Source organism: Amycolatopsis sp. NPDC005232, assembly GCF_040607795.1.
GTDB lineage: Bacteria > Actinomycetota > Actinomycetes > Mycobacteriales > Pseudonocardiaceae > Amycolatopsis.
Genome location: NZ_JBEXHL010000037.1, coordinates 1 through 91,662 on the forward strand (window position 1 = coordinate 1; position 91,662 = coordinate 91,662).

At 69.9% G+C, this 91,662-nt stretch carries 88 protein-coding genes; 37 read left to right on the plus strand and 51 right to left on the minus strand.

The genetic code is table 11. From position 1 onward, the window contains the following. Window positions 1–58: 58 nt before the first annotated feature. Entirely contained in the window at window positions 59–1,555 is a 1,497-nt protein-coding gene (locus ABZU76_RS42390; RefSeq protein WP_354881221.1) for a M28 family metallopeptidase, read from the minus strand. Window positions 1,556–1,638: 83 nt separating this feature from the next. Here ABZU76_RS42390 and ABZU76_RS42395 point away from each other — a divergent pair, with 83 nt between their 5' ends. Then, entirely contained in the window at window positions 1,639–2,616 is a 978-nt protein-coding gene (locus ABZU76_RS42395; RefSeq protein WP_354881224.1) for an NAD(P)H-quinone oxidoreductase, read from the plus strand. A 21-nt stretch (window positions 2,617–2,637) separates the two neighbouring features. On the opposite strand, the gene ABZU76_RS42400 is transcribed toward ABZU76_RS42395, so the two are convergent. Beyond that, window positions 2,638–3,837 (minus strand): cysteine desulfurase-like protein, encoded by a 1,200-nt coding sequence (locus ABZU76_RS42400; protein WP_220245647.1) that lies wholly within the window; start codon window positions 3,835–3,837, stop codon window positions 2,638–2,640. A gap of 103 nt (window positions 3,838–3,940) precedes the next feature. Between ABZU76_RS42400 and ABZU76_RS42405 the strand changes: the two genes are divergently transcribed. Beyond that, window positions 3,941–4,516: a bacterial proteasome activator family protein gene (locus tag ABZU76_RS42405; protein WP_220245646.1), complete on the plus strand. Its 576-nt coding sequence runs from the start codon at window positions 3,941–3,943 to the stop codon at window positions 4,514–4,516. A 436-nt stretch (window positions 4,517–4,952) separates the two neighbouring features. Here ABZU76_RS42405 and ABZU76_RS42410 read toward each other — a convergent pair whose 3' ends face one another. From ABZU76_RS42410 to ABZU76_RS42425, 4 genes are read right to left on the minus strand one after another with little or no spacing between them, the layout of a single operon-like run. Continuing rightward, complete coding sequence (locus ABZU76_RS42410) at window positions 4,953–6,095, minus strand: epoxide hydrolase family protein (RefSeq protein ID WP_354881228.1); 1,143 nt, start codon at window positions 6,093–6,095, stop codon at window positions 4,953–4,955. Window positions 6,096–6,134: 39 nt separating this feature from the next. Then, window positions 6,135–6,650 (minus strand): hypothetical protein, encoded by a 516-nt coding sequence (locus tag ABZU76_RS42415; RefSeq protein WP_354881231.1) that lies wholly within the window; start codon window positions 6,648–6,650, stop codon window positions 6,135–6,137. A gap of 9 nt (window positions 6,651–6,659) precedes the next feature. Continuing rightward, window positions 6,660–7,631, minus strand: coding sequence for a spore coat protein (locus tag ABZU76_RS42420; protein WP_354881234.1), 972 nt, complete (start codon window positions 7,629–7,631; stop codon window positions 6,660–6,662). Next, a complete protein-coding gene (locus ABZU76_RS42425) occupies window positions 7,628–8,365 on the minus strand; it encodes a glycosyltransferase family protein (RefSeq protein ID WP_354881237.1) in 738 nt (245 codons plus the stop codon). The genes ABZU76_RS42420 and ABZU76_RS42425 overlap by 4 nt, the downstream gene beginning before the upstream one ends. Before the next feature lie 62 nt (window positions 8,366–8,427). On the opposite strand from ABZU76_RS42425, the gene pseB reads away from it, so the two are divergent. Together pseB and ABZU76_RS42435 are read left to right on the plus strand one after the other, a co-directional pair. Beyond that, window positions 8,428–9,411, plus strand: a complete 984-nt coding sequence (gene pseB, locus ABZU76_RS42430; protein ID WP_220245641.1) for a UDP-N-acetylglucosamine 4,6-dehydratase (inverting) — start codon at window positions 8,428–8,430, stop codon at window positions 9,409–9,411. Beyond that, window positions 9,404–10,579 (plus strand): aminotransferase class V-fold PLP-dependent enzyme, encoded by a 1,176-nt coding sequence (locus ABZU76_RS42435; protein WP_354881240.1) that lies wholly within the window; start codon window positions 9,404–9,406, stop codon window positions 10,577–10,579. Before pseB ends, ABZU76_RS42435 begins: the two co-directional genes overlap by 8 nt. Here the strand turns inward: ABZU76_RS42435 and ABZU76_RS42440 are convergent. From ABZU76_RS42440 to ABZU76_RS42460, 5 genes are read right to left on the minus strand one after another with little or no spacing between them, the layout of a single operon-like run. Next, window positions 10,483–10,974, minus strand: coding sequence for a DUF4345 domain-containing protein (locus tag ABZU76_RS42440; protein WP_220245639.1), 492 nt, complete (start codon window positions 10,972–10,974; stop codon window positions 10,483–10,485). The two genes, ABZU76_RS42435 and ABZU76_RS42440, sit on opposite strands and share 97 nt — an antisense overlap. 10 nt (window positions 10,975–10,984) lie before the next feature. Continuing rightward, on the minus strand, window positions 10,985–12,034 hold the full coding sequence (pseI, locus tag ABZU76_RS42445; protein WP_354881244.1) for a pseudaminic acid synthase: 1,050 nt from the start codon (window positions 12,032–12,034) through the stop codon (window positions 10,985–10,987). A gap of 32 nt (window positions 12,035–12,066) precedes the next feature. Then, complete coding sequence (locus ABZU76_RS42450) at window positions 12,067–12,528, minus strand: GNAT family N-acetyltransferase (RefSeq protein WP_354881247.1); 462 nt, start codon at window positions 12,526–12,528, stop codon at window positions 12,067–12,069. Further along, window positions 12,525–12,971, minus strand: coding sequence for a hypothetical protein (locus ABZU76_RS42455; protein WP_220245636.1), 447 nt, complete (start codon window positions 12,969–12,971; stop codon window positions 12,525–12,527). The genes ABZU76_RS42450 and ABZU76_RS42455 overlap by 4 nt, the downstream gene beginning before the upstream one ends. 33 nt (window positions 12,972–13,004) lie before the next feature. Continuing rightward, a complete protein-coding gene (locus ABZU76_RS42460; protein WP_354881432.1) occupies window positions 13,005–13,634 on the minus strand; it encodes a hypothetical protein in 630 nt (209 codons plus the stop codon). Window positions 13,635–13,778: 144 nt separating this feature from the next. Here ABZU76_RS42460 and ABZU76_RS42465 point away from each other — a divergent pair, with 144 nt between their 5' ends. Genes ABZU76_RS42465 through ABZU76_RS42475 form a run of 3 tightly spaced genes read left to right on the plus strand, consistent with a single transcriptional unit; the run spans window position 13,779 to window position 16,459 of the window. After that, window positions 13,779–14,732 carry an ABC transporter permease gene (locus ABZU76_RS42465; RefSeq protein WP_354881251.1) on the plus strand — a complete coding sequence of 318 codons (954 nt, stop codon included), beginning with the start codon at window positions 13,779–13,781 and terminating at the stop codon, window positions 14,730–14,732. Between the two features lie 3 nt (window positions 14,733–14,735). After that, a complete protein-coding gene (locus ABZU76_RS42470; RefSeq protein WP_354881254.1) occupies window positions 14,736–15,551 on the plus strand; it encodes an ABC transporter ATP-binding protein in 816 nt (271 codons plus the stop codon). After that, window positions 15,551–16,459, plus strand: coding sequence for a glycosyltransferase family 2 protein (locus ABZU76_RS42475; RefSeq protein WP_354881257.1), 909 nt, complete (start codon window positions 15,551–15,553; stop codon window positions 16,457–16,459). Before ABZU76_RS42470 ends, ABZU76_RS42475 begins: the two co-directional genes overlap by 1 nt. A 58-nt stretch (window positions 16,460–16,517) precedes the next feature. Here ABZU76_RS42475 and ABZU76_RS42480 read toward each other — a convergent pair whose 3' ends face one another. The 3 genes from ABZU76_RS42480 to ABZU76_RS42490 are packed head-to-tail and all read right to left on the minus strand — an operon-like array spanning window position 16,518 to window position 18,822. Further along, entirely contained in the window at window positions 16,518–17,618 is a 1,101-nt protein-coding gene (locus ABZU76_RS42480; protein WP_354881260.1) for a hypothetical protein, read from the minus strand. Beyond that, entirely contained in the window at window positions 17,615–18,043 is a 429-nt protein-coding gene (locus ABZU76_RS42485; RefSeq protein WP_354881263.1) for a hypothetical protein, read from the minus strand. Before ABZU76_RS42485 ends, ABZU76_RS42480 begins: the two co-directional genes overlap by 4 nt. Before the next feature lie 32 nt (window positions 18,044–18,075). Then, window positions 18,076–18,822, minus strand: coding sequence for an ESX secretion-associated protein EspG (locus tag ABZU76_RS42490; protein WP_354881266.1), 747 nt, complete (start codon window positions 18,820–18,822; stop codon window positions 18,076–18,078). A 135-nt stretch (window positions 18,823–18,957) separates the two neighbouring features. Here ABZU76_RS42490 and ABZU76_RS42495 point away from each other — a divergent pair, with 135 nt between their 5' ends. The 6 genes from ABZU76_RS42495 to ABZU76_RS42520 all read left to right on the plus strand — a co-directional run bounded on the left by ABZU76_RS42495 (window position 18,958) and on the right by ABZU76_RS42520 (window position 23,847). Next, window positions 18,958–19,200: a hypothetical protein gene (locus ABZU76_RS42495; RefSeq protein ID WP_220245629.1), complete on the plus strand. Its 243-nt coding sequence runs from the start codon at window positions 18,958–18,960 to the stop codon at window positions 19,198–19,200. A gap of 163 nt (window positions 19,201–19,363) precedes the next feature. After that, complete coding sequence (locus ABZU76_RS42500) at window positions 19,364–19,891, plus strand: ribbon-helix-helix protein, CopG family (protein WP_220245628.1); 528 nt, start codon at window positions 19,364–19,366, stop codon at window positions 19,889–19,891. Window positions 19,892–19,966: 75 nt separating this feature from the next. Next, window positions 19,967–20,809 carry a DUF4097 family beta strand repeat-containing protein gene (locus ABZU76_RS42505; RefSeq protein WP_354881270.1) on the plus strand — a complete coding sequence of 281 codons (843 nt, stop codon included), beginning with the start codon at window positions 19,967–19,969 and terminating at the stop codon, window positions 20,807–20,809. Window positions 20,810–20,840: 31 nt separating this feature from the next. Beyond that, a complete protein-coding gene (locus tag ABZU76_RS42510) occupies window positions 20,841–21,815 on the plus strand; it encodes an ATP-binding cassette domain-containing protein (RefSeq protein ID WP_354881273.1) in 975 nt (324 codons plus the stop codon). Continuing rightward, window positions 21,812–22,627, plus strand: coding sequence for an ABC transporter permease (locus ABZU76_RS42515; protein ID WP_354881276.1), 816 nt, complete (start codon window positions 21,812–21,814; stop codon window positions 22,625–22,627). Before ABZU76_RS42510 ends, ABZU76_RS42515 begins: the two co-directional genes overlap by 4 nt. A gap of 23 nt (window positions 22,628–22,650) precedes the next feature. Then, on the plus strand, window positions 22,651–23,847 hold the full coding sequence (locus ABZU76_RS42520; protein WP_354881279.1) for a cytochrome P450: 1,197 nt from the start codon (window positions 22,651–22,653) through the stop codon (window positions 23,845–23,847). Here ABZU76_RS42520 and ABZU76_RS42525 read toward each other — a convergent pair. From ABZU76_RS42525 to ABZU76_RS42535, 3 genes are all read right to left on the minus strand, one after another. After that, entirely contained in the window at window positions 23,844–24,857 is a 1,014-nt protein-coding gene (locus ABZU76_RS42525; protein ID WP_354881282.1) for an acyl-CoA dehydrogenase family protein, read from the minus strand. The genes ABZU76_RS42520 and ABZU76_RS42525 overlap by 4 nt on opposite strands. A 96-nt stretch (window positions 24,858–24,953) precedes the next feature. After that, complete coding sequence (locus ABZU76_RS42530) at window positions 24,954–26,864, minus strand: glycosyltransferase (RefSeq protein ID WP_220245622.1); 1,911 nt, start codon at window positions 26,862–26,864, stop codon at window positions 24,954–24,956. 5 nt (window positions 26,865–26,869) lie between these two features. Next, window positions 26,870–27,337, minus strand: coding sequence for a GtrA family protein (locus ABZU76_RS42535; RefSeq protein ID WP_354881286.1), 468 nt, complete (start codon window positions 27,335–27,337; stop codon window positions 26,870–26,872). Between the two features lie 211 nt (window positions 27,338–27,548). Here ABZU76_RS42535 and ABZU76_RS42540 point away from each other — a divergent pair, with 211 nt between their 5' ends. The 7 genes from ABZU76_RS42540 (at window position 27,549) to ABZU76_RS42570 (ending at window position 33,874) form a co-directional block, all read left to right on the plus strand. Next, a complete protein-coding gene (locus ABZU76_RS42540) occupies window positions 27,549–28,922 on the plus strand; it encodes an FAD-binding oxidoreductase (RefSeq protein WP_354881289.1) in 1,374 nt (457 codons plus the stop codon). Then, window positions 28,919–29,674 (plus strand): decaprenylphospho-beta-D-erythro-pentofuranosid-2-ulose 2-reductase, encoded by a 756-nt coding sequence (locus ABZU76_RS42545; RefSeq protein ID WP_354881293.1) that lies wholly within the window; start codon window positions 28,919–28,921, stop codon window positions 29,672–29,674. The genes ABZU76_RS42540 and ABZU76_RS42545 overlap by 4 nt, the downstream gene beginning before the upstream one ends. Window positions 29,675–29,747: 73 nt before the next feature. Beyond that, window positions 29,748–30,260: a YbaB/EbfC family nucleoid-associated protein gene (locus ABZU76_RS42550; RefSeq protein ID WP_354881296.1), complete on the plus strand. Its 513-nt coding sequence runs from the start codon at window positions 29,748–29,750 to the stop codon at window positions 30,258–30,260. A gap of 2 nt (window positions 30,261–30,262) precedes the next feature. Then, on the plus strand, window positions 30,263–31,753 hold the full coding sequence (locus ABZU76_RS42555; RefSeq protein WP_354881299.1) for a WXG100 family type VII secretion target: 1,491 nt from the start codon (window positions 30,263–30,265) through the stop codon (window positions 31,751–31,753). Further along, complete coding sequence (locus ABZU76_RS42560) at window positions 31,750–32,460, plus strand: hypothetical protein (protein WP_354881302.1); 711 nt, start codon at window positions 31,750–31,752, stop codon at window positions 32,458–32,460. The genes ABZU76_RS42555 and ABZU76_RS42560 overlap by 4 nt, the downstream gene beginning before the upstream one ends. After that, window positions 32,460–33,056: a hypothetical protein gene (locus ABZU76_RS42565; RefSeq protein WP_354881304.1), complete on the plus strand. Its 597-nt coding sequence runs from the start codon at window positions 32,460–32,462 to the stop codon at window positions 33,054–33,056. The genes ABZU76_RS42560 and ABZU76_RS42565 overlap by 1 nt, the downstream gene beginning before the upstream one ends. A gap of 182 nt (window positions 33,057–33,238) precedes the next feature. Then, window positions 33,239–33,874: a VC0807 family protein gene (locus ABZU76_RS42570; RefSeq protein WP_354881307.1), complete on the plus strand. Its 636-nt coding sequence runs from the start codon at window positions 33,239–33,241 to the stop codon at window positions 33,872–33,874. Between the two features lie 4 nt (window positions 33,875–33,878). Here ABZU76_RS42570 and ABZU76_RS42575 read toward each other — a convergent pair whose 3' ends face one another. The 5 genes from ABZU76_RS42575 to glf all read right to left on the minus strand — a co-directional run bounded on the left by ABZU76_RS42575 (window position 33,879) and on the right by glf (window position 38,962). Continuing rightward, window positions 33,879–35,270 carry a hypothetical protein gene (locus ABZU76_RS42575; protein WP_354881310.1) on the minus strand — a complete coding sequence of 464 codons (1,392 nt, stop codon included), beginning with the start codon at window positions 35,268–35,270 and terminating at the stop codon, window positions 33,879–33,881. Window positions 35,271–35,368: 98 nt separating this feature from the next. Continuing rightward, window positions 35,369–36,010: a hypothetical protein gene (locus tag ABZU76_RS42580; protein WP_354881313.1), complete on the minus strand. Its 642-nt coding sequence runs from the start codon at window positions 36,008–36,010 to the stop codon at window positions 35,369–35,371. Between the two features lie 129 nt (window positions 36,011–36,139). Beyond that, a complete protein-coding gene (locus ABZU76_RS42585) occupies window positions 36,140–37,189 on the minus strand; it encodes a decaprenyl-phosphate phosphoribosyltransferase (protein WP_354881316.1) in 1,050 nt (349 codons plus the stop codon). Further along, window positions 37,186–37,746 (minus strand): phosphatase PAP2 family protein, encoded by a 561-nt coding sequence (locus ABZU76_RS42590; RefSeq protein ID WP_354881319.1) that lies wholly within the window; start codon window positions 37,744–37,746, stop codon window positions 37,186–37,188. The genes ABZU76_RS42585 and ABZU76_RS42590 overlap by 4 nt, the downstream gene beginning before the upstream one ends. Further along, window positions 37,739–38,962: a UDP-galactopyranose mutase gene (glf, locus tag ABZU76_RS42595; RefSeq protein WP_220245612.1), complete on the minus strand. Its 1,224-nt coding sequence runs from the start codon at window positions 38,960–38,962 to the stop codon at window positions 37,739–37,741. The genes ABZU76_RS42590 and glf overlap by 8 nt, the downstream gene beginning before the upstream one ends. An 88-nt stretch (window positions 38,963–39,050) precedes the next feature. Between glf and ABZU76_RS42600 the strand changes: the two genes are divergently transcribed. Then, window positions 39,051–41,063, plus strand: coding sequence for a DUF6541 family protein (locus ABZU76_RS42600; protein ID WP_354881322.1), 2,013 nt, complete (start codon window positions 39,051–39,053; stop codon window positions 41,061–41,063). Window positions 41,064–41,250: 187 nt separating this feature from the next. Here ABZU76_RS42600 and ABZU76_RS42605 read toward each other — a convergent pair whose 3' ends face one another. Next, window positions 41,251–42,138, minus strand: a complete 888-nt coding sequence (locus ABZU76_RS42605) for an LLM class flavin-dependent oxidoreductase (protein ID WP_354881325.1) — start codon at window positions 42,136–42,138, stop codon at window positions 41,251–41,253. Window positions 42,139–42,231: 93 nt separating this feature from the next. Here ABZU76_RS42605 and ABZU76_RS42610 point away from each other — a divergent pair, with 93 nt between their 5' ends. Then, window positions 42,232–43,017 (plus strand): HAD family hydrolase, encoded by a 786-nt coding sequence (locus tag ABZU76_RS42610; protein WP_354881435.1) that lies wholly within the window; start codon window positions 42,232–42,234, stop codon window positions 43,015–43,017. 329 nt (window positions 43,018–43,346) lie between these two features. Here ABZU76_RS42610 and ABZU76_RS42615 read toward each other — a convergent pair whose 3' ends face one another. From ABZU76_RS42615 to ABZU76_RS42625, 3 genes are all read right to left on the minus strand, one after another. Continuing rightward, complete coding sequence (locus ABZU76_RS42615; RefSeq protein WP_354881328.1) at window positions 43,347–44,087, minus strand: lysophospholipid acyltransferase family protein; 741 nt, start codon at window positions 44,085–44,087, stop codon at window positions 43,347–43,349. Between the two features lie 65 nt (window positions 44,088–44,152). Beyond that, window positions 44,153–45,523 carry a hypothetical protein gene (locus ABZU76_RS42620; protein ID WP_354881331.1) on the minus strand — a complete coding sequence of 457 codons (1,371 nt, stop codon included), beginning with the start codon at window positions 45,521–45,523 and terminating at the stop codon, window positions 44,153–44,155. Next, window positions 45,520–47,058, minus strand: coding sequence for a hypothetical protein (locus ABZU76_RS42625; RefSeq protein ID WP_354881438.1), 1,539 nt, complete (start codon window positions 47,056–47,058; stop codon window positions 45,520–45,522). Before ABZU76_RS42625 ends, ABZU76_RS42620 begins: the two co-directional genes overlap by 4 nt. Before the next feature lie 293 nt (window positions 47,059–47,351). Between ABZU76_RS42625 and ABZU76_RS42630 the strand changes: the two genes are divergently transcribed. Next, window positions 47,352–49,283 carry a DUF6541 family protein gene (locus ABZU76_RS42630; RefSeq protein WP_354881334.1) on the plus strand — a complete coding sequence of 644 codons (1,932 nt, stop codon included), beginning with the start codon at window positions 47,352–47,354 and terminating at the stop codon, window positions 49,281–49,283. A gap of 59 nt (window positions 49,284–49,342) precedes the next feature. Here the strand turns inward: ABZU76_RS42630 and ABZU76_RS42635 are convergent, their stop codons facing one another. From ABZU76_RS42635 to ABZU76_RS42665, 7 genes are read right to left on the minus strand one after another with little or no spacing between them, the layout of a single operon-like run. Further along, window positions 49,343–50,326, minus strand: coding sequence for a lysylphosphatidylglycerol synthase transmembrane domain-containing protein (locus ABZU76_RS42635; protein ID WP_354881337.1), 984 nt, complete (start codon window positions 50,324–50,326; stop codon window positions 49,343–49,345). A gap of 43 nt (window positions 50,327–50,369) precedes the next feature. Then, window positions 50,370–51,614, minus strand: a complete 1,245-nt coding sequence (locus tag ABZU76_RS42640; RefSeq protein ID WP_354881340.1) for an acyl-CoA reductase — start codon at window positions 51,612–51,614, stop codon at window positions 50,370–50,372. After that, window positions 51,611–52,663, minus strand: a complete 1,053-nt coding sequence (locus tag ABZU76_RS42645; RefSeq protein ID WP_354881343.1) for an acyl-protein synthetase — start codon at window positions 52,661–52,663, stop codon at window positions 51,611–51,613. Before ABZU76_RS42645 ends, ABZU76_RS42640 begins: the two co-directional genes overlap by 4 nt. Next, on the minus strand, window positions 52,660–54,069 hold the full coding sequence (locus tag ABZU76_RS42650) for an AMP-binding protein (RefSeq protein WP_354881346.1): 1,410 nt from the start codon (window positions 54,067–54,069) through the stop codon (window positions 52,660–52,662). The genes ABZU76_RS42645 and ABZU76_RS42650 overlap by 4 nt, the downstream gene beginning before the upstream one ends. Beyond that, complete coding sequence (locus ABZU76_RS42655) at window positions 54,066–54,797, minus strand: glucose 1-dehydrogenase (protein WP_354881349.1); 732 nt, start codon at window positions 54,795–54,797, stop codon at window positions 54,066–54,068. Before ABZU76_RS42655 ends, ABZU76_RS42650 begins: the two co-directional genes overlap by 4 nt. Then, a complete protein-coding gene (locus tag ABZU76_RS42660; protein WP_354881352.1) occupies window positions 54,790–55,035 on the minus strand; it encodes an acyl carrier protein in 246 nt (81 codons plus the stop codon). The genes ABZU76_RS42655 and ABZU76_RS42660 overlap by 8 nt, the downstream gene beginning before the upstream one ends. A gap of 10 nt (window positions 55,036–55,045) precedes the next feature. Then, window positions 55,046–55,804: a UDP-N-acetylglucosamine acyltransferase gene (locus ABZU76_RS42665; RefSeq protein WP_354881355.1), complete on the minus strand. Its 759-nt coding sequence runs from the start codon at window positions 55,802–55,804 to the stop codon at window positions 55,046–55,048. A gap of 211 nt (window positions 55,805–56,015) precedes the next feature. Between ABZU76_RS42665 and ABZU76_RS42670 the strand changes: the two genes are divergently transcribed. Beyond that, window positions 56,016–57,122, plus strand: coding sequence for a DegT/DnrJ/EryC1/StrS family aminotransferase (locus tag ABZU76_RS42670; RefSeq protein WP_220245599.1), 1,107 nt, complete (start codon window positions 56,016–56,018; stop codon window positions 57,120–57,122). Beyond that, window positions 57,119–58,075, plus strand: coding sequence for a Gfo/Idh/MocA family oxidoreductase (locus tag ABZU76_RS42675; protein ID WP_354881358.1), 957 nt, complete (start codon window positions 57,119–57,121; stop codon window positions 58,073–58,075). Before ABZU76_RS42670 ends, ABZU76_RS42675 begins: the two co-directional genes overlap by 4 nt. Before the next feature lie 35 nt (window positions 58,076–58,110). Here ABZU76_RS42675 and ABZU76_RS42680 read toward each other — a convergent pair whose 3' ends face one another. The 7 genes from ABZU76_RS42680 to ABZU76_RS42710 form a co-directional block, all read right to left on the minus strand. After that, window positions 58,111–58,887 carry a hypothetical protein gene (locus tag ABZU76_RS42680; protein WP_354881361.1) on the minus strand — a complete coding sequence of 259 codons (777 nt, stop codon included), beginning with the start codon at window positions 58,885–58,887 and terminating at the stop codon, window positions 58,111–58,113. After that, on the minus strand, window positions 58,884–59,393 hold the full coding sequence (locus ABZU76_RS42685) for a SigE family RNA polymerase sigma factor (protein ID WP_220245596.1): 510 nt from the start codon (window positions 59,391–59,393) through the stop codon (window positions 58,884–58,886). The genes ABZU76_RS42680 and ABZU76_RS42685 overlap by 4 nt, the downstream gene beginning before the upstream one ends. A gap of 59 nt (window positions 59,394–59,452) precedes the next feature. Continuing rightward, window positions 59,453–60,028 (minus strand): Uma2 family endonuclease, encoded by a 576-nt coding sequence (locus ABZU76_RS42690; protein WP_354881364.1) that lies wholly within the window; start codon window positions 60,026–60,028, stop codon window positions 59,453–59,455. 72 nt (window positions 60,029–60,100) lie between these two features. Beyond that, window positions 60,101–60,715 (minus strand): acyltransferase, encoded by a 615-nt coding sequence (locus ABZU76_RS42695; RefSeq protein WP_354881367.1) that lies wholly within the window; start codon window positions 60,713–60,715, stop codon window positions 60,101–60,103. Then, a complete protein-coding gene (locus ABZU76_RS42700) occupies window positions 60,702–61,898 on the minus strand; it encodes a glycosyltransferase family 4 protein (protein ID WP_354881370.1) in 1,197 nt (398 codons plus the stop codon). The genes ABZU76_RS42695 and ABZU76_RS42700 overlap by 14 nt, the downstream gene beginning before the upstream one ends. A gap of 70 nt (window positions 61,899–61,968) precedes the next feature. Then, entirely contained in the window at window positions 61,969–62,898 is a 930-nt protein-coding gene (locus ABZU76_RS42705) for an NAD-dependent epimerase/dehydratase family protein (RefSeq protein WP_354881373.1), read from the minus strand. A 47-nt stretch (window positions 62,899–62,945) separates the two neighbouring features. Next, a complete protein-coding gene (locus ABZU76_RS42710; protein ID WP_354881376.1) occupies window positions 62,946–64,091 on the minus strand; it encodes a DegT/DnrJ/EryC1/StrS family aminotransferase in 1,146 nt (381 codons plus the stop codon). Window positions 64,092–64,227: 136 nt separating this feature from the next. On the opposite strand from ABZU76_RS42710, the gene ABZU76_RS42715 reads away from it, so the two are divergent. The 4 genes from ABZU76_RS42715 to ABZU76_RS42730 all read left to right on the plus strand — a co-directional run bounded on the left by ABZU76_RS42715 (window position 64,228) and on the right by ABZU76_RS42730 (window position 72,095). Next, window positions 64,228–67,341 carry a BTAD domain-containing putative transcriptional regulator gene (locus ABZU76_RS42715; RefSeq protein WP_354881379.1) on the plus strand — a complete coding sequence of 1,038 codons (3,114 nt, stop codon included), beginning with the start codon at window positions 64,228–64,230 and terminating at the stop codon, window positions 67,339–67,341. A gap of 103 nt (window positions 67,342–67,444) precedes the next feature. Then, complete coding sequence (locus ABZU76_RS42720) at window positions 67,445–68,974, plus strand: MFS transporter (RefSeq protein WP_354881382.1); 1,530 nt, start codon at window positions 67,445–67,447, stop codon at window positions 68,972–68,974. Window positions 68,975–69,111: 137 nt separating this feature from the next. Continuing rightward, on the plus strand, window positions 69,112–70,296 hold the full coding sequence (gene lhgO, locus ABZU76_RS42725; RefSeq protein ID WP_354881385.1) for an L-2-hydroxyglutarate oxidase: 1,185 nt from the start codon (window positions 69,112–69,114) through the stop codon (window positions 70,294–70,296). A 110-nt stretch (window positions 70,297–70,406) separates the two neighbouring features. Further along, window positions 70,407–72,095, plus strand: coding sequence for a hypothetical protein (locus ABZU76_RS42730; RefSeq protein ID WP_354881388.1), 1,689 nt, complete (start codon window positions 70,407–70,409; stop codon window positions 72,093–72,095). Between the two features lie 22 nt (window positions 72,096–72,117). Here the strand turns inward: ABZU76_RS42730 and ABZU76_RS42735 are convergent, their stop codons facing one another. Beyond that, on the minus strand, window positions 72,118–73,125 hold the full coding sequence (locus ABZU76_RS42735; protein ID WP_354881391.1) for a DUF3558 family protein: 1,008 nt from the start codon (window positions 73,123–73,125) through the stop codon (window positions 72,118–72,120). A 114-nt stretch (window positions 73,126–73,239) separates the two neighbouring features. Further along, window positions 73,240–74,511, minus strand: a complete 1,272-nt coding sequence (gene serS / locus ABZU76_RS42740; RefSeq protein ID WP_354881394.1) for a serine--tRNA ligase — start codon at window positions 74,509–74,511, stop codon at window positions 73,240–73,242. Between the two features lie 179 nt (window positions 74,512–74,690). Between serS and ABZU76_RS42745 the strand changes: the two genes are divergently transcribed. Beyond that, on the plus strand, window positions 74,691–75,983 hold the full coding sequence (locus tag ABZU76_RS42745; RefSeq protein WP_354881441.1) for an aminotransferase class III-fold pyridoxal phosphate-dependent enzyme: 1,293 nt from the start codon (window positions 74,691–74,693) through the stop codon (window positions 75,981–75,983). A 96-nt stretch (window positions 75,984–76,079) separates the two neighbouring features. On the opposite strand, the gene ABZU76_RS42750 is transcribed toward ABZU76_RS42745, so the two are convergent. Genes ABZU76_RS42750 through ABZU76_RS42765 form a run of 4 tightly spaced genes read right to left on the minus strand, consistent with a single transcriptional unit; the run spans window position 76,080 to window position 79,259 of the window. Beyond that, the gene (locus ABZU76_RS42750) at window positions 76,080–76,985 is read right to left on the minus strand and encodes a haloalkane dehalogenase (protein ID WP_354881397.1); all 906 of its coding nucleotides are present in this window, start codon (window positions 76,983–76,985) and stop codon (window positions 76,080–76,082) included. Window positions 76,986–77,023: 38 nt separating this feature from the next. Next, complete coding sequence (locus ABZU76_RS42755) at window positions 77,024–77,476, minus strand: DUF350 domain-containing protein (protein ID WP_354881400.1); 453 nt, start codon at window positions 77,474–77,476, stop codon at window positions 77,024–77,026. A 55-nt stretch (window positions 77,477–77,531) separates the two neighbouring features. Beyond that, entirely contained in the window at window positions 77,532–78,698 is a 1,167-nt protein-coding gene (locus tag ABZU76_RS42760) for a glutathionylspermidine synthase family protein (protein ID WP_220245582.1), read from the minus strand. Beyond that, window positions 78,699–79,259, minus strand: a complete 561-nt coding sequence (locus ABZU76_RS42765) for a hypothetical protein (RefSeq protein WP_354881444.1) — start codon at window positions 79,257–79,259, stop codon at window positions 78,699–78,701. It lies immediately after the preceding gene. 167 nt (window positions 79,260–79,426) lie between these two features. Between ABZU76_RS42765 and ABZU76_RS42770 the strand changes: the two genes are divergently transcribed. From ABZU76_RS42770 to ABZU76_RS42780, 3 genes are all read left to right on the plus strand, one after another. Continuing rightward, window positions 79,427–80,431 (plus strand): septum formation family protein, encoded by a 1,005-nt coding sequence (locus ABZU76_RS42770; protein WP_220245581.1) that lies wholly within the window; start codon window positions 79,427–79,429, stop codon window positions 80,429–80,431. Between the two features lies 1 nt (window position 80,432). Then, the gene (locus ABZU76_RS42775; RefSeq protein ID WP_220245580.1) at window positions 80,433–80,783 is read left to right on the plus strand and encodes a metallopeptidase family protein; all 351 of its coding nucleotides are present in this window, start codon (window positions 80,433–80,435) and stop codon (window positions 80,781–80,783) included. Window positions 80,784–80,909: 126 nt separating this feature from the next. Continuing rightward, on the plus strand, window positions 80,910–81,404 hold the full coding sequence (locus tag ABZU76_RS42780) for a hypothetical protein (RefSeq protein WP_354881405.1): 495 nt from the start codon (window positions 80,910–80,912) through the stop codon (window positions 81,402–81,404). 4 nt (window positions 81,405–81,408) lie between these two features. Here the strand turns inward: ABZU76_RS42780 and ABZU76_RS42785 are convergent, their stop codons facing one another. Then, window positions 81,409–81,840 (minus strand): DUF4232 domain-containing protein, encoded by a 432-nt coding sequence (locus tag ABZU76_RS42785; RefSeq protein WP_354881408.1) that lies wholly within the window; start codon window positions 81,838–81,840, stop codon window positions 81,409–81,411. A 55-nt stretch (window positions 81,841–81,895) separates the two neighbouring features. Here ABZU76_RS42785 and tenA point away from each other — a divergent pair, with 55 nt between their 5' ends. Continuing rightward, window positions 81,896–82,846 carry a thiaminase II gene (gene tenA, locus ABZU76_RS42790; RefSeq protein WP_354881411.1) on the plus strand — a complete coding sequence of 317 codons (951 nt, stop codon included), beginning with the start codon at window positions 81,896–81,898 and terminating at the stop codon, window positions 82,844–82,846. Window positions 82,847–82,963: 117 nt separating this feature from the next. On the opposite strand, the gene ABZU76_RS42795 is transcribed toward tenA, so the two are convergent. Next, complete coding sequence (locus ABZU76_RS42795) at window positions 82,964–83,578, minus strand: histidine phosphatase family protein (RefSeq protein ID WP_354881414.1); 615 nt, start codon at window positions 83,576–83,578, stop codon at window positions 82,964–82,966. Next, the gene (gene pheA / locus ABZU76_RS42800) at window positions 83,575–84,480 is read right to left on the minus strand and encodes a prephenate dehydratase (RefSeq protein WP_354881417.1); all 906 of its coding nucleotides are present in this window, start codon (window positions 84,478–84,480) and stop codon (window positions 83,575–83,577) included. Before pheA ends, ABZU76_RS42795 begins: the two co-directional genes overlap by 4 nt. A gap of 98 nt (window positions 84,481–84,578) precedes the next feature. On the opposite strand from pheA, the gene ABZU76_RS42805 reads away from it, so the two are divergent. The 3 genes from ABZU76_RS42805 to ABZU76_RS42815 all read left to right on the plus strand — a co-directional run bounded on the left by ABZU76_RS42805 (window position 84,579) and on the right by ABZU76_RS42815 (window position 86,741). Then, window positions 84,579–85,211: a macro domain-containing protein gene (locus ABZU76_RS42805; protein ID WP_354881420.1), complete on the plus strand. Its 633-nt coding sequence runs from the start codon at window positions 84,579–84,581 to the stop codon at window positions 85,209–85,211. Window positions 85,212–85,349: 138 nt separating this feature from the next. After that, window positions 85,350–86,282 carry a type I pantothenate kinase gene (coaA, locus tag ABZU76_RS42810; protein WP_354881423.1) on the plus strand — a complete coding sequence of 311 codons (933 nt, stop codon included), beginning with the start codon at window positions 85,350–85,352 and terminating at the stop codon, window positions 86,280–86,282. 276 nt (window positions 86,283–86,558) lie between these two features. Then, window positions 86,559–86,741, plus strand: coding sequence for a hypothetical protein (locus ABZU76_RS42815; protein WP_220245572.1), 183 nt, complete (start codon window positions 86,559–86,561; stop codon window positions 86,739–86,741). A gap of 274 nt (window positions 86,742–87,015) precedes the next feature. Here the strand turns inward: ABZU76_RS42815 and ABZU76_RS42820 are convergent, their stop codons facing one another. Then, window positions 87,016–88,584 carry a hypothetical protein gene (locus tag ABZU76_RS42820; RefSeq protein WP_354881426.1) on the minus strand — a complete coding sequence of 523 codons (1,569 nt, stop codon included), beginning with the start codon at window positions 88,582–88,584 and terminating at the stop codon, window positions 87,016–87,018. Between the two features lie 150 nt (window positions 88,585–88,734). Further along, the gene (locus ABZU76_RS42825) at window positions 88,735–91,530 is read right to left on the minus strand and encodes a nitrate- and nitrite sensing domain-containing protein (protein ID WP_354881429.1); all 2,796 of its coding nucleotides are present in this window, start codon (window positions 91,528–91,530) and stop codon (window positions 88,735–88,737) included. Between the last annotated feature and the right edge of the window lie 132 nt (window positions 91,531–91,662).

A 91,662-nucleotide genomic window follows, 5' to 3' on the forward strand; every position in this document is an offset into this window, starting at 1 on the left:
CATCGGGGAGGATTACTAAACCCCCCCCCCCCCACGCCACATTGGGGTGCTTGGGAACCTACGCGGCCGCCGTGTCTCCGGTGGCGGCGAGCTTGTGCGCGGAGTGCTTCTTCGCGGCCTTGCCCGGCTTGCCCGGCGCGACGCCGTTCACCGACTCCGTGCTGGTCGCGTAGACACCCAGCGCCCACGCGAGGCCGTCGGCGTTGCGGTCCAGGGCGACGCGGTCGACGTTGCCCAGGTTGTCGCACGCCTGGTGGTAACACGGGTCGAACGCGATACCCGCGGTGCCGCCCCACTTCGTGGCCTGGGCCTCGGTCTTGAGCACCTCGGCGCCCGTGTCGAGGCCGCCCGCCGGGATGCCGACGGCGATGAACTCGCCGTAGTCCGAGCGGCCCGTGAAGTCGGTGCCCTCGATGGCGACGCCGCGGCCGGTCAGGTAGTCGACGAACGTCTTCTCGATCTGCGCCGAGCCGTACGGGCCGGGGCCGGCGCCGACGTGGTCGGAATCGTCGCCGTCGTAGGCGAAGTAGCCGGCGTTGGGCGAGCCGATCATGTCGAAGTTCAGGTACAGCGCGAGGTCGAGCTGCTGCTCGAAGCTCAGCGAATCGACGTAGTATGTGGACCCGACGAGCCCGAACTCCTCCGCGCTCCAGAAACCGAAGCGCACGGCGTTGTTCACCTTCGGCTTCGCGCCCAGCTGCAGCGCGGTCTCGAGCAGGGCCGCGGAGCCCGTGCCGTTGTCGTTGATGCCGGGGCCCGCCGGGACGCTGTCGAGGTGCGAGCCGAGCATCACGACGTTGTCCTTGCGGCCGGTTTTCGTCTCGGCGATCACGTTGTAGCTGGTCCGCGCTTCCTGGAAGGTGCGCAGCTCCAGCTGCACGGTGGCGCCGTCCTTCGCGGCGAGCGCCTGGCCGTCGGCCTGCGACAGGCCGCCGGTGGGGATGCGCGCGTCGGCGGGAGTGCCGAGTGTCCCGTTGAGCGGGCCGGGTTCGTTGTTGGAGATGAGCGCGCCGATCGCCCCCGCGTCGGCTGCGGCCTGCTGCTTCTGCGCGAACGGGCACGCGCCGCGCGGCACGAGCACGATCTTGCCGGTCACGCCGGTGTAGTCGCTCGCTTCGCATCCCGGGGTGGCGTCGGCGGGAACGACAGCCAGGGGTGCGGTGATGCCGCCGACCGGTGTCGACGGCGTGTACTCCATCGCGATCACGGGCACGCCGGCACCGTCGACGGTGAGCGTCTCGGCGAGGGTTTCGTTGTAGGTGAAGGGAAACTCCTGCCGCGTGACGCTGAAGCCCGCGGCTTCGAGCTTGCCCGCGATGTACTCGGCGGACTTCTTGTGCCCGTCGGTGCTCGCGGCTCGCGTGCCGCCGTTGGCGTCGGCGATGCGCTGCAGCGCGATCAGGTGTCGGTTGACGCCGTCGAGGGTCACCTTCTTCGTCAGCTGCTTGGCGAGATCGTCGCTCTTCGCGGCCACGGCCGGGGTGGTGCCCAGCGCCAGAGTCGCGCAGGCCGCCAGGATCACCGGCGGGATGAGTCTTTTACGAGTTAATGACATGGTTGCTCACCTTTGTGCCCGGTGTCCGGAACGTCAATGCGGCATTCGGCGGAGACTGCGAGGTGGGCGATACAGTCGGGCGCATGTACGCGATCACGATCCGCGAACCCGGCGGTCCCGAAGTTCTCGAGTGGACCGAAGTCCCCGACCCCAGCCCCGGCCCCGGTGAAGTGCTGCTCGACGTGGCCGCCGGCGCGGTCAACCGGGCGGACCTGCTGCAGCGCCAGGGCAACTACCCGCCACCGCCCGGGGCGAGCCAGACCATCGGCCTCGAGTGCTCCGGCACGATCGCGGAGCTGGGCGAGGGCGTCGAAGGCTGGCAGGTCGGCGACGAGGTGTGCGCGCTGCTCGCGGGCGGGGGCTACGCCCAGCGCGTGGTCGTGCCCGCCGGCCAGCTCCTGCCCGTGCCCGGTGAGGTCGAGCTGCTCGCGGCGGCCGGGCTGCCGGAGGTCGCGTGCACGGTGTGGGCCAATGTCGTGATGCACGCGAAGCTCGCCGAAGGCCAGACGCTACTGGTCCACGGCGGTGCGGGCGGCATCGGCACCCACGCGATCCAGGTCGGCAAGGCGCTGGGCGCGACGGTCGCCGTCACCGCCGGTTCGCCCGAGCGGCTGGAACGCTGCCGCCAGCTCGGCGCCGACATCACGATCAACTACAAGGAGCAGGACTTCGTCGAGGTCCTGCGGGCCGAGGCCAAGGGCGCTGACGTCATCCTCGACAACATGGGCGCGAAGTACCTGCAGCGCAACGTCGACGCACTGCGCACCGACGGACGGCTCGTGATCATCGGCATGCAGGGCGGGATCAAGGGCGAGCTGAACATCGGCAGCCTGCTGGGCAAGCGCGCGAGCGTGTTCGCCGCCGGGTTGCGGTTCCGCCCGCTGGACCAGAAGGCCGCGATCGTCGCCGACGTGCGTGAACGCCTGTGGCCGCTGGTGGCGAACGGGTCCGTGAAGCCGATCATCGGCCAGGTCGTGCCGATGGCCGAGGCCGCTTCCGCGCACCGGATGCTGGAAGAGGGCGACGTGTTCGGGAAGATCCTGCTGACCGCGAAGTCCTGAGCGGGGGAGCTGCGCTGGGCGTCAGCGCAGCTCTTCCAGGACGCGCACGAGCTGGTTGATCTCGAAGACGTTGGAGTAGTGCGCGAGCCCGATGCGCACCGCGCCACCCACCTCGCCGACGCCGAGCGACGCGAACACGCCGGCCGATCCGTCGTCGGCGAAGGCGCAGAGGCCTTGCGACGCCAGGTACTCCGCGACTTCCGGCGATTTCTTGCCCTGCACGGCGAACGCGAGCGCGGGGATGCGGCGCATCGCGTCGCCGATCACCATCACGTGCCGCAGTGAGCGGAGCTCCGTGGACAGCTGCGCGAGCAGGCCCGCGTGGTACGACTTGGCGGAGCCGAGAGACGTCACGAGTCTTTCGCGGCGCGAGCCGGACGCGGCGTCGTCGAGGCCGGCGAGGTAGTCGATCGAGGCGACGAGTCCGGCGAGCAGCGGGTACGCGTGCGGCCCGAGCTCGAGGCGCGCGGCGCCGCGGGCGGCCGGGTCGAGCGAGGCGGACGGGATGCGTTCGAGCATCTCGGGATCGCGGAACACGAGCGCGCCCACCGACGGGCCGCCCCACGCCTGCGCGGAGACGACCATGACGTCAGCCCCCAGCTCGGCGAGGTCGAGCGGCACGAAGGGGGCCGCGTACGTCGCGTCCACCACCACGAGCGCGCCGACGCGCTTGGCGAACTCGATCACCGTGGGGACGTCGGGTCGCGTGCCGACCGAGCCGGACGCGAGCGTGACCGTGACGGCTTTGGTGCGCGCGGACACGAGGTTCTCGTACTGCCACGCGGGCAGCTCGCACGTCTCGATGTCGATCTCGCCCCAGCGCACGACCGCGCCCACGCGCTTCGCGGCGCGCTGCCACGGCGCGAGGTTCGCCTCTTCGTCGAGCCGGGACACGACGACCTCGTCGCCGATCGTCCAGCGCTCCGCCAGCGCGTCCACGAGGCGCCGCAGCATCACCGGCGCACTCGGCCCGAGCACGACGGCAGCCGGGTCCGCCCCGACCAGATCTGCCACGGCTCGCCTGGCCGCGGTGACAATGCTCTCCGCACGCTGTGAGGCCGGAAACGCTCCCCCCGGCCCGGACACCGGGGCACGCATGGCCGTCGAAACGGCCGAAGCGACCTGTTCCGGGACCAGCATTCCGGCGGCGCCGTCGAAGTGAATCCAGCCGTCACCCAGCGCGGGGAACAACCCACGGATACGAGCGACGTCGAACGCCATGGTGACACCGTACGGACGTGCGGTTTAGCGGTTACCGCGGGGTTGGGTCCGGGGCCGCGGATGGCGCTAGGCTCGGACACGACCGCCAGCGATTCTGATTGGGATGGAGCCCATGAGCGAGCCGAACTTCCGGCAGACTTCCGACGCCGAGTCGACCCCCCACGTGGTGGTCGTCGGCCCCGACGGGGTCCCGGTCGGCTCCACCGTGCCTGACGGCGATGCCGACGAGGCCGTCGGCGAGCTGATCGAAGAGCCAGCCAAGGTGATGCGCATCGGGACGATGATCAAGCAGCTCCTGGAGGAAGTCCGCGCGGCACCGCTCGACGACGCCAGCCGGAACCGGGTGCGCGAGATCCACCAGAACTCGGTGCGCGAACTGCAGGAGGCCCTGGCGCCCGAGCTTCGCGAGGAGCTGGAGCGCCTGGTGCACCCGTTCGCCGACGACTCGACTCCGTCGGACGCCGAGCTGCGGATCGCGCAGGCCCAGCTGGTGGGGTGGCTGGAGGGGCTGTTCCACGGCATCCAGACGGCCCTGTTCGCCCAGCAGATGGCGGCGCGGGTGCAGCTGGAGCAGATGCGCCGGGGGTTGCCGGCGGGGTCGTCGGGTGCGGTGATGCCGGGTGGGCCCGGTGCTGAGGGGCAGAGGCCTGGGATCAGTGGGACTGGGCAGTATTTGTGAGGTCTTGACGTCTTGAGGGTGTTGAGGGCTTGCTCGACGCGCTGAGGCGTTGGTGATGAGGGGATCGTTCGTGCGCTGGGTGGCGTGTGAACGGTCCCTTCTTGCTGTTTTGGGGTGAGTGGGCTTTTCGCGGTCGGTCGGGTTGGTTGGGTTGGTTGGTGGTCGCGAGCGGTCCCTTCGTGCCCTCGCTCGCGCGCGACCGGTCCTCTCGCACCACTGCCGGAGCGCGAACGGTCCCCTCATGCCGCGCGGGCGGCCACGAACGGTCCCCTCGCGCCGCCAACTCGGTGCGAACACTCCTTTCGCGCCGCCAACTGAGTGCGAACGGTCCCCTCGCGCCGGCGAACGCGAAAGGTCCCCTCGCGCCGCGGCACCGACGCGAACGGTCCCCTCACGCCGGCGACCGAGCGCGAAGGGACCGTTCACACCCCCAAGTTCACAAGCTCCCGAAGAACTTCCGGATGTCACCGATCAGCGCGTCCGGTTGTTCGAGGGCCGGGAAGTGGCCGCCGGCCGGGAACTCGGACCAGTGGGCGATGTTGTCGGTGCGTTCGGCGAGGGGGCGGAGGGGCAGGCCGATGTCGTCGGGAAACACCGCGACGCCGGTGGGGACCGTGGAAACGGGGAGGGGCGCACCCCACGGACCCTCCAACGCGGCGTAGATGCGGGCGGACGAGTTGGCCGTGGCGGTGAACCAGTAGAGGGCGACGTCGGTGAGGAGGTCGTCGCGGTCGATGAGGTCGTGGGTGGTGTTGGAGAAGGAGCGGAACTTTTCCGCGATCCACGCGAGTTGGCCGGCGGGTGAGTCGGTGAGGCCGTACGCAAGCGTTTGCGGCTTGGTGGACTGGATGATCGCGTAGCCGGTCCCGGCGTTTTGGAAGGCGCGGGACTTCTCCAACGACCGTTCGGCCAGCGAAAGTTCGGCGCCGGTCAAGCCCTCCAAGTCCGACTCCGAGCGGGCGACGGCGGTGGGCAGCATGGTGACGTGCACCCCGAGCACCCGCGAAGGGAACTGCACGCCGAGCTCGCGGGAGATCAACGCGCCCCAGTCGCCGCCGTGGGTGCCGAAGCGGTCGTAGCCGAGGGTGGTCATCAGCGAAGCCCACGCGCGCGCCCCGCGGGCCGGGCCCCAGGCGCGGTCGCGCGTCGGGCCGGAGAAGCCGAAGCCGGGGATCGACGGGACGACCACGTGGAACGCGTCGTGGGGGTCCCCGCCGTACGCGCGGGGGTCGGCGAGCGGTCCGATCACGTCCAGGAACTCCACGATCGACCCGGGCCAGCCGTGCGTCAGCAGCAGCGGCGTGGCCCCCTCCTCGGGCGAGCGGACGTGGAGGAAGTGCACGTTCTCGCCGTCGATGGTGGTGGTGAACTGCGGGAACGCGTTGATCCGCTCCTCGGCCGCCCGCCAGTCGAACCGCAGCCGCCAGTGCTCGGCCAGGTCCTTCACCTCGTCCACCGGAATCCCCAGGTCCCACCCAACGCCCTCGGGCTGGTCCGGCCAGCGCGTGCGGGCGAGCCGTTCGTGCAGGTCGTCGAGGTCGGCTTGCGGGACGTTGACGCGGAACGGGGTGAGAGTCATGCCGAAAACGCTAGAACCCCTTGAGGACAGCTTCGGTCCTCAATCATCCACGCGCTCGACGGAGAATCCGGGCAGCAGGACGTCTTCCCGACCCAGCGGCGGACTGGTGATCCGCCCGCCGGCCCATTCGGTCCACAGCGCGCCGAAGCCGCGCGGGAACTCCCACCACTCGCCGCTGTCGAAGACGAGCACGGTCCACTCGTCGGGCGAGCCGGCAGTCCGCCAGAAGTAGTCGGCGCCGTCGTCGTCGTACCCCCAGGGCAGCAGGCCGCCCGGTTCGGGGAACAGGGAGTACGGCACGGCGTCGGGAACCTGGCTGCGCCCGTAGGCGAACGACTCGAGCACCGGCTTCGCGCCCTCGGCGAGTTTCGCCCACTCGCTCACGGCCAGCGGGTGCCGGATGGTGATCAGCTTGTCCAGGTACAAGGCCGGATAGGTGTCGGCGTAGGCGCGGTAGTCGGCGGGCAGAGCGGTGCCCAAGGCGGCTTCCACCGCCGCCCAGTCGATGTCCTGCGGCGAGGCGTGCTCAGTGCCGAAAACGCCTGAGAAATCCATCGAATCCCCCTAGCTCGAAGCTATGACATCCAGGACCCGGTCCGCGCCGAGTCCATCCACAGTGGACACGGCGGCCGAGGACAAAGAGGACCGCAAGCCGGCGTTCGACAGCAGAGAACCCAGCGCGGAAACCACCGCGGGCAGCCGATCCGCCAGAGAACCGGCGTCGCCCAGGCCCACTGCCAGGCCGAGGTCCACGGCGGCCCGGTAGCCGGGCGCCTGGTTGTCCACGAGCTGCACCGCCGCCGTCGGGATGCCGAGGCAGCAGAGTTCCAGGAAGGTCACGCCGGTGGCGCTGATGGCGACGTCGGTGATGGCCAGGAGATCGAGCAGGCCGGGGTGCGGGGCGGCGACTCGGATGGACTGATCGTCCGACAGGTCCGGCAGAGCAGGCTCGCCGCGGACGAGAGCGTCGGCGGAGAAGGGCAGCCCAGTGGCGGCGAGGGCGCGGAGCAGCAGGCTGACCGTCCCCGACCATTCGGCGCCGCCGCCCAAGACGACCGTGACATGGGGCGACGGGGAAACAACAGCGGATCGACGGGCCCGAGCAGCCAAAACCCCCGAGCGCAACGCCGTGTATTCGACGCCACGCAGCAGCACGCCCGAACCATCCGAAGGGCGGGGCGAAGGCGAAATCCCGGCGTCCACCACGACATCCGCAGGCCGGCGGCCGAAGGTGTCGTCCTCCAGGGACACGAGCAGCGCGCCCGCGGCGTTGACTTCGGCGCGTACGTCGCCCAGCGCGTAGTGGTCCACGAGGACCGCGTCGAAGCCCGCGGCGAGAGAAGCCCAGTCAGAGACCGGCAAAACCGGCACCGAAAGCGCGTCGAAACGGGAGGCGAGCCACTCCGCATTGTCGGTCGTGCCCGCGAAGGAAACGTCCCAGCCGCGTGCGACGGCGCGCTCGGCGTAGGCCACGACGCGCGCGATGTGGCCCGCGCCGATCACCGCGGACGCATCGGCGCGCAGCAGGAGCTTCACTGGCCGAGCTTCTTCTGCTCGACGTGCGCGTTCAAAGCCACCAGATCCGGCCGGGAGCGCAGCAGCGACACCACCGAACGCCAGGACGCGGGCTGATCACCCAGAACCGAAACAACCGCCGAGAGAAGCTCCCAGTCCTCCGGGGTGTCGAGGGTGACGCGCAGGTCGTCGGCGGCCGGGCTCACCACGATGCCCGTGCACGAGTACAGCGAGGGCTGCCGGTAGATCGCCGACGTCACGTGCTCGCGGTCCGGGCCCTCGGCAATCTCGACCTGCTCCGCGAGCACCGAGGCCCGCACCAGCTCCGCGTCGAAACCCCGCGGCAACGTGCGCACGAGCGTGGTGCTCACGTAGTCCAGCGAGGGCTCCGCGCGCCACACCGCGGCCAGCCGGCCGATCAAAGCGGGGTCGAGCAGGGGGCAGTCGGCGGTGAGCCGGATGACGGCGTCGGCCGGGTAGGCGGCCAGGGACACGCCGAAGCGCGCCACGACGTCGTCGAGCGGGCCGCGCGCGACCAGGGCCCCGCAGCGCACGGCCTCCTCGGCGACCGCGTCGTCGTCGGGCGCGTCCGAGGTGGCGACGACGACCTGGTCCACACCGGGAGCGGCCGCCGCCGCGCGGACGACCCAGCCGAGGACACTGCGCCCGGCCAGGGGCCGCAGCACCTTGCCCGGCAGGCGCGTCGAGGAGGACCGGGCCTGGATCACGGCGTTGACGCCGAGGCCTTCACGCATGGGTGACATGATGGCCTGCGGCAACGCGCCAGAACCAAGAACCCCAACCGCGGAGGTCGTCGATGTCCGAGCTGGATGGCTCCAGCATCCTGCTCACCGGCGGGACCGGCTCATTTGGCAAGGCGTTCATCACCTACGCCCTGGCGGAGTTGAACCCCAGCCGCCTGGTCGTGCTCTCCCGCGATGAGCTGAAGCAGTACGAAGCGCGCCAACTGTTCAACGACGACCCGCGGCTGCGCTGGTTCATCGGTGACGTCCGCGACCGCCGCCGCCTCGAGCGCGCCATGCACGGCGTCGACTACGTCGTGCACGCCGCGGCGCTCAAGCAGGTGGACACGGGTGAGTACAACCCGTTCGAGTTCGTCCAGACCAACGTGATGGGCTCGCAGAACGTCATCGAGGCCGCGATCGACACCGGCGTGAAGAAGGTCGTCGCGCTGTCGACCGACAAGGCGTCGAGCCCGATCAACCTGTACGGCGCCACCAAGCTGTGCGCCGACCGCATGTTCATCAGCGGCAACCACTACGCGGCCGCGCACGTCACGCGGTTCTCCGTGGTGCGCTACGGCAACGTGATGGGCTCGCGCGGCAGCGTGATCCCGTTCTTCCGCAAGCTCGCGGAGCAGGGCGAGTCGCTGCCGATCACGCACAAGGACATGACGCGGTTCTGGATCACGCTGCCGCAGGCCGTGCAGTTCGTGGTGGACTCGTTCGACCAGATGCACGGCGGTGAGCTGTACGTGCCGCGGATCCCGAGCATGCGGCTCGTCGACCTCGCGCAGGCCATCGCGCCGGGTTCGCCGATGCACGAGGTCGGCGTGCGCCCGGGCGAGAAGCTGCACGAGGAGATGATCGCGCCCGACGACGCGCGCCGGACCGTTCAGCTGCCGGACCGCTACGTCGTGCAGCCGCACCTGGCGGGCTGGGGCTACGAGGCACCCGCCGACGGCAAGCCGATGCCCGAAGGGTTCGCGTACCGCTCGGACACCAACGACCTGTGGCTCGAAGCGGACGAACTTCGCAAGCTGGTCGAGCAGTATGGCTGAGTCCGACGCCGCCTCCGCGGGAAAGAGCACGTCGGCGGAGTTTCTCCCGTACGGCCGCCAGTCCGTTACCGATGAGGACATCGCCGCCGTCACCGAGGTCCTGCGCGGCGACTGGCTCACCACCGGTCCCGCCGTCGCGCGGTTCGAGGCCGACCTGGCTCTGCACACCGGCGGGACCCCGGCCGTTGTCGTCACTTCGGGCACGGCGGCGCTGCACGTCGCGTACGCGGCCGCCGCGATCAAGCCTGGTGACGAGGTCGTGGCGTCGCCGATGACGTTCGTCGCCACCGCCGCCACCGCCGCGCTGCACGGCGCGAAGGTGGTCTTCGCCGACGTCGAGCCCGACACCGGCAACCTCGCCGTCGAGGCCGCGGCAGCTCTCGTGACCGACCGCACGAAGGTCGTGGCCGCCGTCGACTACGCCGGCCATCCCGCCGAGCTCGACGCGCTGGCCGAAGTCGCGCACAACGCGGGCGCACTGCTGCTGGAGGACGCGGCGCACTCCGTGGGCGGCAGCTGGCAAGGCCGCCCGGTCGGGTCGCTCGCCGACCTGACCACGTTCTCGTTCTTCCCGACCAAGAACCTCACGACGGCCGAAGGTGGCGCCGTCGTCACCGCGTCGCCGGAGCTACTCGGCCGGGCCCAGGCATTCCGCAACCACGGCCTCGTGCGCGACAAGGCCTTGCAGCGCTACCCGGACGAAGGCGGCTGGCACCAGGAGGTGCACGAGTTCGGCCTGAACTACCGCCTGCCCGACGTCCTGTGCGCCCTGGGCAGCAGCCAGCTCACGCGCTTGGCCGAGTTCAAGAAGCGCCGCGCCGAAATCCACGCGCGGTACAACGCTTCGCTGGCTGACGTCGACGGAGTACTCACCCCGCCCTCGCGGCCCGGCGCCGACCCCGTCTGGCACCTCTACCCGCTGCGCGTCCTCGACGGCCGCCGCCGCGCGCTGTTCGACCACCTGCGCGGGCTGGGCATCGGCGTGCAGGTCAACTACATCCCCGCCTACTGGCACCCGGTCTTCGAGGACCTCGGCTACCGCCGCGGCCTGTGCCCGAACGCCGAGGCGTACTACGAGCAGGAGCTGTCGCTGCCGCTCTTCCCGTCCCTGACGGACGCGGATGTGGACCGGGTTGTGGACGGGGTGCGGAGCTTCTTCGGGGTCTGACCCTCGCCGCGCACCACCACCGCGTGCCACACCAGCACCAACGGCACCACCACCAGCTCCAGCACGATCGCCGCGCGGAACACCGGATGCGGCGCGCCCACCCGCCGAGCCGAGATCAGCCGCGGGACCCCGCCAACGGCCGCCGTGCCGAGGACGACACGAGTGGTCGCCGCGCGCTTTTCCGGGTGGCGGAGCGACCACCACAGCGCGAGGCCCGCCGCGGTCCAGAACGTGTTGACGAAGCGGTATTCGCTGTCGACGCTGGGCGCGGCGGGGGCGCCGCCCGGGGCGCGCTCCGGGCCGCCCAAAATCCCGGTCAGGCCGCTGGCGACGGGGATCGCCCCGAGGACGCCGAGGACGGTCAGCAACGCCTTGCGCGACTTCGCTCGTGCCATGCGGCCGAGACTAGATCAGGTCCCAGGTCAAAGCCGTGCCTTTTGCGGCGTCGACGCGGAAGGTGCGGCCGAGCACCGTCGTGATCTCGGCCGGCGCCAGGCCCCCGGCCGGGCGGATGGACCGGACGTTCGACGACGTCACCTCGTCGCCCGCGCGAACGTCCGCCACGACGTACAGCGAGCGGCGCAGGCGAAGACCTTCCTGCTCACTCTCGCGCGGGCCGATCACCGGGCGGCCGAGGGCCTCCCACGCGCGGTGGCTCTCGGTCACCAGCGCGGCCAGCTCGGCGGGCTCCAGCGAGAACTCCGAGTCCACGCCACCGTCGGCGCGAGCGAGCGTCACGTGCTTCTCGATCGCCACCGCCCCCAGCGCAACGGCGGCCAGTGGCGCGCCGATGCCCGGCGTGTGGTCGGACAGGCCGACGAGCGTGCCCGTGACGCCGGCGAGCACCGGCAGGCCGCGCAGGTTGCTTTCGGACGGCGAGGCCGGGTAGCTGGCGGTGCAGCCGAGCACGATGAGCTGGTCGTTGCCGGCGTCGCGGGCGGTGCGGACGGCCGCATCGATCTCCGCGATGCTCGCCATGCCCGTCGAGATGACGAGCGGCTTGCCGGTGCGGGCACACAAGTCAACCAGCGGCAGATCGACGATCTCGGAAGACGCGATCTTGTACGCGGGCACGTCGAGCGATTCCAGCAGCTCCACGGCTGTCGGGTCGAACGGGCTGGAGAACGCTTCCAGGCCGCGCGAGCGGGCGCGCTCGAAAATGGGTTCGTGCCATTCCCACGGGGTGTGGGCCTTTTCGTACAGCTTGTACAGGTTTTCCCCGCCCCACAAGGAATGTCCGTCGCCGATGCGGAAGGCGGGGCCGTCGACGTCGATCGTGATCGTGTCGGGGCGGTAGGTCTGGAGCTTCACCGCCTGCGCGCCGGCATCGGCGATCGCGTCGACGATCGCGAGAGCGCGGTCGAGGTCGCCGTTGTGGTTGCCGGACATCTCGGCGATGACGAACGGCGGCCGGTCCGGGCCGAGCGTGTGGGCGCCGATGCGGACTTCGGACATGGGTGGCGTCCTCCCGGTGGTGCGCGTGCGGGTCACCCCCGAGTCTTGCGCAGCCACCGGAAGCCCTCCTCGGCGGGCGCCGACTCGACGTACCCGGCGCGCTCGAACAACGCCGTCGAAGCCGCGTTGTCGTGGTGCACAGCGGCGAGGATCGCGCTCACCGTCTCACGCTCGATGAGCAGGCGTTCGCCGAGCGTGAGCACAGCGAGGGAAAGTCCCCGACCACGGCTCGCCGGAGCGAGCGTGATGCTGACTTCCCACTCCCCCGGCCGTTCCCGGTCGAACCGCACGGTGCCCACGGGCCCGTCGTCGTCGGAAACGACCAGCAGGAGCCGATCCGGCGAAGCCAGCACGCCGCGCAGCCACCGCAAGTGGTCAGCGAGCTCGATCACGCCGGTGGACCGCGACGCCTCCCGCGTGCGCGGGTCGTTTCGCCAGGCCAGCAGCAGCTCGGCGTCGTCCTCGGTGGCCTCGCGAGCCGCGAGCGGGCTCACTGGGCCGACGGCGCCAGGCGGTTGTCCTCGAGGCGGCGCAGCCGGTCCTCGTACCGCGCGATGCCGGCGAGCCGGACGCGGATCTGCGCGTGCTGGCGCTGGATCTCCTCGATCAGCGACCGCGACTCGGCGATCTCGGCGCTGTCGGCGCGCGGCACGAGTGCCATCGACTCCCGCAGCGTCTCGAGCTGCGCCTCCTGCGCGGCGATGTGCGGGATGATCCGGTCGAGCTCGGCGCGGGTCCAGAGCAGGTCGCCGCGGGCGTGCTCGAGGCCCGACTCCGCGGCGTCGAGCCGGCGCCGGTGGTCAGCGGTCGCGTGCTCGAGGTCGTTGACGCGGTGGTTCAGGTCACGAACGGTCTCGCGCATCCGCTCTTCGATGCGGAAGTCGATGAGCCGGGCGATCCGGTTGAACAGGCCGGAGCGGAGTTTTTGGACTGCCATGGGGACGGTTCCTTCGGGATTCGGAAAACTGGGTCAGCGCAGCAGAACGGTGTCGCCGGTCCGGGTCCACGAGTCCAGCAGCCTGCCCTCGGCGGCGATCTGGTGTTCGGGACCCACGATGCAGGAATCGCCGGCGGCGTGCTCCCACGAAGTCTGGTTCGGGTTGTCGATGAAGGAGAACCCGGTGAGGACCAGCTGCGCGTCCGGGAACGACATGCGCGCGATCCACGCCGCGAGCGTTCCCGTGGTCGACCAGGTCGACTCCGTGCGCGTCGGCAGGCCGAGCGCGTCGGACAACGGCAGCACGACCTCGCGGTTGGGCACCGGCACGAACCCCAGGTCAGCGGGCCACCAGCCCGGCAGCGCCTCCGGTTCCCAGTGCAGCCGGCCCGGCTCCACCAGCAGATACAGTCTGCTGCGGTAGTCGCGGAAAACGTGGCGAGTGGCCCGCACGGCGCGGTTGAAGACCACGGCGTGGACCTTGCGCCCGGTCACCTCCGGGCCTTCCGGCTCGTCGACGACGAAACCGTTGACGCGGATCACGAGATCGCAGTCGTCCACGGCCTTGGCCCGCGCCGAGTCCGGGTCCAGGGGCTGGTTGCCGACAACCGCGACCGACTTGGGGTCGGGACGATCGGCGTACGCCGCGAGGAGATCGACCATCAGGCTCGCCGCGCCGAGAGCAGCAGTCATGGGGCAAGAAACTACCAGGACACACCGCGTGTCCGGTGCGGTATCGACAGGTCGGAAGCACGCCTGGGCCGGGGCGTCCCGAGGACGAGACCTCCGATCGGTACCCTCGTCCACGTGCATGCCACCAGCACGGTTCACGTAGCCGAACCCGAGGTCTCGATGCCGTTACCACCTGCGTCGGACCGCAAGACGTTCTCCAGGGCGATCGCCGACATCAAGGAGGGACTCGCAGCTCGCCAGCTGTGGACCCACCTTGGCTGGCAGGACATCAAACAGCGCTACCGCCGGTCGGTGATCGGTCCGTTCTGGATCACGATCAGCCAGGCGGTCATCGCGCTGGGGCTGGGCCTGCTGTACTCACAGCTGTTCAACCTGCCCATCCAGGTGTTCCTGCCCTACATCTCCACCGGGTTCATCATCTGGGGCTTCATCCAGGGCTGCCTGTCCGAGGGCATGGAGACGTTCATCGCGAACGAGGGGATGATCAAGCAGCTCCCCGCGCCGCTGAGTGTCTACGTGCTGCGCACGGTCTGGCGTCAGACCCTGTTGCTCGCGCACAACATGATCGTGTACTTCGTGCTGCTGATCATCTTCTTCGGCGCGCTCGACGACAAGTACTCGCTCGGCACGAAGACCGGCGCGTGCGTCCCGGACAAGTTCTGCCACCCGGGCCTGAGCTGGAACATCTTCCTCGCCATTCCGGGTTTCCTGTTGCTGGGACTCACCGCGTGCTGGGCCGCGCTGCTGCTCGGGATCATCTCGACGCGCTTCCGCGACATCCCGCAGGTGATCAACTCCCTGATCCAGCTGCTGTTCTACGCTACGCCGATCGTCTGGCCGGTCGACCAGCTCGAGGCCGGGGGCGCGCGCGACAGCGTGTCCTGGGCGTTGCCGTTCATCAAGGCGAACCCGCTGTACCACTACATGCAGGTGACCCGGGCCCCGCTGCTCGGGGAGGCCGTGAGCTGGACCAGCTGGGCCATCGTCGGCGGGCTCACGATCGTCGGCTGGGCGCTCGCGCTCGTCGCCATGCGCAACTACCGCTCTCGCGTCTCGTATTGGGTGTGACACATGGTCAGCATTGACGTCCACAACGCGTTCGTAGACTTCCCGATCTTCGACGCCAAGACGCGGTCGATGAAGAAGCGCGTGCTGGGCAAGGTCGGCGGCAAGATCGGCACGGACCAGAAGGTGCCGATCATCGAGGCGCTGCACGACGTGACCCTGAAGCTGCGCGACGGCGACCGCGTGGGCCTGGTCGGCCACAACGGCGCCGGCAAGTCCACGCTGCTGCGCCTGCTCGCCGGCATCTACGAGCCCACCCGCGGTGCGGCCCGGATCACCGGCAAGATCGCCCCGGTCTTCGACCTCGGCATCGGCATGGACCCGGAGATCTCCGGCGTCGAGAACATCATCATCCGCGGCCTCTTCCTCGGCATGACCGCCAAGGAGATGGAGAAGCGGGTCGACGACATCGCGGAGTTCACCGAGCTCGGCGACTACCTGCAGATGCCGCTGCGCACGTACTCCACGGGCATGCGCGTGCGCCTGGCGCTGGGTGTCGTCACCTCGATCGACCCCGAGATCCTGATCCTCGACGAGGGCATCGGCGCGGTCGACGCGGCGTTCCTCAACAAGGCCCGCGACCGCCTCAAGGACCTGGTGAAGCGCTCCGGCATCCTGGTCTTCGCGAGCCACTCCGACGAGTTCCTCTTCGAGCTCTGCGACTCCGCGATCTGGATGGACGAGGGCAAGGTCAAGCAGCAGGGTTCGCTGCGCGACGTCCTCACCGGCTACAAGGGCCGCGACCCGTTCGAGAACATGAGCCAGGAAGGCCTGGAGCGGCTCGGCATCGAGCCCGTGGGCACGAAGAACGGCGGGGAATGATGACCAGCGAGACCCAGCAGCTGCCCGAGGGCGCCGTCGTCGGCGTGGTGGTGACGCGCCACCGTCGTGAGCTGCTCGCGGACTCGCTGAAGATCATCGCCGCGCAGACGCGGCCGGTCGACCACCTCGTCGTGGTCGACAACGGCCCGGACCAGTCGGCGCGGGACGCCGTCGAGGCGTACCCGCTGCCCTACACGTACCTGCCTTCGCACCGGAACCTCGGTGGCGCGGGCGGGTTCGCGCTCGGCATGCTCCACGCGCTCGCCCTCGGCGCCGAGTGGGTCTGGCTCGCCGACGACGACGGCCGTCCCGCCGACGAGCACGTGCTGCAGATCCTGTTGGAGGAAGCCGAAAAGCGCGGCCTCGCGGAGATCTCGCCGGTGGTGGCGAACATCAACGCGCCGGCCAAGCTCGCGTTCCCGTTGCGGCGCGGGCTCACGTGGAAGCGCTCGTCGGCGGAGCTGGGCACGGACTTCCTGCCGGGCATCGCGTCGCTCATGAACGGCGCGCTGTTCCGCGCGTCCACTTTGGACGTCACCGGCGTGCCGGACCTGCGCCTGTTCTTCCGCGGCGACGAGGTGGAGCTGCACCGCCGGCTCGTGCGCTCGGGGTTGCCGTTCGGCACGTCGCTGCGCACGACCTACCTGCACCCCGACGGCTCGGACGAGTTCAAACCCATGCTGGGCGGGAAGTTCCACGCGCAGGACCCCGAGAACGAGGTCAAGCGTTACTACACCTACCGCAACCGCGGCTACCTGCTCTCGCAGCCGGGCATGCGCAAGATCGGCGCCTTGGAAGTGATCCGCTTCGGCCTGTACTTCGTCGGTGTGAAGCGCGACCCGAAGGCATTCCTGCAGTGGCTGAAGCTGGTGCGGCAAGGCCGGGCGGAGAAGTTCTACCGCTACTGAGACTCTGTACGACAAAGGGCCCCTCGAACGCCGAGGGGCCCTTTTCGTTCGGCCAGAGCTACTCCCCGATCACCGGCGGAGCGGCACGCAGGCCTGCGCCGTACTCGTCGTCTTCGTCCACATGGGAGAAGAAGCGCGCGCCGTCCGCTTCGTCCTCTTCGTAGCGAGCGGCACCGCCGCCCATCCCCATGCCCATGCCGGCCCGCGCGGGCGCCCCACTGAGGCCACCCGCACCGCCCGGCGCTGCGCCTTCCCCCGGGCCGAAGCTGCCGCCGCGACTGAACTTGGACTGGTACTCCTCGTCGGCGCCGAAGCCGCCACCACCAGCGCCCATGCCGCCGCCCATCGGCATCGCGCCCATGGGCATGCCGCCGGCGCCCGACGCACCCGCGGCACCGGCCTGCTGCTGGCCCGCCGCGGGCTCGAAGCTCGACGCCGTGGTGGCGGTGTTGGGGGCGGGCGGCACGTGGCCGGAGCCTGTGATCTGGCTCGGCGCGGACGAAACCTGGCCGCCGGAGTCGGAGCCACCGCCGCCGTGGTGATCGGTGGAGGTCGCGGCCGCGGGGAGGACGGCCGAGGCCGTGGTCACGCTGCCCGTGCCGAACTGCGGCGGGTCCGCGAACACCGGCTGCTTCGACGCGGCCGAGTACAGCGAGTGGTCGTAGTCCGACATCGTCTGCGCGGCCTGCTCGTGAGCCGACTGGCTGGCCTGCTGCTTCTTCAGCGACTGGTCGACGGTGTCGCCGAGGTCGAACGGTCCGGCCGACGTCCAGTGCGCCATCTCGTCGGTCCAGTCGAATGGGATCGGCTCGGTCATCGCGTTGCGCGCGTTCTGCGCGGCCGTGCCCTGGTCGTCGACGGTCTGCGCGGCGAGCTTCGCGTTCTGCGCCGTCGCGTCGGCCCACGAGCCGAGCGTGGCGAAGTAGGCCTGTGCGCTCTCGGCCGCGCTGCCCTCCCACGAGCCCTTGGACTTGTTGACGGCTTCGGTCAGCTGCGTCGCGAAGTCGTCGAAGGCCTTGGTGACCTCGGTGTAGGCCGCGGAGACGTCGGCGACCTGCTTCACGTCGAGGTTCGTGGTCACGAACTGCTGGAGCTGCTCGTGGGTGTGGCCGAGGTAGTCGGCGTCGGACGGCTCGAGCCCCGGCTGCGGCGCGGTCATGCGAGGTCCCCCGTCTTGTGGGCGGCGTGCGCGTCGACGGCGCTGTCCTCACCGGTGCGGTAGACGCCGCCGGCGCGGGCCAGCGCCTCGTCGGCCTGGGTCAGCACGTCGCGGAACTGCGCCAGCGCCGACCGGACGGACCCGACGTCCTGCGACGCGGCCTTGAGGTCGTGGGCTGCCACCGCGTGCCCGTACGGGTGGCTTCCGAGCTGCGGGGCCTGGTCCAGCGCGGCCGTGGAACCGGTCAGCCGGTCCACGCGCGTCACCATGTCGGACAGCGCCTGGCGCAGGCCCTCGAGCGCTTCACCGGAGATGGTGAAGCTGCCCGACTTCGCGGCGTTCACGAGTTTCGTCGTCTCGGCCGCCGCGGCAGCGACGGCCTTCGGGTCCAGGCCGGCGACCTGTCCCGGCTCCACCAAGGTCATGACCCGAAGTCTACTGACGACGACGGCCGCGGTCAGGCGTTTGCGGAATACGCCTCCAGCTGCGTGAACAGCTGCTGGGCGAGGCGGTTGTTGTCGGCCGGCGCGTAGGTGAGCCAGCGTTGCCCGTCGTCGGCGACGCGGGTGCTGAGCAGGTAGCGGCCCAGCTCGGTGTCGAACCAGACGAGCGGCGGCTGCGCGCCGATCGTGAACTGCCCGACCCGCAGCCGGGGCTTCTCGAAGATCCGCTCGACGGACCTGAGCTGCGGGTTTCGCGGGGCGTTCGACGCCGCGAACGGGTCGTACCCGCCCCGGCGGGGCTGCTTCGCCGGGCGCGTGATCGTCACGGACTGGCCGGGCGCCGCGGCCCCTGGCGGCAGCAGGTCGACCAGCGCCGGCACGAGACCGGTCGGGCGGATCTGCTCGAAGACCAACATGCCGTTGTCCTGCTTCACCAGCACGGCCTGGTCGCCGGTGGACGCGACGCGCGCGAAGAGCTGCCCCGCGCCCTGTTGCCGACTGTCCAGCTGCGCAGTAGCGGTGACGACGAGGCGGCTTCGGGCGAACGTGGTGAGCGCCAGCTCCAGGTCGTCGTCGAGGTAACCGCGGTGCACCAGGCCCCGGTTGTCGAGGTCGCGCAGCACGGCGTCGCGCACGCCCGCGCGTTCCTGGCCGGTGATGCCGATGTGCGCCACCGAAAACGGCGCCGGCGTGCGGCCGAGACCCTGCCGCTCCAGCAGCAGGTCCACCGCCGCGGGTGACAACGTGAACGAGTACGGCATCGTCCGTCCCTAGGTCGGGTTTCCGCGACGAAACGCTAGCCGACGCCTCGCAGGCGCCTTACTCGGACCGGTGAAGTGCTCTGCTGTGCGCGAACCCGCTTGCCGCCGGTGATCGGGCGCTGGTGGCATGGAGCCATGGCTGACCCGAAACTCGCGCTCGTCCTGCACCTGACCTCCGGCGGCGAACCGCTGATCTTCCCCATCACGAACGACGAATCCGCCGGCGTGGAGGAGAAGATCCCTGACCTGCTCAAGCACGGTGGGGTCCACTCCGTGCGGACGCGCGACGGCAACACCGTGTCGGTGAACTTCGCCCACGTCGCCGCCGCGTACGTCGACGATCTGAGCCGGAAGGGGAAGTTCGGGCTGTCGGCCTAGCCGCCGTTCTGGGGGAAGTGCCACATCCAGGTCAGGGTCGAAACGGCCCTGACCTGCACTTTTTTCGCCCGCAAGCCAGCAGGGTGCCACGCGGTGCCATCTCGGCACGCATCTGAGCCACTTTGGCATTGCGATGGTGCCACTCGTGTGCCATAGTTGTGCCATGGACTTGACCACGTACGTCAGCAACCTCGGGCGAGAGTTCGCCACACTGGCCGAAGCCGGTGGCGAGGAGTCGCGTGAGCTGGTCGAGCGGCTGACCGGGTCGCTCGAGTCGGCGATCCGGATGACACTGCTGGACGCGCTGTCAGCCGCCGCCGACGAGATCACCCGCGACCTGGCTCCGGGCTCCGTGGAGCTGCGCCTGCGTGGCCGCGATCCGCAGTTCGTCGTGACCACGCCGCCGGCCGAGCCGCTCGAGCTCGCGGCCGAAGACACGACCATGGCCGCGGCTCCGGAGAGCGAGCTGCTCATCTCCGAAGACGGTCCCGCCGCGCGCATCAACGTGCGCCTGCCCGAACAGCTCAAGGCCGCCGTCGAGGAAGCCGCGGGCAAGGAGGGGCGCTCCGTCAACGCCTGGCTCGTCCGGGCGGCCGCCACGGCCTTGCAGCGCACCGACCGCGACCAGCGCGTCGAGCCGCCGAGCAGCGGCAAGCGGACGAAGCAGAGCTTCACCGGCTGGGTCCGCTAGCACCTTTCAGCACCACTTCACCTCACGTCCCTGACCTGCGGGGACGGTTCACCGACACAAGTTGTGGAGACAGCCATGCCTGAATTCGAAACCCGCGACCCGATCTCCGTCACCGTCGACCTGAGCGTCGGCGACGTGCAGATCACCGCGAGCGAGCGTCAGACCACCGTCGTCGACGTCCGGCCGAGCGACGAGAACGACGAGTCCGACGTGAAGGCCGCGCAGCAGGTCCGAGTCGACTACACCAACGGCACGCTCACGGTCACCGGCCCGAAGCGCACGTTCGACTTCTCCCGCAAGACCCGCGCGGTCGACGTGACCATCGAGCTGCCCACCGGGTCCGCGGTCAACGCCGAGCTGCAGGCGGGCGACTTCCGCACCGCCGGCGTCCTCGGCCAGAGCCGGTTCAAGACCTCGGCCGGCAACGCGCGGGTCGACCGCACCGGGCCGCTGCACCTGTCCACTTCGGCCGGTCACGTGACCGTCGACGGCGTCGCGGGCAACGCCGAGATCTCCACCGGCACCGGCAAGATCCGGATCGGCGAGATCGAGGGCACCGCGGTGGTCAAGAACTCCAACGGCGAGACCACGATCGCCTCCGTCGGCGGCGACGCGCGGGTGCGCTCGGCCAACGGCGACATCACCGTCGAGCACGCGGGCGCCGGGGTCGACGCGAAGACGTCGGCCGGTCTCATCCGCCTCGGCGAGATCGTGCGCGGCGCGGTGACGCTCGAAACCTCCATGGGGGACCTGGAAATCGGCGTCGCCGAGGGCACCGCGGCCTGGCTCTCCGTGACGACCGGGTTCGGCCACGTGCGCAACCTGATGGAGAACGCCACCCGCCCCGAGGAAGCCGACGAGACCGTCGAGGTGCGCGGCCGCACCTCGTACGGCGACGTGATCATCCGCCGCTCCTGACCGCCGTTTTCTTTCCAGCGAAGGGGAAACCATGACCAGCAACCACTCCCGGCCTGCGATCGCCGCGACCGGACTGCGCAAGTCCTACGGCGACCACGTCGTGCTCGACGGGCTCGACCTCACCGTTCCCGAGGGCACGGTGTTCTCCCTCCTCGGCGCGAACGGCGCCGGCAAGACCACCGCCGTGAAGATCCTGTCCACGCTGATCAACGCCGACGCCGGCGACGTGCGGGTGGCCGGGTACGACCTCGTCCGCGAACCCGACGCGGTGCGTGCCGCGATCGGCGTCACCGGCCAGTTCTCCGCCGTGGACAACCTGCTCACCGGTGAGGAGAACCTGCTGCTGATGGCGGATCTCAACCACCTCGGCCGGGCCGACCGGCGCCGCCGCACCGCGCAGCTGCTGGAGCAGTTCGACCTCGCCGAGGCGGGCAAGAAGCCGGCGTCGACGTACTCCGGCGGTATGCGGCGACGGCTCGACCTGGCGATGACGCTCGTCGGCAGCCCGCGGCTGATCTTCCTCGACGAGCCGACCACCGGTCTGGACCCCCGCAGCCGCCGCAACATGTGGCAGATCGTCCGCGGCCTGGTGGCCGACGGCGTCACGATCTTCCTGACCACGCAGTACCTCGACGAGGCCGACGAGCTGGCCGACCGCATCGCGGTGCTCGACGACGGCCGGATCGTCGCCGAGGGCACCGCCGACGAGCTCAAGCGCCGCATCCCCGGTGGCCACGTGCGCCTGCGCTTCGCCGACCCGCGCGGCCTCGACACGGCCATGACCACGCTCGACGACGCGTCGCGCGACAACGACTCGCTCACCCTGCGCGTGCCCAGCGACGGCAGCCTGCGCTCGCTCAAGGCCCTCATCGGGCGGCTCGACGACCAGGCCATCGAGGTCGACGAGCTGTCCGTGCACACCCCCGACCTCGACGACGTCTTCCTCGCCCTCACCGGCAACCCCGCGATCGAGAACACCACCCACGAGAAGGTGACGACCCGATGAGCACTCTCACCGCGCCGGCCCCCGCCGGCCTCAAGTTCCAGCCGCTGCGCGACTCGGCGACGATGCTGCGCCGCAACCTCAAGCACATGCTGCGCTACCCGTCGATGACGCTGATGCTCGTCGGGATGCCCGTGGTCTTCCTGCTGCTGTTCGTCTACGTCTTCGGCGGCACGATGGGCGCCGGGCTCGGCGGAGGCGGCGGCCGCGAGGCGTACGTGAACTACGTGGCGCCGGCGATCATCCTGATGACCGTGACGGCCACCGTCCAGGGCACCGCGATCTCGGTCGCCATGGACATGACCGAAGGCGTGATCGCGCGGTTCCGGACCATGCACATCGCCCGCGTCTCGGTGCTGACCGGGCACGTGCTGGGCAGCGTGATCCAGGCGGCGTTCACCCTGGCGATCGTGATCGGCGTGGCTCTGCTGGTCGGTTTCCGGCCCTCGGCCGGGCTCGGCGGGTGGCTGGCCACGGCCGGGTTCCTGCTGGTGGTGACGTTTGCGCTCGTGTGGTTGTCGGTCGCGCTCGGCCAGGTGAGCAAGAGCGTCGAGACGGCGAGCAACCTGCCGATGCCGCTGATCCTGCTGCCCTTCCTCGGCAGCGGCTTCGTGCCCACCGACTCCATGCCGGCCGGGCTGCGCTGGTTCGCCGAGTACCAGCCGTTCACGCCGATCATCGAGACCCTGCGCGGCCTGCTGATGGACAAGCCGCTCGGCAGCAACGTGTGGTTCGCCCTCGGCTGGTGCGCCGTGATCGCGCTCGGTGGCTACCTGTGGTCGAAGCGCCTGTTCAACCGCGAATACGCCCACTGACCGGCAGCCGAGAGAGGCCCGAGATGACGCACCTTCCCGAACTTCCGGTCGACCGTCCCGCCGGCTGCCCCTTCGACCCGCCCGCGGAGCTGGGCCCGATTCGCGAGCGGCACCCGGTGGTCCGCCTGACCTACCCCGACGGCCACGAGGGCTGGCTCGTCACCGGCTACGCGCAGGTCCGCGCGGTGCTGGCCGACCAGCGCTTCAGCTCCCGCTACGAGCTCGCGCACTACCCGATGCCTGGTCTGGAAGGCATCGAGGTGCCGGCCGCGGCGCCCGGCGACCTGACCGGCGTCGACGACCCGGAGCACGCCCGCTACCGCAAGCTGCTGACCGGCCGGTTCACCGTCCGGCGGATGCGGCAGCTGACCGAACGCGTCGAGCAGGTCACCGCCGAGCACCTGGACGCGATGGCCCGGCAGGGTCCCGTGGTGGACCTGGTCCAGGCCTTCGCGCACCCGGTTCCCGCCGTGATGATCTGCGAGCTGCTGGGGGTGCCCTACGCCGACCGCGAGTCCTTCCAGGGCCACGCCGCCGCGGTGTCCGATGTGGACGCCGCTCCCGAGGAACGCTTCGCCGCGTACGGCAAGCTGCAGGAGTACGTCGGCCGGCTGGTCCCGGCGAAACGCGCCGAGCCGACCGACGACATCCTCAGCGAGCTGACCACCAGCGACCTGACCGACGAGGAGCTGGCCGGCCTCGCGACCTTCCTGCTGGGTGCCGGTCTCGACACGACCGCGAACATGCTGGCGCTGGGCACTTTCGCCCTGCTTCAGCACCCCGGGCAGCTCAACGCGTTGCGCGCCGACCCGGATCTCGCCGACAAGGCGGTCGAGGAGCTGTTGCGGTACCTGAGCATCACGCACACCGGGGTGCGGGCGGCGCTGGAAGACGTCGAGCTCGACGGGCAGCTGATCAAGGCGGGCGAGTCGGTCACCTTCTCCGTGCAGGCCGGCAACCGCGATCCGGAGCGGTTCGCCGATCCCGACACGCTCGACCTCAGCCGGGGCGTGCCCGGGCACCTGACGTTCGGGCACGGCATCCACCAGTGCCTCGGCCAGCAGCTGGCCCGGGTCGAGATGCGCGTCGCGCTGCCGGCGCTGGTCCGCCGGTTCCCGACGCTGCGGCTGGCCGTCGCGCCCGAGGACGTGGCGCTGCGGCCCGGGCACCAGAACATCTACGGCGTGCAGCGGCTCCCGGTGACCTGGGACCAGGGCTAGCGACGCGCCAGGGCCAGCAGGCCGTCGCGGATTTCCGGACGGCTGGCGGCCACCAGCAGGAACGTGGCTTCCCGCACCAGCCGACCTGCGTGCTCGCCGGCGAGCACGGAGCGGCTGCCGGTAGCAGCCACGAGGGCCCCAGCGCTGCGGTAGGCCAGCTCAGCGCCCGCCGCGCGGGCGGCGGGGAGCGAAGCGGGGTCGGTGAGGCCCGAGTCGAGGCGGATGCGGATCTGTTCCTGTTCGGCACGCAGGGCAGTGGCCGTTCCGGTCTGGCCCAGGTCGTCGAGCAGGCGGGCACAGCGTTCGGCCAGGCCGAGGGGGGCGCAGCCGTTGAGCCGCGACGCGAAGGTGTTCCCCGCGATGAAGTCGGCGTGTGAGACCTCGGCGAGCACGCGTTCGGCGGGCACCAAGTAGTCGTCCAGTCCGATGCGGACGGTCGAGGTGCCCTGCGCGGCAATCAAATGCAGTGGACTGACGTCGAGTCCGTGTCCGGCCACCGGAGCGACCACGGTGGTGACGACAGTGTCCTCCGGGGTTCGACCCGAGAGCATCAGCAAGTCGATCCCACCCCAGCCGCTCACGAACGGCGCCTCGCCGTCGAAGCGGAAACCGTCGCTGACCCGCCTGGCCCGGGTGCGCGGCGGTGTCGGGATCACGCCCGCGTAGGCAACTCCGGCCCGGACGGTGCCTTTGACCAGGTCGGCGAGGTATTCGGAGCGCAACACCTCGTTGGCCGAACCGGACAGGCCGGCGACGAGACCGTGGTGCTGGATCCAGGTGAACGTGGTACTCAGGCATCCGCCGGCCAGCGTCTCGATCACCTCGACGAGCTCGGCCAGGCCCGCGCCGGGGCCACCGGCGTCGGGGGGTGCGGCGAGGCCGTAGAGGCCGGCCTCGGCCAGCGCGTCGAAGTGCGACCGCGGCACCTCGCCACGCAGGTCGACCTGCGCAGCGGCGGGGAACAGCACGTCATCGGCGAGTGCCCGCGCTCGGGCGACGAGGTTCGACACAAGAGTTAGGCTACCCTAACTCAACGGAAAACAAGCCCCCGAATGCACCGAAAGCCACCACGGAGGCGACCGTGGTGGCTTTCGGTGTTCAGAGCATCAGAGCTCGTAGAGACGCTTCCAGTTCTCCCGCGAGGTGAGCTCCGGCATCGCGCGCTTGTACTGCTCCTGCACGCCCGCGCCTTCCTTGCGGAGCCGCTGGATCGTCTTCGCACCGCGCCGGGCGAGGTCGAACATCTTCACCTTGTCGTACGTGCGCACGCGCACGCCTTCCTGCGAAGCGTCCGTGACCACGGCCGTGTCGAACAGCGCGATGTGCCACCAGTGCGCCTCGTCGATCGGCACCGCGCCTAGGCCGAAGCGGCTGCGGCCGAGCACGCGGTCGATCACGCGCTTGATCAGCACCAGGCGCTGCATGCTGGGCCGCGGCGCGCTGTTGATGATGCCGATGTCGTTGGACGCGATGCCCGGAACGTCGGTGGCCTTGTGCCGCTTGGTCTCCGGGTACTCCCCGCGGATCCGGCGGATCTCCTTCATCGCGGCGACACCGCCGTCACGCAGGACCTCCGGACCCTCGAGGAAGTCCTCGACGGCCTTGATCAGCGTGGCCGACAGGCCGTACTGCATGCCCAGCAAGTAGCGCACCAGCTGCGCCAGCAGCACGCGCGACAGCAGGTTCAGGTTGAACGGCGAGTGCAGCGCGGCGGTGATGATCGAGTTGCGCAGGTTGAAGTACCGGTGCCACTCGTCCCAGTCCTTCCAGTGGAAGTCCGCGTGCCACACGCCGGCGCCCGGCAGCGTCACCGTCGGGAAACCGTACTCACGGGCCCGGTAGGAGTACTCCGCGTCGTCCCACTGGAAGAAGAACGGCATCGGGTAACCGATGGCCTTCACGACCTCGTAGGGGATCAGGCACGACCACCAGCCGTTGTACCCGGCGTCGAGGCGGCGCTCCTGGCGGTTGGGCTTGAGGGTCTCCTCGTCGACGCCCAGCAGGTCGGCCGTGGACAGCGAGTGCGTGACCGGCTGGCCCGGCTCCAGCGTGTTCAGGCGCGCGTACTCGGCGCCGACGTGCAGCTGGTTCGGGTGCAGCAGGTTGAGCATCTGGCCGCCGACGATGATCGGGTTGGCCGCGCGGTTGGAGAACGCCGTCATGCGCACGACGAGGTCCGGCTCCAGGAGCACGTCGTCGTCCATGAACAGCACGTTGGCGTGCTCGGTGGCGGTGTGGCCGGCCACCTCGTACAGGCCGCGGGTGAAGCCGCCGGCGCCGCCGAGGTTCGGCTGCTTGATGTAGTGCAGCTTGTCGCCGAGGTCCTTCGCGACCTGCTCGAAGCCGTCGCGCGACTCGACGAGGTCGGTGCCCTGGTCGGCGACGTAGATGGCGTCCAGCGTGTGCAGCGACGACACGTCGGCGGCGAGCGCCTGCAGGTTCTTGAGGCAGTCGTCCGCGCGGTTCATCGTGCAGATCGTGACCGCGGTCGGGCGGATCTTCTCCGGCGCGTCGACCGTCCAGCGGACCTGCTCGACCCGCAGCGTCTGGCCGCCCTCGGTCTCGAGGTCGAGCCACAGCGCGCCGCCGTCGTAGAACTTGTCGAGGCTCGCCGTCATCGTGACCTTGCGGGCCTTGGCGCCGGAGACCTGCTCGGCGTTGACCACGCGGGCGTCGCCCTGGAGGTCGGACGCGCCGACCGAGAGCAGGCCGTCACCGCTGACCACGGCTTCCACGGTGACCGAGGTGACCGTGGTCCAGCGCTGCCAGTAGCTGGCCGGGAAGCGGCCGAAATAGGTGTTGCCGGTGACCTTCGACGACGGTTCGACGGTGAGCGCGTCGCGGTCACGCACCGCGGAGCCCCATTCGAGCTCGGCGTAGAGGTCCTTGCTGACGATCGGCGCCGGGCCGGCGTACAGCCCGCGCTGGGCCGTCAGCCTCCCTTCGGGCGCGTGCTCCGCGAACCGGGTCTCGCCTTCGGGGGCCGCCTCCGCGACCGGGGCTGCTTTACCGGGCATCGAACTCAGTTCTCCTTTACCGGCCGCTCACGAAACACGACCCACTTGAGCATGACGAAATTGATCACGGTCGCCGTCGCCTGTGACACGACCCAGCCGAACGTGGCCTTCCACGTCGACTCCGGGAGCAGGTGCAGCATCCACTGGTTCACACCGACCGCCACGAGGAAGGTCACGGCGTAGAGCAGGATGAAGCTGCCGACCTGCGTGCCGCCATCGCGACGGCCGCCGGCGAACGTGAACCGGCGATTCAGGAAGAACGCCGTGGTCGTACCCACGACGAAGCTGATCGCGCGAGCGATGTCGACCCACGGCACCGCGTCCATGCCGACAGCCCTGAGCAGCGAGTATGTACCCAGATCGAGCAGCGCGCAGAACCCGCCGATCAGCCCGAAGCGGATGAGCTGACCGAGCAGACCGGGGCCAACCGGTGTTGTCACCGTCGTCTCACTCTGCGGTTCCGTAGCCACCACTGGAATACCTTCTCGGCTCGATGCGTCGTCGTCTCGGGAAGCCCTGTCCGTGTCGACTTTGACGCGCGGACGCTTGTGCCTTGATGCGCAAAGTGTAGAAGCGGGCACTTCAGGGTCACGTTCCGGGCGTCCTAGCGCGTGTCTACTCCTACCCGTGCCCCCACCACCACCCTCAACGGAGGCGCTCCGCACCAGTGTGTTTACTGGATGGGTGACCCAGACACCCGACACACAGCGACGCACGCTCACCGGCTGGGGCCGCACCGCCGGGACCGTCGCCGACGTCCTGAGCACACCTGATGTCGAGACCATCGCGGCCGCCGTCGCGTCGGCCGGCCCTCGCGGGGTCATCGCGCGCGGCCTCGGCCGCTCCTACGGCGACCCGGCGCAGAACGCCGGTGGCCTGGTGGTCGACATGACCGCGCTCGACCGCATCCACTCGATCGACCCCGACTCCGGCCTGGTCGACCTCGACGCCGGCGTGAGCCTCGACAAGCTCATGCGCGAGGCGCTCCCCCACGGCCTCTGGGTGCCGGTGCTGCCGGGCACGCGCCAGGTCACGATCGGCGGCGCGATCGCCAACGACATCCACGGCAAGAACCACCACTCGGCCGGCAGCTTCGGCAACCACGTGGTGTCGATGGACCTGCTCACGGCCGACGGTCGCGTCCGCACGCTCACGCCGGACGGCGATGAGGCGGAACTGTTCTGGGCGACGGTGGCCGGTATCGGCCTCACCGGCATCATCACGCGCGCCACCGTGCGGATGAAAAAGACGGAGTCGGCATATTTCTACGTGGACGCCGACCGCACGTCGAGCCTCGACGAGACCCTCGCGCTGTTCACCGACGGTTCAGACCTGAACTACGACTACTCGATGTCGGTCCCGGACCTGATCTCGTCGGACTCGCGGCTGGGCCGGGCCACGTTCTCGCGCGGCTCGCTCGCCACGCTGGATCAGCTGCCCGCGAAGCTGCGCAGCGAACCGCTGAAGTTCGACGCGCCGAAGCTCGCGACGCTGCCCGACGTGTTCCCCAACGGCCTGGGCAACAAGCTCACCTTCGGCCTGATCAACGAGCTGTGGCAGAAGACCGTGCCCAAGAAGGGCGTGCGCGGCAAGGTCCAGAACCTGACGCAGTTCTACCACCCACTGGACATGATCTCGGAGTGGAACCGCGCGTACGGCTCCAAGGGCTTCCTGCAGTACCAGTTCTCGGTGCCGTTCGGCGCGGAAGACCAGCTCAAGGCCATCTGCCGGCGGATCGCGACGTCGGGGCACTACTCGTTCCTCAACGTGTTCAAGCGCATGGGCGACGCCAACCCGGCGCCGATGTCGTGGCCCTCGCCCGGCTGGATGCTGAGCGTGGACTTCCCGATCAAGACCGGCCTGAGCCGGTTCTGCCTCGAGCTCGACGACGAGGTGCTCGCCGCAGGCGGCCGCCTGTACGCCGCGAAGGACTCGCGGACCGGCGCCGAGACGTTCGCGAAGATGTACCCGCGGCTCGAGGAGTGGCGCAAGGTCCGCGCCGCCGTTGACCCCGAAGGCGTTTTCGCCTCTGACATGAGCCGGAGGCTCGCACTGTGATCGACGCCGTTGGCAACCCCCAGTCCCTGCTGCTGCTCGGCGGCACGTCCGACATCGCGCTGGCCATCGCGGAGAAGTACCTCGCGGAGAAGCCGCTGCGGGTCGTGCTCGCCGCGCGTCCGTCGCCCCGGCTCGACGCCGCGGCACAGCGCCTGAAGGATCGCGGCGCTGAGGTGTCCACTGTGGACTTCGACGCCAAGGACACAGCTTCGCACCCCGCCGTGCTCGACCGCGCGTTCGCCGGCGGCGACATCGACGTCGCCGTGGTCGCGTTCGGCCTGCTCGGCGACCCCGAGGAGGTCTGGCAGGACCACGCCAAGGCCGTGGAGCTGGCGACCGTGAATTACGCGGCCGCCGTGTCGGTGGGCGTGGCGCTGTCGGAGAAGCTCAAGGGCCAGGGCCACGGCACGATCATCGCGCTGTCCTCGGTGGCCGGTGAGCGCGTGCGGCGCTCGAACTTCGTGTACGGCTCCACCAAGGCCGGCTTCGACGGCTTCTACCTGGGCCTCGGCGAGGCACTCGCCGACCACGGTGTGAAGGTCACCGTCGTCCGCCCGGGTCACGTGAAGACCAAGATGACGGCAGGACTGAAGGACGCTCCCCTGGCCCAGACCGCCGAGCAGGTGGCCGACATCGCCGTGGCCGCGGCGCGCACCGGCAAGGACTTGGTCTGGGCGCCGGCGCAGTTCCGGCTGGTGATGTCGGTGCTGCGGCACGTGCCGCGTCCGATTTTCCGGAAACTGCCGTTCTGAGAAGGAACGCCCGAGGCGGGACCTTCGTCGCATATGGTGGACGAAGGTCTTTCACCTTTCTGGGGGTTCCACCATGCCGGACCAGGCAGCGCGGCTCGACGCCGTGCTCCAGCGGTTCCAGGAGCAGGCGGCCCGCGCCGCCGAACTCAAGGACCAGATCGCGAACCTGCGCGGGCACGCCCGCAACGCCGACGGGTCGGTGACGGTCACCGTCGCCCCGTCGGGTGCCGTGCTCGGGCTGCAGCTGAGCCCGCAGGCGATGCGGCGCTCGCACACCGCTTTGCAGCAGGAGATCCTCGGCGCCATCCGCTCGGCAACACAGCAGGCCGCGGCGGCGCTGAACCAGACCGTGGAGCCCGTGCTGGGTGAGCGGGCGGAGCAGTTCCGCGAGGCGTTCAACGCGCACGTCGAGCCGCTCGGGCCTAGTGCGCCGCCGCCCGCCAGCTCGCTGGCCGGGCCTGGGCAGCCTGGGCAGCCCGCTCAGCCGCCGCAAATGCCGCAACCGCCGCAGAACGCTCGGAACCGGGCGAACCCGCGAGCCGTCGAAGACGACGACTTCGGGGGTCCCATTCTTCGGCGGGAGTGATCGTGACCAGTGGGTTCAAGATCGAGCCGGCGGCGCTGAACGCGCACGCGAGCGGCTCGAAGGAAGCGGCCGGGCACTTCGGCAGCCTCGCCCAGCTGCTGCAGCAGGCACGCGTGAGCGACGACTGCTTCGGCCCGCTCGGCGAGCTGATGGCGTACAAGTACTTCGACTCGTTGCAGGAGTGCCAGGACCTCGCGGACCAGGCGAAAACATTCCTGGACGCGATCGCGGACAAGACCACGATGGCAGCACAGGCGTACCAGGGCCACGAGGACGCGACCACCGACGCCGTGACCGGGCTCGGCAAGGAGCTCGCCGACGGCGGCAGCGGCGCGGGGTCGCTGTCGGACGTGAACCACGCGGGCGACGCGGGCCGCAAGAGCTACCTGGAGCAGAACGGCGGCTACGGCAGCTCGTGGCTTTCGACGTCGACTGAGGTCTCGCATGCCGGCAGCCCGCCCGACGTGGCGATCGCAGCCGTGCACACGCGCATGGAGCAGATCCAGCTCGTGACGAGCCCAGGGCAGTCGTTGATCGACAACGGGCTCGGGTTCCTCATCGGCATCGTGATCAGCCCGCTCGTGGAGTTCGTGCTGGAACCGGCGATCGGCGACCCCGAGCAGATGCGCAGCACCGCGCAGGGCTGGGCGCAGGTGGCGCAGTGGCTCGACGGCGTCGGCGAGCACGAGCAGAAGCGCGCGGACCTCACGAAGGAGCCGTGGGAAGGCTCGGGCGGCGACGCGTTCCGCAAGCAGATGGGCGAGTTCTCCGAGGGCGCCTCCGCATTCGCGGACGAGGTGCGCGGGCTGCAGCAGATCCTGGAGCTGGCCGCGGACCTGTTCGACGCGTTCGTGGAGATCGTGATCGACATCCTGCAAGAGCTGGTGATGGGCCTGATCATCGAGTGGCTCGCGGCGCTGGCGGCGTCGTGGATCACGGCCGGCGCGTCGGTGGGGGCCGCGGGTGCGGCGACCACGGGCGAGGTCGCGGTGACCGGCGGACGGCTCGGGATGAAGGTCAAGCAGCTGCTGGGCAAGCTTCGGCCGCTCATCGAGGAGCTGGAGAAGATCCTGCAGAAGCTGCGGACGGGGCCGTTGAAGAAGGTCGTGGAGCGCGTGGAAGGCCTGCGCAACGGCAACTTCCTCGAGAAGCGCGTGGCGGACATGATCGACAAGAACCCGCTCGCGAAGATCCTGACGAAGGCCGACGCGGCCACGGGGGCTTCGCGCACGGGCAACCGGTTCGCCAACGCGCTGGGGATCGGTTCGAATGGCGCGGATGCGTTGACCACCAACCTGACCGAGACCGGGCTGCGGCTGGCGGGGATGAGCGGGACTTCGAGCGTGGGCAAGGCGGCGTGGCGGGGCAGCGCGGGCAACATCGCCGAGCAGGGCATCGAGCAAGGTGTGAAGTACGGTTACAACCAGTCTCAGACCGAAGGTGAAGACGAGCGCCGCGAGGCGACCGACCGAGGGTTCTCACTCGAAGAATGAATCTCGCCGATCCCCTGGGTGCCGCCACGCAGGCGCGGCCGCACCTGCGTGCTGACGAGCGGTTGTTGTGGGCCGCGTACGGCGGTGTTGTCGGGTACGCCGTGCGGGGCCTCGATGAATTCGGGCAGCCTGCGAAGAGCTTGCTGCGCAAGGTCGGATCCGGCGTGGCCGGCTTCGCGGGCGGGGTCGTGGACGCGGCACTGTCCAGTGAGGACAGTGGCAGCGGCGGTTCCGTGCCCCAGGAGCCGTCGGTCGTGGTGTTCGGCGATCGAACGGGCATGGCGGCCGAGGGGCTCGCGCGCGGGTCGCGGGCGTCGTTGTGGGCGCTGACGTCGACGCGGCTGGTGTTGTTGCGGGTCGTGGTGGCGCCGGAGCCCGTGGAGGAGCCGGAGAAGTCGTTGCTGGGCAAGGCGATGGGCTTCGGGCGCGGGATGGCGAAGTTCGGCAAGGACGTGGCGGAGATCGTCACGGACCGGCGCAAGACGTACGGCGCCAACCGCGAGGGTGAGCCGGTGGCGGTGCGGGAGTTCGAGGTGGCGGCGTCGCTGCCGCGTGAGCAGATCGCGGGGTTCGCCGTGGCTTCGCGCGGCCGTGAACCGGGCCTGCGGATGTTGCTTGTGGACGGTTCCGGGCTCGACCTGCGGTTCGGCGTGGCCGAGCCCGAGGCGTTCGACTGGCTGCTGGCCCGCACGAACGGAGCCGCGTGATGCGCGCGCAGGAGCTGAAGCAGGCCGGCGAGGTCGACGAGATCATCGAGCGCGACTACGCGAAAGTGTGGCTGCGCAAGAAGGAACGGCTGCTGCTGGGCTGTCCGCCGGCGCACGGCCACGTCGTCGCATGGGTCGGCGGCACGCTACACCTGCCGTACGCGCCGGCGCGCGAACCGGTGAAGGTCACGACGGCGCCGGGCCGCTGGCCGACGCCCGCCAGGCTGCCCGACGAGGACTGGACCGACGACCCGTCGCTGGCCTACCGCGTGGAAGCCGCGGCGCCTACGGCAGTGGCCGTGCGGATCGCCGACCACTTGGCGTTCTCGGCCGGCGCCGCGCGCCTGACCTGGACGGATCGGCGGCTCGCGCTCGTGTACCCGACGAAGTTCGTGGCCGAGCCGGACACGAAGGACTTCTTCGTGACGGCCGAGGAGTTCCCGGCCGACGTCGTGGCGCGGCTCGACGCCGTGACCCCCGGCCGCAGCTTCCCACCCGAGCCGGGGATCCGGTTCACCTTCGCCGACGGCTCCACGCTGACCCAGCGTGACCTGGTGGCGCCGATGAAGGTGCGAAGGGCCCTCTCGCGTCGCTAGTGTGCCGATCGTTACTAATCGGACCACAGTCACGGCCGAATGGCTTCGTGGCAACGGTTACGTCCCGCGTGGGGGTCGGCCTGCTTTTGGCCGGACTGGTAACGGGCATCAACCGATCGGTGGATGCCGGGTGGCCGGACCGACGATGGCTCCGGCCCGCGTTCCCCCGAAGACTCGGACGTATGGGTAAAGACTTCCGTTCGTCCGCGTTCGCCCTGCTCATCGACATCGGCGCACCCGTCGGGGGCTACTACCTGCTGAGGGCGTTCGGCGTGGTGCCCGTGTGGGCGCTGCTGCTGAGCGGCCTGCCGCCGGCGTTGCGCGTGCTCTACACGGCCGTCACGCGGCGGCGAGTGGACGGGATGGGCTTGTTCGTGCTGGCGATCGTCGCCGTGAGCGTGGTGACGACGCTGCTCACCGGCGACGCGCGGCTGCTGCTGGTGCGCAACGCGTGGTTCAGCTCGCTCGCCGGCGTCTGGCTGCTGGCGAGCCTGGTCATCGGCCGCCGGCCGGTCACCTACGAGGCCGCCCGCGCACTCCTGCCGGGCAAGGGCGCGCAGCTCGACGACGCGTGGGAGCAGCGGCCGTCGTTCCGGCGCCTGTGGCGGGTGCTCGCCGTGGTCTGGGGCGTTGGCGGACTGGTGCACAGCGGCGTGAGCATCGCCATGGCGTACACGCTGCCCATCGACGACGTGCCCGCGCTGGACACGGTGGTGTCGATCGCGTTCTTCGTGCTCCTGCAGGTGGTCACGCAGGTGCTGCTCGTGCGCGAGGGTTCGATGCGCACGGTGTGGCAGCGGCCGGCGACCGTTCGCTGACCGGTCACTGCCCGCGCGCCCGCGCCAGGTAGAGGTGCTGCGTGCCGGCGCGGGGTGAGTCGATGGTCCAGGCCGCCAGCGCCGTCGGCGGAGGCGCGCGCGGCGTCGTTTCGAGCACCAGGTCCGGGGTCGTGGGCGCGACGCCGTGGTCGAAGTGGTGGAAGTTGGCTTCGATCAGGGCCCGGCCGAGCTCGTTGCTGCGCAGCTTCGTCTCGGTGATCGCGGGGTCGACGGCACCGCGGTCGGAGAACTCGCCGACGAGGTGACAATCGCACGCGTACGCGAGCGCGCCCGTTTCGCCGGGGCTCTCCACGGCGCGCCCTTTCGCCAGCGTGGCCAGCTGCGTGCCGATCTCGCGGTACTCATCCGTCGCGGCGAGGTTGCCTGTGATCGGCGCGAACCGTCGCGGCAGACCGGGCGCCACGTACACGCCGACCGCGGCGGCGAGCGCCAGCCCCGCCGCGGCCGCCGCCGGGACGCGGTGCGGCGTCACACAGATCCACGCCGCGAGAAACACCGTCGCACCAACGATCGCGGGCGCGTACGACCACGGATCAGGCGACGCGACCACGATCGAATGCACGATCCCGGCCCCCGCGAGTACGGCAAACGGCCGAGTGGCTTCATCCCGGCGGACCAGCGCCACGATGGCCGCGAGCGGCACCGGCAGAAACGAAATCAGCGTGGCGGCCGGGAAGTCGAGCCACGGCACCGTCGGCTGCTGAAAGACGACGGTGTCCGGCACCGCCGACCCGAGCACGAACCAGCTGAACGCAAACCACGGCACCGCAACGACAAGAGCCGCGAATGTCGTCCGCCAGACACCCTCCCAGAACCTCGGCCGCGCCACGAACACCACCAGCGCGACCACGAGCAGATCAACCCGCACGAGCAGCAAGGCCCCGGAGGCAAACCCCAGCGCCGCCGACCGCCGTTCCGTCGCGAACACCAGCACCCACACCGCAGCGGCCGCCGCCAGCAACACCTCCAGCCCGACCGCTGACACGAGCAGCGGGTTGAGCAGCAAGGCGGCGAAGGCGAGCAGCACGAACTGGTGCGGGAGGCCGGTTTTTTCGGCGAGCCTGTTGAGTCCCGTCGCGAGCAGCACCTGCGCGGCCACGAACACCACGCCGGCCCCCACCACCGCGTCGCGCACAACGACCGTCACGGCGGCCACAGAGGCTACGTGCAGCGGTGAGGTGGCCGTGTTGGCCGTGTCTTGCTCGACGAGGCCCCAGTGGCCGTGCAGGGCGAGGTTGCGGGCGTAGGACAGCGTGACGTACGCGTCGTCGACCAAATGCCGGCTGGCCAGCAGGAACACGGTGGCTGACACGGCCGCGACACCGAACGGCAGCCACCTGTCGATGGCCGGCCGGACAACGGTGTCGCTTCGCATCACGCGACACCGTACCCAACCGCCGTGATCTTCCTGTGACCTATGTCCGGAGCTTCGGCCCCTTCAGGCCGCGCACGAGCTCGCGCGGGACCGAGCGATCAGATCCCGTCGCCAGTCCCGGTTCCGGTTCCCGTTCCGTTGCTGGTTCCAGTACCACCGGGGCCACCAGGCCCACCCTGGCCGAACCCAGGCCCACCACGGAAATCTCGGTACCCGCCACCACCGCCATCGCGGAAGTGCGACATCCCCGGCCGCCCGTCGTGCTGAGTCGCGGCCATGACGCCACCGACGATCCCGCCGCCGACGAGCAGCCCCAGGACGCCGACACCGACCAGCTGGGTCACCCGGTTGCCCACGAACCGGCGGAACCCGCCGGGCCGGCGAGCCGGCTGCGGTGCGCCCCACGCACCAGGCGGAGGCTGCTGACCGTACGGCTGCTGCGGCATTCCAGGCTGCGGCATTCCAGGCTGCTGCGCGCCGGGCTGCTGCACACCCGGCTGCTGCGTTCCAGGCTGTGGAGCTCCTGCCTGCTGCTGTCCCGGCGGGACCTGCTGCGGCCCCGGCGCCTGCTGCCCGCCGGCGCCAACCCCCTGCTGCTGGTTCTCCGCCGTCACGTGCGTGTCGTCCCCAGAACCACCAGCAGCAGCCGCACCACCGACACCGGGCTGCGAACCCTCCGCCGTCGCATCCTGCGGCAAACCACCATCACCGGACTGCTCCGGCGGGACCTGGTCACTCATCTTCGGCTCCTCCGGCTGAAGTGGGAACGAGCGGCCTGCTCGCCCCCACGTCCGAGGATGACCGGTATTTCTGTGCGCAGCCTGAAGCTCAGCTGTCTAAATTCCAGCGCAATTCACAGGTAGAACGACTCACAGGTAGAACGACAGGAACAACGTCACAACCCACGTCAACCCGAGCACCTGCAACACCCGGTCCCGCAACGCGATCTCGTCCGGCGCCCCGGCGTTGCCACCATCGACGTCCACGGCGTACCGCAGCACAGCGATCACGAACGGCACCATCGACACGACAGCCCACAGCGAATCGTGCTCCGCCTGCCGGATCTCGAACGCCCACAGGCAGTAGGACATGATCAGAATGGCCGCCGACGTCGCCCACACGAACCGCAGGTAACTCGCCGAGTACTTCTTCAGCGACGACCGGATCTTCGCGCCCGTGCGTTCGAACAGCATGATCTCCGCGTAGCGCTTGCCCGCCACCATGAACAGCGAGCCAAACGCCGTGACCAGCAGGAACCACTGCGACATGGCGATCCCGCCGGCGACACCACCGGCAATCGAGCGCATCAGGAAGCCCGAGCCGACGATCGCGAGGTCCACCACCGGCTGGTGCTTGAGCCCGAAGCAGTACCCGAGCTGCACGGCTTCGTACACGCCGAGCACCACGGCCAGCTCCCAGCTCGCGGTGAAGGACACCGCGAGACCGGCCAGGAAGAACACCACCGCGGCGGCGTAGGCCACCGGCACCGGCACGATCCCGGCCGCGATGGGCCGGTTGCGCTTCGTCGGGTGGGCGCGGTCGGCGTCGACGTCGACGGCGTCGTTGATGAGGTAGACCGACGAGGCCGTCAGCGAGAAGGCCACGAACGCGATCAGCGCGTCGATGACCAGCTCGGTGCGGTTGGTCGCCTTCGAGAACGCGAAGAACGGTGCGGCGAACACCAGCACGTTCTTCACCCACTGCTTCGGACGCGCAGTCTTGATCACGCCCAGCACCAGCGCCACGGGGTTCGTGCCGGCCGAAGCGGCAGCCGGGGTCGCCGGCTCCGAAACGGCAGCCGAGGACGCGGCTGCGTCAGCGGCAGCTTCCTCGGTCTCGACCTTCACGGCTTCGTCCGCCTTCGCGGATTCAGCCGGGTCGGTCGAGTTCTCGGCACGCTCGTCGGTCGTTTCGCTCATCGTCTCTTCAGCTTCCGTCGGATCAGACCACCGACGAGGCCTCCCAGGGCCGCACCGGCCAGTACGTCGGTCGGATAGTGGACGCCGAGCAGCAGCCGCGAGGCCAGCATCGGCGGTACGAGGGCGGGGACCAGGTTACGCCCGGTGAGTCCGGAGTAGAGCACTGCCGCAGCCGTCGTGGACGTCGCGTGCGAAGACGGGAAGCTCAGCTTGCTCGGCGTGCCGACCAGGACCTCGACGCTCGGGTGGTCCGGACGACGCCGCCTGACCACGCGTTTCACCGCGATCGAGGCGGCGTGCGCGCCGACGACGCCGACGGACGCGACGAGCCAGTCCTTACGCCGCGGCTTGTCCACCGCGGCGCCGATCAGGCCGAGCGCGAACCAGCCCGCGCTGTGCTCGCCGAACAGCGACATCCCGCGCGCGACCTGCACCGTGCCCGGCTTCTTCAGGAAGCGCTGGGCCTGGGACAACACAGCGACCTCACCACTCGGTTCGGCCGCCGGCGTCACGACGGGAGTTCCGGCCTCGGCCGGAACAGCACGCTGCTCAAGCATCGATCGACCCGTCGAGGGGCTTGCCCTCGGTGAGGTGCGGCGCGATCTTGTTGTCGAACATCGACAGCGCCGAGCCGATCGCCATGTGCATGTCGAGGTACTTGTACGTGCCAAGGCGGCCGCCGAACAGCACGTTCTTCTCGCGGGCCTCGGCCTTGGCCAGTTCGCGGTAGCTCTCGAGCTTCTCGCGGTTCTCCGGCGTGTTGATCGGGTAGTACGGCTCGTCGTCTTCCGTCGCGAAGCGCGAGAACTCGCGGAAGATGACCGTCTTGTCCTTCGGGTAATCCCGCTCCGGGTGGAAGTGGCGGAACTCGATGATGCGGGTGTAAGGCACTTCCTGGTCGTTGTAGTTCACGACCGGGGCACCCTGGAAGTCACCGGTCTCCGCGACCTCGGACTCGAAGTCGACGGTGCGCCAGGTGAACCGGCCCGCCGAGTAGTCGAAGTAGCGGTCCAGCGGCCCGGTGTAGACGGTCGGCGTGCCCGCCGGGATCTGGTCGCGCACGTCGAAGTAGTCGACGTTCAGGCGGATCTCGATGTTCTCGTGCTCGGCCATCTTCTCGAGCCACGCGGTGTACCCGTCGACGGGCAGGCCCTCGTAGGTGTCGTTGAAATACCGGTTGTCGAACGTGTACCGGACCGGCAGGCGCGTGATGATGTTCGCGCCCAGGTTCTTGGGGTCGTTCTCCCACTGCTTCGCGGTGTACCCGCGGATGAAGGCCTCGTACAGCGGACGGCCGACCAGCGAGATGGCCTTTTCCTCGAGGTTCTCGGCGGCGTCGGTCTGGAACTCGGACGCCTGCTTGGCGATGAGCTCGCGGGCCTCGTCCGGGGTGTGGGACTTGCCGAAGAACTGGTTGATCAGGGCCAGGTTCATCGGGAACGAGTAGACCTGGTCCTTGACCTTGGCGAACACCCGGTGCTGATAGCCGGTGAACTCGGTGAAGCGGTTGACGTACTCCCACACGCGCTTGTTCGAGGTGTGGAACAGGTGCGCACCGTACTTGTGCACCTCGATACCGGTCTCGGGCTCGGCCTCGGAGTAGGCGTTGCCGCCGAGGTGGCTCCGGCGCTCGAGCACCAGAACCTTCTTGCCGAGCTCGGCCGCGGCCCGCTCGGCGACGGTCAGCCCGAAGAAACCGGACCCGACGACGACGAGGTCGTAGCCGGCGAACTCGTGTTCAGTAATCTTGGCGGGGTTCGTGTGCTCGCTCACGGGCGCCCAGGGTACGCAGTCCTGACACCGTGGCCCGAACCGACCTCGGCATACCGCCGGCCGTACCGCACCGACACACGTGAGAAGCATGCCTGCACCGGACACCTTTGGGAGCTACTTGGTAGCGGTCGTCACCTACCTGACCGTGCTGGCGATACCCGGCGGCCTGGTGGGCTGGGCGGCCGGAGTGCGCGGCTGGGCGCTGGTCGGCCTCGCGCCGCTGGTCAGCTACGCCGTGACGGGTCTGGCCGGCCCGTGGCTGGCCGACGCCGGGCTCCCGTACAACGTCGGATCCGCCGCCCTGTGCACCGTGGGTCTGGCGGCCCTCATGTACGGCGTCCGGCGGCTGCTGATGGCCCGCGGCTGGCTGCGGCCGGGCGCGGAGGAGCCGCCGATCGAGTGGAGCAAACGGGCGCACTGGGCCGTGGCCGGGTGCCTGGTCGTGGCCGTGGGCCTGTCGATCGCCGTGGTGCTCTCGGCGCGCGGCGGCACGACGGCCGTCTTCCAGCGCTGGGACACCGTGTTCCACGCGAACGGCATCCGCTACATCGCCGACACCGGCGACGGCTCGCTCACCGGCATGGGCACCATCAACTGGTACCCCGACGGCTCTTTCTACCCGAACGCGTATCACCTGGTCGGCGCGCTGGTCTACCAGATCTCGGGCACGAGCGTCCCGGTCACGCTCAACGCCATCACCATGCCGGTCGCGGGTCTGTTCGCGCTGTCGATGGTGGCGCTGATCCGCCAGCTCGGCGGACGCGCGGTGTACGCGGGCTGCACGGCGCTGGTCGCGGCGGCTGCCACGACGGGTGCGTACGAGTCGGTGTCGAGCGGGCTGCTGCCGTACGCGCTGGGCATCGTGCTCACGCCGCTGGCCGTGGTGGCGCTGCAGCGGTTCCTGGTGCGCCCGGGCGTCGACACGGGCCTGATCCTGGCGCTGACGGCCGACGGGCTGCTCGCGGCGCACTCGAGCGCACTGTTCGGCGCGGTGCTGTTCGCGCTGCCGCTGGTGGTGCAGCGCTGGTACCGGTCGCTGCGGCGCAAGCGCGTGGACGGCGTGGCTCTCGAGACGCCGGCGTGGCGCGTGATCCTGGGCGACGTGCTGCGGATGCTGCCGGTCCTGGTGGTCAGCGCCGTGCTGGCGGCGCCGCAGATCCTGGGCGCGATCGGGTTCACCTCCGGCGCGTACCCGTACTACTCGTGGAACTCGAACCTGCCGATCCCGCTCGCGCTGAAGCTGCTCGTGACGTTCCAGCAGGTGCTCAGCCGGCCGCAGATCTGGCTGACGGTGCTGCTCACGCTGGGCACGCTCACGTTTTTCACACTGCGGCGGATGCGCTGGGTGCTGCTCTCGGCGATCGGGCTGTCGGGATTCTTCGTGCTGGTCACCTGCTACGGCTACCTGCCGTGGGTGGTGTCGCTGTCGCGGCCGTGGTGGAACGACCGGTACCGGCTGATGGCGCTGGCCGCGATCCCGCTGTGCCTGCTCGCGGGCCACGGCATGGCGGAGCTGCAGCGGTGGATCGCGCGCCTGGCCCGCAGCGGCTCGTGGGTGCGCTCGCGGCCGCAGGTGCTGGCGCGGCTCGGCCTGGTGACGGCCGTGGTCGTGGTGGCCGCGATGGCCGTGCTGACCGGCGGCTTCTACCGCAACGCGAACGCGACTGCCGTCTCGTACCTGTACTACAACGGGCCCGAAGGCGAGGTGACGCCGCCGGTGAGCGCCGACGAGATCGCCGCCATGGAGCACCTCGGCACGATGGGGATCCCCGCGCAGGAGAAGGTGCTCAACGACCGCATGGACGGCACCGCGTGGATGTACGCGATCGCCGGCGTGCACCCGGTGGCCGGCCACTACGACGGCGGCGGCCACGTCGATCCGGACGCCGTGTACCTGGCCTTGCACTTCCGCGACTACGACACCGACCCCCGCGTGCGCGACGCCGTGCGGCGGCTGGACGTGCACCACGTGCTGGTGGGCAGCGGCACGATCCGCAAGGACACGCCGATCGCGCCCGGGCTGCAGAGGCTGGACGGGCTCGATTTCCTGCGGGTCGACTACCGGAATCCCGGTGCGGTGATCTACACGATCGTGAAGTGATTTTGTGAGCCTCGTGGCCGCGGCTGCCCCGGCCGCGGCCACGAGGACCTCCCATTCCCCAGCACCCCCGGGGTGCTCACGGGTGAGAAGAGCGGCCCGGTGAAGGACCGTCTCCCCCTCTTCTCACCTGCTTGACGCCCGGGTCGGGAAATCGGTTTCCCGGCGGGGATGAAGTCACCTGAACGGCCTAGCTGTCCTTGAGCGTGGGCAGCACGTTCTCCACAACCTGCTCCAGCACTGACTCGTGGCCCTCGTACGGGCCGCTCGAACGCGGCCAGTGCGCGATGACGTCGGTGAAGCCCAGCTCGCGCGAGCGTTCGACGGCTTCGCGGAACGCGTCGACGCTGCTCAGCGAGAAGACCGGCGCCGCGTCGAGGCTCAGGTAGCGGTGCACGGAGTCGCGCTCGCGGCCGGCGGCGTCGAGACGCTCGTCGAACACGCGGCTGAGCTCGGCGATGCCCTGCCACCACTCGTCGGTGGTCGCGCCGCCGCGGCCGGTGGTGGCCCAGCCGGCGCCGAAGCGGGCGGCCAGCGTCATCGTGCGCGGTCCGTTGGCCGCGACGACGAACGGCAGCCGCGGGCGCTGCACGGTGCCGGGGAGGTTGCGGGCGCCGTGGGCCTGGTAGTACTCGCCCTCGAAGTCGAAGCGGTCGGTCATCAGCAGTCCGTCGAGCGACTCGACGAACTCCGTGAAGCGGTCGGCGCGCTGCTTCGGCGTGAAGTCGGGCGCGCCGAGCACCTGCACGTCGTAGTTCTTCGAGTCCACGCCCGCGCCGACGCCCAGCACGAACCGGCCGTCGGACACGTCGTCGAGGGTGATCAGCTCGCGCGCGAACGGCACCGGGTGCCGCGCCACGGGCGACGCGACGAACGTGCCCAGCCGGATGGTGGACGTGACCATGGCGGCGGCCGTGAGGGTGGGCACGGCCGAGAACCACGGGCCGTCGACCAGGGATCTCCAACCCAGGTGGTCGTAGGTCCACGCGTGGTCGAAGCCGTACTCCTCGGCGGCCCGCCACTTGGGCTCGGCCGCCCACCAACGATCTTCCGGAAGGATCACGATGCCTGCTCGCACGAGGGTGGACGGTATCGGCAACCACCGACATTCGCTCGAAAGGGCGGTGCCCGTGCCCGGTTCGGGGACAATGGGCCAGTGGAGAAACCCCGCTTGATCGCGTCCGACGTCGACGGCACCCTGCTCGGCCCCACCGAGGTCCTTTCCGCCCGCACCATCGAGGTCGTGCAACGGGTACGCGCCGACGGCGTCCCGTTCGTCCTGTGCACCGGCCGGCCGCCGCGGTGGATCCCGCCGATCGCGGGGCCGTTGGAGCTGACGGGGTACGCGGTTTGTGCGAACGGCGCGGTGCTGCTGGATATCGCTTCTTCGGAGGTGGTGGCGGTGCACGGGCTGCTTTCGCCTGTGCTGTTGAACGATCTGGCCTCGGCGCTGGACAAGGCGCTGCCGGGGTGCCGGCTGGCGACGGAGCGGATCGGCACGGATGTCCGGAGCTTCGTGATCGAGCCGGAGTACCGGAACCCGTGGGGCGACGGCGAGGGCCGGACGGCTCCGCGCGCCGAGGTACTGGGGCACTCGGCGATCAAGCTGCTGATCAGCCACCGGGGCCTGGGGTCGGAAGAAATGGCGAGGGCGGCGCGGGCGGTGCTGGATGGGGCGGTGGACATCACCTACTCGTCTTCGGGCGGGCTGATCGAGCTGTCGGCGCACGGGGTCACGAAGGCGACGGGGTTGGCGGATGTGGCTGAGCGGTTTTCGGTGCCGGCCGAGCGGGTGATCGCTTTCGGTGACATGCCGAACGACGTGGAGATGCTGCAGTGGGCCGGGCACGGGGTCGCGATGGCAAACGGTCACCGCGCAGTGCTGGACGTGGCGGACGAGGTGACGGGGCCGGCTGCGGAGGACGGGGTGGCGCAGGTTTTGGAGCGGTGGTTTTAGGCGGTCTTGCCACTCGGTGTGGGATCTCGGTGGGATCTTGCCGCTGGCTTCGGCACTTGCCTGTGGTGACGGCGACTTGCCACTGGGCGATCTGTCTTGCCAACGGGCAGGACGACTTGCCGCTCACCGGCGCACTTGCCATGGCACGGGCCTAGCCACTCGAGGCCTGGCTTGCCACTTCACCAGCTAGTTGCCGCTTGCCGCTCCTACTTGCCAATCGACATGGCGACTTGCCATCAAGTGGCGAGCTTGCCGATCGACGTGGCCGATTGCCGCCGACATGGAGTGCTTGCCGATCGACATGGCGACTTGCCAGCCGCAGTGGCAAGTCAGTCCCGGGTGGCGGGGCGGGCGTCCAAAGCTGCGGCGTCCTCCGGGGTGGGGGCGGTGCCGCCGAGGTGGGAGGGGAGCCACCAGCGTTCGGAGGGCGTGGGGGATTCCGGGTAGTCCGCCTGGGCGCGGTCGAGGAGCTCCGACAGGCGGGAGCGCAGTTCGGCGGTCCCCGCTTCGCAGTCGTCCGCGAGCCCCGGGTGCATCGGGGCGCCGAGCAGGATCGAGATGGGCACGTGGCGCCGCGTGAGGTCCTTCGGGTGTCCCTTCGTCCACAGGCGCTGCGTGCCCCACAGTGCCATCGGCACGATGGGAACCCCGGCCTCCGCGGCCATGCGCACGGCGCCCGTCTTCAAGGCCTTCACCGTGAACGACCGGCTGATCGTCGCTTCAGGAAACACGCCGACGACCTCCCCCGCACGCAGCCGCGCGACGGCCTCCTCATACGAAGCCTGGCCGGCAGACCTGTCGACGGGGATGTGGTGCATGCCCCGCATCAACGGTCCCGCCACGCGGTTCGCGAAGATCTCGTGCTTGGCCATGAACCGCACCAGCCGCTTGGCCGGCCGGGCGCCCAGGCCGCAATAAATGAAGTCCAGGTAGCTGACGTGCGTGCACGCGATCACCGCCCCGCCGCGCGCCGGCACGTGCTGCGCGCCCTCGATGCGGATGCGGTTGTCCAGCACCCGGAACATCGTCCGCGCGGCAACCAGCACGGGCGGGTACACGAAGTCAGCCATACCGCGAGGCTACGGGACCGTAGGTTTTTCGCGGCTACTCAAAGTGATCGTCGGCACGAAACCCGTCATTCGGGAACTTTCGCCACGGCCGGACAACAGCCGAGCACCACCGCCACCAGCGTGCAGAACAACGCGACAACCTGGTGCTTCACGTTCTCGATCCCGTCGCCCAACGCGGCCACGACGAACTGGCCCACCGCAGTCGTCAGGAGGAGCGCGAGGGCGACGCCCAGCGCAGCCCTCCGATGTCGCCACGCGCGCCAACCGACGAGGAGCCACACGGGCAGCAAGGCGAACAAGTCCAGGGGCGCCAGCAACCCCGTCAGGCCAGACCACAGTGGCACCCGGTACTCCTGCGCCGCCGGCGGCAAGCCGGCCGAAGCGTCGAAGGAGGCCAGGTACGGAGGGCGCGCCGTGAGCAGATCGCCGGCCGCGCGGTTCAAAATGCCCACGGTGCGGTCCGGGTGCGTGGCGAACCACTCCACGACGTTGCGCCGGCTCAAGCGGTCGCGGTACTGCGCGTACTGCGGATCCAACGTCACGGGATGCGGGTGCCACCAGCCATTGCCCGCGTACTGCGCAAAGGAAGCCGGCAGGCCGAGAGCCGCCAGATCCGCGGCCGTGTCGTGGTGGCCGTCGATGATGTTCAGGAACACCGTGTTCACCATGTTGATGTCGCGCGAGTCGTCGCCGGGTCGGGCAGACGCCGTGCCGTCGGGAGCGACAGCCGGGGCGACGGCCGTCTGAGCCCACCAGGTCCCGCCGGCCAGAGCGAGAACCACCAGAACCCCCGGTACCCAACGCGAACGCGTCACCAGCAGCACCGCGATGACCAGCAACGGCAAGACCATCAACGTCTGCACCTTGGCGTTCACCGCCATCAACCCGCCGACGACGGTCACCGCGGCGCCGACCCATAGCCACCGTCGTCCCATCAGCAGCAGGCCGCCGACGGCCAGCAAAATGCCGAGAAAAGCCGTCCCCTCGCCCAAAGTCGAAGAGAAATAGCCGAAAAACGCCGAATCCGCCACCACCAGTAGCAAACCGACGGCCACGGGCAAGCGCACCCGCGGCCCGTACGGCAACCCGGCCACCACCACGGCCACCGCTGCCGCGGCGACAACCGAAGAAATCACGCCGAGCGCGACCAGGCTCAGCTCCGACCGCGACCCGAACCCGACCGCCAGCCGGGCGAGCCAGCTCTGGCTCAGCTGGTACGTCGGGTCGCAGCCGCCGGGTGTGGCCTCGTACACCAGGTGGACGTACTGCTCCGGCTTGCTGGTCCACGTGATGCCGGCACCGCACAGGACGCGGAATCCGTCGCCGTTGTCGGACATGGACACGGGGCGCGGCACGAGAAAGCGCACCAGCAACACGGCCAGGGACACGCCGAAGACCCCGAACCCGAAGGCCGTGGACCGGCGCGCCACCGTCATCCCGGGCACGATACGTACTGGAAGTCCGGCGCTCGATCGAGGTAGTCGATGAGCAGGCTGGCCTCGTCTGCGCGCGGGTACACGGAGATCCAGAACGGCGTGCCGGTGCGGCGGAACGTCGCGACGCGGTACCAGGCGCGGGTGTCGGCGGCGCAGTGCTGGGTCTTGGCGTAGCCGGATTCCTCGGGGACGGCCACCGTTGCGCGCATCAGGTTGGTGCCCACCAGCAGCCGCGAGCCCGCGCGGCTGGCGATGGCACCCGGCGCGCCGGCGCTCACCACGGAGCCGGGCGGCAGGTACGAAGCGAGCCAGTCGCCGACTTCCGCGAGCTGCGCGCTGTCGGTGTGCCACGCCCGCACGCTCTTGAGCACGTCCGGGCTCACCACCGACACGAGCACCGCGAACCCGGTCAGCACGGCCGCCACCACCGGCACCAGATGCGACACCGTGCGCGGCTTCGGTGACGGGTTCGCGGCCGTCAGCACGCCGTACGCGCCCACCGAAGCCACGGCCAACAACGGCGGCACAGGCACGAGCAGCCGCCACGACGGGCCGGTGTCGCCGTCGAGCACGACCACGAAAACCGTGAAGCACAAGGCCAACGCGAACAGCAGCCACAGCGCCGCGCGCGGTTCGGCCGCGCGTTCGGGCGTGCGCAGTGCGAGCAACCCCACCACAGCGGCAACGGCAAGCACCAGGAAACCCAGGTGTGCCAGTGAAAATCCCGCGAGGTAGCGCCAGTCGGGGCCGAGGACGCGCACGGCGGAGTCGGGCAGGAAGTGGTGGTAGTACGTGGCGCGCCAGGCCGTCCACGGCACGAGGAACACCAGCGCGCCCAGCACGTAACCCGCCGGCGTCCACCAGTCGTGCCGGCCGCGCGCGGCGGCGAGCGCCAGCCACAGCCCCGCGGCGACGACGAGCGCCAGACCTTCCGGCCGGGTCATCACCGCGCCGGCCACGAGAACCCCCGCCACCACGGACCGGCGTGCGACCAGCGCGTAGGCCACGGCCAGCACCAGCAGCACGAACATCGGCAGCTCGGTGCCCGACGGCCCGTACACGGCGAGGCCGCTCGCGCCGGCCGTCAGCACGGCCGCCGCGACACCGATCGCGGGCTGCGGTTCCGCGCCTTCCGGCAGCGCGAGGCGCACGATGCGATTGGTGAGGAAGTACGCGAGAAGAACGCACCCCAACACCGCGACAACACCCAGTACAACGGCCGATGTCGGGATATCCGCGCCGAATGCCGCGCGCGGCAACGCGATCACCACGAGCCACAGGAAATTCGCGTAACCCTCGGTCCGGTCACCGGGATTGAACACGGGCCCGTTGCCGTCGGCGATGTTCTGCGCATAACGGAAGGTGACGAGTGCGTCTTCGGTCACGGTGGCGAACAACAGCTGGTGCACCAGCGAAAACGCGAGCACGAGCACCACCACGAACGCCCGCCACCCGGCGTCGGTGGCGATCCGGCGCCAGGTCGCGACGACGAGCGCGCCGAGCACCAGCCAGCCCCCCACGACCGCGTAGACCACGCGACCCCCTGCCTCCAGCCCCCGACCGGTCCCCACCGGCCGCCACCCCGACGCCACCCGCTGTCACGGTGAATCCCCGCGACGAAACCTCACTTTCGGGTGAGCAATTGGCCGGAATACACAGCGTTGTCTTGCGGTTCCGGCCGTCACTTCACACCGGTCCAGTCAATCGCTTCCCTACGCTTCTCGGACATAAGCCGTTCGGGTGTATATCGGGCCAGCTAATCTGTGACTCCGATTCCGATCCGCGACCCGGAGGTACCGAGCGGATCCGTCACAGCCGAGGAAGTCTGTTGCCGAGCGAACCCACGCTGCTGTCCGATGTGGCGAGTCTCGCCGTCCTGCTGCTCGTGGTCGGTCTGCCCGGGGTGCTCACCGGCCTGGCCGCGGGCCTGCGTGGCTGGGTGCTCGCCGGGCTCACGCCGCTGCTGAGCTACGCGATCGGCGGTCTCGCGGGGCCGTGGACCGCGGCGATGGGGCTTCCGTTCAACACGCTCACGTTCTGCGTGACCACTGTGGTCTTCGTGGCTGTCGCGTTCGGACTGAGGCGGCTGACGGTGCGGCGCCGGCCGCCGGTGGCGGAACCGCGGGTGTGGTCCGCGCGCGGGCAGTGGGGCGTGATCGGGTGCCTGCTGCTGGCGACGGGGCTCGGGTTCTACGCCGCCGTGCGCGGCATGGGACACCTCGGCGCGATGGCGCAGGGCGGTGACGCGCCGTACGCGGCCAACGGCGTCCGCTACATCGCGACCACCGGCGACGGCAGCCTGTTCGGCATGGGCACACTCAACTGGTACGGCGACGCCCACCCGCCCTTCTACCCCAACGCGTACCACCTGCTCGCCGCGATCCAGTACTCGCTGACCGGTGAGTCGTCGATCCCGCTGACGCTCGACGTGAACACCGTCGTGCTGCCGGGTCTGCTGGCGCTGTCGCTGGTCGTGCTGGTGCGCGAGTTCCGCGGCCGCGCGGTGCTGGCCGGCGCGGTGGCGCTCGTGTCGGCGGCACCGGTGATGAGCACGTACGAGTCGATGAACCGCGGGCCGCTGTTCCCGTTCCTGCTGGGGCTCGCTTTGACGCCGCTCGCGGCCGTGGTGCTGCGGCGCTACCTGGAGCGCGTGGCGCCCGACACCGGGTTCCTGCTGGTCGCGGCCGCGGTCGGGCTGCTGTGCATCCACTCGTCGACGCTGTTCGGCGCGATCCTGTTCGCCGGGCCGCTGCTGCTGCAACGCTGGTTCTCCCCGGGCCGGCGCTGGCACCGCTTCGGCCACGACCTGCTCGCGCTGCTGCCGATCGCGGTGGCGTCGGTGCTGGTGGCGTGGCTGCAGCTGTTCGGCGCGCTCGGCCTGGCCAACGGCAGCCTGCCGTACTTGGGCTGGCCGAGCGAGTACCGCGCGAGTACCGCGATCGGCGCGTTGCTGGGCTTCCAGCACTGGGAACCGCATCCGCAGCTGTGGCTTTCCGCGGCGTTGCTGATGGGCTTCATCTTCTTCCGGCGGCTCGGCGACCTGCGGTGGATCGGCGTGACGGCGCTGATCACCGGTCTCGCGTACGCCGCCGTGTCGTCGTCGAACTTGCCGCTGGTGATGGCGTTTTCGCGACCGTGGTGGGACGACCCGTACCGTTTCGTTTCGATGGCGATCGTGCCGCTGTCGTTCATCGCGGGCCACGGCGTGGCGTCAGTGCAGCAGTGGCTCGGCGAGCACCTGCCGCCGCGCGTGCCGTCGGTGATCCTGGCGGTGCTCGTACTGCTGGGCTTCGTGGGCGCGACGAAGGGCCTGTACGCGTTATCGAACAGCGACCGCGTCGCCTCCGGCTACCGCTCCGCGAACCCCCGCGACCAGAACATCACGCCCGGCGAGGAAGCCGCGATGGTCCAGCTCGGCCACCTCGCGGCCCCCGGCGAGTGGGCGATGAACGACCGCCTCGACGGCACGGTCTGGACGTATGCCCTCACGGGCGTCCGCACCGTCGCCGCCCACGACGACGGAACATCTCCCCCTTCGGACGCGCTGTACCTGGCGTGGAACTTCCGCGAGTACGAGACGGACCCGGCGGTGCGCTCGGCAGTCCAGCGGCTGAACATCCACTGGGTGATCCAGGGCCGGCCGATGGCGCCGCCGAACCCGCCGTACGCGTCGCCGGGGCTGGTAGGGCTGGCCGGGTTGCCGTTCTTGGAGCAGGTGTACCGGAACTCGGACGCGGTGATTTACCGGTTGAAGGGCTGAGGCGGCGGGTTTTTCAGCCGGCTGAGGTCCGGACCGCAGCCGGCCGGCGACCAGCCGCGTCAGGCGGCGGCGACCGTGCGGCGGTTCGTGGCCCAGGCCGCGCTCGCGGCGAAGCCCGCCGTGAGGAGGTCGGCGACCGTGAACATGACGCGCGAGGCCACGGCGAAGGCGGTGGCCTGGCCGACGGTGAGGCCGCTGGCCGTGAGGACGGCGACCTGGGCCACCTCGCGGACGCCGATGCCGCTGGGCAGGATGAAGGCGAAGGTGCCCACGGTCATCGCGACGGCCATGGCGCCGACGCAGAGCACGAAACCGTTGAAGCCCGGCGCGCCGACGGAGTTGGCGAGCAGCCAGAGGTGCACGCCCTGCAAGACCCAGGCCAGCGTCGACGCGCCGAAGGTCTTGAGGACCACAGCCCAGCTCAGGGGGCGTTCGAGGGGCGGGCGGCGCAAAATTTTCAGCACCAGCGAAGTGCCCCACGTCAGCACCCGCGGGTGAAGCAGCGCCAGGCCGACCGGGATGAGCACGAACAGCCACATCGCGCGCGGGCTGTTGCTGAACACCGCCGGCGCGGCCAGCAGCGACACGACCAGCGCCGACACGACGCCGACGCCCAGCTGGATCAGCGAACCGGTGAAAATTCGGGCCCGCGCGAGGCCTGCTTTTCGCCCGAGCTCCATCTGCAGCAGGTACGCCCACACGGAACCCGGCACGTACTTGCCGAGCGAGCCGACCAGGCAGATCTGCGCGCCACGGATGTAGCCGATGGGTTTGCCGAGGTCGTCGACCAGGACTTGCCAGCCCCAGGTCGACACCATGATCGCCAGCACCAGCGCGGCCAGGCTGAGCACCGACGACTGCCAGGCCACATCGGACAGCGTGTGCCAGAACTCGGTCCAGTTGTCGGTGAGCGCCTTGGCCGCGAAGACGACCACGAGCACGATGGCAATCCACCGCACCGCGTCGAGGATCTTCGCCTTGGTGGACTTCTTCGGCTGCGCAGGAGCCGGAGAGTCCTCCTCAGGCGTTCGAACGGTCGTCACTGACCAGTCTCCTCACAACGCAACACAGACGCATCACCGCTGGTCAGGTCTGCACCGTGACCAGACGGCTGAACTCGGCAAGCAGATCGTAACCGTCCCAGACGCCCGCGAACGTCAACGCCGACCCGAACGGAACCACCCGATCGACACCGCGCCCGGCCAGTTCCGTCACGAACTCCAGCAGCTCGTCGCGGGTAAATCCGAACTGGGCAACGGTCTGGTCCTTTCGCAGGACCAGCGGCACGAGTTCACCCAAGGAGGCGAGGTGCGCGTTGGCGAAAGTGCCGGCGCCGAGCCACTCGCGCGGCATCACGGTGGCGTCGGTGAGCTCCAGCGTCGCCAGGGAATTTCCGTCGAAAGAGATCGCCGACACGAGCCCGTCGACTGCCGCGCCGTAGGCCGACACGCGCTTCTGCACGGCCATCGCCGGCTCGGTCACGTGCTGCTTGGCCTCGAGCACCGACGCCAGCAGCGCCCGGAACTCTTCGCCCGCCACGCGCGCACCGTCGGCGTCGCCGACCCAGAACACCGCCCGCGGCGACGAGCACGCGGCCTGGTCGAACCAGTACGAGTCGTTGTAGAAGCCCTCGGCCGCGGCCCGCCGCTGCTCCGGCGTGGCCTCCTGCCAGCCGCGCACCGACGCGACGGCGAACGACGAGCGGTCCGGGAACGTGAGGTCGCGCGCGTGCGGCGCCAGCGGGTACTTGCGCAGGGCGGCGACGGAACCGTCGCCGCCCCAGATCACGCGCAGGTCGGCGGCCAGTGACAGTGCGCCGCTGATCTCGTCGCTGCGGTCGTAGGTGACCATGCGCTGGGTCGCGCGGATGGTCGCCGCGGTCTCCGGCGACACGTCGTCCAGCGCCGCGTTCAACGCCTCCAGCACGGCCTCCGCCGCCCCCGCCGAGCGGGACGACACGCGCACGACGTTCGGGTTGCCCGCCAGCGCCGAAAGGGCCCACGAGTACACGAAGATCGTGTCGACGTTGGCCGGCGGCACGTGGAACACAAGACCGCGCGGGAACCGCAGCGAGTCGCCGGAAGTTTCCAAAGTGGACAGTGCTTTCGCGAGCTCTCCCTTGCGCAGGAAGAAACCCAGCGAGGCCAGCTCCGGGTAACGCCGCGCGAGGGCGGGCGCGAGGAGCTTGCGGGCGAACTTCGTGACGAACTCGACCACGCGCGGGTCGCCGACGGTCAGCCGGCCACCCGGCGGTTCGGCGCGCACCTCGGCCAGCAGCGAACCAACCTCGACCGGCTCCGCGACAGGGAACCGCTGCTCCAGATACGTCATGCGGCCGCCCCCGAGAACGTGTCCGAACAACCCCGCGCCTCGGCCTTCGGCAGCCGCCCCAGCACCGAGAAGTGCTTGCCGGGCCAGTCACCGTCGTCGATGCCGTTGTACACACCGAGGTCCTCGGTCAGCAGCACGTGCCCCGGGTACGAGCGCGGCAGCGTCGAGACGACCTCGATCACACCCGGCTTGCCCACCGGCTGCTCGCGCCACGTCTCCGGGTCACGGATCACGACGTCGGCGAAATCCGGGCAGTAGAGGGAGTTCCCCGACGGTCCTTCGAGGAACACGGTGCCGATCTGCTCGATCATCCCGTAGTAGTTGTGGATCCGCGCGAGGCCGGTGTCCTCTTTGAACCGACGGCGGAACTCGGTGTTGTCCACGGCGCGGTCGATCAGCTTCTTCCAGCCACCGGAGTGGATCAGGATGCCGTTGGAGAGATCAAGCCCGTGGTCGCGCGCCACCTCGTACAGGTAGAGCCACACCATGAACGTGAACCCGAAGATCAGGAACGGCTTGTCCCCGTACTCGGCGAGGAACTTCTTCACGGCCTCGACATCGGGCTGGTCGTTCTCGTCGAGCACGTACGTGTGCTTGCGGCCGAAGTTGGCCATGCCCAGCACGCCGGCGCCGCGAGCGGAGAACGAGCGGCGGTTCTTGATGATGCCGATGGTGTCGACCATCAGCATCGGGAGCCGCTCGCCGCCGAGGACTTCCTGCAGCGTCGCGCCGAGCTGCTTGGTCTGCGCGCCCGCCGCGTCCTTGTCCAGATAGATGCGCGACGCGCCGGCGCCGGTGGTGCCCGAAGACGTGAGCGTCTTGAACACCTCGGCGTCGGGGATGGACTTGAGGTCGTGAGTCTTGAACATGCGCACCGGCAGCCACGGCAGGTCCGCGATCGTGGCGAACGGCGCGTTCGGCGCGATTCCGAGCGACGTCAGGATCCGGTCGTAACCCTCGGAGCTCGCACGGTGGTGCGCGGTCAGCTCCGCGAGCTCGGGAAGCAGCTGCGCCTCCCGCTCGGCCTGCGAGCGCGTGAACACACTCATACCCGTCCTTCCAACGACCGGTAGTCGATCTTCCCGCTGGCCAGCAGCGGCACCGTGTCGATCGGCCGCACGTCGAACCCGCTGGTGTGCAGGTGCAGCCGCTCCGACAACGCGCGCGACGCGTCCTTGCAGATCGCCTTGGCGCCGTCGCCCTCGGGCAGCTCGGCCCACAGCACGACCTTGTCGCCCGCCGGCACGGCCGCCACCACGTCGATGCCCACCGCGGCCTGGCGCACGGCGTGCTCCAAGTCGTCGAGGCTCACGCGGTTGCCGAACACCTTGCCGATGCGCTTGAGCCGCCCGGTGATGAACAGGTACCCCTCTTCGTCGAGGTACCCGAGGTCACCAGTGGCGAGCTGCCCGCCGCACTCGTCGCCCGCGGCCAGGCCGGCCTCGTCGTCGGCGTAGCCCATCATCACGTTGGGTCCACGGTAAACGACCTCACCGACGATCTTGGGGTGCTTGGTCTCGATCCCGTCGTCGCGGCGGACGGAGAACGCGCCGCCGGGCAGCGCGGGGCCGGCGGAGCCGATCTTGTCGGCGAGGCGCTCGGCGGGCACGGTGGTCATGCGCGGCGAGGCCTCGGTCTGGCCGTACATCACGTACATCCGGCCGCCGACCGCGCGCATCTTGTCGTTGAACTCGACCACGAGCTCGTCGCGCAGCTTGCCGCCGGCCTGCGTGAGCGTGCGCAGCGTCGGGTACTTCGCGGGGTCGAACTTGAGGCGCCGCAACATTTCGTAGTGGTACGGCACGCCGGACAGCGACGTGATGCCGTATTCGTTCACCGCGTCCCAGAATCCGCGGCCGAGCACGCCCGACGCTTCGATCACCACGGTCGCGCCACGCACGAGGTGCGAATTCAGCACTGAAAGGCCGTAGCTGTAGTGCAACGGCAGGCAGGTGGGGGCGATCTCGTCGGCGTCGACGCTCAGCACTTCGGCGATCGCCTCGGCGTTGGCGAGCAAACCGGTGCGCGAGAGCCGAACGAGCTTGGGGTTGCCGGTGGAACCACTCGTCGGCAGCAGCACGGCGAGGTCGGGGTGCGGCTTCACGCCGTCGGCCGACTCGCGTACCCAGTTCTCGCCGGACGCCGTGTAGCCCTCGGGCGCCGGGGCGTCCGGCGCGGCCAGCACGGCGGCGGGCCGGAACCGCGTGATCAGGCCCGCGAGCACGTCGGCGTCGAGCGCCGGGTCGATCAGCGCCACCGCGCGGTGGGCCTCGACGGCGCCGAGGTACCGCAGCACGCTCACCAGGTCGACGGACATCCGCGCGAACAGCACACCTGCCGGCAGCTCGTCGAGCGCGGCCGCGACGCGCGCGACCTCCGCGTCCAGCTCGTCGCCCGCCAGCGTGCGGCCCCCGGCCGCGTCGACCAGCCGGGCACCCGCACCCCACAGCGTCACAGCACCAAGCCTCCGTCGATCCCCAGCACCTGTCCGGTGATGAACGCGGCGTCGTCGCTCACCAGGAACCGGATCGCCTTCGCCACGTCCTCGGCGGTCCCGAGCCGGCCCAGCGGTGTCTTCGCGACGTTGTCCGCCTTCGCGTCCTCGGACAGCCCCGAGGTGAGGTCCGTCTCGATCACGCCGGGCGCCACCGCGTTCACGCGGATGCCCGAGCGGCCGAGCTCCTTCGCGGCCGAGCGCGCGATGTTGGCCACCGCCGCCTTCGACGCCGCGTACACGGTCTGACCTGCGCTTCCGTACTGGCCCACCACGGAGGCGAGCACCACGATCGCGCCGGATTTTTTACGCATCATCGCCCGCGCCGCGGCCTGCACGGTGTGCAGCGTGCCGGCGACGTTGGTGGCCAGCGTGGTGTCGACGAGCTCCTCGCGGATCATGCCGAGGAGCGCGTCCTCCATGATCCCGGCGTTGGCGACCACGACGTCGAGCCTGCCGTGCTCCTTCGCGACCCCGCGGACGACCGTCGACACGGCCTTGGCGTCGGTGACGTCGAGCGCGAGACCGGCGGCGGCACCGGCGGCTTCCGCGGCTGCCTTCGCGCGGGCCTCGTCGCGGCCGGTCAGGACCACCGTGGCGCCGGCCTCGACCAGGGCGCGCGCGGTGGCCAGGCCGATCCCGCGCGTACCGCCGGTCACCAGCGCGACGCGCCCGGTGAGATCAGTCATTCTTCGACTTCAGCTCGGTCACCATGTCCACGGCGACCTTGAAGCTCGACATGTCGATGACCTGGTCGGTGTCGAACTCGACGTCGAACTCGTCCTCGATGGCCGCGACCAGTGCCATGTGGCCGACCGAGTCCCACGCCTCGATGTCGCGGTACTTCAGGTTCTCGACGTCCACATCACCGTCGAGGTCGAGCGCCTCTACGAAGACCTCGCGCAGCTTGGGGGCGACTTCCGACATTTCAACGCTCCTAGTGCTCGTCGCGCGGGCGGGCGTCCCACGCTTTGACCAAGGTAGAGAGGTCGCCGGGCAGACGGTCGGCCAGCCCATCCTCCGGGAGGCCCTCCTTGCCCTTCAGCCACGGCCCCAGTGCCTCGATCGTGGCCTCGTCCAGACCTCGGCGGGACAGGCCCACGACGTTCACGCCGGTGACGCGCGCCGGGTTGCCCACGGCGATCGTGAACGCGCCCACCTCGCGCCGCACGGCCGAGGCCATGCCGACCATCGCGCCGGGACCGACCACCACCTTCTGGTGCAGGATCGCGCCCATGCCGAGGTTGGCGCCGTCCCAGATGTGGCAGTGGCCGCCGGTGAGCACGTTGGACGCGATGGTGACGCCGGAGCCGACCAGGCAGTCGTGGGCGATGTGGGAGCCGCGCAGGTAGTAACCGTCGCTGCCGAGCGTGGTGGTGCGCCAGGTGCCCTGGTGGACGGTCGCGTACTCGCGGATGCGGTTGCGGCTGCCGATCACCACGCCGTGACCGTCGGCGGCCGCGTCGCCGGTCGGGGCGGTGTCCCACCCAGCGGGGTGTTCACGGCCACGGTCCTCGCCCGGCGTGCCGATGGTCACGTGCGGGCCGATCCAGTTGCCGTCGCCGATCCTGGTCGGGCCGACGATCACCGTGTACGGTCCGATCACGTTGTCGTCGCCGAGCTCGACGCCTTCGCCGATGATCGCGGTGGGGTGGATTCGGTTGGTCCCTGGCCTCGCGGCCTGAGCGTCAGACACAGCGGTGATCCGTTCCGTTTCCGTTTCGTACGCTGCCGCTGTCGGGTCCGAGCGGCCTGGGGTCTGGGGCAGGCGGCGGCGCCCGGTAACGTGTGGCCCGCGTTCACGCAAGGCGCGGCCGGGCGCAGAACCGGCGGCTCTCCGGCCTCGCGGCCTGAGCGCACTGCACTGTACCGGACGCATCGAAATCGCCTGCCGAGAGAGACTGCCGATGATCCCCATTACCGTGGTCGACGTCCGTGACGCGGAAGACCTCGTCGTCGAGGTGCTGCGATCCGGCGCCATCGCACAGGGGCCGATGGTCAAGCGCTTCGAGGACGCCTTCGCGCACGTCGCGGGCACGAAGCACGCCATCGCCGTGAACAACGGCACCACCGCGTTGGTCGCCTCACTGCAGGCGCTGGACCTGGCACCGGGTGACGAGGTGATCACCACGCCGTTCACGTTCGTCGCGACGCTGAACGCCATCCTCGAGGCCGGCGCCACCGTCCGATTCGCCGACATCCGGCGCGACGACTTCGCGATCGACCCCGACGCCGTGGGCGCCGCCGTCACGGACCGCACCAAGGTCCTGATGCCGGTGCACCTGTACGGCCAGACGGCGGACATGGGCAAGCTCGCCCCGCTCGCCGCCGAGCACGGGCTGCAGGTCATCGAGGACTCGGCGCAGGCGGTCGGCGCGTCGTTCGAGGGCCGCGCCGCCGGCTCGTACGGCATCGGCTGCTTCTCGCTGTACGCGACGAAGAACGTGACCACCGCCGAGGGTGGCGTGATCACCACCGACGACGACGTGCTGGCCGACAAGCTGCGCGTGCTGCGCAACCAGGGCATGCGCGCCCGCTACCAGTACGAGATGGCCGGCCACAACTACCGGATGACGGACCTGCACGCGGCCGTCGGCATCCCGCAGCTGGAGAAGCTCGACCAGCTCACCGCGGCCCGCCAGGCCAACGCGAAGCGGCTGTCCGAGGGGCTGGCGGGCACTCCGGGCCTCGACATCCCGCAGGTGCTGCCGGGCCGTGAGCACGTGTGGCACCAGTACACCGTGCTCGTGGGCCCGCACGCGATGCTCTCGCGCGACGAGCTGGCCGCCTCGCTCACCGAGCGCGGCATCGGCAACGGGATCTACTACCCCAAGATCGTGTTCGACTACGACTGCTACCGCGGCCACCCGCTGATCCCGGGCGCCGACGTGAACGACTTCCCGGTGGCCACGGCCGTCGCGGCGCAGGCGCTTTCGCTGCCGGTGCACCCGCACCTGACCGACGCGCAGCTCGACAAGATCATCGAAACGGTTCGCGAGGTGCTCGGCGCATGACCCACCGCATCGCCCTGATCGGCACGGGCAACATGGGCTCGCTGCACGCGCGCGTGCTGGCGGCCAACGAGCGCGTGGACCTCGTCCGCGTGATCGACCCGCGCGAGGAAGCCGGCCGCGCCGTCGCCGAGCGCTACGAGACGCAGTGGACGCCCGAGCTCGGCTCACTGTCCGATGTGGACGCCGTGGTGCTCGCGTCGGCCACCGAGGTGCACTACGACCTCGCGCAGGAGATCCTCGGCCAGGGCAAGCCGATGCTCGTCGAGAAGCCCGTGTGCAACAGCTTCGAGCTGTCGCAGGAGATCGTGGCGCTCTCGGAGCAGAAGGACGTGCCGCTGATGTGCGGCCTTCTCGAGCGCTACAACCCCGCCGTGATGACGGCCCGGGCGCTGGTCAACGAGCCGGTGCACTTCATGGCCCGCCGCCACGGCCCGTACGCGCCGCGCATCAAGACCGGCGTCGCGTGGGACCTGCTGGTGCACGACGTCGACCTGGCGATCCAGTTCTTCGGCGGCGCCACGCCGGCCCGCGTCACCTCGGGTGCCGGCTACTTCCACCCGAGTTCGGTCGAGGGCGCGGAGGACGCCATCGAGACGGTGCTGTCGTTCCCGACCGGCCTGGCCACGGTGTCGGCTTCGCGGCTGGGACAGAAGAAGGTGCGTTCGCTGGTCGTGTCCGAACTGGACCGGCTGATCGAGATCGACCTGCTGCGCCGCGACGTGACGATCTACCGCCACGTGTCGCACGACTCCGTGACACCGGACGGCCTCGGTTATCGGCAGCAGACCGTGATCGAGATCCCGGAGCTGGTCACCGCGCGCGAGCCGCTGGCCACGCAGCTGGACCGGTTCCTGGACCTGCTCGAGGGCAAGATCGACGCCGCCGTGGAGCGCGACCTGATCCTGCCGTCGCACCACGTGGTGGCGCAGGTGCTCACGCAGGCCGCCGCTTAGCTTTTTCGGTAAGGCGGTTTTTCGGTAAGACGGAGTCACTTGGTGAGGCGGGTGCCGTCCTTGCCGTACGCGACCAGCGGGGTCAGTACGGCGGGGTCGGGCACTTCACGCTGGTCGAACCAGAACACGACCACGCGGGGGTCCACGCTCCACGCCGCCGTCTGCGCCACCACCGGCTTGCCGTGCACGGTGCTGACGATCTTCACGGCGGGCCCGGAGAAGTAGCCGTACACGGGCACCCAGGTGCCGCCGGCTGCCATGCCGCCCGCGGTGGCGTGGAAGCCGAACGAGCGGTCGGCGCCGCGGATCTCGTTGCTGGCGTAGAGCGACAGGTAGCCGGTCTTGGTCTGGACCGCGGCCATGATGCCGAAGTGGACGTCGGGCAGGGCCGCGTTGTCGTCGATCTTGGTCGCGTAGAAGACGAGCTCGCCGCCGGCGGCGGTCTTGATGCCGGTGTGGATGACGTCGCCGTAGGGCTGGGTCGCCGAGTTCGGCACCTGGTCGATCGCCGACGTCGGCGGTGGCGAGGTGGTCGGCAGGGCGCCGTCCGACGCGACCGGGCCGCTGGTCGCCGGGGCCGGCGGCGCGGCGGCGGGCACCTGCGTCGGCTCGGCCGGCGTACGCAGAGCGACGGCGCCGAACACGATCCCGACGACGGCGGCCACCGCGGCGGCCGCTCCTGCGCCCGTGGCGATCCTGCGCCGTCGACGGATGCGTCGGCCCTCGGTGATGATCCGGCCCAGGTCGGGCGCGGCGAACGGCTGGTCAGGCTCTTCGCGCAACGCGGAGCGCAGCTTGTCGAGGTCGTTCACCGCCCGCTCCCTCCGATCAGCACGTCTTCCGGCCCGGCGTCCACCCGCAGCTTCGCGAGCGCCCGCGAGTTCGTGCTCTTGACGGTACCCACCGACACGCCCAATTCATCGGCGACCGCCTGTTCCGGCAGGTCGAAGAAGTGCCTGAGCACCACCACGGCCCGTTCGCGGCCCGTCAGCCGCGCCAGCGCGGACGTCAGCCACTCGCGCTGCGTCACGGCCTGCGCGACGTCCTGGCTCGTCGGCCGCTCCGGCACTTCCTCGGAGGCGTACTCGCGCAGCGGGCGCCGCCAGCCGTCGATCACGTGGTTGACCAGCACGGTCCGGGCGTACGCGTAGGCGTCCTTGCGGCGCACGCGCGACCAGGCGGCGTAGGTGCGGGTGAAGGCGGTCTGCGCAGCGTCCTCGGCCTGGTGGCGGTCGCCGGTCAGCAGGTACGCCGCGTGCGTGAGCCGATTCGACGAGGCCTGCACGAACTCGACGAACTCGTCGTCACTGCGCGCCACCCGCGTACCCCCGATCTCCACGTCTACGGGACGGCTGGGTGCACGCCAGGTTGCTGCCGCTAGAGCTTTTGCGTCCGCCCGGCGACAAGCGCGTCCAGGTCGAGCACGACGGGCATACCCGCGACGTCGAGCTCGATTTTGCCGGAGTGCTCGCCGAAGTTCTCGTAGTCGCCGTCGACAAGACGATAGGTGATCATGCTGACGGGTGCGTCGAGATCGATGATCCAGTAGTGCTCGATCCCGGCGTCGGCATACTCGAAGTGCTTGGTGACCTGGTCGGTGCGCTTGGTGCCCTCGGACAGGATCTCGACGACCAAGAGGGCATCTTCGGCACGCACTCGCGCCGGGTTTTGGTCGGCCACGGAAGCTGAAGTGACCAGCACATCCGGCACGCGCACGGTGGGCGGAACCTCGTTGAGCAGTAGTTCCACTTCGTTGCCCGCGCTGAAGCCTGGTGCGAGCTGCTCGTCGAGCAGGTACGTGATCCGCGCAATCGAACGCTGGTGGAAAAAGAACGGGCGCGGCGACACAGCGAGAACCCCTTCGACGACTTCGACATGGAACTCCGAGGTCTCCGGAAGTTCCGCCCAGTCGTCGAGGGTCAGGAGGTGGTGAGGCCACTCGAGGGCGCTCATGGAAACTCCTTCACTTTCAGTGACCGGAACAGTGATCAAGACTACCGTCCGCGTTCACCGGTCACCTCAAGGCTACCCGCTGAAGTCTCCCGCCGGGGAGCCCCAGCCGGAGGCGTCGTCCAACAGGCCGCGGCGGCGGGCGTTCTCCGCGCGCACCCGTTCCACTTCGGACTGGATGTACTCCTCGTCGTAGCGCTGGAACACGCGCGCGGGGTTGCCGGCGACCAGGGTGCGCGGCGGGACGTCCTTGGCCACCACCGAGTTGGGCTGCACGGTGGCGAAGTCGCCGATCGTCACGCCGGCCATGATGACGACCAGGCCGCCGATGAAGCAGCCCTTGCCGATCTTCACGGGTTTGCGCTCGATGAGGTCGCTGCCGGAGTGGTTCTGCAGCGTCATGTTCGCGAGCCAGCTCGAGTGCGTGAAGATGAGCGTGTTGAGGCCGATGCTGGTGTGCTCGCCGATCTCCAGGCCGCCGCTCGCGTCGAGGGCCGCGCCTTCGCCGATCCAGCAGTGCTCGCCCATGGTGAGGTTCTCGGGGCTGATGATCTTCACGCGCTCGCGCACGCGGCACGTCGAAGGCAGCCCGTAGAACGCCGCCCGCTCGGCGTCGTTCAGGTACTGCGAAACGAGGTCGTTCATGATCATCGGCCGCAGGCGGTTGCTGCGGTCGTCATCGAAGAACATCGTCGTCCGCCACCATTTTCGTGAACACGCGCAGGTGTTCTTCGGCCACCACGTCGAGGCCGAAATTGGCCCGGACCATGGCGCTTTCCCGCTGTGCGATCCGTTCCCTCAGCGAAGGGTCGTCGAGCAGCGACAGCACGGTCGTCTCCACGGCCTCGGCGTCGTCCGGGCGCACGAGCAGGATGTTCTCGCCGTTGCGCAGCTCGATGCCCGGGTAGTTGTCCTCCGTGACCGACGCGATGGTGGCCGTGCCGGACAACATCGCCTCCAGCGACGCGGTGCCGCAGCCGCCGTTGAGGTCGTGGGTCACGATGTCGGCGGCCGCGAAGTACGCCGGCACGTCTTCCTTCGGCACCGCGCCCGTCACGACCAGGGCTTCGGCCACGCCGAGCTCTTCGGCGCGCTTGAGGAACGCGTCGTGGTAGACGCGCCCGACGATCACCACGCGCACGCCCGGGTGCCGGTCGAGGATCGCGGGCAGCGACTCGATCAGCGGCAGCCGGTTGCGCAGCGGGATCACGTGGCCGAGCGAGACGATCAGCGGCGCGTCGCCCAGCTCCAGCTCCGCGCGCACGTCCTTGGTCACCGCCTTCTCGAAGTGCCCCGTGTCCACCGCGATCGGGAAGTACTCGGAGTTCGCGTCGCTCGTGCCGTAGCGCTCGACGCAGTAGTCCACGCCGAGCTTGTCGAGGATGACGTAACGCGGCCGGATGTAGGAGAGCACGGGCTTGACCAGCACCGCGTCGAGCATCCGGAACACGCGCGAGTACAGCTTGTTCTCGCTGATCAGGAGCGTGTGGATGGTCAGCAGCACGGGCAGCTTGTGGCGCCGCGCGTAGAACCCGGCCAGCCACGACAGGTCGAAGAACTGGCCGTGCAGATGCACCGCGTCGGGTTTGAACTCGTCCAGCAGCTTCCACACCCGCCGCCAGTTGCCCGGCTTGAGCGACGCGAAGCTCATGTCGAAGTCGATCGACAGGCCGAGCTGCGGCATCTTCGCCGCAGGCAGCCGCACGACGCGGTAGCCGTCGCGCTGTTCGTCGGCCGGCGCGTCGCCGTAGGCCGCCGTGATCGCGAGGACCTCGTGGCCGGACGCCGCGTACTCACCCGCGAGCGACGCCGACATGTGGGCGCTGCCGCCCACACGGGGCGGGAAGAAGTTGTTCACCACCGCGATGCGCATCGCACGTCCTTGGGCTGGGCCCGCGGCGGAGTTCATGCCGCCTCCGCGGGAGGGAGTCCGTCGGCGGAGTTCACTCTGATTCCTGAACCAGGGCTCGCATGCCCTCTTCAACCGAGATCGTCGGCTCCCAGCCCAGCATCTCGCGGGCCCGCGTGATGTCCGCGGCCCGGCGCGACACGAGCACGTCACGCTCGTTGAACTGCGGCTGCACGTCGACGCCCACGGCCTCGATGAGGATCTTCGCCAGCGTGGCGATGGAGGTGTCGACGCCGGTGCCGATGTTGATCGGCAGGTTCGACTGCTCCGACTCCAGCGCGGCGACGACCGAACGGGCCAGGTCCGACACGTGCACGAAGTCCATCGACTGGTCGCCGCGGCCGTCGATGATCGGCGGCTGGCCGGCGCGCAGGCGCTGGATGAAGTGGTTGATCACCGATGTGTAGTAGGCCTCGATCTTCTGGCCCGGGCCGTACACGTTGAAGAAGCGCAGCGCGTTCGACGACAGGCCCTTGGTGCGCTCGTAGAAGCCCAGCAGGTCCTCGCCGGCGCGCTTGGAGATGCAGTACGGCGTGAGCGGGCGCAGCTCGTCGTCCTCGTGCATCGGCAGGCGCTTGGGCTCGCCGTACACCGACGCAGTAGACGCGAACACCAGGCGCTCGACACCCTCGTCGGCGGCCGCGGCGAACACGTTGTGGTTGCCGGTCATGTTGATGTCGATCGACTCGTGCGGGTCGGCGATCGACTTGTTGATCGAGACCGTGGCGAAGTGGATCACGTGCGAGCAGCCGCGAATGGCCTCGCGCACCGCGCCGCCGTAGCGCACGTCCTGCTCGACCAGCTCGACCTTGCCGGTGGCCACGAATTCGTTCACGCGAGCGCGGTCGCCGCGGGTCATGTTGTCGAAGATGCGGACGGTGTACCCGCCGTCCAGCAGCAGCGGGATGACGTGCGCGGCGATGAACCCACCGCCGCCGGTGAAGAACACCTTCTTCTCGGACATGGTGGCTGCTTCTCCTCGGTCGGCGATCTTCAGTCGGTTTCGGGTCATCAGCCGAGCGCGCGAACGGCGTCACGCACGGTCGTCACCACACGGTCCACCTCGGCTTCTGTCAGCTCCGCATGCATCGGGATCGCCAGCTGCCGGCGGAACGCGTCGGCTGAGACGGGCAGCGGCTGCTGCTCGCCGTACACCGGCTGCAGGTGCGAAGCGTACGTCCCGAAATTGCACTGAACGCCCTGTTCGCGGATACGCAACGCCAGCGCGTCGCGGCTGACCTCGGGCGCGACGGTGAGCAGGTAGGCCTGCCAAGGGTGCTCGCGGTCGGGCAGCTCGACGGGCGCGGTGAGCAGTTCGACGTCGGCGAACGCCTCGTGGTAGCGCTTGGCCACGGAACGGCGGGCGGCGAGCAGGTCGGGCAGCCGGTCGAGCTGCACACCCATGATCGCGGCCTGGATGTCCGACAGGCGGAAGTTCCAGCCCAGCTCGTGGAACTCCGGGATCGGCAGCGTGCCCGAGCCCTCGCGGCTGATGGCCGGCTCGATGCCGTAGGTGTGCATCTTGCGCGCGTGGGCGATGAGATCTTCGCGGTTCGAGACGAGCGCGCCGCCCTCGCCCGCGGTGATGCCCTTGCGGCCGTGGAAGGAGAACGCGGCGAGGTCGGCGAGGCTGCCGGCCGGGCGCGTCTTGTACGTGGCGCCGGCCGAGCAGGCGGCGTCCTCGAACAGCCACAGGCCGTGCTTGTCGGCGATGGCGCGGTACTCGTCGAAGTCGCCCGGCAGACCGGCGACGTCTACGGCGAGGATGCCGACCGTGCGCGGCGTGATCAGGGCTTCGATCGCGGCGGGATCGGCGCTGAAGATGTCGGGCCGGATGTCGGCGAACACTGGCTTCGCGCCGGCCTGCAGCACGGCGTGGCCGGTGGCGGGGAACGTGTAGTCGCCGACGATGACCTCGTCGCCCGGCCGCACGCCGAGCACCTTGAGTCCGAGGAACAACGCGGCGCCGCAGCTGCTGGTGGTCAAGGCGTGCGCGGTGCCCGTGGTCTGCGCGAACCGCTCCTCGAAGCGGCGGCACGCGGGACCGGCGCCGGCGAGCCAGCCCGAGCGGAACACCTCGGCGACCGCCGCCAGCTCCTCCTCGCCGACTGTCGGCCTCCCGAGCAGCACCTGTTGGTCGGCCGGTTGTCCAGACATCCCCGCTCCAGTTTGTTTCTCGCACCAAAGTCGTTGCGCAAGCTCGTCCCGAAGTGTATATACACGTACTCCGCCGAGCCGGGCGTGGGGACGAAACGCGCCGGTAACGGACGGGCGGAGCGCTTAGTCTTGCCGCATGCGGATCGGGGTTCTGGGGGCGGTCACGGCGTGGGACGCGGCGGGGGAGCCGGTCGTCGTCGGGGGTCCCCGGGTGCGGGCGCTGCTGGCGCAGCTCGCGCTGGAGGCGGGCCGGTTCGTGCCGGCGGAGCGGCTGATCGACGGCCTCTACGGCGAGGAGCCGCCGGACGGCGCGGCCAACGCGCTGCAGTCACAGGTGTCGCGGCTGCGCGGCGCGTTGAAAACTGTGGCGCCGGTGGAGTTCACGGGCGCGGGCTACCGGCTCGCCGTGGAGCCCGACGAGGTCGACGTGCACCGGTTCGAGCGGCTGGCGGGCGACGGGCGGCGCGAGCTCGCGGCCGCCGACGCCACGCGTGCCAGCGACCTGCTCGGTGAAGCTTTGGCGTTGTGGCGCGGACCGGCGTTCGCCGACGTGACCGAAGCGCCCTTCGCGGCGACGCAGGCAACCCGTCTCGAGGAGCTGCGCTCGGACGCGGCGAGCGACCGCATCGACGCCGAGATCACGCTGGGCCGCGCGGCGGAAGTGCTCGACGAGCTGCGGGCGGCCGTCGTCGCCGCGCCCCTGCGCGAACGGTCGCGCACCCAGCTCGTGCGCGCGCTGCACGCGGCGGGCCGCTCGGCCGAGGCGCTGGCGGCGTTCGAAGACGCGCGCCGCACGCTGGCCGACGAGCTCGGCGCCGACCCCGGGCCCGAGCTGGCCGAGGCGCATCTGGCCGCGCTGCGCAGTGAGCCGGCGGCCGCGTCGTCGCCGTTGCCCGCGCAGCTGACCAGCTTCGTCGGCCGCGACGGCGAGCTGCGGCAGGTCGGTGAGCTGCTGCGGCACGCGCGGCTGGTGACGTTGCTGGGTCCCGGCGGCACCGGGAAGACCCGGCTGGCCGTGGAAGTCGCGACGGCTCATGCCGGGTCGGCGGCGTTCGTGGAGCTGGCGCCACACGTCGCCGATGATGTCGGGCAGGCCGTGCTGAGCGCGCTGGGTCTGCGCGAAGGCGCGTCGCCGTTGCGGGGTTCGGGCGTGCAGGACCCGGTGGAACGGCTGGTGTCGGCGTTGCGCGACCAATCGACGTTGCTGGTGCTTGACAACTGCGAGCACGTGGTCGACGCGGCCGCGCGGCTGCTCGCGCGCCTGCTGCCCGCGTGTCCCGGCCTGCGCGTGCTCGCGACGAGCCGGGAGCCGCTCGGCATCACCGGTGAGCAGCTGGCGCCGGTGCCGCGGCTCGAGGTGCCGCCGCCGGGCACGCCCGCCGGCGAGGCGCTGGGGTTCCCGGCCGTGCGACTGTTCGCGGACCGCGCGGCCGCGAGCGACCCGGCGTTCCGTGTGGACGAGGACACGATCGGCGACGTCCAGCACATCTGCGCCGCGCTCGACGGCCTGCCGCTCGCGCTGGAGCTGGCGGCGGCGCGCGTGCGGACGCTGCCCGTCGGCGAGATCGCCGCCCGGCTGGACAACCGCTTCCACCTGCTCGCGCGCGGCAGCCGTACGGCGGAGACGCGGCACCGTTCGCTGCGCGGCGTCGTCGAATGGAGCTGGGAGCTGCTGGACGACGACGAACGCCGGCTCGCGCGGCGGCTCACCGTGTTCTCCGGTGGGGCGACGCTGGGTCTTGCCGAGCTGGTGTGCGAGGTGCCGGACACCGTCGACCTATTGCCGGGTCTGGCGGACAAATCACTGGTCGAGACCACGGGCGACCGCTACCGCATGCTGGAGACGATCCGCGCGTTCTGCGCGGAGAAGCTTTCGGGCGCGGGCGAAACGGCGCGGTTCGAGGCGGCGCACGCATCGGCCTTCCTGCAGCTGGCCGAAGAAGCAGACCCGTTGCTGCGCACCGCCGACCAGCTGCGCTGGCTCGACCGGCTCGACGCGGAGTACGACAACCTCGTCGCCGCGCTGCGCTGGTCGACGGACGCGGACCAGCGCAGCGCGCTGCGGCTGACGGCCGCGCTGGCCACGTACTGGTGGATGCGCGGCCGGCGTTACGAGGGCGCGATGCTGTCGCTGGAAGTCGTGAAACGTTGCGGTCCGGTCGCTCCCGAGGGGTACGAGGAGCAGTTCCTGATGTGCGTGCTCAACGCGATGTCCGGCGCCCCGGGCCACGACGCGACGCTGCCGTACCGGTCCACAGTGGAGCATTACGCGCGAGACATGTCCTGGGCGCCAAGGCATCCGACGTTGAGCCTCCTGCTGGGCGTGGTGATCGGCCCGCCCGCCGACGAGGAGACGCTCTTCAACCGCAGCAGCATCATGGCCGGCGCCGACCCGTGGAGCAGCGCGCTCGTCCCCATGGGCACGGGCCTGCGCGCGATGCTCACCGGCGACCTCGACGAGGCCGAGACGAAGCTGCGCGAGGGCGAGTCCCGCTACCGCGCCCTCGGCGAACGCTGGGGGCTGTCGATGTCGCTCGACCACCTGTCGCAGCTGCTCACCTGGCGCGGCCGCTGGGACGAGGCCATGGCCGCCATGACCGAGTCCATGGACCTCATGCAGCAACTCGGCGCGGCCGACGACTACGCCGACCTGCTCTGCCGCCGCGCCGACAGCCGCGCCCGCCGCGGCGATGTCGCGGGCGCACGCGAGGACTATTCGAAGGTGATCGCGCTGGCCCGCCGCTCCGGAATGCCGGAGACGCGCGCTTCGGGATACGTCGGCTTGGCGGCTCTGGCGCGCCGGGACGGCGACTTGGCGGGGGCTCGTTCACTGGCGGAGCGCGCGTTGGCGGAGTGCACCAGCGGCTCCTTCTCGGTCGCCGCGGTCCGCGGAGCGGCGACGATCGCGTTGGGCTGGGTTGCCGTCGCGTCGGGCCACGCTTCGGAAGCCCGCGCGCTCATGCGCGAGGCCGTGGAGGCGGCGCACCAGTGGCAGGACAGCACCGTGCTGGCTTCGGCCTTGGAGTGCGTCGCGGGCGCCGCTCTGCTGGAGGGCCACGCGGAGGAGGCCGCCATGCTGCTCGGCGCCGCCGTCGCCGCACGCGGCACGGACGTCGCGGGCCAACCGGACGTCGCCGAAGTGGCCGACCGCGCCCGCGCTCAGCTGGGCCCGGGTTACGACCGGTATTACGCCAGCGGACGGGAGCTGACGGTGCAGAAGGCATTGACAGCGGCGGGGATCGCTCCGTAGTCCCCCACTGACCCGCACTGTCAGCCATCGTGCGTCGTTGGTGCGTGGGTCGTCAGCGGGGCCCGGCAGCGTGAGGGCCCGGAGCGAACCACGGAGGCCCACCATGACCATCACCGCAGCGTCCACCAGTCCGGGCAGAACGCTGACGCCGGCGCGCAAAGCCGCCATCATCGGCGTCTGCGTGCTCGTGCAGATCCTCACGGCCGTCGACATGACGGTGCTCCACCTGGCGATCCCGGCGTTGTCCGAGTCGCTGCGGCCGACCACCACGCAGGCGCTCTGGATCGCCGACGGGTACGGGTTCGCGTTGGCCGGGCTGCTCATCACGGCGGGCAACATCGGCGACCGGATCGGGCGCAAGAAGCTGTTGCTCGCCGGGGCGGCGGTGTTCGGGCTCGTGTCGGTGGCCACGGCGTACGCGCCGAGTGCCGAGCTGCTGATCGTGCTGCGGATCCTGCTCGGGGCGAGCGCGGCGACTCTGATGCCGTCGACGCTGTCGATCCTGCGCAACACCTTCACCGGCAAGGAGCGCACGGCGGCGATCGGCGTGTCGAGCGGGCTGACGATCCTCGGGTTCGGCCTCGGCCCGCTCATCGGCGGCGCACTGCTGTCCCACTTCTGGTGGGGTTCGGTGTTCCTGATCAACGTGCCCGTGGTCGTCGTGCTGATCGCCGTCGGCATCTTCGTGCTGCCGGAGTCGCGCAATCCCGTGCCCGGGCGGCTGGACGGAGTCAGTGTCGCGCTGTCGCTCGTGGGCATCCTCGGCGTGGTCTACACCATCAAGGAGATCGCGTACGAAGGTCTGAACCACTGGGATGTCTACGCGGCGGCGATCCTCGGCGTCGGCAGCCTGCTCGCGTTCGTGCTGCGCCAGCCGCGCCTGGCCGAGCCACTGATGGACCTGCGGCTCTTCCGCAACCGCGCCTTCTCGGCGACGGTCGTGACCACCGTGCTCGCGATGTTCGCGCAGCTGGCCGTGAGCGTGATCTCCACGCAGTACTTCCAGCTCGTCAACGGGTGGTCGCCGCTGAAGTCGGGGCTGGCGGGGCTGCCGGGCATGGGCGGTGCGCTGATCGGCGGCACCCTCGGCGCCGTGCTGATCAAGTCGCTCGGCCGCGCCGGCACGGTCACGCTCGGCTGCCTGTCCTCGGCGATCGGGTTCGCGCTCTACAGCCGAACGGACGTCGGCACCGCGTATGCGTACCTCGTGGTGACGATGGCGGTCTTCGGCATCGGTCTTGCGCTGATCCTCACCGTCGCGACGGACACCGTGCTCGGCGTCGTCCCGAAGCACCGCGCGGGCGCCGCGTCGGCCATCTCCGAGACGGCCACGGAGCTCGGCGGCGCGCTGGGCATCGCGGTGCTCGGCAGCGTGCTCGGCTCGCTCTACCGCCAGGGTCTGCCCGCGAATGTCCCGGAACCGGCCCGCGAGACGCTGGCCGGCGCCGCGGAGGTGTCTACGCAGCTCCCGGCCGGTCCCGGGGCGCAGCTGTTGCACACCGCGCAGCACGCGTTCATCGGCGGCCTGCAGGTGACGATGCTCGGCGCCGCAGGCCTGATGGTGCTGGTAGCGGGCGTGGCGTGGGTCGCGCTGCGCGGGGTGCCGAAGGTGCTGGAAGACCCGGCTGAGTGACCACGACCTCGGTCCGGGGTGGGCGGAAGTCCACTTCGGACCGGGGTTGGCAAATGGGTCACCTGATGCGTGAAGAACCGCATTTCAGACCACTTGGGCTACGCAACCGACGCCGAGGTCGCGTAGCCTTTCTGTCCGTGCGTAACGTGGTGGTGATCGGTGGTGGAATCGTCGGCCTGGCCGTGGCGTGGGAGCTGTCGCGGCGGGGGCAGGACGTCACGGTGCTCGAGAAGGAGGGCCGCTGGGCGGCCCACCAGACGGGGCACAACTCCAACGTGGTCCACGCCGGCCTCTATTACAAACCGGGCTCGTTCAAGGCGCGGATGTCCGTGGCCGGCAATCGGTCCATTGTGGACTTCGCGCGGCAGTACGGCGTGCCCGTGGAGGTGTGCGGGAAGCTCGTGGTGGCCACGAGCGAGTCGGAGCTACCGGCCCTGAACACCCTCGCCGAGCGCGCCGAGGCCAACGGCGTGCCGGCCAAGAAGGTCACCGCCGCCGAGGCGCGCGAGTACGAGCCCGAGGTGGCGTGCGTCGGGGCGCTGCGCGTGGAGTCGACGGGCATCATCGACTTCCCGGCCGTCTGCGCCTCGCTCGTGCGCCTGCTCGACGAGGCCGACGCGGACCTGCGGCTCGACACCGAGGTCGTCGGCATCCGCCCCGGCGCCCACGGTGGCGTGGAGGTCGCCACCGGCACGGAGGTCATCCACGCCGACGCGCTCGTGAACTGCGCCGGCCTGCAGTCCGACCGCGTGGCCGAGCTGGCCGGCGTCACGCCGAGCGCGCGCATCGTGCCCTTCCGGGGCGAGTACTACGAGCTCAAGCCCGAGCGCCGCCACCTCGTGCGCGGCCTGATCTACCCCGTGCCCGACCCGACGCTGCCGTTCCTCGGTGTGCACCTGACCCGCATGCTCGACGGCAGCGTGCACGCCGGCCCCAACGCCGTGCTCGCGCTGCGCCGCGAGGGCTACCGCTGGGCCGACGTGTCCGTGAAGGACCTCGCCGACGTCGCCCGCTTCCCCGGCGCTTGGCGGCTGGCGCGCAAGTACGCGTTCCCGACGGGCCTGGAAGAAGTGCTGCGCTCGTTCTCGAAGAAGCGCTTCGCCGCGAGCCTCGCCCGACTCGTGCCCGCCGTGACGGAGGACGACATCGTTCGCCACGGCTCCGGCGTGCGGGCCCAGGCGCTGCGCGCGGACGGCTCGCTCGTGGACGACTTCCTCATCGAGACCGCCGGCGACCAGGTCCACGTGCTCAACGCCCCGAGCCCCGCGGCGACGAGCGCGCTGGAGATCGCGAAGCACATCGCCGACCAGGTAGCGGCGTAACCAGCGCAAACGCGTCCGCGGAAAGTTTTTGAAATTTCCGTGAACCGTCCGGCCCTCTCGCTCCGTGTGTTGGCCGCACGCGGAAGATCACGCTGGAGGTCCCGGAAGCCATGAACCACAACGCCTCGCACTTCGGTGAGCCGGCCACCACGTTCCTGAAGCCGAACCTCGGCCAGGACCCGGCGAACCTGGGCCGGGTGGTTCAGGCGGTTGCTCGCCCCGGTGCGTCCCGGCCGCTGCGGGTCGACGTGGCCGGCGGTGGCCCGGTCGGGCTGATCTTCGCGTGCACGCTGCGCTCGATGCTGGGCGACAAGGTCAAGATCCGCGTGTTCGACCGCCGCTGGATGCGGCGCGACGGCCGGATCGCCTGGCAGGGCACGGCGGAGGGCAACAACCGCCGCGAGCAGGTCGTCACGCTGCAGAGCAACGTCTGGGGCCAGCTGCCGATGCTCGTGCGGCGCCGCCTGTTCACCGCCGGCAACTACTCGGAGATGTGGCCGCTCGGCCCCGACTCCCCCACGCACCGCGGCCGCCCGCGCAACATCAAGGTCCGCTGGATCGAAGACTGCCTGCTGGAGATGGCGCAGGACTTCTACGGCATCGAGCTCATCCCCGAGCCCTACGCGCAGCCGAAGTCCTGGGACGGCCTCGACGTGCTCGCCATCTGCGACGGCGCCCGCTCGAAGACTCGCGAGGACCTCAAGGAGGCGTTCGGCCCGTCGAGCCGCGACCTCTACTCCGTGGGCGGCACGCCGCTCGACGAGACCGTGCTCGGCATCCGCATCAAGGGGAAGGTGCCCGACGAGCACACCGTGCCGCTCACCGTGTGCCAGAACCGCTTCCTGTTCAACTCCCTCGGCGGCGGCTTCATCAACATGCGCCTCACCGCCGAGGAGGCCTCGGAAGTCTTGGCCTACGGCGAAAACGGCCCAGTTCCGTGCATCGGCAAGTTCGGCTGCACCATGCGCCCGGACGGCGACAAGTTCGTGTGCGACCGCCACCGCTCGGTGTTCAAGCCCTCGGTGGACAAGCTGTCGTTCCTGTGGCCGCGCATCGCCGACGGCGTCAAGTTCTTCGGTGCGACGATGGCCGACATCGTGGGCATCACGTCGTTCAAGCTGGGCATGCAGCAGAACCCGAAGTTCACCGCGCAGCTCGCGCCGTCCACGTACGGGTTCCTGCTCGGCGACGCCGCCAACTCACTGCACTTCTGGCCGGGCCGCGGCCTCAACACCGGAGTGAAGAGCGTGCAGTCGCTCGCCGCGAACCTCGCGTCTCGCTGGGCCGGGCGGGCGTTCCGCGCCGCCGACTTCGCGCCGCACGAGGGCCTGATGCAGCAGCTGCAGTACCGCGAGAAGTCGCGCGCCTGGACGACGATGCTGATTCCCGACGAGAACGGCCTGCCGCGCGGCATCGAGGACCGCATCCGCGCCGGCCTCACCAGCAAGGAGGACCGCCAGGCGCTGGCCGACACGCTGTACAAGCGGCTCCTCGCCGTGAAGTCCCGGCTCGAAGGCCGCATGGGCACGCTGGCCGACGACGCTTGGTACCGCTCGCGCATCAACTCGCTCGACGTGAAGACGCTGGGCGTGATGGTCGAGTCCGGAGCCTGGATCACCCGCGAGATCGGCGGCGACGAAGTGGCGGTGAACATCGAGGTGGCGCCCGCCGACACCAACGCCTCGGAGCCGACGCGCCGCGCCCCGTCGCCCCAGCGCCCGGCCCGCCCCGCGTCGCGCAACATCCCGGTGGCGCGCACCGCCCCGGCCGGGCCGCGCCGGCCCGCCGGCGTGTCCTGACGCGACAGTCCACTCAGGACTTTCAGGCCGGGAGGTTCCCCGAAACCAGGGGAACTCCCGCCTTGACGGCGTCGCACGCCTTCGAGGGGTCGTCGAGGTAACCGGACACGATCTGGATCGACGACGTCGGCGTGACGGCCAGTCCGGCGCCGCAGTTGACGCCGCCGGAGTCGTTGAAGTTGGCGAAGATCGACCAGTGGTGACCGTTGGCGTCGATGGTCGAGACCGGCGGCACGTCCATGCCGGGCCACTGTGTCATCGGCAGGTCGGGGCCGAGCCACACCTCGAAGGCCTTCTGGCCGCGGTCGCCGTCGGTGTCGTCCCACAGGCAGAACACCGCGTTGGGCACGACGCTGGAGTTCTGCTTCTCGCCCTGCGGCGCCACGTGCAGCGAGGCGGCTTGGTCGGGCTTCAGCAGCGTGCACGGGTCCAGGCCCACGAGCGGCCCGCTCGGCGGCGCCGCGCTGCTCGGCGCCGTCGGCGTGATCTGCGGCGCGGGCTGCCCACCCGGCAGGTGCGCGGCGACCTGCGGCACCGCCTGCTTCGCCGCGTCGCACGCCTTGGCCTCGTCCGGGTTGGACACACTCACGAACGCGTAGGACTTCGGGCCGAGCGTGGTGTAGAGGTCGCAACTGCCGGGGATGAACGAGCCGTAGCGCGTCCACTGGAACCCGCCATCGGAGAAGGGCGGGGCCTTGACGACGGCGCCCTGCAAGTAGTCGTCCAGCGACTGGTCCACCGACCAGCCGACGGTGAGGATGGTCAGCGCCGCGCTGTCGTCCTTGCTGTTCCACAGGCACATCGCCGGCGTGCGCAGCTTCTCGCTCGCGGCCTGTCCCTTGCCGGGCGCGCGATAGCCGAGCGCATCGGCCTGCTGCCGGCCGACCAGCGAACACGCGTCCACAACCTGCTGCACGGGCCCCTGCCCGGGCACCGGCGCCGCAACGCCCCCGACGCGCACCGTGCACCCGGCCACCACCACGGCCACACCGGCCACGGCCACGGCCGCCCGCACTCCCCTGAACCCCATCGGCGTCTCCTCCTCGCGCCCGAACACTAGCGGGCACACCGGGCTCGCACCGGCTATCGGCGGAAACGACGACGGCCGGAACCCCGCAGGGTCCCGGCCGCGTAAAACCGCCGATCAGCGCTTCTTCTTCGGCTCCAGCACCTCGCGCCCGCCGACGAAGGGGCGCAGGGCCTCCGGGACGCGCACCGAGCCGTCGGCCTGCTGGTGGTTCTCCATGATCGCGACGATCCAACGCGTGGTCGCCAGCGTGCCGTTGAGGGTCGCGGCGATCTGGGGCTTGCCGTTGGGGTCGCGGTAGCGCACGGACAGGCGGCGGGCCTGGAAGGTGGTGCAGTTGGACGTGGACGTCAGCTCGCGGTAGGTCTCCTGCGTGGGCACCCAGGCCTCGCAGTCGAACTTGCGGTGGGCGGACGTGCCGAGGTCACCCGTGGCCGTGTCGATGACGCGGTAGGGCACCTCGATCTTGGCGAGCATCTGCTCTTCCCAGCCGAGCAGGCGCTGGTGTTCGGCCTCGGCCTCGGCGGGCGTCGTGTAGACGAACATCTCGACCTTGTCGAACTGGTGCACGCGGATGATGCCGCGGGTGTCCTTGCCGTACGAGCCGGCCTCGCGGCGGTAGCACGAAGACCAGCCGGCGTAGCGGCGCGCGCCGTCGCCTAGTTCGAGGATCTCGTCGGCGTGGAAGCCGGCGAGGGGGACCTCGGAGGTGCCGACGAGGTACAGGTCGTCGTCGGCGAGCCGGTAGATCTCCGACGCGTGGGAGCCGAGGAAACCGGTGCCGGCCATGATCTCCGGGCGCACGAGCGACGGCGTGATCATCGGCGTGAAGCCGTTTTCGAGCGCCTGCGCGATGGCCATGTTGAGCAGCCCGAGCTGCAGCTGCGCGCCGACGCCGGTGAGGAAGTAGAACCGCGACCCCGACACCTTGGCGCCGCGCTCCATGTCGACGGCGCCGAGGCCCTCCATGAGGTCCAGGTGGTCACGCGGCTCGAAGTCGAACTTCGTGGGCTCGCCGACGGTCTTGAGCACGGTGAAGTCGTCTTCGCCGCCGACAGGCGCGTCGGGGTGCACCAGGTTCGGCACGGTGCGGAAGAGCTGGTCGAACTCCTCCGACGCCTCCGTCTGCTCGACCTCGGCGGCCTTGACCTGGGCGGACAGGTCCTTGGCGCGCGTGAGCAACGAAGCCTTCTCGTCGGGGGCGGCCTTCGGGACGAGCTTGCTCACGGACTTCTGCTCGGCCCGCAGCTTGTCGGCGTTGGCGATCGCGGAGCGGCGGCGGGAGTCGAAGCCGAGCAGCTTGTCGACCACTCCTTCGTCCTCACCACGGGCACGCTGCGACGCGCGCACGGCTTCCGGGTCTTCGCGCAGAGTCCTGGGGTCAATCACGGAAGAAAGGGTAGTCGCAGGCCAGCAGGTACCTCGAAGCGGTTTGGGGATTGCGCGGCCCCTTGGTCGTCCACGGACAAACTGTGCGGCCCTCGTCCGAGGACGGAGCAGTCTGATCGTTGTCGCCCGTTTCCGGCGCTGCCCATACTCCGAGGAGGCCGAGACGGATGGAGAACGACATGACCGACGAGCTGCTCGCCCGGCACCGAGCGGTGTTGCCGTCCTGGATGGCGCTGTTCTACGACGAGCCGATCGAGATCGTCCACGCGCAGGACCGGCGCGTCATCGACTCCGCCGGCCGCACCTACCTCGACTTCTTCGCCGGCGTGCTCACCAACTCGATGGGATACGACGTCGCCGAGATCAGCGACGCCGTGCGCAAGCAGCTCGACACCGGCGTGCTGCACACGTCGACGCTGTACCTGATCCGTTCGCAGGTGGAGCTCGCCGAGCGGATCGCCGCGCTGTCGGGCATCCCGGACGCGAAGGTCTTCTTCACCAACTCCGGCAGCGAAGCCAACGACACCGCGCTGATGCTCGCCACGCAGTACCGCGGCAGCAACCAGGTCCTGGCGATGCGCAACTCGTACCACGGCCGTTCCTTCGGCACGATCGCCATCACGGGCAACCGCGGCTGGTCCGCTTCATCGCTTTCGCCGGTGAAGGTCAACTACGTGCACGGCGGCTACCGCTACCGCAGCCCGTTCCGCGATCTGTCCGACGCGGCCTACATCGACGCCTGTGTGGCCGACCTCGTCGACATCCTCGAAACCGCCACCTCCGGCGACGTCGCCTGCCTGGTCGCCGAGCCGATCCAGGGCGTCGGCGGTTTCTCGCTCCCGCCGGACGGCCTGTTCAAGGCCATGAAGGAGGTCCTCGACGCGTACGGCATCTTGTTCGTCTCGGACGAGGTCCAGACCGGCTGGGGCCGCACGGGCTCGCACTTCTGGGGCATCCAGTCCCACGACGTCGTGCCCGACCTCATGACCTTCGCGAAGGGCCTGGGCAACGGCCTGGCCATCGGCGGCGTCGTCGGCCGCGGCGACGTAGTGGACGCCATCAACGCCCAGTCCATCTCGACCTTCGGCGGCAACCCCGTCGCCATGGCCGGCGCGACCGCGGTGCTGGACTACATCAAGGACCACGACCTGCAGGCCAACTGCTCGGCCCGGGGTTCACAGCTCTTGTCCGGCCTGCGCGCCGTTGAGAATCCCTTGATCGGCGAGGTCCGCGGCAAGGGCCTGATGGTCGGCATCGAACTCGTCGAGCCCGGCACCACGACGCCGCACCCGGCGGCCGCCAAGCAGATGCTGGAGGAAACCCGCGCCCGCGGCCTCCTCATCGGCAAGGGCGGGCTGCACAACAACGTCCTCCGCCTGGGCCCGCCGATGACCCTGACGGAAGCCGAGGCGCAGGAAGGCCTGGCCATCCTGGTGGACGCGCTGGCAGCCACCCACGCCGCACTCTCCTGACCCCAGCGCCCCAATGTGGCGTTCGTTGCGTTGAGCGCACCGAACGCCGCTTTGGGTGCGTTGAGCGCAACCAACGCCACATTGGGGCGCTCCGGCTCAGCCGCGCACGAACCGCGCCACCTGCTCCGCCAACTCCTCACCCGCGTCTTCCTGCAGAAAATGCCCCGCCCCCGCGATCACCGGATGCGTCCGACCAGCAGCCCCCGGCATCGTCCGCTGCAGGATCGGCCCCATCGCCCCCGTGATGGGGTCGCCGTCGGAGAACGCGACCAGGAACGGCAAATCCAGCGCCGTCAAGGTCTTCCAAGCCGCCCGGTTCGCGTCCGAAGCCGGGTTGTCCGGCCGATACGGCACCAAGCCCGGCATGGCCCGCGGCCCCGCCTTGTACATCTCGTTCGGGAACGGCGCGTCGTACGCCGCGCGGACCGAATCAGACAGCACAGAGTGGCACCCCGACTGGATGAACCGCGCGATGTCCAGCACCTGCGCGTTCTCCACCGCCGACCGGAACTGGTGCCACACCTCAGGCATGTCCTGATCACCCGTCGGCAGCCCGGTGTTCGCCGCGACAACCCCGGCGAACCGCGAGGGGTTCTCCGCCACCAGCCGCAGCCCGATCAGCCCGCCCCAGTCCTGGCCGACCAGGGTCACGTCACGCAAGTCCAACGCGTCGAAGGCGAACCCCCGCATCCACGACACGTGCCGCGCGTACGTGTGGTCCACGATGTCGCCCGGTTTGTCCGAGCGGCCGAACCCGACGAGGTCCGGTGCGATCGCACGCAGGCCCGCGGAAGCGAGAACCGGCAGCATCTTGCGGTACAGGTACGACCAGCTGGGCTCGCCGTGCAGGAGCAGCACGGGCGGTCCGTCGGCCGGGCCGGCCTCGACGTACCCGACTCTGATCAGGCCACCGTCGGGATCGGCGAGCTCCGCGTACTGCGGCTCGTAGGGGAACTCGGGCAGGTCCGCGAACCGGTCTTCCGGCGTCCTGAGCAGTCGCACGGTTCCACGCTAGTGGGAACCGGACCGCAAAGCAGTACTCAGGAAATACCGACCGCCACCACGAGGCCCAGCGCGAGGTGCGCGGCGGCGACGACGATGCTCGCCGGCGCGAACTTCTCGCTCTCGATCGTGGAGCCGACGTCGATGCGGGTGGCCCACTCGAGCAGCCGCACGGCGATCACCTGGACGATGATGCCGAGCAGGCCGTAGACCAGAGACGTGACCAGGCCCTCGGTGAGGTCGCTCGCCGAGTTGAAGATCGCGACGACCACGATGAACGCCATCGACAGCAGCCCGGACGCGGTCACGATGACCGCGTTCGGCAGGCCGCGGTGCACGAGCTGCGAGAGCTTGCCCGGGGTCGTCCAGTCGATCGCGTAGAACCCGGCGAACATCAGCAGCAGGCCGACGACGCCGTACAACAGGATCGCTCCGACCCCCCGCAGGAGGTCGGAGCCGAACGTGTCGGACAGCGCAAGGGTCGTGGTCACAGGGGTCTCCCAGAACGATCAGAGCTAACCGTGCAGATCAGGCGGGGAGGTTGTATCACGACTCGGGGATGCGGTGCGGGACGAACGCGGCACCGTCGTCGGTGACCAGCCCGCTCGTCTCGCGGATCCCCAGCCCCGCGGACGAGTCCCCGACGATCCACGCGCCGAGCGCCGGCCGGAAGCCGTCGAACTCGGGCAGCGGGTCGAACGCCTGGTAGACGTAGCCCTCGGCGCCGTAGACGCCGTCGGTCTGGGTCTCGTAGCCGGTGGCCACGATCTGCACGTTGGCGCCCTCACGGCCCAGCTTCGGCTTGCGCACGTACTCCGTGAGCAGGCCCGGGTCATCGGTGAACGCGGGCAGCAGGTTCGGGTGCCCGGGGTAGTTCTCCCACAGCACGGCCAGCAGCGCCTTGTTCGAGAGCAGCATCTTCCACAGCGGCTCGACCCACAGCGTGCGCGGCATCGTCTCCACAGCGAAGCGGCCGAACTCCTCGTCGACCACCCACTCCCACGGGTAGAGCTTCACGACCGTGGACATCTGGGCCTCTTCGAGGTCCACGAACCGCTTGAGCACCGGGTCCCAGCCGATCTCCTCGATCGAAAGCCCCACGGTGTCGAGCCCGGCCTCCGCGGCCGTCTCCTGCAGGTACGCGGTAGTCACGTGGTCTTCGCCGGACGGATCGGCCGAGGACCAGGTGAAGTGCAGCTCGTTGGACGGCAGTTTGTCGCCGATCTCGCGCCAGCGCTCGACGAGCTTCTCGTGGATGGAGTTCCACTGGTCGTCGTTCTCGAAGACGGTTGTCTTCCAGTGCCACTGCAGCACCGACGCCTCGAGCAGCGTGGTGGGCGTGTCCGCGTTGTACTCCAGCAGCTTGGCCGGCGACTTGCCGTCGTAGCGCAGGTCGAAGCGACCGTAGACGTGCGGGTCCTGCCGCTTCCACGACTCGGCGATGTGCGGCCAGACCCACTCCGGGATGCCGAACCGCCGGTAGCCCTCGGTGGTGACGACGTTGTCCACGGCCTCCAGGCACATGGAATGCAGCAGCTCGACGTCGGCTTCGAGCGAGAGGACCTCGTCCATGTCGAAGACGTAGTGCACGGACTCGTCCCAGTACGGGCGCGCCTTGCCGGCGCCGTCTCGTGCCGGGGTGCCGTAGACGAGGCCCTGCTCCTCGACGATCCGCTGCCAGTCGCGCCGCGGCTCGGACCTGTCCCGGTACACCTACGAGCCCCCGCTCTTGCCGGTGCCGCCCGTGCCGCCGGACGTGCCCGTCTTGCCACTGATGCCGAAACCGCCGCGTTGCACCGATTTGCCCGACTTCGTCGAAACGTTCGTGTTCCCGGACGGCGCGGTGAAGGTGCCGCCGGCCACGCGCTGCCCGACGGTGCCGGTGCCGCCGTAGTTGTAGCGGTAGCTGTTGAAGCCACCGCCCACGAGCGGGATGATCCAGAAGCCGCCGCTCTGGTAGCCGTGCTGACTGGTGACGTAGCTCTCGTCGCAGAACTGGTCGTTCTGGATCACGCCGTTGGCGTCCGTGCACACGGCGGTCTCGTTGGTCGGCTTCGCGACCGTGTAGAACGTCGCCACGAGCCCGGCCAAGCCCACGGTCACACCGCTGCCGATGAGGATCTTGCGCTTGGTCGCGGCCTTCTGGTCGGCCTTGCGCGCGGCCTCGGCGGCCTCCGCCTCCTGGCGTTCCTGGTCGGCGATCGCCTGCCGGCGGGCCCGCTGCTCGGCGAGCGAGGGCTCCTTCGGCGTCGTGCTCTCGTTCTGGAACCGCATCGAGCCGCGCTGGGTCGGCTCCGTTGGCGGCTCTTGGGGTGGCTGGGCCCCGTTGCTGTCGTCCTGCGTCATCTGCGCTCCGTAATCCCCCGGCACCGCGAAGTCTCTTCCCACACTAACGACCCGGGACGCGCACGGCTCGTGCGGCGCGGGCATCATGGGTATCGATGTCTCCCGACGCCGAGCGGTTCCGCTCGCCCCTGCAGACCCTGACCACCCGCGTGGTGATGACCGGGGTGTTCCTGGGCGCCGTGATCGCACTGGGGCTGTCGGTCGCGTTCTCGTGGACGGACTCCTTCGCCGGAGGGGCCGGTGGCGGTGAGGGCAAGCTGTCGGCCGCGGCCCAGGAGGCGTTCCAGTCACCCCCGGGCAGCTGCCTGACCTGGAACGCACCGGACGCGTCCGACGTGCGCAAGGTCCCCTGCACCCAGTCGCACCTGTTCGAGGTGACGGGCCTGGCCGACATCGGCGCGCAGTACAACGCCGAGGCGCCGTTCCCGAACCTCGACCAGTGGCAGCAGATCGCGCAGACGAAGTGCAACGCCGACGTGACGCCGTACCTCGGGCACGCGCTCGACCCGTACGGCAAGCTCACCACCAACCTGCTGCGCCCCAGCGCCGACCAGTGGGCCGACGGCGACCGCCAGCTCCGCTGCGGCCTCCAGTGGGCCGGCCCCGGCGGCGGCCTGCAGCCCACCACCGGCCAGGCGAAGACGCAGGACCAGTCGGCCGTGTGGGCGCCCGGCACGTGCCTGGCGCTGGCGGGCAAGGGCGTCGGCGACCCGATCGACTGCGGCCGCCCCCACTCGTACGAAATCATCGCGACGCTCGACCTGGCCACGCAGTTCAAGGACGGCTACCCGGACCAGGACAAGCAGAACAAGTGGCTCGACACTGAGTGCAACAAGGCCGCCGACGACTACACCGGCAAGGCCGACCTCAGCGCCAAGAAACTCATCCTCGGCTGGGACCTGCGCGAGCAGGAAAGCTGGGACGCCGGCTCCACCAAGGTCAACTGCAAGGTCGCCGCCACCCTCGGCGACGGCAGCGGCTTCGTGGCCGTCACCGGCAGCGTCAAGGACAACGCCGGCCAGCCCGACGCCGCCGGTCCGCCCGCCGACAACGGCGGCGGCCAGAGCAGCTCCCCGCCCAGCACCACCGGGTCCCGCTGACATGCCGGTCGAGATGACCCGCGCGCGCTTCGAGGAGCTCGTGTCCGAGGCGTTGGACCAGGTCCCACCCAAGTTCGCCGACGCGATGGACAACGTCGTCGTCCTGGTCGAAGAGTTCAACGACGAGTCCCCCACGATCCTGGGGCTCTACCACGGCGTCGCCCTCACCCGCCGCACCACGAACTACGGCGGCGTCCTGCCCGACCGCATCTCCATCTACCGCCGCCCCATCCTGTGGATGTGCTCCACGGAGGCCGAGGTCGTCGAGCAGGTCCTCATCACCGTCATGCACGAACTGGGCCACCACTTCGGCCTCGACGACGACCGCCTCCACGAACTCGGCTGGGGCTGAGCGCTCGCTTCCGGCGACGCCAGATGACGAATCAGCTTCAACACCCGAACTACTCCATCGAGAGCAGTGCCCACCGGCTGTTTTGGTGCTGAAATAGCACATCACCCGGCCGCCGGGAGGACGTGAATGACTGCTCTCGACACCCCACCCCTACCGGACGACGACCGGCAAAACCCAGCCGCTGCCACGACTGACAGCGCCGACACCGCCGACAACCCGGCCCGGGCCGAAAAGTCCCGAAGACCCCTGGTCCTGGCCGCCGCCTCAGGATTCGCCATCGGAATCCTGATCACCGGCCTCCTCTGGGGCCTCTCCGGCCAACGCGGCGGCGCGAACGTCGACGCGGCAGCCGCCTGCGACGCCTTCAACCGCGCCGGCCACCTCCCCGACACGACGAGCGGCTACGACCCCACCGCCTTCACCCGCCTGGCCGACGACGCGGCCCACCGCATCACCGCGGCCTACGAGCTGGCCCAGGCCGCAGCCGCCTTCGACGGCCAGTACCAACCCCTGGCGCAGAGCCTCGCCGGCGTCAACGGAATGGTCCTGTCCGGCCGCTTCGACAGCCAATCCGGACAGGACGACATCATCCGCATCCAACAACTCTGCGCAAGGGGCTAGGACCTCAGGCCCGCCGCACCGTCTTCACCGCGAGCTGGAACCCCGGCAGCTTGTCCCCGGCACATCCCGTACCCGGGTCAGCCAGGAACTTCGACGCCGTCTCCTGCGGCAGGTACACGCGCAGGCCCTTCACCGACGTCGGCTTGCACACCGCCGGGTCGAAGTTCGCGGCCTGCGCGAACTGCACGTCCGCCGCAGCCGACTGACCCGGCTGCAGCTTGATCGCGTCACCCTTGGTGCCCTCGCGGAACGCGGCCGGGCCGACCTGGTGCCCGTCGTCGCCGGTCACGTAGGAGACGCCGGGGAAGCCCTGGATCGTGCAGGGCTTGCTGCTGGAGTTTTTGATCAGGATCGGCCGGTAGATCGAGCCCGCGCCCGCGTCGCCCTGGCCGAGGGAGAGCGTGACGTCACCGGCCTTGCACAGGCCGTTGTCCACCGGCCGGCCGGACGCCGGCGTGCTGTCGTCCGAAGAGGACTCGGACGAGCTGGCCGTGGGCGCCGGTGACGTGTCGGACGTGCTGGCCGAGGTGTCGGAACTCGGCGTGTTGCTCGCGGTCGGCGTGGTTCCGCTACCACAAGCCGACAACAGCAGGGCGCCGGACGCGCCCAGCGCAGCAAGAAAGACCAAGGGAATTCGTGGTTTTGTCGTGCTTACCATCTCAGTTGCCTCCCCGTGCTGGGTAACCACCGTTCAGTGGACGTGCGACCTCCGCACCGGGTTGCGCCGGCATCGTGAACTCTTCACCAGACGGAAGGCGATCATGACGGGCTTTTCTCACCAGGCATGGCAACACACGGTGAAACTACAACACGCCATGTCGGTTCACCCGTTCAACGAAGAGCTCGCGACCGGCACTTTGTCGCGCGAGCGATTCCAGTTCTACCTGGTCCAGGACGCGCGGTACCTCGTCGGCTTCGGCCGCGCGCTGGCCGCCGCGGCGGCCAAGGCACCGGAGGTCGACGACGTCGCCTTCCTGGCCGGAGCGGCGCGCGACGCCATCGTGATCGAGCGCGAAATGCACGAGAGCTACTTCAAGTGGTTCCGGCTTTCGGAGACCGATCTGGCCGACATCGAGACGTCGCCGACGTGCGTCGCGTACTCGTCGTTCCTGCTGGCCACGGCCCACACGGGCAGCTACGGCGAACTCCTCGCGGCCCTGCTGCCGTGCTTCTGGGTGTACCAGAGCGTGGGCGCCGGAATCCTCAAGCGGCAGTCGCCCGAAAACGACAATCCGTACCGGCCGTGGATCGACACCTACGCAGGCGACGAGTTCGAAGCGACCGTCCGCACGGGCCGCGACGCCCTCGACCGCGCCGCCGACGCCGCCGGTGAGGCGACGCGCGAAAAAATGCTCGCCGCTTTCACCCGGGCGTGTGAGTACGAGTGGATGTTCTGGGACAGCGCCTACCGGCAAGAGGGCTGGCCTGTGTTTTCTGCCTAGGCTCCGCCGAGGCGGGCGAGATCGCCTCAAGCCAACCTCTTCCCTCCCAATGTGCCCGGCCCGGGGGGCCAGACACATCGCGAGGGAAGAGGTCGGCGCGATCTCGCGTCGTGGTTGCTATAGGGGCGTGTCGACCCAGGTAAGGCATCGCCAGCCGTCGGGCTGAGACTCCAGCTCCACGACGCCCGTGTTCGGGATGAGCGCGCTGCTTGCCAGGTCGCCGGGCACGTTGGCGGCCAGGAACTCCGCGCCGAGCCGAATCGCGCCGCCGTGGCTGACCAGCACGACGATGCCGTCCGGGTCGGTCTGCTCGTGCTTCGCCCGCAGGTCGTCAGCGGCGCCGACCATGCGGGCCCGCACCTGGGCGCCCGACTCGCCGCCGGGGATCGCGACGTCGAGGTCGCCTTCGGTCCAGCGCTTGGCCGTCTCGAGGTAGGTCCGGATCGACTCGACGTCGGTGGCGCCCTCGAGGTCGCCCGCGTCGACCTCCTTGACGCCCTCGATCACCTGCACCTCGAGGCCGAGCACCTCGGCCAGCGGCGCGGCCGTCTGCTGCGCGCGCGTGGCCTGCGACGCGTACACGGCCACGATCGGCTCCGCGGCGAGCCGGCCCGCGAGCGCCTTCGCCTGCTCCTGCCCCAGCTCGGTGAGCGGCGGACCGGGCAGCGCTGTGTCGAGCGCGCCCCGCACGTTGCCGTCGGTCTGGCCGTGGCGGACGAGGAACAGTCTCACGCGCCTTCTCCCTTCAACACGGCGTCGACCCAGGCCTGGGCGTCGACGAAGTCCTGGTTGCCCGCGCCGGCTTCGACCGTGGCGGCGACGTCGTCGGCCCGCGGGTGCGAGCCGAGGAAGCGCAGGTGGCAGCGGCGGCGCAGGGCGGCCATCGCGTCGACGATCCGCGGCTCGGCCACGTGCCCCTCGAAGTCGATGAAAAAGCGGTACTCGCCGAAGTTGTTGCGGGTCGGGCGCGCGTCGAGGCGCGTGAGGTTGATGCCGCGGCTCGCGAGCTCGGCGAGCAGCTCGGCCAGCGTGCCGGTGCGGTTCACGGCCGCCGCGACGATCGACGTGCGGTCGGCGCCCGTGGGCTCGGGCAGCTCGCCGGGGCGGCGGACCAGCAGGAAGCGCGTCTGCGCGTCGTGGACGTCGGCGACGCCCGTGGCCAGCTCCTCCAGCGCGTAGTGCTCGATGGCGACCGGTGCGGACACGGCCGCGTCGTAGGTGCCCTCGACCACGCCCACGGCGGCCGACGCCGTGGACGAGGAGGCCACCACGGTCGCGCCCGGCAGGTTCGCCTCGAGCCACTCCCGCACCTGCGCGAGGGCGTGCGGGTGGCTCGCAACAGTGCGGATCTCGCCGCCACCAGGACGCGTCAGCACGCTGAAGTGGATGGGCAGGATGGTCTCCGCGACGGCGACCAGGGGGTCTCCGTCGCTGAGGCCGTCGAGCGTCGTCGGCACGACGCCCTCGACGGAGTTCTCGATCGGTACGCACGCAGCGTCGGCAGCGCCTTCGCGGACGGCCGTGAGCGCCAGCCGGACGGTCTCGTAGGGAATCAGGTCCTCGCCCGGCGCGAGCGCACGGGCGGCCTGTTCGGTGAACGTGCCCTGAGGGCCGAAATACGCGATCCGCAACACGACCGCCAGGCTACTTACAACACACGTGGCGGTTTTCACTCGGACATCCGGTGCGCCAACCGGTTACGCCGGGTGGCTTTTTTTGCCATGCTTGAACCGTGACCGCCGAATCGGGCACACACACCGGGCGCGAGGACATCGGCCCGCCGGTTTCGTCCCGGACGCCGGAACTCGTGTTGTGCGCCGTCGATGAACCGCTCGCCGCCGCGTGGACCCACGCCCTCGGCCGCCTCGAAACCGAGGCCGCCACGGTCCGGGTCCACCGTGGGTCGGTGCTGGACGTCGTCGCCCAGGCCGTGGTGAGCCCCGCCAACTCCTACGGCTGGATGCGCGGCGGGATCGACGCCGTCTACGCGCTGGCGTTCCCGGGCGTCGAGCAGAGCGTGCGCAGCGCGGTCTTGGCTTCATACGGCGGAGAACTGCCGATCGGCGAGGCCGTGATCGTGCCCACGGGCGAGGCCGAACCGGCGTGGCTGATCAGCGCGCCGACCATGCGCGAGCCCGGCGAACGGCTGCCCGCGGACACCGTGCACCCCTACCTCGCGGCGCGCGCGGTGTTCCTGCAGTGGCAGCACGGGAAGCTCGAGGAAGGGCCGGTGCGCGAGGTCGTGGACACCATCGCGATGCCCGGCTTGGGCACCGGCGTCGGCGGCGTCGACCCGGCCACGTGCGCGCGCCAGGTGGCCGCGGCGTGGGTGGAAGTCTTCGGCCGCCGCCGTAACCCTCGGTGACCGCGTAGGCAACGGTTCGGGCCGCGTGCAGCACATCACAGCGCGTTCACGGGCGGTAGGCCCTACCGTTGATGGAGCGTTACTCGCAAGGTAGTGCCCAGTACGGAGCCAGCGCAGGCGACGGCCGAGGAGTGTGCGATGCCACGGGTCCGTGAACTCAGTCCCTACGTCGAGCTTCACCGGGAACAGTGGCGGGAGCTGCGCAGCTCGACCCCACTGCCCCTGACCGCCGATGAGCTGGTTCGGCTGCGGGGTCTCGGCGAGCAGATCGACCTGGCCGAGGTGGCCGACGTCTACCTGCCGCTGTCGAGACTGATCAACCTGCAGGTCAAAGCCCGGCAACAGCTGTACGAAGCCACCACCACGTTCCTCGGCGAAGAGTGCGTCAGCACGAAGGTGCCGTACGTGATCGGCGTCGCCGGCAGCGTCGCGGTCGGCAAGTCGACCACGGCCCGCATCCTGCGCACGCTGCTCGCCCGCTGGCCGGACCACCCGCGCGTGGACCTCGTGACCACCGACGGGTTCCTGTACTCGCGCGACGAGCTGACCCGCCGGGGCATCATGCACCGCAAGGGCTTCCCGGAAAGCTACGACCGGCGCGCCCTGCTGCGCTTCGTCACCGAGGTGAAATCCGGCGCCGAGCGCGTGTCGGCGCCCGTGTACTCGCACCTCGCGTACGACATCCTGCCCGGCGAGGAACAGGTCGTGGAGCGCCCGGACATCCTCATCATCGAGGGGCTGAACGTCCTGCAGCCGGGCCAGCGCCTGACCGTCTCGGACCTGTTCGACTTCTCCATCTACGTCGACGCGCACACCGACGACATCGAACGCTGGTACGTCGAGCGCTTCCTCAAGCTCCGCCACACCGCGTTCTCCGACCCGGCTTCGCACTTCCACCACTTCGCCGGCCTGGACGACGACGAGGCCCGCGAGGAAGCCCGCCACCTTTGGCGCACGATCAACGAACCGAACCTCATGGAGAACATCAAACCGACGCGCCCACGAGCCACGCTGGTGCTGCGCAAGGACGCCGACCACTCCATCAACCGCGTGCGCCTGCGCAAGCTCTGACGGCTTCGGGGTCGGCCCTGCGGGTGGCCCGTCCTTCGGCGCGTCGATGGCTTGTTCGGCGGCCGAGTCGGCGGCTCTGTCATCGGCTCTGTCGGCGGCTTTGTCACCCACATAGCCCTCACCTGCCCCACACCCTCACCCTCCGCCCCCCGACCTCGGCCGATCGGCCAGTTCGGGGGGCGGCTTCGTAACCAGTTGGCCGATACCGGGCGAGCCTCGTGAAAGCGACCCTGAACAGAAGGGAAATTCGCACCTGACCTGGGAAGGAGGCCCCCGATGTTCTCCATCGTCCTCACGTGGATCGGCGCAGTACTCGGACTGGCCCTCTTCGTCGCCATGGCCGCCAGCACCTTCCTGGTCGACCTGGACGAAGCCATCCGCGAACGCCGCCGCAAGGCCGCCACCGCAGCCGCCACCGTCCCCGTCCCCGCAGTCCCTGGCCAAACTCCAACGGCATAAACAACAAAGCCCCAGCCACACCGGCCGGGGCTTTCTTTTATGTTTTTCGCTTTTCTCACCACACAACCGCACCAGATCTACACACTCACCAATGCACCCAGACCCGGTCCTGCACCTCGATCCCCGCCTTCCACGCGGTCTGGACTATTTGTCAAGGCACTCTTTCCCGCCTTGACAAATAGTCCAGACCGTAGTGACACTAAAAAATCGGGGTGCCATTCTGCGCTACCCCCAGCGCAATGATCCGCGCCAGCGGATCGAGCCGAAACCGCGATCACTCAACCGCAGTCAACGCCTCCCGATACCCTTCCAAATCATAATCCAACCGATCCTCATCCTCAGCCTCTTCCAGCTGCCCCTCCAGCACAGAGACCAACTCCCCCAAAACCTCTTCCCTCGTCAACCCCTTCTCGATCAACTTCTGGGCCGCCACCCAAACCTCTTCAGGCGAGTCCTCCCAAAGCTGATCCACCACCGACGTCTCCAACGCCAGCCTCAGTCCATCAGCACCATCGAACTCGTCATTCGCCAACGATTCGTGATACTCCGGATGCCCACCGATGACCAGCATCCGCCGCTGCTCCGGATCCGACGGATCCAAATCCGTCAGCTCCTCATCCCCGATCACCGTGGACAACTCCGGCACAGCAAACCGTCGCCGCTCCACAACCCCCAAAACCTCTTCGGCAGACTCCGTCCCGTCCAGATAATCCGAAACCTCATCCTCTTCGGACTCATCTTCATCGGACAGGTATTCCGCCAAATACTCCTTCACGTCTTCGACGAGAGCAGCCGAAGCAACCTCCGACAACCCGCCCCGAGCCGCGGCCCAAGAAGCCCACGCCAGCACCACCGGCGGCACGAGATCCTCGTCCTCGACCTCGTACTCCCCACCCAGCAACGACTCCAGGAACCGCGCCAGCTTCTCCGGACCGACGCGCAGCGGATCCGCCGGCTCCGTCCGGCACCCGTGGTCCACCAGCAGCCGCGCCACCGACCGCGCCGCCTCGACGTCGGCGAACGAAACCTCCCCGAGGAACTGCTCCACGATCGCGTCGCGCCGCGCGTCCGGCCACTCCTCGACACCCCGGCCGGCTGACGGCGCCGGCAACGCCCGCAGCCACGCCATCGCCACGGCGTGGAAGCGCGTGTAGTCCTCGCCGACGTCGGGCTCGTCCATACCGTCGGTCGCGGCGATGCCGTCGAGCAGCAGGCGGTGCGCGTCGGCCGGCTCGACCTTCTCGAGGACCACGAGCTCGCCGTCGTCGGCGATCTGCGTGCGCATCTCGGCCAGGACCTCGTGCGGCTCGTCGATCACCACGAGGTCGCGCACGCGGCCGAGCTCGGTGAAGTCGAGCAGCGCCAGCAGGCCGAGCGTCGCGTCGCCGCGGGAGAACGTGCACAGCAGCGAGGACTCGTCGCCGTAGACGTCGCCGGTCCGCCAGATCTCACCGACCGACACGCGGCCGACCTCACCGGCCCACTCGGGCTCGGGAATGCCGCGCGAGAGCACCACGGCGAGCGCCTCAGCGGCCGCCGAGCGCTCCTCCTCGGTCTCGGCCAGCACCTTCAGCGCGGCCAGCAGCGCCGCCGCGCCGGGCGTGATCTTGCGCTGCGCGAACGCGATGAGCTCCAGGCCCAGCTGCTCGCCGCCCTCGGGCTCGCCCTCGATCGTGAGGTCCCACCACTGCCCGACCACCTCGGAGGCGAGGAGCTCGACGTCGAAGGGGCCGGGCTCCGCCGCGACGGCGGAGAAGTCCCGGAGGACGTCCTTGAACAGGCCGTTCACGCTGGGCGTGGCGGGCTGGGGGGTCTTCTTGCGGGCGCGGCTCACCGGACTCATGCGGAACATCGTTGCATCGCTGGTGCGGGTGCGGATCCGCGGGACGCGCGGCCGCGGTGGCCCCGGGCGCGGTATCCGCGACCGGCCAGGGAGCCGGCTGCGAAGAGGGACCACCGCGACGTCGCGGAGAAGAGCTACGTGCGAGGTGTTTCAGCTGGTCAACGAGTCAGACGCCGGAAGGTTACGCGGTTTCGGCAACGCGATCCGAGCCGCGCGCACTTCCGCGATCAGCCGCGTCTTGCGCCGGTGAACGTTCACCAAGTCGGCCAGGTATCCCGTGAACTCCTCCGCCGTGCCGGCGCGTTTGTGCAGCGTGCGCAGCTTCTTCAGGTGCTTCGCTGCTTCGCGATAGGCCTGCGGGTCCTTCTGCTCGATGAGCTGCTCGACCTGGCTGCGGTAGACCGGGATCGTCTCGGCCGGGTGCGCGACCTCGCGCGACGCGGCCAGCTCCACGCGCAACGCCAGCGACCCACCGAAGCGCACGCACGCGCGCCACGCCTCGTCGGGCCGATCCTCGGCGAGCAGCGCCCGGGCGAGCTCTTCGGCGCCTTCTTCACTGTCGGCCGCGCGCTCCCTCAGCCGCGCGAGGGCCGCGACGCGCTGCACCGACCACACGCCCGCTTCGACGGCCGCCTCGCGCAACGCCGTGTACGTGACGTTGCCCGGCGCCTCGTCGAACTCCTTGCGCCGCAAGGCGACCGTCTCGTCTTCCGGCTCGGGGAGGGTTTGTTGGAGGTTCTGGTGCGGGTTTTGGTGCGTTTTGTGCGGAGTGAGCGCGCGGGCCGCATGCGCGATGGCCTCGCTGTGCCGCCCGGCCGCCCGCAGCACCCGCACGATCTTCAGGCTCACATCCACCCGCGGCGGCTTGGCGGAGAGGATCGCGACCAGCGCGTCCACGTCCCCGCGCACCTCGGCGAGCTCCTCCAGCATGCGCTCCGCGACGTCCCGGCGATACCCCGTCGGCCCGGCTGTCAGTATTTCGTCCACAGTAGACTTGATCCGCTCAAGTCCCTTTTCCCCCAACGCCTCGGCGAAATCCGCCAGCGCGATCGTCGGCCTTCCGGGCCCGTCGAACTCCACTTCCAGCAGCCACTCGGCCAACTGCTCGACATCCGGCGGCCGCGCAACACACGCCCGCGCGTACAACTCGACGGCGAAGTCCAGCTTGTCCCCGAGGTCACCGAACGGATCCCCGGACTGCTCCAGCACTTCACCGATGTCATCCACGGTCCGCCGCGCGAGCGGCGCCAGGTCCGCCGGACTGCCCGCATCGAGCAACCGCTCCAAGGTGTCCAGCACGGCGCCCACCTTGGCCGTGTACTCGACATTGCCGTCCTGCACCGCCGTGTCCAACAGCCGATGCGCCTCAGCAACTTCACCCGATTGAGTGGCACACCGCAGTTCCAGCGAATGCCGTAACTCAGGGTCACGCCGCACCTGGGCGTACAGCAGGTCCGCCAGCGTTTCCGCGTCCAACGTACGCAGGTAGGACCGCAGATCCGGGGGAGCACTCACGGGCACCAGTCTGCCGCATGCCGTTCGCCGCGCGTGTGGGCCAACTGCGTGCTCTTTCCGGCCCAACCGCGCACCGCGGGTGACCTGTGGTTCTCGTCGTTTGGTGCTCTGGCGGGCCGTCGGTTGAGGGCTCTGGCGGGCCGGCGCGTGGGGGCTCGGTGCGGCGATGTCTCCCGGGTTGGTTGGGCGCCATCGCGACCGGTCCCGCCGCCCGCCGCGGATCGGACCGACGCCATCGCGACGCATCCCGTGGCCGGCCTCCCACACCCTCGCCACAGGTCGGATCGGCGCCGCTTCGCTCCGATGCCGCGGTCCGGCCCTGCGCCACCACGCGGATCGGTTCGGCACCGTCCCGGGCCGGCTCGCTTGCTCTGCCGCGGCCTTGCATTGCCACGGCATCGGCGCGTGCCCCGTCACCACGGCACGGATGCCACGCTTCGGCCCCTGGACTGTGCCGTGCCGGCGCTCAGCGGGACGCCGCGCCGCTTCGTGCTGCCGCGGCCCTGTGCCGCGGCGCTGAGCGTTGCCGCAGCTCCGCGCTTCGCTCGGGCTCCAGGGATTGCTGCTCCACCATGCTCCGCCGCGGTTCCGAGCGTTGCCGCGACTCCGTCTCCTGCCCGGTCGCCCGCTCCACCTCGGCCTGCCGCAGCTCCGCGGCTTTCCGCGCCGGGCGAGCCGCACCGCCACCGCCATCACCACGCCGGCGAACACCACGCTCGCCGCCCCGCCGGCGAGCGCCCCGCCCAAAGTCCGGTGAGCGTGATCAACCGTCATCTGCACCGCGAAGTTGTTCTGCTGCGCGAAGAGCTCCCCCAACCCACGTCCCGCAACCGCCGTCGCCGCGCGCCACGTCGGCATCGCGACCGGCAGCGGCGCCGCGTCGGCGTAGGCGTTCTCGACCGCCGTCAGCGTGCCCCAGTCCTCACCGCGAACGAGCTCTTCGTACCGCTCCCGACCACTCTGCGTGAGCCTGCCCGCCGCGCTCGCCAGCGTCGTCCGGTACCCGCCCACCGCGTCCGTGAAGAGCCGCCGCGTGGTTCCATCGAGGCCCGCCAGCGCGAGAGAATCCGCTCGGTACAAACCTTCGGTCGCCACCAGCAGATCCACGGCCGTGTTCTGCTGATACGCCGTCTCCGCATCCGGCGCCGCCCGGGTGAGCTCTCGCAGGCCGGCGAGGGCGTCGTCGATACGCTGCGTATAGCTGACGTACTCGGCCAGCCGGTCGCCCGCGAGCAGCGCGTTGCCCCGCCGCTCCTGCAACCCCACCACGGTTCGCGTCACGTCGTTCGACGCCCGCGCCGTCTCGTCCGCCAGCCCGCGCACGTGATTCGCTTGCTGCACCAGGAAGATCCCGATCACCAACGCCACCAGCACCAGCGCCGCACCGGGCACGAACGCGATCAGGACCACGCGCCTGCGCAGGTACTCCACGGCCCTTCCTTCCGCTTTTCCCCAACCCGGCCAACCACGCTAGTGTCCTGAGTCGTTAATTCGTTGGCAGTAGGCGGCGAGGGTGTCGAGGATGTGGTCGGCGGTCTTGGTCCAGACGTAGGGTTTGGGATT

Bases quoted from the DNA above. Each gene is read 5' to 3' on its own strand.
- ABZU76_RS42390 (WP_354881221.1), bottom strand. From the start codon at position 1,555: ATGTCATTAACTCGTAAAAGACTCATCCCGCCGGTGATCCTGGCGGCC.
- ABZU76_RS42395 (WP_354881224.1), top strand. From the start codon at position 1,639: ATGTACGCGATCACGATCCGCGAACCCGGCGGTCCCGAAGTTCTCGAG.
- ABZU76_RS42400 (WP_220245647.1), bottom strand. From the start codon at position 3,837: ATGGCGTTCGACGTCGCTCGTATCCGTGGGTTGTTCCCCGCGCTGGGT.
- ABZU76_RS42405 (WP_220245646.1), top strand. From the start codon at position 3,941: ATGGAGCCCATGAGCGAGCCGAACTTCCGGCAGACTTCCGACGCCGAG.
- ABZU76_RS42410 (WP_354881228.1), bottom strand. From the start codon at position 6,095: ATGACTCTCACCCCGTTCCGCGTCAACGTCCCGCAAGCCGACCTCGAC.
- ABZU76_RS42415 (WP_354881231.1), bottom strand. From the start codon at position 6,650: ATGGATTTCTCAGGCGTTTTCGGCACTGAGCACGCCTCGCCGCAGGAC.
- ABZU76_RS42425 (WP_354881237.1), bottom strand. From the start codon at position 8,365: ATGCGTGAAGGCCTCGGCGTCAACGCCGTGATCCAGGCCCGGTCCTCC.
- pseB (WP_220245641.1), top strand. From the start codon at position 8,428: ATGTCCGAGCTGGATGGCTCCAGCATCCTGCTCACCGGCGGGACCGGC.
- ABZU76_RS42435 (WP_354881240.1), top strand. From the start codon at position 9,404: ATGGCTGAGTCCGACGCCGCCTCCGCGGGAAAGAGCACGTCGGCGGAG.
- ABZU76_RS42440 (WP_220245639.1), bottom strand. From the start codon at position 10,974: ATGGCACGAGCGAAGTCGCGCAAGGCGTTGCTGACCGTCCTCGGCGTC.
- pseI (WP_354881244.1), bottom strand. From the start codon at position 12,034: ATGTCCGAAGTCCGCATCGGCGCCCACACGCTCGGCCCGGACCGGCCG.
- ABZU76_RS42455 (WP_220245636.1), bottom strand. From the start codon at position 12,971: ATGGCAGTCCAAAAACTCCGCTCCGGCCTGTTCAACCGGATCGCCCGG.
- ABZU76_RS42460 (WP_354881432.1), bottom strand. From the start codon at position 13,634: ATGGTCGATCTCCTCGCGGCGTACGCCGATCGTCCCGACCCCAAGTCG.
- ABZU76_RS42470 (WP_354881254.1), top strand. From the start codon at position 14,736: ATGGTCAGCATTGACGTCCACAACGCGTTCGTAGACTTCCCGATCTTC.
- ABZU76_RS42475 (WP_354881257.1), top strand. From the start codon at position 15,551: ATGACCAGCGAGACCCAGCAGCTGCCCGAGGGCGCCGTCGTCGGCGTG.
- ABZU76_RS42480 (WP_354881260.1), bottom strand. From the start codon at position 17,618: ATGACCGCGCCGCAGCCGGGGCTCGAGCCGTCCGACGCCGACTACCTC.
- ABZU76_RS42485 (WP_354881263.1), bottom strand. From the start codon at position 18,043: ATGACCTTGGTGGAGCCGGGACAGGTCGCCGGCCTGGACCCGAAGGCC.
- ABZU76_RS42490 (WP_354881266.1), bottom strand. From the start codon at position 18,822: ATGCCGTACTCGTTCACGTTGTCACCCGCGGCGGTGGACCTGCTGCTG.
- ABZU76_RS42495 (WP_220245629.1), top strand. From the start codon at position 18,958: ATGGCTGACCCGAAACTCGCGCTCGTCCTGCACCTGACCTCCGGCGGC.
- ABZU76_RS42500 (WP_220245628.1), top strand. From the start codon at position 19,364: ATGGACTTGACCACGTACGTCAGCAACCTCGGGCGAGAGTTCGCCACA.
- ABZU76_RS42505 (WP_354881270.1), top strand. From the start codon at position 19,967: ATGCCTGAATTCGAAACCCGCGACCCGATCTCCGTCACCGTCGACCTG.
- ABZU76_RS42510 (WP_354881273.1), top strand. From the start codon at position 20,841: ATGACCAGCAACCACTCCCGGCCTGCGATCGCCGCGACCGGACTGCGC.
- ABZU76_RS42515 (WP_354881276.1), top strand. From the start codon at position 21,812: ATGAGCACTCTCACCGCGCCGGCCCCCGCCGGCCTCAAGTTCCAGCCG.
- ABZU76_RS42520 (WP_354881279.1), top strand. From the start codon at position 22,651: ATGACGCACCTTCCCGAACTTCCGGTCGACCGTCCCGCCGGCTGCCCC.
- ABZU76_RS42530 (WP_220245622.1), bottom strand. From the start codon at position 26,864: ATGCCCGGTAAAGCAGCCCCGGTCGCGGAGGCGGCCCCCGAAGGCGAG.
- ABZU76_RS42550 (WP_354881296.1), top strand. From the start codon at position 29,748: ATGCCGGACCAGGCAGCGCGGCTCGACGCCGTGCTCCAGCGGTTCCAG.
- ABZU76_RS42560 (WP_354881302.1), top strand. From the start codon at position 31,750: ATGAATCTCGCCGATCCCCTGGGTGCCGCCACGCAGGCGCGGCCGCAC.
- ABZU76_RS42565 (WP_354881304.1), top strand. From the start codon at position 32,460: ATGCGCGCGCAGGAGCTGAAGCAGGCCGGCGAGGTCGACGAGATCATC.
- ABZU76_RS42570 (WP_354881307.1), top strand. From the start codon at position 33,239: ATGGGTAAAGACTTCCGTTCGTCCGCGTTCGCCCTGCTCATCGACATC.
- ABZU76_RS42575 (WP_354881310.1), bottom strand. From the start codon at position 35,270: ATGCGAAGCGACACCGTTGTCCGGCCGGCCATCGACAGGTGGCTGCCG.
- ABZU76_RS42580 (WP_354881313.1), bottom strand. From the start codon at position 36,010: ATGAGTGACCAGGTCCCGCCGGAGCAGTCCGGTGATGGTGGTTTGCCG.
- ABZU76_RS42585 (WP_354881316.1), bottom strand. From the start codon at position 37,189: ATGAGCGAAACGACCGACGAGCGTGCCGAGAACTCGACCGACCCGGCT.
- ABZU76_RS42590 (WP_354881319.1), bottom strand. From the start codon at position 37,746: ATGCTTGAGCAGCGTGCTGTTCCGGCCGAGGCCGGAACTCCCGTCGTG.
- ABZU76_RS42600 (WP_354881322.1), top strand. From the start codon at position 39,051: ATGCCTGCACCGGACACCTTTGGGAGCTACTTGGTAGCGGTCGTCACC.
- ABZU76_RS42615 (WP_354881328.1), bottom strand. From the start codon at position 44,087: ATGGCTGACTTCGTGTACCCGCCCGTGCTGGTTGCCGCGCGGACGATG.
- ABZU76_RS42620 (WP_354881331.1), bottom strand. From the start codon at position 45,523: ATGACGGTGGCGCGCCGGTCCACGGCCTTCGGGTTCGGGGTCTTCGGC.
- ABZU76_RS42640 (WP_354881340.1), bottom strand. From the start codon at position 51,614: ATGACGTATCTGGAGCAGCGGTTCCCTGTCGCGGAGCCGGTCGAGGTT.
- ABZU76_RS42645 (WP_354881343.1), bottom strand. From the start codon at position 52,663: ATGAGTGTGTTCACGCGCTCGCAGGCCGAGCGGGAGGCGCAGCTGCTT.
- ABZU76_RS42655 (WP_354881349.1), bottom strand. From the start codon at position 54,797: ATGACTGATCTCACCGGGCGCGTCGCGCTGGTGACCGGCGGTACGCGC.
- ABZU76_RS42660 (WP_354881352.1), bottom strand. From the start codon at position 55,035: ATGTCGGAAGTCGCCCCCAAGCTGCGCGAGGTCTTCGTAGAGGCGCTC.
- ABZU76_RS42670 (WP_220245599.1), top strand. From the start codon at position 56,016: ATGATCCCCATTACCGTGGTCGACGTCCGTGACGCGGAAGACCTCGTC.
- ABZU76_RS42675 (WP_354881358.1), top strand. From the start codon at position 57,119: ATGACCCACCGCATCGCCCTGATCGGCACGGGCAACATGGGCTCGCTG.
- ABZU76_RS42690 (WP_354881364.1), bottom strand. From the start codon at position 60,028: ATGAGCGCCCTCGAGTGGCCTCACCACCTCCTGACCCTCGACGACTGG.
- ABZU76_RS42695 (WP_354881367.1), bottom strand. From the start codon at position 60,715: ATGTTCTTCGATGACGACCGCAGCAACCGCCTGCGGCCGATGATCATG.
- ABZU76_RS42700 (WP_354881370.1), bottom strand. From the start codon at position 61,898: ATGCGCATCGCGGTGGTGAACAACTTCTTCCCGCCCCGTGTGGGCGGC.
- ABZU76_RS42705 (WP_354881373.1), bottom strand. From the start codon at position 62,898: ATGTCCGAGAAGAAGGTGTTCTTCACCGGCGGCGGTGGGTTCATCGCC.
- ABZU76_RS42710 (WP_354881376.1), bottom strand. From the start codon at position 64,091: ATGTCTGGACAACCGGCCGACCAACAGGTGCTGCTCGGGAGGCCGACA.
- ABZU76_RS42715 (WP_354881379.1), top strand. From the start codon at position 64,228: ATGCGGATCGGGGTTCTGGGGGCGGTCACGGCGTGGGACGCGGCGGGG.
- ABZU76_RS42720 (WP_354881382.1), top strand. From the start codon at position 67,445: ATGACCATCACCGCAGCGTCCACCAGTCCGGGCAGAACGCTGACGCCG.
- ABZU76_RS42730 (WP_354881388.1), top strand. From the start codon at position 70,407: ATGAACCACAACGCCTCGCACTTCGGTGAGCCGGCCACCACGTTCCTG.
- ABZU76_RS42735 (WP_354881391.1), bottom strand. From the start codon at position 73,125: ATGGGGTTCAGGGGAGTGCGGGCGGCCGTGGCCGTGGCCGGTGTGGCC.
- ABZU76_RS42745 (WP_354881441.1), top strand. From the start codon at position 74,691: ATGACCGACGAGCTGCTCGCCCGGCACCGAGCGGTGTTGCCGTCCTGG.
- ABZU76_RS42765 (WP_354881444.1), bottom strand. From the start codon at position 79,259: ATGCGGTTCCAGAACGAGAGCACGACGCCGAAGGAGCCCTCGCTCGCC.
- ABZU76_RS42770 (WP_220245581.1), top strand. From the start codon at position 79,427: ATGTCTCCCGACGCCGAGCGGTTCCGCTCGCCCCTGCAGACCCTGACC.
- ABZU76_RS42775 (WP_220245580.1), top strand. From the start codon at position 80,433: ATGCCGGTCGAGATGACCCGCGCGCGCTTCGAGGAGCTCGTGTCCGAG.
- ABZU76_RS42780 (WP_354881405.1), top strand. From the start codon at position 80,910: ATGACTGCTCTCGACACCCCACCCCTACCGGACGACGACCGGCAAAAC.
- coaA (WP_354881423.1), top strand. From the start codon at position 85,350: ATGCCACGGGTCCGTGAACTCAGTCCCTACGTCGAGCTTCACCGGGAA.
- ABZU76_RS42815 (WP_220245572.1), top strand. From the start codon at position 86,559: ATGTTCTCCATCGTCCTCACGTGGATCGGCGCAGTACTCGGACTGGCC.
- ABZU76_RS42820 (WP_354881426.1), bottom strand. From the start codon at position 88,584: ATGAGTCCGGTGAGCCGCGCCCGCAAGAAGACCCCCCAGCCCGCCACG.